Source organism: Streptomyces sp. NPDC002463, assembly GCF_042889835.1.
Lineage (GTDB): Bacteria > Actinomycetota > Actinomycetes > Streptomycetales > Streptomycetaceae > Streptomyces > Streptomyces nymphaeiformis.
Genome location: NZ_JBIARL010000027.1, coordinates 1 through 106,758 on the forward strand (window position 1 = coordinate 1; position 106,758 = coordinate 106,758).

Below are 106,758 nucleotides of genomic sequence, written 5' to 3' on the forward strand. Positions count from 1 at the left end.
TCAGGTTCGCCGTGGCGAGCAGGTTCACCGCCACGTGCTGCTGCCACACCGCCACCCACTCCTCGTACGGCGTCTCCGCCAGAGGATGGCGGATGTTCACCGCCGCGTTGTTCACCAGCACGTCGACCCCGCCGAGCGCCTCCGCCGCCATGTCCACCACGGCAGCCGCCCCCGTCGGGTTCGTGAGGTCGCCGCCGACCAGTACGTGACCGGCGCCGGTGAGGGACTCCAAGGTCGCGCGCGCCTCTTCGACACGCGAGCCGAAGTGGACGACGACCCGGTCGCCGTTGGCCGCGAACGCCTGGGCCACCGCGCGCCCGAGGCCACGCGACGCACCACTGACGAGCACGCGCCTGCCCGATGCAGGCAGATTCATGAGCATTCCTTTCGAGGCGCGCAGGGTGCGGCCGCCCAGCCGTTCACGAAGATCGTCGATTCCCGTAAGCGTAGGAGATCGGGAGCGTGCCGGGCCGTGCCGCCTCGGTCCAGGAGCCGCCGACCCGTCTGACGGAGTGGACCGCATGACGACACTGCGGAGCCGACTCCTGCTCGCCCTCGGCCGGTTCAACGCCGCCCACCCCTGGGACCACAACGCCCACTACCACCGGTGGATCATGCGGCAACTCCCGCGAGACTTCCGCTCGGCCCTGGACGTCGGTTGCGGCACGGGCGACCTGGCCCGGCTGCTGGCCACACGTGCCGGGGCAGCGGACGGCATCGACTGCGACGAGGCGATCGTGGCCCGGGCACGGGAGCTGACCCCTCCGGACGCTCCGGTGACCTACAGCGCCACGGACGCGCTCAGCGAGCTCCCCGCGCCTTCGTACGACGTCATCACCTGCGTCGCCGCCCTTCACCACCTGCCGTTCACCGCGGCCCTCGCCCACTTCCGCCGGCACCTGACGCCCGGAGGGACTCTGGTGGTCGTCGGTCTCTGGAGCGCGCGCACCCCCGTCGACCATCTGCTCGGTGCCGCCGCCATTCCGCTGAACGCCGCCACGGGCTGGCTCAAGAACAGGGGCCGGACCGCATGCCCGCCGGCCTCGATGACGGCCCCGGTCCGACCGGCGACCATGAGCTTCGCCGAGATCGTCCACGAGGCCCGACGCGTGCTGCCCGGCGCACGCCTGCGCCGCCGGCTGTTCTGGCGCTACACCCTGGTGTGGCACCGGGAGTGAGTCCGGAGAGCGCACAAGCCGTCAGGCGGGCCCGATCCATCATCGGCGACCGGGACTGTCAGTGGGCGCACCTAGCATGGCGACCATGACGGAGACGCAGGTGGGAACGGCTGAGCGGCTGCTGCGCGAGGTGCTCGGGGCGGCACGGCGGGACCCCGAGGGGGCGGGCGCGCCGCACGGCGGCGCGCTGCGGGCGCTGGAGCAGGCGCGGCCCGCGCGCTCGGTGGCGGCCGACGTCGCCGCAGCGGGTGGGGTCGACGACGAGACGGCCGCGCTCCTCAGAGAGTCGACGGAGCGCCATCTCGGTGCGGACACGGCCCGTTGGCGCGCGTTGCACGACGCGCTGGCCGGGCACCGCGACGGTCTGCTCGACCTGCTTGCCGCGCCGCCGGTGACGTCGGCGTCCGACGGCTCGCTCGCTCCACCCGCGCCCCGCAGCGTCCACCGCACGCTCGGCCTGCTCCTGGAGCACGCGGAGCCGCGGCATGCCGCGGCCGCGTTCGCCACCCTGCCCGAGCGGGTCACGACGGAGCTGCTCGCCGGCGGGACCCTCCCGGCACCCGCGCTCGTCGACGCCGTCGTCGACCACGGCGACACCCGCACCCGGGCGGCTCTGGCCCGCCATCCCCGGCTCGACACCCGGGCCCTGGCCCGGCTGGTCATGGTCGGCGACACTCAGGTCGCCGCGGCCGTCTATCGCAACCCGCGCACCACCCAGTCCCTGCGCCGCACCGTCGTCGAGCGGCGCGACACCGTTCCGCTCGACGACGCGCTGCGCACCGAGCTGACGGCGCCGCACGGCAAGGTCCCGCGCACCTGGCTCACCCCGCTCCTGGTCTCGGGCGACCCGCAGCTCGTGGTGCCTGCCCTGCGGTGGGGCGTACGCCAAGTCGCGCAGCAGTACGCCCTGTTGAGGATCTGGGAGCGGACCGGCCCGGACGCCGTGCGCACTCTGCTCGACGACCCCGCCCTGGCATCTCTGCTGAACCCGGCCGTCGTGGACACGGTCAACGAGGCACTCGCCGCACCGGACGGCACCGGACGACGTCGACTGCGCGCTGGGACCGAGCCGTACGAGGACCCGGCCCGGCTGCCCGCGCTGCTCGCCACCGCCCGGGGCACCAGCACCCTGCGTGACCTGCTGTCCGAGCCGTACGCCCACGATCTCGACGCGCTCGCCGCGGCCCATGCCGCGACCCCGTTCATGCCCAAAGCCTGCGAGGAGCTCGCGCGTCACGAGGCGGCGAGCGATACGCAGCGCCGGGCGTTCCGGCTGAGCGTCCTCAATGAGCCGTGGCGGGCCGGGGGCCGTCGCGCAGGGAACAGCACCCCGCCCGCACAGCGCCTCGCGGCAGAGGCGCTCGACGACAGCGCCGCCGACTGGGCGGAGGGCATGGCGGCGGCAGGGCTCCTCGACCCGGCCGAGCTGATCGGCACCGCTCGTCCCGCCGCCCACGCCCTGGCCGCGCTCGCCCGCCTCGCCGAACGGGACCTGCTGGGCCCGGCGGCGGTCGCCGGCCTGCACGCACTGACGGAGACTCATCTGGGGGAGAGGGGGCGGCCCTGGACGGAGCTCGACGTCCTGCTGCCCGAGTACGGGGGCACCGTCGAGGAACTGATCGTCGAAGCGGGGAAGGCCCCGGACGAGGTCACGGGTGAGGCCGTCCGTGAGGCCGAGCCCCCGTCCGAGCCCGCACCACCGGCCTCGGAACCCTCACCCCTCGCCCTCCACCAGAGCCACCGCGTGCACGCCCTGGCCGCACTCGACCTGCTGTACTCCCTCGCCCCGGACGGTGCGCCCCGGCCGAAGGACCCCGAAGTGCTGCGCGCCCTGACCGCGTACGAGCAGGCGACCGCTCCCGGCCTCGCCACCCCGCGCTGGTTCACCGACGCCTGCGCCGCCCACGGCATGCCCGCCTCCCGGAACGGCTTCGCGTACGAGGCCCCCGGCCTCGCGCAGCTGCGTGCGCTGATCCCCGGGCCGATCGGTTACGACGCGCAGCACACCGAACAGGCCTACGCACAGGGCGTGCTGCCCGCCGACGAACTGCTCACCCTCCTGCCCGCCAGGCGCCTGCTCCTGCTGCCCTACGACTGGCAGCGGCTCGCGTTCGCCGACGCCTGGCGGGCCGCCCTCGCCCGCCGGCTCCGCGCCGACCTCGGCACCGACCCCGACGCCTGGCTCCGCCTGGCCGCGACCGTCACGGCCTCCGAAGCCGCCTCGGAAGGGCTGACCTGGACGGAATTGCTGGAGCGCGCGAAGGACGGTGCAGGTCCGGCATCCGGCGCCGAGACGCCCATCGGCAGGCCCAGGCCGGACACGCCCGACGCGGCGATCAGCCTGTTGGAACACGGCGACCATCTGTGGGCCTGGCCGGCGGGCACCCTGCTCTGCCTCGCCGACGCCGAGGTGGTCGACGCCGTGCTGCCCCGGCTCGGCCCCGACGCGCCCTGGCTGCTCGCCGCGTACCTGTTGCGCCACGCTCGCACACCGCGCACCGCCCTCGACCGGCTGCTCGCGGGCCGCGACCCCGACGCTCTGCGCGTCCTCGCCGCCCAGTCCCGCTGGATGGAGCGGAGCGGCGCGGTGGAGCGCCTCGTCGACCTCGACGACCCCGAGGTCGACCTCGCCCTGCTGCGGCACTGGAACCCCCGGCCGATCGCCCACCGGATCGTGACCCGGTCGGGGCCCGGCGCCGGGCGGCCGTCCCTGGGCGCCCGGGTGCTGGCCGACTGGCGTGCCGGTGGCTCCGCGCGCCCGGCCGGTGGTCTGATGTGGCTGTGCTCCGCCGAACCCGACCTCGTGGAGGAGCTGCTCGAAAGAGAGGGCTCGAAGCTCGGCCTCGCACTTCAACTGCTCGGCTGCCTGCGACTCCTTGAGCACGACGGCGCCGACCGGCTGACGCGGCTCGCGGGGAGGGACGCGCTGGGGCGCTCCGCCACCACCGTGTGCGCGAAGGCCCTGGCGTCCGCCGACCCCGCCGCCGTCCTCCGCGCCCGCCTCGACCGGGAACTGGCATCGGAGAAGCTCGTACGGAAGCTGAGGCGCGCCCGGCACGCACCGCAGACGCGTGACCTCGTCGCGTCCCTTCCGCCGGGTGAACCCGTGCCCTGGGAGGCCATCGAGGCCGCCCACGCCCAGGAGCCGCTCCCGAACTGGCAGGACATCGTCCGCCTGGACGGCGTCCCGGAGGACGTACGGCTGCGGCATGCGGCCCTGCTGCCGGAGCCTGGCCCCGAGGGCCTGCCCGGCAGCCCGCGCCTCACCCGGGAGCGGGCCCGGCACGGCCTCGGCGGCCTGTTCCACTGCGCGCCGTCCACCCAACTGGACGGCCTGCTCACGGCGGGGCTCCTCGACGGCGCGGACCTGGTGCGCCTCGCGACCCCGGCCGCGCGCCTGCTCGCCCACCTGGGCGGCGCCGCCCGCCGTACGGACGCGCCCCCCGAGGCCGCCGAAGCCCGCACCGTCCTGGCGGACCTCGTGCGCTCCCGACTCGGCACGAACCCGGCGGCCTGGCACCGGGTCGCCCAGCGGCTGAGCGGCCTCGACCCCGAGTGGAATCCGGTCTCCACGGTGGAGGCGCTGCTCGCCGACTAGGACGCCCGTCGACCGCCCGTCCGGTTTCTCGCAGCGACTCCCTCCGGAGCCGCTGCCCCTGCTGCCAGACTGGGGCGCATGGCCGCTGCCCCTCATTCCCCGAGACCGTCCATGCGCGAGCTGATCCAGCGCCGCAGGCGCGCCGCGTTCCTCGGGCGGACGGCTGAACTCGACGCGTACCGCCGGAACTTCGCCCTGGGAACCGACGACCCGGCGTACCGCTTCCTCTTCCACGTACGGGGCAACGCCGGCATCGGCAAGTCGTCCCTGCTCCGGGAGCTGGAGCGGATCGCGCGCGAGCACCATGCGCTGACCGTGCGCACCGACGACTCGGTGAGCGGTGCCGTGGAGGTCATCGCGGCGGTCAGCGCCCGGTCCGGGGAGCTCGGACACCCGTTGAAGGCGGTCGACCGGCTCCTGAACACCTACCGGCAGCGCCGGCACGAGGCCGAGTCCGCCCTCGGCACCCCCGGCGGTGACACGACGGACCCGGGCGCCCCGTCCCCGGCGGCGCGCGTCACCGTCCAGGCGGCGCTCACCGGGCTGGGCATGCTCCCGGTCGTCGGAGCGTTCGCGGGCGCCCTCGATCCCGCCCAGGTCGCAGAGGGCGCCGACCGGCTGCGCACCGTGCTCAGTGCCCGGCTGCGCAGCCACGACGACGTCCAGCTGGTCCTCGACCCCGTGTCGGTCCTCACCCCGGTGTTCGTGGCGGAGGTCGGCCGGGTCGCCGAGCAGGTCCCCTGGGTGGCGCTGTTCCTCGACACGTACGAGCGGACCGCGCCGTTCCTGGACCGCTGGCTGTGCGACCTGCTGGCCGGCGAGCGGTACGGGGCGCTGCCCGGCAACGTCGTCGTGACCCTCGCGGGCCAACGGTCCCTCGACCCGGCGTACTGGGCCGACTGGGCCGACCTCGTGGTGGACCTGCCCCTGGCCCCGTTCTCCGAGTCCGAGACCCGCACCTTCCTCAGCGGGCGCGGCGTGCAGAGCGAGTCCGTGGTGCGGGACGTGCTGCGGCTCTCCCACGGCCTGCCCGTCCTCGTCTCCACCCTGGCGGAGAGTGCGGCACAGGCCGGCGCCGTCGACGACCCGAGCACCACGGCGGTCGAACGGTTCCTGAAATGGGAGGGCGACCCGGTGCGCAGGGCGGCCGCCCTCGCCGGGGCGCTCCCGCGCCGCCTGGACGAGGACGTCTTCCGGGCGGTGGCCGACGAGCCCGCCGTCCACCTCTTCGGCTGGCTGCGCGCCCTGCCGTTCGTCGACGTCCGCGGCGGCCGGGCGCAGTACCACGACGTCGTACGGGCCCCGATGCTGCGCCTGCAGCGCACCACCTCCGCCGACCGCTGGCGCGCCGCGCACGAACGGCTCGCGCGGTGCTACTCCGGCCGCCGGGAGACCGAGGGCCAGGGCCTCGCCCCCCACCTGCGCTGGTCCGAGGAAGGCTGGCGGGCGGCGCGCCTGGAGGAGACGTACCACCAGCTGTGCGCGAACCCGCGCGAGATGCTGCCCGCGGTACTGCGTGATGGCATCGACGCCTGCGACGAGGGACCCGAGGTGGCCCGCCGCTGGGCGGACACCGTCGCGGCGGCGGGCGACGACAGCGACACGGCCGTACTGCGCGAGTGGGGGACCGGGCTCCTCGCCGCGCTGCGCGACGAGGAACGCGGCACGATCACGGTCCTCGACATGCTCCTCCGCCAGGCGGGACTCGCCGACTACGAGCGGGCCAAGGCGCTGTGGGTCCGAGGGCAGGCGTACCGGCGGCGCAGGCAGTACGCGGAGGCGTTCGCCGACTACGACCGGGCGATCGAGCTGGCACCGCAGGCTCCCCGGCCGTACACGGGGCGGGCGGTGATCCATCGCGACCTGGGGGCGTTCGACAGGGCCTTGGAGGACCACGACCGGGCCTGCGCCCTGGCATCCGACGCAGAGCGGGCCATAGGCCACCGCGGCGAGACGTACCGCGTGGCGGGCCGCCTGGACGAAGCCCTCGCAGACTTCGACCGGGCCCTCGACATCGCACCCACGACAACCTGGGCGCTGGCCAGCCGGGCCGACGTGCTGCGCCGCCTCGGCCGCCCGCACGAGGCGCTGACGGATCTCGACCGCGCTCTGGCCCTGGAACCCGACTACATATGGGCTCTCGTACGACGCTCACGACTCCGGCGCGCGCTGGGCGACACCGGCGGCGGACTCGTGGACCTGGACCGGGCACAGGACCTCTCGCCGGACGACCCCTGGCTGATGGGCGAGCGGGGCGAGACGCTGCGGGAGCGAGGCCGGTACGCGGAGGCCGTCGCCCAGTACGACCGCGCCCTGGAGCTCGACCCCGCCTACACCTGGGCGCTCGGCAGTCGGGCCCTCGCCCAGCACGCCCTGGGCCGCAGCGATCTGGCACTCGCCGACCTGGACCGGGCGCTCGCCATGGACCCGGACTACGCCTGGGCCCGGGCGCGCCGGGCCGAGATCGTGGCGGTGAGCGCCGGAAGCCAGGAGGACGCCGGGTGAACCACGGCCTCGGCAGGGGCAGGTCCGTCAGCTGCTCCTGCCGGCCCGCCCCAGCGGTCAGTTGTCCCCGAGCGCCAGCTTGATGCCGAAGCCGACGAGTACCGCGCCGGTGATCGAGTCGATGACCCGCTGGACCGAGGCGCGGTTCAGCCATCGGCGGACGAGCTGGGTGCCGAAGATCAGCGCGCTGAACCAGACCAGCCCCTCCAGGTCGTGCACGGCCGCCAGGACGACCCCCATCAGCAGGTGCGGGGCGCCACTGGGGATGAACTGCGGCAGCATCGCCATGTAGAAGACGCCGTTCTTCGGGTTGAGCAGGCTCGTGCCGAGCCCGCGTGCCCAGGCGCGTGCCCACGTCGCCTCCGCGGCCGTGGCTCCCGCTCCGTCAGTCGCGTCCCCCGCCGCGGTCCGGCCGCGCTCCTTGAGCGTCCGGCGGATCATGCCGATCCCCAGCCACGCCAGATACACGGCGCCGGCCACGCGCAACGCGTCGTACAGCAGTTGGGACGCCGTGAGCACCGCCGAGGCACCGACGGCGGCGGCCACGCCCCACACGAGCACGCCGGAGAGGATCCCCAGCGCCGTCGCGAACGCCCGGCGCCTGCCCAGGGTGATGGCGGAGCGCAGCACCAGAGCGGTGTCCAGTCCCGGCATGATGGTCAGCATGCCGGCCACGACGGCGAAGGAAGCGATGGCAGAGGAGACGGTCATGCGGCCATCCTGGAGCCGCGGCCGCGATCACGTCCAATGAGGTCTGCTGCACGGCGCATCAGCAGGACTGATACCCCTGCTCGCTCGGTGCTTCGCCCGCATCTCACCCAGCGGGTTCGGTTTCCCGAACCTCAGGTTCGGGGGCGGGCACCATCGCCCGCCGACCCCCGGTCCGCCGACGATGAATACATGATCGAAAAGGCGAGGGACATCCATACGGGAACCGTCGCGCGGGCGGAGGATCTGCACCGCGTGTACGGGCGGGGCGGGGCGGCCGTGCGGGCGCTGAACGGGGTGTCGGTGGCGCTCGCCCCCGGCACGTTGACGGCGGTGATGGGACCGTCGGGCTCCGGCAAGACCACCCTGCTGCACTGCCTCGCGGGGATGGACCGGCCCACCGGCGGCTCCGTCTGGTGGGGCGGAACCGAGATCTCGCGGCTGCCCGAACGGCGGCTGGCGGAACTGCGGCGCAGCCGGGTCGGGTTCGTGTTCCAGGCGTTCAACCTGATGCCGGCGATGACCGTCGCCCAGAACGTCGAGCTCCCCGGTCGGCTGGCCGGCGAACGCCCCGACCGGGACCGGGTGCTTGACGCGCTCGCCCGGGTCGGGCTGGCCGGGTGCGAACGGCACCGGCCCGGGCAGCTGTCGGGCGGACAGCAGCAGCGCGTGGCCATCGCCCGCGCGCTGGTCTCCCGCCCGCAGGTGCTCTTCGCCGACGAGCCGACCGGCGCGCTCGACCGGGCCACCGGCCACGAGATCCTCGCCCTGCTGCGCGCGGGGGTGGACCAGGAGGGGCAGACCTGCGTGATGGTGACCCATGATCCGGTCGCCGCCGGATACGCGGACCGGGTGCTCCTGCTCGCCGACGGCGTGCTGGTCGACGAGCTCGACCGACCCTCCGCCGCCCAGGTGGGCGAACGCCTGAGCCGGCTGGGCGGGTGAGCCCGGTGATCACGCTCGCCCTCGGGCCGCTGTGCCGCCGTCCGACCTCCTTCGCCGGTCTCGCCGTCGCGCTCTTCCTGGCCATCACCACCGTCACGATGTTCGGCCTGCTGTTCGCCGCCGAGCTCACCGGCGACGACATGCAAAAGGCGGACGCAGGGCCCGGACTGATGGTGATCGCGGGCGCGTTCGGAGAGATCGCCGTCCTGGTCGCCTTCTTCGTCGTGGTGAACGCGCTCGGCTTCGCCCTCCGGCAGCAGCACCGCGAACTCGCCCTGCTGCGCACCATCGCGGCGACACCCCGCCAGACGCGGCGCCTGGTCCGCGTCCAGGTCGTCGCCACGACGCTGGTGGTCACCGCACCGGCGTGGGCCGTCGGCAGGGTTGCGGCCGGCCGTTTCCTCGCCGAGCTCCAGCGACGGGGCATGGCCGCGCCGGGCCTGCGCGTGCCGGAGACCCTCCTGCCCCTCCTGGTGGCCCTCGCCGCCGCCCTCGCCGTCGGCCTGGCCGCCTCGGCCGTCGCCGCCCGGCGGATCTCCCGGATCGCACCCGCGGCCGCCCTCACCGCGAGCGCGACCGAGCACGGCCGCACCGGGGTGCCACGCCTGCTCGCCGGCGTCGCCGCGCTCGCGGGCGGCGCCATGCTGCTGCGGCTCGCGGCGACGCGGCCGGTGGAACAGGCGGACAAGGCGGGGCAGGCGGCACTGCTCGGTTCGCTGGTGCTGCTGGTCGCGGTCGCCCTGCTCGGGCCGCTCGCGGCGCGCCTCCTGGCGGCCGTGTCGGGCGCGCCGGTCCGGCTCCTCGCGCCCCGTACGGGGTGGCTGGCCGATGCCAACCTGCGCGGGTACGCGCGGAGGCTCTCGTCCGCCGTGGTGCCCGTCGCGCTGCTCGTGGGCCTGTCGGGCACCATGTCGATCATGACAAGTACCGCCGGAAACGCTCCGGGCACGACGGCGACCGGCGTCACCTCGGCCACCGACGTCTGGTTGCGCCAGAGCGAGCTGGCGTTGCTGGTCTCCTTCGCGGCCGTCTCCACGGTCAACACCCTGGTCGCCGTGACCGCCGGCCGGCGCCGCGAGTTCGCCATGCTGCGCCTGGTCGGCGCGACCTCGTCGCAACTGCTGCGCATGCTGACCGTGGAGGCGGTGCTGACCACGGTGGTGGGAGTGCTGCTCGGCGCCACGGTCGCGGGGGCCGCGTCCGCCGCGTTCAGCACGGCGGTGACGGGCTCGGCGGCACCGACCGTCCCGATGGCCGCCTGCGGGTGGATCGCGGCGGGCGCGGCGGCGCTGACGGTCCCCGTCATCCTGGTCACCGGGATGCGGGCGGTCCGCGGCCCGGCGGCGGAACAGGTGGGTGGTGGCGGTGACTGAGCACGGCGGGAGGTCCGCCCCCGGCGACGCGGGGGAGGACGGGGCCCGCGCGGGGACGGCGGCCGAGCAGCAGTCCCGGCTCTCTGCCGGGGACCGCGAACGGCTCTCCGCGGCGGCCGAGGAAGGGCTCCCCGTACGGGGCGGTGCACGGTCTTCCGTACGAGGCGGCGAACGGCTCTCCGTACAGGCCGGTGAATGGCTCTTCGCCGTCCTCGGGCTGCCCCTCGCGCTGCTCTGCGGCGTGTACGCGATCGCCGTCCTGTACACGGGCGTACTGCTGTCGCTGACGGTGCTGGGCCTGCCCTTCGTGGTCGCCGCTCTACTGGGCGCGCGTGGTCTCGGCTCGCTGCACCGACGGCTCGTCGGCAGACTGCTCGGGGAGCAGGTCGAGGCGCCGGCCGCGCTGCCCCGCCCCACCGGCTCGGTCGCCCGCGGCCGTGCCGTACTGACCGACCCGGTCGGCTGGCGGACCCTCCTCTACCTGGTCCTGCGGCTGCCGCTCGGCGTCCTGGGGTTCGTCGCGGCGGTGGCGCTGCCCCTCGGCTGCGGCTGGCTGATCGGATTCCCGCTCTGGGCCCGGCTCCTGGAGCCGGAGCCGCGGCCGTTCGGCTGGGCGGACGCCGTCTCCGTACCACTGGGGCTTCTGCTGCTCGTCGCAGTACCCGGCGCGATCAGGGCACTGAGCAGCGCGAACCGGCGGCTCGCCGGACTGCTGCTCGGCCCCGCCCCGGCACAGCAGCGGGTCAGGAAGCTGGAGGCGGCCCGCGCCGTGCTGCTCGCGGAGAACACCGACCGGCTGCACCGCCTGGAGCGCGACCTGCACGACGGGACCCAGGCCCGTCTCGTCGCCCTGGCCATCACCCTCTCGTTGGCCGACGACGCGCTCGCCACCGCCGAAGGCCCGGACCTGGCGCGGACGCGCGGCCTGGTGGAGCGTGCCCGCGGCCAGACCGACGACACCATCACCGAACTGCGCGGGCTCACCCGGGGCATCCGGCCGGTCGCGCTCGACGGGGGCCTCGCCCAGGCGCTGCCCGGCCTGACGGCCACCTCGCCTGTGCCGGTCTCCGTCCACCTCGACCTGCGGGAACGTCCGGAACCGGCGGTCGAGAGCGCCGTCTACTTCTGCGCCGCCGAACTGCTCACCAACGTCGCCAGACACAGCGGTGCGCGTTCGGCGGAGCTGGGGGCGAGCGCCGTCGGCGGGCGGGTCCGGCTCACCGTGCGCGACGACGGGCGCGGTGGTGCGGCGCCCGGTGTCGGGACCGGCCTGACCGGTCTGGCCGAGCGGCTGGCGGCGGTGGACGGCGTCCTGACCGTCGACAGTCCGCCCGGCGGTCCCACCACGGTCACCGCCGAACTGCCGTCGCGTCTGTGAGCGTTGCTCAGCCGGTGCTCTCGGCCAGGTACGCCAGGACGGCCTTCACGCGCCGGTTGTCGGTGTCCGTCGCCCGCAGGCCGAACTTCAGGAAGACGGCGGCGACATGCTTCTCCACGGCCCGCTCCGACACCACCAGCGACGCGGCGATGGCGCGGTTGGAACGGCCCTGGGCCATCAGCTCCAGCACCTCGCGCTCGCGCGCCGTCAGCGTCTCCACCCGGCCGCGCCGCCCGCCCCGCATCAGCCCGGTGACCACCTCGGGGTCGAGCGCCGTGCCCCCGTCGGCGACCCTGTGCAGCGCCTCCACGAACTCGTCGGTGCGGGCGACGCGCTCCTTCAGCAGATACCCGACGCCCGCCGCTCCGTCCGCGAGCAGCCGGGAGGCCCAGACGGTCTCGATGTGCTGGGAGAAGACCAGGATGCCGACCTCGGGCGTCCGCGCCCGGATCTCGACGGCGGCGCGGATGCCCTCGTCGGTGTGCGTGGGGGGCATACGGATGTCCACCACGGCCACGTCGGGCCGGTGCTCGTCGACCGAGGCGACCAGTTCGGGGGCCGTCCCGGCGGTGGCCACCACCCGGCAGCCCCGGGAGCCGAGCAACTCGACCATGCCGTCGCGCAGGATCACGGAGTCCTCGGCCAGCACCACACGCAGCTGTCTGTCGATCACGACGCCCTCCCTCGCCCGCGGCCGTCCTCAGACGGCGACGGAGAGCAGGTCCACCACGAAGAAGAGCGTCGAGCCCGCCGGGATCAGCGGAGTGGGCGACTGGTTGCCGTAGCCGAGGCGCGGGGGAACGACGATCTCGCGCCGGCCGCCGACCTTCATACCCCTGATCCCGCGGTCCCAGCCCTTGATGACCCTGCCACCGCCCACGGCGAACTTGAACGGCTGGCCCCGGTCCCAGGAGGCGTCGAACTCCTTGCCGGACTCGAAGGTGACTCCGACGTAGTGAACCTGGACCACGTTGCCCGGCTTCGCCTCGGGCCCGTCCCCGACGACGAGGTCGCGGATGGTCAGCTCGGTGGGAGCGTCGCCCTCCGGAAGGACGATCTCGGGCTTCGTCGGTTCGCTCATCGCAGTCTCGTTTCTCTCCGCCGGAAGCCCTCGTACGGCCCCCGGGCGCAGGGTCACCCTATGCGGTGGATCATCACGCCACCGAGAAGGCCGTCCGCAAGGCGTGGGGCTTCAGCCGGTGCTCAGTGCGGGACGGCCCCGGGTGGGACGGCGTGACGTCGAGCGGATCGTGGCGTACGCGGTCCGAGGCCAGGCCCGTCGCGGCGAGGTGCCGTGCGACGGTGGAGACCATGGCGGGCGGGCCGCTCACGTAGGCGACGTGTCCGGACCAGTCGCCGTGACGGGCCAGGGCCTCGGCGAGCGAGCCGTCCTCGGTGGACCCGGGGCCCTCACCGATCACCGGGGTGACGCGCAGCCAGGAGTGGCGGGACTCCAGCTCGGAGAGGGCGGCCGTGTCGTACAGGTCGTCCAGGGTGCGGGAGCCGAGGAACACGTGCGTGCGCCGGTCGCGCGGCCGGCGCGCGGCCAGGTCGTCCAGGAGCGCCTTGGCGGTGGCCCATCCGGTCCCGCCCGCGACGATCAGTACGTCCCCCGGCGGGGCGTCGTCGAGCGTCATCGTTCCCTGCGCCGGCCCGAGGCGCAGCTGATCGCCCACGCGGGTGCGTGCCACCAACGCGTCGCTCACCCCGTCCGGGCCCGTTCGGCGGACGTGGAACTCCAGCTCCCCGTCCGACCGGGGCGCGCAGGCGACGCTGTACGGCCGCCAGGCGTGCGGCAGCAGCGGGGACTCCAGCCGGGCGTACTGTCCGGCCCGGTACGGGAAGGGTTCCGCGGTGCGGACCCGGAGGACGGCGACTCCGGGACCGCACAGCCGGTGTTCCGTCACCGTCGCGTTCCAGGAGGCGGGCTCGGCCAGCGCCTCGTGCGCGCCGTCGACCATGGCCGCGACCGCGAACCGCACCATCCGCACCCAGGCCCGCTCCAGCTCCTCGGCCCACCACTCGCCCGCGCTGCGGCGCAGGGCGGAGACGAGCGAGGACTCGAACACCTCGTAGTGCACGGGGCGTACCCCCAGCTTGCGGTGGTCGCGGCCCAGACGGAAGCAGAAGTCGGCCACCTCGTCCGGCCGGTCCAGGTTCTCGATCAGGTACCAGAAGGCGCGTTCCAGATGGGCCCGCTGGAACTCCATCGAGTCGGGGAACAGCCCCCGCAGGTACGGGTGCTGCTCGAACATCGCCTGGTAGAGGTGATCGATGAGCTCGCTGAACGGGGTCACCAGCGGCAGATACCGCCTGATCGTCTCCTGGTCGCCGACTCCGTCGTACGAGTGCCCGGACTCCGCCGGCCGGACGCTTCCCGCCGGCTGCAGCAGCCGCTGACGCAGCCGCATCGCGTCCTGGCGCGCGAGGAGCGCGTGGTACTCGTCGTACGCGTCGCTTGTGAGGGTGCTCAAGTGCTGGCTCTTTCCCTGCCGTGTGTACCGTGTCACCGCCCCGGCCGAAGGCACGTCAGTTTCGCACCGCGGTCCCTCCGCCGTCCGGCCCCATCAGGCAGGGCCGTTCGGCCCTGGCGCTCCCCGCCCCCGCCTCGTACGGGAGCGGGTGTCGAGCCGAACGACGCCGCGATCAGTCCCGGTCCCTGCTCCTCCCCAGGTCCAGGGCCGCCCAGCAGGTCGCGTCCTCCCGTACCTCGCGGTGGCGTCGTACCACCGCGCACGCGCGCACCGTGGCGCTCGCGGTGGCACCGGCGGCCGCCCCGGCCAGGAGGAGCGGGGCCTGAACTCCCATGAGGAGCAGCAGGGCCGTCACACCGGCCGTGGCCCAGCCGGTGACGCACGCCGTCGCCGCCAGGCGGCGGGAGGCGGGGCGGTCGGCGCCCGCGCGCAGGTCGACGAGCGCGGGTACGTACCAGACGCAGCCGGAGGCGGTCACGGCACCGATGCCCAGGGCGAGCACGGCCGGGGTCACCGGTGGCTCACCGCCTCGTCCGGCTTGTTCTCCAGTCGGTCGAGGGCGGCGATCTCCGGATGGTGCAGGTCGAACGCGGGGGACTCGGAGCGGATCTTCGGCAGGGTGAGGAAGTTGTGCCGCGGCGGCGGGCAGGACGTCGCCCACTCGAGCGAACGGCCGTACCCCCACGGGTCGTCGACCTCGACCCGCTTTCCGTACCGGCCGGTCTTCCAGACGTTGTAGAAGAACGGCAGGAAGGACAGGCCGAGGAGGAAGGAGCCGATGGTGGACACGGTGTTGAGGGCGGTGAAGCCGTCGGCGTCCAGGTAGTCGGCGTACCGGCGGGGCATTCCCTCGGCACCGAGCCAGTGCTGGACGAGGAAGGTGGCGTGGAAGCCCACCGTGAGGGTCCAGAACGTGATCTTGCCGAGCCGTTCGTCGAGCATCTTGCCGGTGAACTTCGGCCACCAGAAGTGGAAGCCGGCGAACATCGCGTACACGACCGTGCCGAACAGCGTGTAGTGGAAGTGCGCGACGACGAAGTACGAGTCGGAGACGTGGAAGTCCATCGGGGGCGAGGCCAGGATGACGCCGGTCAGACCGCCGAAGGTGAAGGTCATGAGGAAGCCGGTCGCCCAGAGCATCGGGGTCTCGAAGGACAGCGAGCCCTTCCACATCGTCCCGATCCAGTTGAAGAACTTCACGCCGGTCGGTACGGCGATGAGGAACGTCATGAAGGAGAAGAACGGGAGGAGCACGCCACCGGTGACGTACATGTGGTGCGCCCACACGGTCACGGACAGGCCGGCGATCGCGATGGTCGCGGCCACCAGACCGATGTAGCCGAACATCGGCTTGCGGCTGAAGACCGGGACGACCTCGGAGATGATGCCGAAGAACGGCAGGGCCAGGATGTAGACCTCTGGGTGTCCGAAGAACCAGAAGAGGTGTTGCCAGAGCAGTGCTCCGCCGTTCGCCGCGTCGAAGACGTGCGAGCCGAACTTCCGGTCGCATTCGAGGGCGAAGAGCGCCGCGGCGAGGACCGGGAAGACCATCAGCACCAGCAAGGACGTGAGCAGCACGTTCCAGGTGAAGATCGGCATGCGGAACATCGTCATGCCCGGAGCGCGCATGCAGATGATCGTGGTGATGAAGTTGACCGCGCCCGCGATGGATCCGAAGCCGGAGAGGGCGACGCCCATGATCCACAGGTCGGCACCGAGGCCGGGCGAGTGGACGGCGTCGGAGAGCGGCGCGTAGAGGAACCAGCCGAAGTCCGCGGCCCCGCCGGGGGTGAGGAAGCCGCCGGCGGCTATCAGCGAGCCGAAGAGGTAGAGCCAGTAGGCCAGCATGTTCAGGCGGGGGAAGGCGACGTCCGGTGCGCCGATCTGCAGCGGCATGATCCAGTTCGCGAAGCCGGTGAAGAGCGGCATGGCGAAGAGCAGCAGCATGATCGAGCCGTGCATGGTGAACGCCTGGTTGAACTGCTCGTTCGACATGATCTGCGTGCCGGGGCGCGCCAGCTCCGCGCGCATCATCAGGGCCATGACACCCCCGATGACGAAGAAGAACAGAGCCGAGCAGAGGTAGAGCGTGCCGATCTGCTTGTGGTCGGTGGTCGTCAGCCACCCCACCCACGAGGGCCGGACCGGCCGCGCGGGGCCCTCGGCGGGCTCCGGGAGACGTGTCTCCCCGGCCTTCATCTGAATGCTGCGTGCCTCGTCCACCGGACGACGACCTCCAATTCCACGTGCAGTGCCAACGGGCCGGGAAGCGTCCTCGAACGGGGGCTGCCTCGGGCGCTTCCCGGCCGCCGCCACATGATCGGCGGAGGGCACCCGGGGCCCGATAGGGTCGAACAGTCCTTCGGCGTTCCGTGAGGCAGGGCCGAACGGCCCTCACCCCGCCGCGCGCACCACGCGTACGCTGCACGGCGGGAAGCCGTCCCGGCGCGAGCCGCGGAGGACAGGACCCGAGCAAGACCCGAACGACGACGAGAGCCGATCACCACGCATGCCCGACACAGCGACCCACGCGCGCCCGCCCTGGCCTCGCATCGACGTCCCCGACCGGATGCACGGACTGCTCACCGCGGTGATGGACCTCGGCCGCGACCTCGAACTCCCGCAGGTCCTGCGGAGCATCGTGGAGGCCGCCGTCAGCCTCACCGACGCCGAGTACGGGGCGCTCGGCGTCATCGACGACCGGCAGAAGCTGTCCCAGTTCCTGCCCGTGGGCATGGCCGACGAGCTGGTGGCGCGGATCGGTCCGGCGCCGTGCGGCCACGGCATCCTCGGCGAGCTCATCGGCAATCCCACCCCGCTGCGGCTCACCGACCTCACCCGGCACCCCAGCAGCTTCGGCTTCCCCGCCCACCACCCGCCGATGCGCACCTTCCTGGGAGCGCCGATCCGGGTGCGCGACGAGGTCTTCGGCAACATCTACCTGACCGAGAAGCGGGGCGGCGGCGCGTTCGACGCCGACGACGAGGCGGTGCTGACGACGCTGTCGATGGCGGCGGGCGTCGCCGTCGACAACGCCCGCCTGTACCACGACAGCCGTCGCCGGGAGCACCGTCTGGAGGCGCTGGGCGAGATCACCCGGACCCTCCTCGCGGGCACCGACACCGACGAGGTGCTGCGCCTGATCGCCCGGCGGGCCATGGAGGTCGCCGACGCCGACCTCGCCGCCGTGCTCCTGCCCTCCAAGCCGACCCATGCGGTACGGACGGACTCGGGACCGACGGACCCGGTACCGGCGGGCGCCGTACCCTCAACACCCGCCGGCGCGGGGCCGGACAGTGCGACGGCGTCCACCGGACCGGTACCGGCCGGCTCCGCCTTCACCGGCGATCTGATCGTGCGAGTGGCGCACGGCGACAGCGCCGAAGCCGTCCGCGGAGCCGTTCTCCCGGCGTACGGTTCGCTCGTCGGCCTCGCGGCGCGCACGCGCGGACCGGTCGTCAGCGCGGACGTGCGCGCCGACCCCCGGGCGCTCGCGCTCGACGGGACGACCGGGGACGAGCACGGCCCCGTGGTGGCCGTTCCGCTCCCCGTCGACGATGCCGTGTGCGGGGCCCTGCGGCTGAGCCGCAAGGCCGGGCGGCCGGCCTTCGACACGGCCGAGACCATGCTGATCAGCGGCTTCGCCGATCAGGCCGCGATCGCCCTCGAACTCGCCCGGCGCCGCGCCGAGTCCGAGGAACTCGCCGTGCTCCACGACCGCGACCGCATCGCCCGCGACCTCCACGACGTCGCGATCCAGCGGCTGTTCGCCACGGGGATGACGCTCCAGAGCGCGACCCGCGTCATCGAGCATCCCGGAGCCGCGGAGCGGGTCGCCCGTGCCGTGGACGACCTCGACACCACGATCCAGATCATCCGCTCGACGATCCTCCAGCTGCGCACGCCGGGCGACGACCGCAGCGGGCCCGCTCTGCGGCGACGCATGGCGGAGACGGTCCAACTGGCCGCGCAGCACCTCGGGTTCACCCCGTCGCTGCGCATCCTGGGCCCGGTCGACACGGGCGTCCCCGAGGCGCTGGCCGAGCACGTCCTGGCGGTGACGGCGGAGGCCCTGAGCAACACGGCCCGGCACGCCCGGGCGCATCGGGCCGACGTGGTGCTCTCGGTGCCGGATCCGGCCGATCGTCTCGTGCTCACGGTCACGGACGACGGCATCGGGCTGGGCCAGGCCGCCCCTACGGGCGGACTCCGCAACATGCGCTCACGCGCGACGCAGTGCCACGGGACCCTCAGCCTGGAGGAGCCCGGGGGCGGCGGCCTGCGGGTCACCTGGAGCGCACCGCTGCCGACCGACTGAGAGGCGCCGGGCGGCATACGGGCTCCGCGTCACGGATGGTTCCCCTGCGGCTCCCTGAGCCGTTCGGCGATCATCGCCGCCTGGATCCGCCGCCCCACGCCCAGCTTGCCGAGGATCGACGACACCCGGTTCTTCACCGTCTTCTCGGCGAGGAACAGCCGTTCGCCGATCTGCCGGTTCGTGAGACCCAGGCCGATCAGGTCGAGGATCTCCAGCTCGCGCGGCGACAGCCGGTCGAGTTCACCGGGCGCGGCCGTCTCGGGCGCGGGCTCCGGGCTCCGAAGCCGCGCCATGACCCGGCTCGTCATCCTCGGGTCGAGCAGAGACCTGCCCGTCGCCACCGTACGGATGGCGGCGACCAGGTCGGAGCCGCCGATCTGCTTGAGCACGTACCCGGCCGCGCCGGCCATGATGGCATCGAACAGGGCCTCGTCGTCGTCGAACGACGTCAGCATCAGACAGGCCAGATCCGGCAGGTCCGCACGGAGTTCACGGCACACCTCGACGCCCTCGTGGTCGCCGCCGGTCGCGCTGCCGAGCCGTACGTCGAGCACGGCGACATCAGGTCGCGCCGCGGGTATCCGGGCGAGCGCCTCACGGGCGTCGGCGGCCTCGCCGACGACCACGATGTCGTCCTCGGCCTCCAGGAGATCGCGCACGCCCCGGCGGACGACCTCGTGGTCGTCGAGAAGGAAGACCCGCACCGGTGCGGCCGTGGCGGCGGGGTGATCGGTGGTCAGCACGTCGTACCCCCACCGGCAGGGCACGCGACCGCGTCCATGAGGGACGCTGCCGCCGCGTCGAGCGGGCGGCCGACGGGAGCCGTGAGGGGGAGCGGACAAGAGGGGCGGGGCTTCACCGAGTACTCCTGGACGAGGGCGACAAGGCCGCCACGACGGCGGCGGCACGGCCACCACGACAGTGGCGGTTGCGGCCGGGCCGATGCCCGGCCACCTGCGAAACGAGCGTCAGTATGGCACCGGCCCCCGCGGGTCCAACGGCCCTGGTCCGGCAGGGCCGAACGGCCCTATCCGGCCGTCCCGTCCCCGTGATCGACTCACCTCCGCGACCCGGGGTGCCGAACCCGGAGCGGCCAGGCCGTCCCCCAGGCCCCCGGTCGGCACCCCCGGGCCGCTGCAGGCCGTCCCGTACGCCCGTGAATCGCCGCGTCACAGCAGACGCTGCCAGTAGTCCCAGAAGCGGGTCGCGATCAGCAACAGCACGCTGCCGCACCAGACGACCGGCACGACCCAGTGGAACTCCGCCACGCCGGCCACCACATACCCGGGCGCGCGCAGGACCCCGTGCCTGAGGTTGTGCACCGTCGTGTACCAGAACAGGACGATCGTCGCCGCCCAGGCCAGGCAGCACCACAGACACAGGGCACCGATCTCGTAGAGCGCCTGCGTCATCAGCCACATGCAGAAGCCCGCGCCGAGCAGGGTCCCGAGCTGGAGCCCGAGCCAGAACCAGCGGTGGTGGCGGGCCCCGGCGAGCGAGCCGGCACCGATCGCGACGACGACGCCGTACGCGGCGAGGCCGAGCATCGGGTTGGGGAACCCGAACACCGAAGCCTGCTCGCTGCGCATCACGTCGGTGCAGGAGAGAACCGGGCTGAGGTTGCAGGACGGCGCGAACGCCGGGTTCTCCAGGAGGAGGTACTTGTCGAGCGTGATCACGAAGGAGGCGAGGACGCCGAGCGCTCCGGTGATCACCAGAAGCCATGCGAATCCTCGGGTGGCCCCGGCCGTGCGGTCGGCCGGTGCGGTCGCCGGGGAGGCGGCGACGCGCTCAGGCAGAACGCTGGTCATCCCGGCTTCCCCTCGTCGAGGGCCGGACCGGGGAGGGGGCCGAAGCCTTGACCGGCCGGCGGGCGGCCCCCACCGGCCACACGACCTCCACCGCCACTCCCCGGGCCCGCGCGAACGCGACCATGTGGGCCGTCGCGTCACGGCCGTCGGTCGGCGAGCCGTCCCAGACGGCCAGGAGCCGTCCGCACTGGGCGACCAGCGCCTCGTCGGCCCGCACGCAGGCGTCGCGGTCGTTCGGGTCGTAGGCCAGCAGGCGCACCTCCTCCGCGAGCGCGGTCACCTCCCGGGCCGGCCCCAGGTCGTTCGGCGGCATCGGCGCGGGCACCGCCCCCTGCGCGGGCAGGAGGACGACGAGCGGCCTGCCCGACGCACGCACCGCACGACCGAACGCCGCCGAAAGGCCGGAGCCCGCCCGGACCAGACCGGGCGCCGGATCGCCGAGCCGCTCCATGCGCGCGCGTAGCTCACGCTCCACGGCCCTCAGCGTGTCCACGGACAGGTCGGCATGTCCCACCGCCGCGATCATCCATCCCCTCGCCTCCTCGCCCTCCGGGCGCTCGTCGGCCGTTCCGGCACGGGCTCAGTGAACCGGGCCCGGTCACGGGGCCGACAGGGGCCGAACGGCCCTTCCGGGCCCCGGCCGTGTGCCCTCTACTGAGGAGCGTCGGGGCCGACGGCCCCGCACCGCGCCGGCGGCGCGCGACACCACCGAACCCCGGGAAGGCACCGTGCACGACGAGTCAGTCCACGACGTGAGGGACCCGTGGGTCGGACCCGAGGCGGACCCGCGGCGACGCCTGGTCGAACTGGGCCCCGAGGAGGCGCTGCGGCTCCTCTCCGGGACCCCGCTCGGCCGGATCGTCTTCACCCGGCACGCACTTCCCGCGATCCGCCCCGTCCACCACATCGTGGACGCGGGCGACATCGTCATCCGTACCCATGAGGACGCCGCCCTCACGACGCGCGCGGAGGAGGCCGGCGCGCACGGTGTGGTCGTCGCGTACGAGGCCGACGACATCGACCTCCACACACGCCTCGGCTGGAGCGTCGTGGTGACCGGCTACTGCCGACTGGTCACCGATCCGCAGGAAGCGGCCCGTTACAAGGCGGTGCTCCATCCCTGGACCGACCAGCACATGGAACAGGTCGTCCGCATCCGTCCGGACCTGATCACGGGCATCCGCCTCACCCGCGCCGGCTGACCCACCGCACGACCGGCGCTCCTGACGGCGACGAAGGGATTCCGCGGGCCGGTTCAGACCGAGCAGCCGGAGTCCGCGAGGACGTAGTACCCGGGTGCCGTCTGCTTGAGCGTGTGGGTGGTGAACGTGTTGTACAGCCCCATGGCCTGGCCGGAGCCTGCGGCGTAGGTGTATCCGCCGCTCTGGTAGGCACGCCCGGCGGTCGTGTGCTGGTAGTTGTCGGCCGTGTAGCAGGTGGGGGTGTAGCCGGTGGTGGTCGCGGTCACCGAGGAGGAGGGGGTCCCCACCGCCCCGGCCGCGTCCACGGCGGACACCGTGTAGGCGTACGCGGTGCCGGTGGCCAGCCCTGTGTCGGTGTAGGCGGTCGACGTGGCGGTGCCCACCTTCGTACCGCCGCGGTAGACGGTGTAGGAGGAGGCTCCGTCGACGGGGTTCCAGCTCAGGGAGACCGTACTGTCGGTGGTCCCGCCGACCGTCAGACCCGCGGGCGCGGGCAGGGTGCCCGGGTTCTGCCCGCCGCCGTCGCCGCCGTCGAGCCCCCAGAAGCGGGCGGTGTGGTAGCTGGAGCAGACGGTGTCGAGGTAGTAGGTGCCGGTGGTGCCGCACTGGTCGGGGCCGCTGCCAGGGTCGACCGCCAGGCCGTGGGCCATGCCGGAGATCGAGTAGACCGACACGGCGGGCCTGCCGGAGGCGTCGTCGTACTGGCTCAGCGTGGTGCCGCCGGAGAGGCTCTCGGTGCGGGAGGGCGTCTGGCCGATGCCCCACACGTTCGTCCACTGGTCGCGCAGCTCGGTGGCGTTGGCCGGTGCGACGGTGGTGTCCGATGTGCCCTGCCAGATCGCCACGCGGGGCCAGGAGGTGGTGCCGGAGGGTGCGGCGGAGCGCACGAGGTCGCCCCACTGCGCGGGTGTCCTGTTCGGCGGGCTGTACATGCAGGTGTACGCGGCGGACACGCTGGTCGCGCAGTACGCGGGCAGCCCGGAGTCGATGGAGCCGCCGGCGAAGACGTCGGGGTAGGCGGCGAGCATGTTCGCGGTCATGCCGGCACCCGCGGACAGGCCGGTGATGTACACCCGCCGGGTGTCGCTGCCGTAGCGCGCGACGGCCGTGTCGACCATCTGTCTGATCGACAGCGCCTCGCCCTGACCGCGCGTGCTGTCACCCGAATCGAACCAGTTGAAGCAGGAGTTGGCGTTGTTCGCGCTGGTCGTCTGGGGGAAGACGAGGGCGAACTTGTACGCGTCGGCGAACTTCGGCCAGCCGGAATGGGCGTAGTAGTCGCTCGCGCTCTGCGTGCAGCCGTGCAGGGCCACGACGAGCGGAGCACCGGTGCCGAGTCCGTCCGGCACGTACGTGTGCATGGACAGGTTGCCCGGGTTGGAGCCGAAGCCGGTGACCTGGGTCAGCCCGGCGGCCGCCGCCTGGGGGCTCACGGCCACCAGACTTCCGGTCAGGGCGAGGGCTCCCGCCGCGGCCGTGAGCCAACGGCGGATGCCGCCGAACACACGGCCCCGTACGGGGCGGAACGGAGGGTGGGGAGGGTACGGCTGTCCCATGACGCATGCCTTCCGAGGGGGGATGGGGGCACACCGGCGGCATGCGCGGCTCGCGCCGCCGGTGTGGCGTGCATCATGCGAGACGGCTCACCGGCATGGACATGGGCGGGACAGCCAGCCTTGACGGAGGCCGAGTGTGACAGCCGAACACATTTCCCCGCCCATTTCTCTTGTACGGGTGCCGGGCGTCAGTGCAGCCCGCACAGGTGCGACGGAGGCGTCACCGCGTACGGCCATGCCCGAGTTGGGTGAGGGCCAGGTCGAGCATGGCGGTGAAGAAGTCGGCCGCGGCGGTGTCGATGCACAACGGCGGCTTGATCTTGAGGATGTTGAGATGGTCTCCGGTGGGCTGGACGATCACGCCGAGGTCGAGCATGCGGTCGCAGAGTTCGGCGGTCTCCTCCGTGGCGGGTTCCAGGGTGACCTGGTCCCTGACGAGTTCGAGGCCGAGGTACAGGCCCGAGCCGTGGACGGCGCCGATGATGTCGTACCGGTCGGCCAGTGCCTCCATCCGGCGCTTCAGATGGCCGCCGACGCGCACCGCGTTGCCCTGGAGGTCCTCGTCGCGCAGGGCGTCCAGGACGGTGAGACCCACCGTGCTGGAGACCGGGCTGCCGCCGGTGGAGGAGAAGAAGTAGCCCTGCTCCCGGTACCGTTCCGCGACCGACCTCGACGTGATGACGGCGCCCAGGGGGTGCCCGTTGCCCATCGCCTTGGCCACGCACACGATGTCGGGGACGACCCCCTGCTGCTCGAAGCCCCAGAACCAGTGCCCCAGGCGGCCGTATCCGACCTGGACCTCGTCGGCGACGGCCAGTCCGCCGTGACGGCGGACCGCAGCGTACACCTGGGCGAGATAGCCGTCGGGGAGCGCGACCCCTCCGGCGTTGCCGTAGAACGTCTCGCCGACGAACGCCCCCGCCGGGCGGCCGGCGGCGGCCAGCTCGTCGATCACCGCGACGGCCTCGGGCCCGTAGCGCACGGCGTCGCTCCCGCGGTGCCGGCCGCGGTAGGAGTTGGGCGAGTCCACGGTGTGGACCCAGCTCGGTCGGGTGGCGAGGGCGTTCGGGTTGTCCTGGAGCGAGGTGGAGACCGCGTCGGAGGCGTACGTCCAGCCGTGGTACGCCTCGCGCAGCGCGACGACGTCGTCGTTTCCGGAGGCGCCGATGGCCAGCCGGAGACCCAGATCCACCGCCTCGGAACCGGAGTTGACCAGGAAGACGGTGTCCAGGGGCTCCGGGAGGAGGGCGGCGAGACGTTCGGTGAACTCCACCACCGAGGCGTAGTGGAAGCGCGAGTTGGTGTTGAGCCGTCGCAGCTGACGGGAGACGGCCTGCTCGACCCGGGGATGGGAGTGGCCCAGCGGAGTGACGTTGTTGACGATGTCGAGGTACGCGCGGCCGTCGGTGGACAGCAGGTGATGGCGCCAACCCCGCTCGATACGGGGCGGGTCGGCGTAGTAGTGCCCCTGGACGGTCGCGAAGACGGCGTCGCGTCGATCCAGCAGGTCCGCGCGTGCGGCACGCTCGACGGCCGGGAGTCCGAGGAGCGGGGCGGGGTCGGCGGTGAGCGCGAGCCAGCCGGAGGCGTACTCGGGGCGGACCAGGGGAGGGACGTCAGGGCTGTCGGCAGCGCGCAGCGCGACGCGGACGGAGGTTCCGGCGGGGAGGTGGACGAGGTCCGCGCTCGCCTGGACCGTCGCACCCTGGCCGACGACCGGGTCGATCGAGCGGGGGAAGGACAGTTCCAGTACCTGGGGACCGTACGTCATCTCGACACGGCCCGGAGCGGCGGCAAGGACCTTTCCCGCGGCGGGAGCCTGCACCACGGCGGCGCGACCGAGCCACAGGTCGATCCCTGTGGGCACCGTGGCGGGAGAGACGCCTGACAGCGCCGGTGCCTGGCTCAGTCGCGCCTGGGCGTACCGCGTGGCGACCGCGGCCGCACCGTCCGTGAGCGCGGCGGCCGCAAGCCGGGCCTCGGCATCGGCGTCGCTCCAGGTTCCGTCGTCCATGGCGTCGGCGTCGGTGGACAGGTCGACGACGGCGATGTCGTCGGCGGGCAGGTCCCGCAACAGAGGGCGCAGCGGCGAATCGGCCCGAGCAGGCTTGTCCGCCAGGCCGATCGCGTCCCCGACGAGGCGGGTCATGACCGCAAGGGGCAGGTGGGTGGCCTGCTCGAATATGCGCCACTCGCGGTCGAGCGCCGCCTCGGCGTAGGCGTTGTCCTCGTCGACGGCGGTCTGGTGGCGCCCGCTGACGACCAGGCAGGCGGCGCGCAGGACCACGAGCGGCCACAGCGCCTCCGCCTCCTCCGGGGAGAGCGGCCGGACGGCGTGGAAGGCGCGGACGGCCGGCAGGACGTGGTGGGGCTCGACCCCGTCGTGGTGCAGCATCGAGGAGATCGACACGGCGAGCTCGCCGACCGCCCAGCTGGTCGTCACGTCACCGAAGTCGATGACGCCGTCCGGCAGGGGAGGACGGCTGTCGGGACGGCGGATCAGGTTGTCGTCGGTGAGATCCAGGTGCACGGCCTGCGAGGGCAGCGCGTCGGCGAGCCGCTCGACGTGTGCCCAGGCCTCGGCGGTCGCGGCGTGGACGGCGGCGCGCCGGTCGGGCTCTCCGACGTGCCCGGCGAGCCTGGCGACGACGCGGTCGGCGTAGCGCGGATCCCACTGGAGCACACGATCGAGGCCCGGGTGCCGGAAGTCCCGCAGCGCGGTGCTGACCTTGCCGGCGATCGTGCCCATGGCGGCCACGGTGCCGGGGGAGAGGTGCCGGGGCCCCGAGAGCGTCCCGCCGGGCAGATGCCGCAGCAGCCTCGCGACGGCCGGCCCGCTCCCGGTGTCCACCGCCGCACGACGCGGGGAACCGTCCGGACGCCGCAGGACGGTGGCGATGCGGAGTTCCGGGTGGGCCGAGGAGACCAGGTCGGCGGCTGCGTCCTGGGCTTCGATCTCCACGGTGCCGAAGGCGGGGTTGGCGATCTTCAGGACGGCCGCGGCCGCCCCGTTCTCGTCGCGCAGCAGGAAGTTGGCGTCCTGCTGGCTTCCCAACGCCTCCGCCCGCGCGTCGATCCCCAGGTGCTGGGCGGCGATGCGCTCGGCGTCGGCCGGTGCGACCCGGGGTGCGGGAAGGGCGTCCTCGGTGAAGAAGTCGACGGTGCGGTGCTCGTCGTGCGGCATTCGGGGTTCCTCGGCTGGTACGGGCGGGCTGGGCTGGGACGGCTTCGGCGCGCTCAGTCGACGTGCCACAGGAAGCGGTGGGTGTGGATCGCGAAGTAGGGGAAGTTCTCCACGGCGGCGACACCCTCGACGGGCCGCACGACATCGTTGATGAAGTCCAGAAGATCGCGCGGCTGGGCGCACACGACCTCCGCGAACAGGTCGAAGCCGCCGGACGTCAGAACCGTGTACACGACCTCGTCGTGCCGGGACAGCTCATCGGCCACCGCCCGGGGATCGCCGTCGACCCGCAGACCGAGCAGCGCCATCGCCTGCTGGCCCTGCGTCATCGGATCGGTCACCCCGACGACCTGGACGGCCTTGGCGTCGATCATCCGCTGCAGCCGGAGCCTCGCGGCCGAGGGCGACAAGCCCACCTTCGGCCCCAGCTCGGCATAGGGGATCCGCCCGTCGACCTGCAGCTCCCGCAGGATGGCCCGATCGATCTCGTCCATGAGACACCTCTCGCCGCTGCCCGAACGGCAGGCATTGTGCTTGTTTCCATCACAGTGCCTGACTCGTACGCTCGAATCAAGAGTCATGACGCGCGAATCGCGCGCGCCGAGGGCTCTGAGCGCGCGATCGCGCCGTCGAGGTCGCTCGACGTCCGCATGCGACGGCCCGTAGCGCCTCACGGTGCGCCATCGGGACCGCCCCGGCCGAGTTGATCTAGATTGCCCCGCTATGGGAGAAAGCAGCGGCATCAGCCGTCGATCGCTACTGAAGGCCATCCCCGTCGCAGGTCTCGCGGCCGCGCCCGGCGGAACCCTGGCCGGGCAGTCGGCGGCCGCTGCGACGGCGCCCTTTCCGCAGCCCGCTGTATCGGCCGCGCGTCCGGTGCCCGGCTTCGCGTCGCCGGTGGTGGAGGAGACGCTCGACGTACGGTTCACGGACGTCTCCGTGCCGGGCTACGGGCGGATCACCACCCGCACCTACAACGGGACGATCCCGGGGCCGACCCTGCGCGTGCGCGCCGGGCAGACCCTGCGGCTGACGCACGTCAACGGCCTTCCGCCCAACCCGCCCCACACCGGCGGCCACAACACGCCGCACCACCCGAACAGCTTCAACCTGCACACCCACGGGATGCACGTCTCCCCGTCCGGGTGCGCCGACAACGTGCTGCGCGAGTTCGCGCCACGCACCGCCGACGAGGTCGCCGCCGGTGCCGCGGAGCCGCGGTACGTGTCGACCGTCCACGTGCCGGCCGACCACCCGGCCGGGACCTACTGGTACCACCCGCACCTGCACGGATCCATCGCGGAGCAGATCGTCGGCGGCATGGCCGGGGTGATCGTCGTCGAGGGCGACGTCGACGAGGTTCCCGAGATCAGGGCGGCCGCCGACCTCGTCGTGTGCGTCGGCGAACTCAAGGTCAAGGACGGCAGGGTCCCCGCCTTCACCTCGGGCGGCTGGGTGACCGGTGTCCCCTCCGTCTTCACCGTCAACGGGACGGTCAACCCCACCCTGCGGCTGCGTCCCGGCGAGGTGCAGCGGTGGCGCCTGGTCGCCGCGACCGCGTTCACGGTTCTGCGGCTCCGGCTCGTCGGCGAGCGCGGCGGCCTGCCGATGCACCAGATCGCACAGGACGGCGTCGCCTTCAGGAGGCCCGTCGCCCTGAACCTGCTGGAGCTGGCCATGGGCAACCGCGCCGACGTCCTGATCAGGGGCGGCGCACCCGGCCGGTACGAACTACGGGCCGCCGCGGTGACCGGCCCGCTGATGACGGTCGAGGTCGCGGGAGAACCCGTCGAGCCGCCGATGGAGCTGCCGGCGTCGCTGCCGCAGGGCAGGCCCTTCCTCGACGAGAGGGACGTCGCCAACCCCGACGCGGACCGCGAGGTGGTCTTCCACGCCGACGCGGGCGTCTTCCCCGGGGCGTTCCCCAACGCCTTCCGCGTCCTGGGGACGAACGCGACCCCCGCGGCCGACCCCCACGGCGACCTCGCCCGCGACCCCGCCTACGGCCTGTTCGACCCCGGCCACACCAACCACACCCTGCGCCTCGGCACCGTCGAACGATGGACGGTCCGCACCGACGAAACCCTGCCGGCGCACGGCCACCCCTTCCACCTGCACACCAACCAGGTCCTGCTCACCCACCGGAACGGCGAGCGGCTCGACCCGCCGATCTGGCACGACACCATCGGCCTGGCCGGCGGCAGACCCGGAGAGAGCGCCACCTTCCTCGTCGCGTACGAGGACTTCACCGGCCGCACCATCGCCCACTGCCACCAACTGCACCACGAAGACCTCGGCATGATGCAGACCGTCGAGTACGTCGACCCGTGAGCCGGATGCCGCAGCCCTCGGCCCGGGACGGCGTCGGGAAGGGTCACGACACTTCCGGAGCGACGGGTACGGCCTCGGGGGCGAGCCCCAGGACGCGGTCGAGGTAGGGGTTCGCGAAGAGCCCGGTCGGGTCGAGCGCGTCGCGCAGGGCGACGAACTCGTCGAAGCGCTCGTAGCGGGACCGCAGGGTCGAGGCGTCGAGCGTGTGCATCTTGCCCCAGTGCGGCCGGCCGCCGTAGGAGCCGAGGATCTCCTCGCACGCGTCGAAGTAACGGCGGTACGGCATCCGGTGGTACTGGTGGAAGGCGATGTAGCAGCTCTCCCGCCCGTACGCGGTGGACAGCGGGATGTCGTCGGGGGCTGCGAACCGTACCTCCAGCGGGAAGGACACGCGCTCGCCCGTCGTGTCGATCCACCGCTTGAGCTCACGGAGCGCGTCGACGGCGTGCTCGCGCGGGATGGCGAACTCGCCCTCGTGGAACCGTACGTCGCGGGGCGAGGCGAAGACCCGGGGGGAGAGGTCCGTGAACTCCCGCGCGGACATCGCCCGCGCGGCGAACCGGGCGATCGGCGGCACCAGCGCCGGGACCGCGGTGCCGAGCCGGCACAGGGCGTCGAACCCGAGGCCGCTGACCGTCTCGTCGATACGGCGGGACAGGGAGCCGATCGGCTTCAGGGGCGTGGTCGCGGGCAGTCTGCCGAAGCGCCGGGTCAGGGCGGTCTCGCTGTGTGGGAACCAGAAGAACTCGAAGTGGTCGTTGTCCTTGGTGAGTTCGTCGATCCGGTCGAGGACCTCGGCGATCGGCATCGCCGTGTCGCGGGCGTGCAGGGCGAACTGCTCGACGCACTGGAGCGTGACCTCGGTGACGACGCCGAGTGCCCCGATGCCGACGCGGGCGGCCCGGAACAACTCGGGCCGCTCGTCGGCCGAGCAGCGCACGACCGACCCGTCGGCGAGGACCAGCTTCAGCGCCCTGACCTGGGTGGCGATGCCGCCGAAGCGCAGCCCCGAGCCGTGCGTGCCGGTCGAGATCGCCCCGGAGACGGTCTGCCGGTCGATGTCGCCCATGATCTCCATGGCGAGCCCGTGGGAGGCGAGCAGCGGGCCCAGCCTCCACAGCGGCATCCCGGCGTCGACCGTGACGAGCCCGCTCCCGGCGTCCACGGAGCGCAGACCGGCCAGGCGGTCCGGCCGCAGCTGGACCCCGGAGGCGACGGCGGCACCGCTGAACGAGTGCCCGGAGCCGATCGCCTTGACCCGCAGCCCGTCCCGGGCCGCCCCCTCGACGGCGGCGACCACCTCCGCCGTACTTTCCGGCCGCAGGACCCGGACGGGGTGGGCCGTTTCGTTGCCCGACCAGTTGCGCCACACCTCGGTCATGCCGGACGTCCTCTCGACGGAATGAACGGATTCGACAGATTCGACGAATCGACGGCGGCGCTCGTCGAGGCCGCGCGGTCCCCGGAAGACTGAACTTGGACGGCTGACCAAGTCAAGAGGTCCGGACACTTGACCTGGACAACCGACCAAGACATGGTGGGCGCCACCCGAGCAGGTCCCGGCCCCGGCCCGAGAAAGGCATACGCCATGGGACGTACCACCCCCGCCACGGACACGAACCGCTCCACGGCCCCAGGCGCGCGCCCGGCGCCCCGGCCCGCGAGCTTCCCGGACCTCCAGCTCGCCACGGCCGGTCTCCAGCCGCCGTTCGCCGTCGTCGACCTCGGGGCGCTGCGGACCAACGCCGCCCAGATGGTCCGCCGCGCCGGCGGCAAACCGATCCGCCTGGCCAGCAAGTCACTCCGCTGCCGCAGGCTGATCGACGACGTCCTGGACCTGCCCGGCTATGCCGGAATCCTGGCCTTCACCCTCCCCGAGGCGCTGTGGCTGGCGGAGGACCACGACGACGTCCTCGTCGGTTACCCGACGGCGGACCTGCCCGCCCTGCACCGCCTGGCCGGCGACGAGCAGCTCGCGGCGCGCGTGACCCTCATGGTCGACTCGGTGGAGCACCTGGAGTTCATCGCCGCCGCCGTCGGCCCGGACGGTCCGCCGCTGCGCGTCTGCCTCGACCTGGACGCCTCCCTGCGCCTGGCCGGCGGCCGTCTCCACCTCGGAATGCGCCGCTCGCCGCTGTACGCGCCCCACCAGGCCCGCGACCTCGCCCTCGCCGTGCTGGCCCGGCCGCGGTTCCGGCTCGTCGGCATCATGGCGTACGAGGGGCAGATCGCCGGCGTCGGAGACGCCCAGCCCGGCCCGGCCCTGGCCCGCGCGGCCGTCCGGCTCGTGCAGCGCGCCTCCGTACGCGAACTGCGCGAGCGCCGTGCCGCAGCGGTCAGAGCCGTACGGGACCTCGCACCGCTGGAGTTCGTCAACGGCGGCGGAACGGGCAGCCTGGAGACCACCTCCGCCGAACCGGCCGTGACCGAACTCGGCGCAGGCTCCGGTCTGTACGCCCCCGGGCTCTTCGACCACTACCGCCGCTTCAGCCCCCTGCCCGCCGCCCACTTCGTCCTGGACGTCGTCCGCAGGCCCGCGCCGGGCCATGTGACCGTCCTCGGCGGCGGCTGGACGGCCTCCGGCCCGAGCGGCCCCGACCGCCTGCCCCTGCCGGCCAGGCCGGAAGGGCTGAGGCTGCTGCCCCGCGAAGGCGCGGGCGAGGTCCAGACCCCGCTCGCCGGCGCCGCCGCGGACGACCTGCGGATCGGCGACCGCGTGTGGTTCCGGCACGCCAAGGCCGGCGAACTGTGCGAGCGGGTGAACGAGCTGCACCTCGTCGAAGGCGACCGGATCGTCGGCACCGTCCCGACCTACCGGGGCGAAGGCCACGCCTTCCTGTAGCCGTAGGCCACCGAGGTACGTTGACCGGGCCCGCCGCACCACACCTCACCCAGGGAGAACACATGGCCCGCCAGTCGGCCGACGAACGCCGCGAACAGCTGGTCGAGGCGGCCATCCGCGTCATGATCCGCGACGGCGTCGCCAAGGCCACCACCCGAGCGATCGTCGGCGAGGCGGGCGCCCCCCTGGGGGCCTTCCACTACTGCTTCCGCTCGAAGCAGGAACTTCTGCACAGCGTGATCGAACGGATCATGCTGCGCTCACTGGCCTTCCCTCCCGCGCCTCTCGCCGACGGCGCCTCCGCGCCCGACGTCATCCGCGCCACCCTGCACGCGTACTGGGACGGGATCCGCGAACGCCCCGACGAGCACCAGCTCACCTACGAGCTCACCCAGTACGCGCTGCGCGAGCCGGGCCTCGCGGACGTCGCCCGCCGCCAGTACCAGCACTACCTCCAGGCCAACATCGACCACCTCCAGTCCGTCGCCCGCCTCGCCGGCATCCGCTGGACCACGGAGATCCCCGTCCTCGCCCGCTACGGCCTCAACCTCCTGGACGGCCTCACCCTCAACTGGCTGATCGACCGCGACGACGCCCAGGCACTGGCAGCCCTCGACGCCTACGCCGCGCACCTGGCCGCACTCGCCGTCCCCGAGCCGTCCGACGTCACGAGCTGAGCGGCCCCGTCGGGCTGCTCAGCTCCCGTCGACGAGGCGCTGGATGCCCGGGGCGTAGAGGTCCGCGAGCCGTTCGGCGGTGGTGTGGGCGGTGGCGCCGTCGGGGCGATGGAGACTCAGGGTGGCGCCCAGGCCCAGGAGCTGGCCGGCGACGAGCTCGGCGCGCAGCCGGGCGTCGGGGCCGGTGAGGACTTCGGAGAGGCGATCGGTGATCTGCTCGCGGAAGCGGGCGCGCAACAGGGTGCGTTCGTCCTCGATGCCGAGGGAGAAGACCACGCGCAGGAGCGGGTCGCCGCGGAGCCGGTCGCGGAGGTCGACCATGGTCAGCACGAGGTGCCGGCCGAGGTCGTCGAGCGGGGCGCTGAAGAGCTCGTCGGCGGCCTGGCGGAAGTCGACGACCGTGTTGAACAGGGCTTCCTTGCTGCCGAAGCGCTTGACGATCAAGGACGGGCTGACCCCGGCCGCCGCGGCGATGCCGCGCATGGTGACCTCGGCGTACGGCCTGAGCGTGAACGCCCGCCGTGCGGCGCGGATGATGGCCTCGCGTCCGGTCTCAGGCCCCGCTTCCGCTCCGTCCGTGGGGGAGTTCCCGGCTTCCCCGCCGACGGCTCGATCCGCGTCGGCCGTGGCCAGGGAGGTCTGGGGGGTGGGTTCTTCGGCGGTGCTCATGCGTTCCCTCGGGCGGCGCTGGTGTGCGGTGACGCCGCGACCGTACCGCCCGGCCGCGCTCCGTCGCTCGCGGCGTCCCGGCCCGGCCGGTCGGACGGCAGGAGGAGGGTGGCGACGAGGGCGGCGAGAGCCGCCCCGGCGGCGATCAGGAAGACCAGCAGATAGGCGTGGAGCGTCGGCGCGGTGCGGCCGTCGACCACGAAGGTGATCCGGGCCAGTACGGCGGTCACCACGGCGCTGCAGCAGGCCTGGCCCACGGAACGCATCAGGGTGTTGAGGCCGTTGGCCGACGCGGTCTCGCTCACCGGCACGGCCCGTATGACGAGGGCGGGCAGCGCGGAGTACGCGATGGCGGTGCCGCAGGCGACCACGGTGGCGCCGGCGACGATGAGCCAGAGGCTGTGGCTGGTGAAGAAGCGCACCACGTAGCCCAGGGCCATGACGACCGCCGCGACGGCGAGCGCGGTGCGGGGGCCGTACGTGGCGGATATCCGAGCCGACAGCGGAGAAAGGGCCACCATCGCGAGTCCGCCGGGCAGCAGGCAGAGTCCGCTGACGACGATGGACGCGCCGAGGCCGTAACCGGTGCTCGTGGGCTCCTGCACGAGCTGGGCGGTGATCAGCGAGTTGGCGTAGAACGAGAATCCGATGAGCAGAGCCGCGACGTTGGTCAGCAGCACGGCGGGCCGGGCGGACACCCTCAGGTCCATGATCGGCGACGGGGTGCGCAGCTCGTACCAGCCCCAGAGCAGACCGACGGCCACCGAGGCGCCGAGCAGGCCGAGGGTCAGCGCGGAGGTCCAGCCCCAGTCGGAACCCTGGGTGATCGTCAGGAGCACACCGACCAGCACGACGGCGAGGCCCAGCGTGCCGGGCACGTCGAAGCGTCCCCGGGAGCGCACGGCCGACTCCGGCACGATCCACAGCACCAGCAGGAGATCGAGCATCCCGAGTGCGGCGGACGCCCAGAACATGGTGTGCCAGTCGAAGTTCTCCGTCACGACGGCGGCCAGGGGCACTCCGATCGCCGCGCCGATGCCGAGCGAGGAGCTCATGAGTGCGATCGACGGCAGTACGCGCTCGGCGGGGAGCTCGTCGCGGATGATGCTGATGCCGAGGGGGATCACCGCGAGAGCCGCGCCCTGGAGCGCCCGGCCGGTGATCAGCATGCCGATGTCGGAGCTGACCGCGCACAGCAGGGAACCGAGGGTGAGCACCGCGAGCGACGCGAGGAGGACCCGCCGCTTGCCGTACAGGTCGCCGACCCGGCCGAGCACCGGAGTGAACACCGCGCCGGTGAGGAGGGTGACGGTCACGAGCCAGCCCGCCGCACCCACGCTCGCCCCGGTCAGCTCGGGCACGTGCGGCAGCAGCGGTACGACGAGGGTCTGCATGACGGCGACGACCGTGCCGCAGAAGGCGAGGACGGGCACGACGAGCCGGGAACGGGTGCGTCCGGATGTCGTGCCGGACAGGGGTTCGACGGAGGTCATCGTGCTCCAGGGGCGGTGCGGGAAGCGGGAAGGACAGGGGTGCACGTCTGTTCACCCCCTTCAGGGTAAACAAGTGTGCACCCCACGCCAAGAGAGGGGCCCGTGGACCCCGCCGGGAGCCACCTGCAGCCGTGCCGGCGCCGGGCGCGGTCCCGCCCACGGCCCGCTGCGCGTGCGGGGGAGCCGGGTTCCGATTAGCGTCGGCTTGGACCACGGACGCCGCTCCCAGCGAGAAGAAGCCGCTCCCGGCGAGAACAAGGAAGGCGGTCGCAGTGTCCCGTAATCGCCGTTTGATCCTCAGCCCGCCGGCCAAAGTGTGGGGCCTGCTGTCCGACGGCTATCGCTACGGGGAGTGGGTCTCGGGTACGCAGCAGGTCATGGTCGCCGACCCGCACTGGCCCGAGGTGGGCGCCCGGCTCCGGGTCCGGGTGGGCATCGGTCCACTCACCCTCGACGACACGTGTGTCGTCCGCATCTGCGAGCCCGAGCGCCGCTTGGAGCTGGAGGCGAAGGCGGAACCCTTCGGTGCGGCCCGCATCGCCATGAACCTGATCCCCTGGGGCGAGAACACCCTCTTCCTTCTCGAGTGGCATCCCCTGCGGGGCCCCGGCACCCGCATGCACGGACTCCCCGTCGACTACCTCGTCTCCATCCGCAACGGCATGATGCTGACGAAACTCGCCCGGATCGCCGTTCGGGAGCAGCAGGGGAACGCCGCCGAGACCCCGTCAGGGACCGCCGCCCGGTGATGCGTCGAGCACATCTCGCGACGAGGCCCCGCAGACAGAGCACCGGACGAGAGCCGGCTGCACCGCCTCTCCTATCCTGGGGACATGAGTGCGCATGCCGGTACTGAGCGGCGACCGGAGCTGAGCGCGGCGTTGAGCGGGGACGAGTTGGCCCGCTGGTACTGGACGCTGGCCGAGCTGACCGTGCTCGCCCGCGAGCTCGGGGTTCGGCGAGGCGGCGGGAAGGCCGCGCTGACGGAACGGCTCCGGGCCACCTTGGACGGTGTTGCCCCGCCGGTCGAGCCGCCTCGGGAGCGCAGCAGCGGCCGCCAGCTCGCCGCGCCGGTGGACGGGTCCACCGTGATTCCCGAGGGACAGCGGTGCAGCCAGGTGCTGCGCGAGTACTTCCGCCGCGAGATCGGGCCGGCCTTCCACTTCGATGCCTGCATGAGGGCGTTCGTCGCCGAAGGGGCCGGGCGCACCCTGGCGGACGCCGTCGCTCACTGGCACGCCACGCGCCAGGCCGCCGCCGAACCACAGGAGATCGGCTCGCAATTCGAGCTCAACCGCTTCCTGCGCGACTGGAACGCGGAGCATCCGGGTGGCGGCCGCACCGAAGCGCTCGCGGCCTGGCGCGCTCACCGCGACCGACCCCGTGACCCGGCCTCATCGGCGTCGTACCGGTCTACCGTCGAGCCATGACCTGGAGCGAAGCAGAGTACGTCGACTGCCTGGAGGCCGAACGGCGTGGCTACGCATGGGTCATGCAGCACCACGGCGGGCTGGCTCCGGAGGAGGCTGAGCAAGCCGCCCTGGAGTGTTACCCGTACGAGCCGGCCGAGGACCCGTACCGCGGACTCGTCTTTCACGACGAGGCGTGGCACTGGGCGATGAAGGCGATCCACGGCGATCGCTACGTAGTGGAACACCCCGAGCTGGCGGGTCCGTCACCTGACTACCGAGCCCTTGGGTAGCCGGTCGACGACCACCCACGATCCGTCGTCCGACGTCCCCAGCCCGCTCAGCGCGGCCCCCAGGCGGACCACACCCTCTGCGTTGACCAGCGACGTCCCGTGGGCGTCCACTCGGCGCATCAGCGGTGTCATCAGAGGCAGCCCGGTCGGGGGCCGTTCCGCGCCCACGGCGACGTGCAGGCGGGCTACGAAGCGGGCGAAGCCGGCAGGGCTCGCCGGGTCGCCCGGATCGCCCGCGAAACGCTCGGCCCTGGCCATCGCGGCCTCCGACTCCCCGACGCGTCCCGTGGCGCGCAGGACGAGCGCCAGCAGCACCCCCGACATGTGAAGGCGCCGGGCGCAGCCGGCCTCCTCCGCCCAGGCGAGCGCCTCGCGCAGGTCCGTCTCCGCCGCCGCGTACTCGCCGACCAGACTCGAAAGCCAGGCCCGCGTGTGCAGCGCCCGGGCGCGGTACTCGGGCTCACCGGCCTCGGCCGCCCGCCGGGCGGTCGATCCGGCGAGCCGACAGGCGTCCTCGTAATGCCCACGGCTCGGGAACAGGCTGCAGACCGCGATCAGCGTCAGCAGGTCCACGGCCGTCCGCAGGGCGTCGGGAACCGACGCCAGCGCCTGCTCCACGGCAGAGGTGAGCACGGCGTGCTCCGCGCGGAACCAGGCGCGGGCCTGCTCGGCGTCCGCGAAGGCGATGCCCGCATGGCCCACCGGATGGAGCCAGGGGGGTGAGGGCGCGTCGCCGGGCAGCGCCGTCCGTGCCACACGCACCGCGCTGCCGTAGAGGAGGGCAAGGACCCGGCGCAGCGCCGCCGCCCGGTCCTCGGCACGCTCGGTGGAATCGGAAAGCCGTCGGCCGTACAGCCGGAGCAGGTCGTGCAGGCGATAACGACCCGGAGCGGGGGACTCCAGCATTCCGGCGTCGACCAGACCCTCCGCGAGGTCCTCGGCCGCGTTCTCCTCGCTGCCGAGCAGAGCTGCGGCGACGGGCAGCGGCACGTCGGGCGCGTCGAGGAGGGACAGGAGACGAAACGCCCTGGCCTGATCGGACGTCAGGGCCCGGTAGCCGAGCTGGAACGCGGACTCCACCGCGTGGTCGCCGTGGCTCAGCTCGCCGAGCAGGGTGCGGGCGTCGGCCAGCCGCTCCCCGAAGGCGCGCAGGCTGTGGCGCGGCAGGGCGGCGAGGCGGGCCCCGACGATGCGTACGGCGAGCGGCAGACGGCCGCAGGAGTCGGCCAGGGCCCGGGCGGCCTCGGGCTCCGCGGTCACGCGTACGGAGCCCGCGAGGGCGCCGAGCAGCTTCACCGCCTCGGCTTCGGCGAAGACGTCCACGGCGAAGGAACGGGCTCCGGGCACCGCGATATGAGGAGCCCGGGTGGTGATGAGCACCGCGGAGCCGGCCGTTCCGGGCAGGAGAGGACGGACCTGGGCGGCGTCCCGGGCGTCATCCAGGACCAGCAGCACACGGCGGTCGGCGAGGAGAGTGCGCAGGAGCGCGGCCCGCTCCTCCAGGTCCAGCGGCAGCCGGTCGGGCGGGGTGCCGAGCATGGAGAGGAGATCGGCGAGGACACCGGCCGGGTCCGCGGGAGCGGCGCCGGCACGCAGGCCGACGTACAACTGTCCGTCGGGGAAGGCCGCGCGCAGGCCGTGCGCCACGTGGACGGCGAGCGCGGTCTTGCCGACGCCGCCGATGCCGGTGACGGTCGCGACGGCCATCGCCGGGCCGTGCTGCCCGGAGCGGGCCTGGAGCAGGTGGTCCCTTATCTCACCGACGAGCCGGCTGCGCCCGGTGAAGTCGCCGATGTCGCTGGGGAGGGGTGCCGCAGCCCTCCTCACGCCGCCCACGGCCGCGCGTGCTCCGGTCCGCCGGTCCGCCCCCGTGGACGGCCGCCGCTGGTGGCCGAAGGCGCCGGCCGATCGGCGCACGGAGAGGTGCGGGCCTGCTTCCCCGCCCACAACCGACGTACCCCATCGGCGATCGCCCGAGGCGACCCCACGGGACGAGGGCACCGGACGGGCGCCGGCGCCACCGGTCCACGCAAGGGGCTCCGCTCTTCGTCCCGTACGGAGTCCACGATGCAGGTCCCTCAGCTCCGCCGACGGCTGCGTCCCCAGCTCCCGTGCCAGCACCTCGCACGCCTCGTCGTACACCCGGGCGGCGTCCACCTGACGCCCGGTGCGCTGCAGAGCCACCATCAGCAGCCCGTACGAGCGCTCCCGAAGCGGAAACTCTCGGACCATGGATTGGAGTTCGGTGACCACCTCCCCGTAACGCCCCAGCTCGACGGCCGTGGCGTACAGGTCTTCGCGTGCCGCCGCGAGGGTCTCGGTCAGCTGTTCGCGGCGGCGCTCCGCCCAGGGCCCCGGCACCCCGGCCAGCGGGACGCCTCGCCAGCGCCCGACCGCGCGCGTCAGCCGCTCGTACACGGCCTCGGCCGAACCGCCCCGGTCCGCGGTCTCGTGCGCGAACACCTCGGCGTCCACGACGACCGCGGGCATCGGGAACCGGTACCCGCCCTCCGAGGTGACGATCATCCGGCTTCCGGACCGCAGGGGCCGGTCAGGCTCCAGGGCCGTGCGCAATTGCGAGACGTACGTGCGGACGGCCGAGGACGCACTACGTGGCGCGGCAGCCGACCCCCACACCCCCTCCACCAACTGCCCGATCCCGACGACGTGGCCACGCCGCAGCACCAGCATCGCGAACACCGCCTGCTGCTGCGGCGGGCCGAGCTCGATCCGCTCCCCGCCCAGCCGGGCGCCGACCGGTCCGAGGAGCCGCACCGCCAGGTGCCCCGCTCGTGCCTGTAACTCCGTCAGCTCCTGCATGACCACTCTCCCCCTGGCCCCGCGCCGAAATCCGTCGCCGCCCGTTCCGCCCGTTCTGCCCCGTCGAAGGCGGCGGTCTTCGACGGGAGGGGCGCTGCGGACGAGACGAGCGCTACGCCTCGAGCTCCTCCGAGTCGCCCGACTCATCCGGCCGACTCGGTACGTCCGCGGCGTCGGCGCCGATCTCGCTCTCGTCGATCGGCGCGAACCGGTCTCCCGGGCGGGCTCCGTCCATGCTGTCCTCCTGTTGTGATCGCGTGGGAGTGCGTTGGGTGAATGTCTGACTTGCAGTAGGCCGGCCGCCGATGCACGGCTGATCAACAACCGATCAATGGCCCTTTCCGCAGGACCGTCGGTTCGAGCGACCGCGACGGAGGCCAGGAAGGGGATCCGCTCCCGTCCTCCGTCGCGCTCAGTACTCGGACACAGGGCAGGTCCCCTACTGGAGCTTCCACTGCATGGAGTCGAGACCGTCCGTGGTGGCGCAGGAGGCGACCGTCAACTGGCCCTCACCCGTGGGTGCGCTCAGGCACAGGTCGCCCTGCTTCGTGCGGATGCTGTACCAGCCGGGGCGGTTGGGCGTGGCACGGAACCGCCAGAGCTGGTTGTCGCTTCCGCCGCCGTTCACCTGGTGCGACCAGGCCGTGCCGTTGGAGAAGTTGTAGTCCAGGACCCGGGCGTTGGCTCCGGTGAGCCCGCTGCGCTCGGTGTAGCGGTTCTCGATGAGGAAGTAGCCACTGCCCTTGTCCCAGAGATGCCACTGCTGGTTCTCGGTCCCCGTCGCGTGATAGCCGTAGACGGCGGCGCCGTTGTCCGTCCGGTACGCGAAGAGGTCCGCGAGGTTGCCGTTCCAGTTGGTCAGGGTCGTGACCTTGTCGTGCGCGGGCTGGCCGGCGGCGCCCTGCATGGAACGGAAGACGGCGAAGGCGGCGTCGCGCCAGGCCGCGCCGGCGGGGTCGTTCCCGAGGCTCCCCGAGAAGTTGCCGATCTGGGTGGGGCCGCTGTCGAAGGTGTCTCCGTTGAGGAGGGGGCCGCCGCTCGCGCCGCCGGAGAGGTCGCTGTCGCCGGTGCAGGGGCCACCGACGCCCAGGATCTGCGGCGGGCTGTCCGGCCCCGAGTAGGGCTGCTTCACGCACGTGTGGAACTGGTTGCTGTTGGCGGGTATCCCCGCGAACACGACCTGCGCCGGCAGCGAGCCGAAGTTGAACTGGTAGCCGGAGGAGCCGACGGCATCCTGGACGTGAGTGCCGTTCTGGGTGTTGAGCGCCAGGAAGGCGGTGTCGTCCGTCTGATGGCCGGCCGCGAAGCTTCCGACGACACCGACGCTGCGGAACGTCCACGTGCCGTAGGGGGCGTGTTCGACGTCGCCGTCCTTGGAGTAGCCGGGGGTGAACTCGTACACGGCCTTGGGATTGATCCCGCCCTTGCCGTCGTCGATGATGCAGTGCCGCGCGGTGGCGACCATGTCCTTGCTGTCACTGGTGATCACATTGCCGGTGCACACGTTGACGAACCACCAGCCGGGGTTGCTCTCGTCCGGCCAGGCCATGCGGATGCGGCCCGTCGTGGCCCGAAGCCGGGTGTCGCCCGGAGAGCCGGGCGTGAGCATGCTCTTCGCCTTCTCCGTGGGGAAGGTCGCGGGCGCCTTCACGGGCTGCCCGGCGCCGAGTGCCATGGCCTTCGGACGAACGGCGTTCGGCTTCCAGTCCTGCCGTTCGCCCTTGAACGACCGGAGGGTGCCCTTGGCGTCGTGCTTGGTCCAGAAGGCCCGCTGCTGGGCATCGGTGCCGGTGGCGGTCCTGTAGACGCCACCGTCCGCGCCGCGCGGCTTGGGGACGGCCGGGCCGTCGGCGTACGCCGAGACGGTCGGTAAGGCCGCGGTGAGAGTCGCGGCGGCCAAGGCGAGAGTGAGCGCATGTCTGCGCAACGGATTCTCCATTCGATTCGTGGCTGATCGAGATGCATGGAGAGAGTCGGCTGCGCGGGTCCATGGGCGATTGACAGAAGATAAACGGGTCCGGGCTCACCGACGTGCATGAGCCCGATCAACACCTCACCGAGGTATGCCTGCCGGCGGCCGGTCGCCGGAGTACCCACCGGTGGCCGGGCAATCCCCCGTCTCAGCGCAGTTGCTCGGCCAGTCCGACGATGATGCCCTCCGGGCCGCGGACGTAGCAGAGCAGATAGACGTCTTCGAACCGGGCGATCTTGCCGAGGAGTTCGGCGCCGTGGGGGCGCAGGCGGGCGACGGTGTCCTCGATGTCGTCGACGGCGAACATGACGCGGTGCGTGCCCAGAATGTTGTGCGGCGGGTTGCGGGGCTCGGTGCTGATCGCCGCGGGGTTGCGGTACTTCGCGAGCTCGAGCCGGCTGTGACCGTCCGGGGTCCGGAGCATCGCGATGTCGCAGCGGACGCCGTCGAGCCCGGTGCACTGGTCGGCGAAGAGGCCCTCGACCTCCGCCCTGCCCTCGAGCTCCATACCGAGTTCCACGAAGAACGCGATGGCGGCATCCATGTCGTCGACGACGATGCCGACGTTGTCCATCCGCTGAATCGCCATGCTGGTCTCGTCCCTTCTCTCTCGTGCGGTCGGGGTGACCGCTCTTGTGAAGACGATCAGCCGCAGCGTCCCGTCCGCGTTTCCGAGCTTCCTCGACGACGCGCAGCGTGCGCGCCCGCGCACCGCGCCTCCCCGATCAATTCACGCTGCCGGGTCACCGTCGTCGGGGGAGTTCCCCCGGAGAGTCGCGCCGGGCATGTCGAGACGTGGCTGATTCTCATGACTTCAAGACCGTGAAGATCGGGCAGAATCAGTGAGCTTCACACCAGCGGTGGAAGAGGCTGGGCAAGTCGTCACGGGGAGCGGCCGCTGGCTCGTCTCCGGCGAGTGAGAACAAGAGGAAGACCATGTTGGCGGGGTTGGGTCTGGGCGCTGCCGAGTCGGAGTTCTACCGCCGGTTTCTGACACGGCCGGTGTCGACCGCCGAGGGTGTGGGTGCCTCCATGGGCCTGTCTGCCCAGGAGGCGTGCGTCGTCGCGGAGAGGCTCCTGTCCCTGGGCCTGCTCGCCGGGTCACCAACGGGAGAACTGCGTGCCGTCCACCCGGTGCTGGCCTGCCATCCCCTGCTGGAACGCGCCGAACGACGTCTTGCACGTCAGCAGAAGGAACTGGAACTGGGCCGGGCGGCGGTCGATGAGCTGGCCGCCGAGTTCGGCATGGAGACGGCCTCCTCTCTCACGGAGGCGGAGGTGCACCGCGGCGCGGCTGCGGCCTGGTCGTTTCTGGAGCGGATCGCTGCCACGGCTTCGGCATCGGTCCAGTGCATGGCTGCCGCTGGGGCAGCCCCGGGAGTGGGGGAGACGTCCGACTACACGGCGATCGGCGGGCTTGCGGCCTTTGCTGCCCGGCGGGGCGTACACGTCCAGCTCCTGCTGCTGGAGAGCATCGACATCCTGCCCAGCCTGGTGGACGGCGCCCACACGATGGCGGCGGCCGGTGTCGAGATCCGCACCGTGCCCACCCTCCCCGTCTGGGTGTTCATCGTCGACGACGAGTACGTCGTCACAGCCCTGGACCCTGCCGACAACCAGGCAGGCGTCATGGTCGCCCGAACACAGGGGGCGGTCGCGGCCGCCGCAGATCTCTTCATCCGCCACTGGCGCGGAGCCGCACCCCTTGCCGCTCCCGATCACGAGACCCCTCGTGACCTGATGCAGAAGCATCGCGATCTCATCGCGCTGCTGGCCGACGAGGTGAAGGACGAGGCCATCGCGCGGCGCCTCGGCGTCTCGTCGTCCACCGCACGACGACGCATCAAGGACCTCTGCCGGGAGTTCGAGGTGAGCACCCGTACTCAACTGGTCGTCAGGGCATGCCGGATGGGCCTGCTCGACTGAGCCGGGCCGAGGAGCCGGGGCGGACGACCGCGACATCCCGCGCCCAGCATCCTCAGCGATCTTGGTCACCTGTGCTCATGCCATGTCTCACCACGCCGACCTGCACGGATGCGCCCACAAGGCGCCCTACGGTGGTGACAGACCGCAAGCCGCAGCGCTCGAAGGCGCAGCTGCCCCATGCCGCGGTCATCCCACCACCACCGAAGGGTCGACCATGCCTACACGCATGCCCTCAAGGCCGGCGAGGAGAGGCGAGTCCCGCTGTGACACGGCCCCCGTGTCCCGCGCACTCGCCATGCTCCCCACCACCCCGGCACCCCCGCAAGATCACGCCCTGACGGCCCGGAAGACCGGCCGGCGGAGGCCGTCTGAGCCCGACGTACGACATCGAACGCCGCGTCACCTCTCGTACGCCCGACTCTCCGCGGAGGCATGAAGCGATGCGCAGGACACTCCTGATCCTCGGTCTGGTCTTGGCGGCCGCGTTCGGCATCTCCTACCTGGCCCTCCGCGACGACCGGCCACCCGGCCCACCGGACGGCGGCAAGCCTCCGGGCGCCCCCGCACTGCCGTACAAGCCGGGTGGACCGCTGCCTGCGCAGGCAGCCGACGCAGCCCAGGATCTGGCGTCAAGAGATGCCGCCACCCAGCGCGCGGCACTCACCCCCGAACTGGATCAGGCCCTGGCCGCCGGCCGCCTTCTCCCCGAAGGCACACGCATCGACCTGAGTGACGACAGCTGGCACGAGGACAACGGCTACGCCAACGCACAGGCCACCCTGACGAAACCCGGGAAGCCCGCACAACACGTCCTCATCGGATTCGCGAAGCGGAGCACCGGATGGCGCATCACCGTGGTGGAGGTCGTCAAGTGACAGGACATTCGATCCAGGCGCGCATCCTCACCCTGTGCGTCGCCCTGCTGACCCTCCTCGGCCTCAGTACGGCGCTGTCCGGCACAGCGGCGGCGGCCCCTGGCCCCTGTTCCGCGGGCGGCAAGGTCGTGCAGGTCGCACCACGCGGGCCGGTGGCGAACAGCACGCCGGTCCTCTTCGTCCACGGCATCGCCGCCGGAGCCGACACTTGGAACGGACCGGAGGCAGGGGGCACCGCGGGCTACTTCCCTGTGAGGGTGGCAAAACTGGCCCGCGTGACGGCGTGGACGTACGACTACTCCGCGGCCCAGCCCGAATGGGTCACCGACAATCGCATCGGCCCGGCGCTCGCGGACGCCATCAACTGCTTGGCCCGCACCACCGGACACAAGGTCGTCGTCGTCGGCCACTCCATGGGCGGCCTCGCCACCAAGTACGCCGCCTCGCGATCCGACGGCCGGTCCCACGGCAAGACCTGGCAGAACATCGCCGAAGTCATCACCATCGCCACGCCGACGCTCGGCTCCAAATCCATCATGCTCCTCCAGGCCCTTCCGGACTTCATCGGACGGATCAACAAGCCCACCGGCCTGGCGTTCGAAGCCGTCTACAGCTTCTGCGCGGGATACGGCCTCACGCACGACGACAACATCTGCTCGGTATTGAGCGCGCTCAAAGCGCCCCAGGGCCGCGCGCTCAGGTACCGCTCGCACGAGATCAGCAAACTGCCTCCCTGGCCCAGGGAACTTCCCGTCCGGGCGATCGCCGGCGACATCAGGTACGTTCTCCCCAAGGAGCCCTTCGACGTCGGCCCGCCGCCCGAAGCAGACCTCGGGGACATCGCCGTCACCCTCGACTCCGCCACCGCGTACGCGAACAAGACCGGTAAGCCGCACGTCCTCACCTGCCGCTCGACCAGCCTGGGAGTTCTTCAGGGCGGCTGCAACCACATCAACATCAAAACGCACCCCGTCGTCATGGCGACGGTGATCAAGCAGATCGAACGCATCAGGGGCACCCAACCCGTGAAGCCCGTCGACGAGAACCCGTGCCCCACCCGCGCGGAACTGAAGACGGCGATCACCCGCACCCTGCGAGCCCCCTCCGAAGTCCACCTCGGAGACAGCCGGTGCTACCCCGGCTGGTCCGCCGTCATCTGGGGCGACACACCCGCCACGGACTCGGTGACCATCACGGTCTTCACCCGCGCAGCCGGCCGACTCCAACTGGCCACCCACCTTGTACCGGTCATGGAGGACGACTACGACCCGGACTGGGTCCGTGACTGCGGCCGCCTCCGCGGAATGAAACCCCCAGCCCGGCTGCTCGAGTTCACCGGCTGCCCCGCCAAGGCCCAACAGCCACCCACGACCATCGACGGCGCAGCAGCCCGGCGTCTCATCGAGCGACACGACTTCAGCACCACCGTCACCGCAGAGGAGATCACCCACATGACGGGCCCGCTACGCGCAGTCCAGGCCTCCTGTGTCGGCAGCGCCAACGGCAACTGTGTCAGCGTGTTCTTCTTCTACGGCAACAGGTACGTGGGCCAGGCGACCGGATCCGGTCAGCTCCGCCTCGCATCGCAGAACGGTACGGAAGCCGCACTCGCTCGACCGATCTTCAAGGACACCGATCCCACCTGTTGCCCCTCGGGGGGAACCGAGACACATCGCGTCCGCTGGGGAGGCGACGCCGTCGTGGCCAGCCCGACCCTTCCCTACTTCGAGCCGGCGAACGAACCGCTGTGATCCCGGTCCAGCGGCACGGCCGGACTGAACGAAGGCGCGTGCACGGTGCAGCGGGGCCGGAAGGCGGCAGAGGCCCCGCTGCTGGACCGCCTACCGAAGCAGCGTCAGCTTCAAAGGATTTCGTCGTAGTACTCGCAGTCGTCGCCTTGGACGCGCGCCCCCAGCGCCCGCGAGATCTCCCGCATCTTGGCGAGCAGGATCTCATCGGGGTTCTTCACCACGACCTACCCGTTCTCCCAGTCCAGCCAAGCGCCGTGAGTGTCTCGTTGCGGGTGGGTGCAAAGCTGCGCCAGCCACTCGTGCCGGTACTCGAGCACGGCTTTCTGGCCCCGCGGAGAAATCTGGGCCATCTGAACCATCTCCAGGTCGGAGTCGGCAGCGACCACCGCCGCCCATTCCTGCGTGGTGATCTGCTCGCCTTCTTCCTCCCACCACGGCGTACGCCTGGTGATGTGCACGTCATAGCCCATGCCGCCAGAGTAGGGGCAACAGCGCAGCCGGATGCGAGGGAGCGTGGCTGGTGCCGCGTCAGAGAACGTTCGCCCTGCCGCTTTGTCAGGCGGGGCTGGCTCCAGCGCGCATGGCGGCGCGGCGGGGAAGCGGCCCCCCGACGCGGCGCTACCGTCATGAGGGTGACAGGAATCAATGCCGACCGGCGGTGGTCCGAGTCCATGCCTGCGGCCTATGAGCAGTACCTCGTGCCGGTCGTTTTCCGGCCCTTCGCCGAGGACCTGAGCGCCCGGGCGGCGGCACTCCGCCCTGGGCGAGTCCTCGAACTGGCGGCTGGGACCGGCGTATTGACGTCGGCCCTGCTCGCAGCGGCACCCTCGGCCGAGGTGACGGCCACCGACCTGAACGAGGCCATGGTCACTTTCGGGTCGACCCGGGCCCCGGGGGCGGTGTGGCGGCAGGCCGACGCGCAATGGCTGCCGTTCCCGGACGGAGGCTTCGACCTGGTGGTCTGCCAGTTCGGCGTGATGTTCTTTCCCGACCGCGTCGAGGCCTTCACCGAGGTCCGCCGGATGCTGGTCCCGGGCGGCCGGTTCCTGTTCAACACCTGGGGCCCGCTCGGGACGCACGCCTTCGAAGTCGCGCTGCAGGCCGGGCTGGAGCGGGCCTTTCCGGTCGACCCGCCACGGTTCTTCCAGACGGTTCCGCACGGCTATGCCGACCCCGCTGTCGTGGCTGCTGATCTGGCGGCCGCCGGGTTCGCCGTCGAGGACGAGCAGGAGCTGACGCTTCAGGGCCGGGCCGCGTCGACCGCCGACCTCGCCACCGGGTACCTCGCGGGGACACCGGTGCGAGCGGCCGTTGAGGAGAGCGGCGACGGACCGGCCGTCCGGGCCACCGTCATCGAGGAGATGACGGCCCGGCTGGGCCCGGGGCCGGTCACCGCCCCGATGACGGCATACGTCTTCCGTGCCGCGGCCTGAACCCAGGACGCGCCCGCGCAGAGGATGGGGCGTGAGTCGACCTCGACGGGGCTCGTCGCACGGACGCCTGGTGCTCATCAGGCAGCGTTCGCCCTGGTGACGAGCTTGCGTAGGCGTTCGTCGGCGGCGTGTTTGTTCCGCCAGATGATGTAGTGGCGGATCATGCTGCCCTGCTCTTGTGGCTGGCGTGGTCGGTGCCATCGAGGGCGAAATAGCGCAGGGCGGTGAATTGGGCCTCGATCCGGTTGAGCCAGGAGTTGTTGGTCGGGTGTAGGCGATCTCGACGTTGTTCGCCGTGGCCCGGGTCTCGACGCACTGACATCGCTTCGTGGCCAGGTGCGGTGAGTAGTTATCGCAGATGATTGCGATGCGCACGTCCGTCGGATGGAGTGAGCGCAGGTAACGACAGAACTCCAGGAACTCGGAACGGTTTTTGGTCTCCTTGATGTGCCCGTAGAGCTCGTCCTCGGCGAGGGCGTAGGCGGCGAACAGGTGCCGGACCCCGTGCGGTCGGGTGTAGGTCGCCCGCCGTCGGGGCCGGGGTTCGCGATCGGGGTCCTTGTGCCTTCCGCCGCGTTCGGCCCACTGCCGGCCGGGGTGGGGCTGGAGGTTGAGCGGCCCGAACTCGTCCAGGCAGAAGACGACTTCGGGCCCGCCTTCCTCGGGTATGACCTCGCCGTCGGCGATCGCGTAGAGGTGCTCGACCCGGGCCTTCTTGGCGGCGTAGTCCGGATCACGGGAGGTCGTCCAGGTCTTCACGCGTTGAAACGAGACGCTCTCCTCGCGGAGCAGGATGCGCAGGCCCTCGTGGCTGATGTCGTCGACCACCCCCTCGGTGACCAGGAAGTCCGCCGGCTTGGCCAGACTCCAGGTCGAGAACGGCAGGCCGTGCTCGAACGGCCTGGACGTGGCGATCTTCACCACGGGCATGCGCTGGGCGGACAGGAGTGCGATCCGGGCCCGCCGCGGGCCACCACCGAACCCGTGCCCCTGCGGATGATCCGCGGCAGCTGCTGCCCCTCGTCGTCATTGATCTCCCGGATCTGTACGCGGTCAGCCACGTGATCGTTCTGACCGCCCGGAGTCACCAGTCGAAGCACCCGGGCTCCTCGTCACAAGAGGGCGAACGTGGTCTGATCCGGCACTAGTTGCGCCGCAGGGTGTAGAGGTCCCACGAGTCCGGGTCGCCGATGAAGACGTACAGCTTCGGGTGTTCGCGGGTTCCGTAGACGCTCCAGCTGTCCATGGCGACGGGGCAGGATTCGATGGAGACGTCGACCTGCTGGGAGTACGGGCCGTCGCCGGGGTCGTAGGCCCAGGTGCCTGTGCCGGTGCACTCGTGCGTGTCGGGTTCGAAGGAGTCGAAGGAGTCGATGGAGTCGTAGCTGAAGGTGTCGACGCGGGTTGCGGTCGCTTTGCCGTCCGGGCCCAGGACGAGGGTGCCGTTCTTGCCGTCGGTGTAGGCGCCGGCGATCCGCTCGGCGTCGAGCCGTGGGGGCACGTACCCGATCCCGGAATACAGGGCGATGCCTGCGAGGGCGAACGCGGTGACGGCGGCGAGCGTCCCGTATAGGGCAATCCGCCCGAACATCGTGCGGCCGGAGAGCGGCGGGCGGTTCGGCAGCAGCAATCTGCGGGCCACGAGGGCGGGGACGGCGAGCGTGGTCGCCGCCGTGAGCCATCCTCCGAAGGCTGCCAGGAGGCCGGTCTCGCCGAGGATCGCCACGGCCAGGACCGGCGGTGCGGTCGCGGTCGCCGTCACTGCCGGGACCCACCACCAGGCTTCGCGGCCCGAGAACGTGCGGCCGAGCCAGGCGGCTGCGGCCAGGGGCGGCATGATCACGCTGACGGTCACCAGGGCGCCGAGGGCGGCGCCGGCCGCGGCCAGGAACGGCACGGCGATCACCATCAGGGCGTTGTAGGGCAGAGGCGGGCTCTCCTGCGTCTGCTCCCACACGAAGTTCGCGAACATCCCGATCCCGGCCTCGACGAGCAGCACCGATACGGAAGTGGTGAGCACGGCCCCGAACCTGTCCTTCGCGCGCAGCTGCGCCTGGGCATGGTCCGACCCCGGAGCCTGCATTTCTGAACGCATTCAAATCCCCTCCGGTCCACATCATGCACCACCGCCGGAAGGTGCATCGACAGCGATCCCAAGGGGCAGGCCGGCACAGCGCTGCCGGTATCCGAGTGGCTGTCCGAGCTGCCACAGCGCACCTTGCGCAGGTCGCCCCCGGCAATGGATCATCACTGGATGAGACCGGAAGTCCAGACGTTCGTCGACGCCGGCCCCCTGCCCGACTGGGATGGGGACGAGGCGGAGATCGACCGGCGATTCGAACAGCTGGAAGCCATCGCCGCGCCTGTCACACCGGATGAGGCACAGGCGCTGGCCGGCTGCTTCGGCCCCGACGACTGCTATGGCGTCGCCTGGTCACTGCTGCACCTGATCGAGACCAGTCCGGGCGCGGTGCCGCGGGTGTCCAGGCCTGGCCCCGATGCCGACGTGTGGCACGAGGTGCTCTGGAAGCGGTGGGGAAACCGTGGCATCGTCGGCCCCATCGGGCAGGTCGTTGGTCCTGTGCTGGGAGAATCAGCTGATTCGAGTATGGCGATCGATGCGACCGGAGGAGTCGAGTGACCGCTCAGCAGCCCCCGCACGAGGCTCCCGTCACGGTGGCCACGGCCGCTGGGATGGTCGTCTTGTGGGATCCGCGCCGGTCGGGTTGACCGACCGGGAGGCAGCCCATCAGCTGATGGCGTCCCAGCCGTATCTGTTCGTCTCGCGCGGTCGTGCGCTCGTGGGTGGTATCGAGGATGTCAGAGGTGACGCCTCGGGTGACGTGATCGTGTATCCCGTGTCCGAGGGGCGTCATGCTGTGGTCGTCCACCTGATCGACTGGCAGGCCGAAGCCGGCAGTCAGGACGAGGAGGGGCGGCCTGCCCCGGGAGCCCTGCCGGACTTCGTGGTGCTGATCAATCCCGTTCAGCCGGGCCAGGGAGCCTTCCGGACTGCGGTTCACACGTTCGAGGCCCCGAACGGCTGATACCGCCGGCTGTCGTCCTGCCGGCCTTGGCACGGGCGGGGCGGATGGGGCGACACCGTCTTGCCTGCCGGCTGGGCCTCCGCGCAAGTCTGGGCCGCTCAGGGCGCTGCCGACATGCCCAGGCGGGTGGGGCATGATGAGACGCCCGCCGATCATGACCCCGATGGATGCGATGCATGCACATGCCTGAGTCCGAACCCGTGCCCGTGACGATCCTGCTCGTCGAGGACGACGAGGTGATCCGCAAGTCAGTCGCGATGGCGTTGGAGCGCTACGGCTACCGCATGACCGTCGCGGGCGACGGGCTCACCGGGCTCGAGCTCTTCCGCGAGGGGCAGCACGACCTGCTGCTGCTCGATGTCATGCTGCCGGCCCTGGACGGCATCGGGCTCTGCCGCCGGATCAGGGAGACCAGCACGGCCCCGATCCTCATGATGTCCGCCCGCGGTGACGCCCTCGACGTGGTCTCCGGCCTCGAGGCCGGAGCGGACGACTACGTGGTCAAGCCCGTCGACACCTCCGTCCTCGTGGCCCGGATCCGCTCCCTGCTGCGCCGCGCCTCCGCCGTGCCCCCGCAGTCCGGACGCTCCGACGCCCCGGAGACGGCCGGAACGCTCGTCTTCGGCGACCTGAGCATCGACCCCGCGGCCCTGGAAGTACGCCGGGACGGCGAGCGGCTCGCCCTGGCCCCGACCGAACTGCGGCTGCTCCTGGAGTTCTCCGCCCACCCCGGGATCGTGCTGGACCGCCAGACCCTGCTGCGCAACGTCTGGGACTACGGCTGGGACGGCGACACCCGGGTCGTCGACCTGTGCGTCCAGCGCCTGCGCAAGAAGATCGGCGCCGACCGCATCGAGACGGTCCGGGGCTTCGGCTACAAGCTGCGCCGCTGAGAGGGCTCGGGATGACCTTCGTACGCGCTCTGCTCAACCTCCGGTCGCTGCGCTGGAAGATCGTTCTGCTGGTGGGACTCGCCTGCACCACGATGGCCCTCACCGTCGGCGTACTCGTCCACGAGTCGACCCTGCGGCGGTCCATGCACGAGGGCGCCGGCAAGGCCGAGGCCGCCCTCGACCGCGCTGTGCGGGAGGGGGCTGCGGTGGACCCGGGTGAACTCCCCGACGCCCTGCTGCGACAGGTCGAACGCGAGGGCAGGGGCACCTTGTACGAGAACCGGCCACCGGCCCCCGTCTACTGGGCCGCGCGGAAGCAGGACGGGCACCTGTACGCGGTCGACGTCGACATGACGGCCGACCTGCTCACCCGGCAGGCCCTCGACCGGCACATGTGGAAGTACTCGCTGCTCACCCTCGGCATCGTCGTCCCCGTCACGGTCCTCGCGACCGAACTGCCCGCGCGACGGCTGCGCCGCGTGGCCCGCACGGCGCGCCGCATCACCGCGGGCGACTTGGACGCCCGCACGGAGACGAGCCGCGGCGGCGTCGACGAGATCGGGGAGATCGGGGCCGTCGTCGACTCGATGGCCGACAGCCTGCAGCAGCGCATCGCGAGCGAGCAGCGCTTCACCGCCGACGTCGCGCACGAACTGCGCACCCCGCTCATGGGTCTGGTCACCTCGGCCGGCCTGCTGCCCGAGGGCGAGGCCACCGACATGGTCAGGGACCGGATCGGGGTGCTGCGCGACCTGGTCGAGGACCTGCTGGAGATCTCCCGGCTCGACGCCGGTGCCGAGGAGCCCCGGTTCCGGCCGGTGGCTCTGGCGGAGCTCGTACGGGAGTCGGTGGCGCGGACCGGTACGACCGCACAGGTGACCGCCGACGCGACGGCGGCGGCCGACACGGATCCGCGGCGCCTGGACCGGATCGTCGCCAACCTCGTCGTCAACGCCCACCGGCACGGCGCCGGCCCCGTGGAGATCACGGTCTCCGAACGGACGATCACGGTACGGGACCACGGCCCCGGCTTCCCGGCCGACCTCCTGGCCCGCGGTCCCCAGCGGTTCCGGACGGGCACGGCCGAGCGGGGGCGCGGTCACGGCCTGGGGCTGACGATCGCGTGCGGCCAGGCGGCGGTCATCGGCGCGACGCTGGAGTTCGCGAACCATCCCGAGGACGGCGGAGCTGTGGCGACGCTGCGCCTGCCCGAGGAGGCCCCCGGCGCGGTCCGTTCGTAGCCGCCGCCCTCACCGGCGGACAACCACGCCTGCCGGTCTGCGGTGCGCGGACCCTGATACACGGTCGATACACGACCGATGGGTTCCCGCGTCCCAGTGAAGCCTTCACCTCAGCCGTCCGGACACACCGGCCCCGCAGTCTGGCCGTCGTATCGATCCCGTACGGCAGCCCCGGAGGTGGCCCCGTGTCCCTTTCCCCCTTTTCCGCCTCGCACCGCAACCGTGTCGCAGGGGGCGCGCTGGCCTTGGGCCTCCTCACGGTCCTGGGGGTCTCCGTGTACGGGACGGTGGAAGGCTCCGGATCCGGATCGGCCGTCGTGTCGCCCGCCGGACCGGACGGGGGTCGGCAGGCGATCGTCGACGATGGCGCGGTTCCGTGGCCGGAGGGCGGTCAGACCGCCGTCGTGCTCGAAGGCGCCGGCCCGGTCGGCACGCGGGGCGAGCAGCGGCCCGTCCCCATCGCGAGCCTGGCGAAGGTGATGACCGCTCACGTCATTCTCGAGGAGCATCCGCTGCGGGCCGGCGAACCGGGCCCGATGATCGAAGTGGATCGCCAGACCGCGTACGAGGTGGGTGTCGGCGGCGAGTCCACGGTGCCGCTCCAGGCGGGCCGCCGCTACTCCCAACGCCAGTTGCTCGAGATGTTGTTGATTCCTTCCGGGAACAACGTCGCGCGGCTGCTGGCCCGATGGGACTCCGGAAGCCAGGAGGCCTTCGCGGAGAAGATGAGGCGCGCCGCAGCCCGGCTCGGCATGAAGCACTCGACGTACACCGGGGCGAGCGGGATCGAAGCCACCACCACCAGTACCGCGGCCGACCAGCTCGCCCTGGCCCGGAAGGCGATGCAGAACCCCGTCTTCCGCGACGTCGTGGGCACGAGGTCGGTGAGGGTTCCCGGCGTCGGCCCGATCACCAACACCAACCCCCTGCTGGACACGCCGGGCGTCGTCGGCATCAAGACCGGCTCCAGCACTCCGGCCGGCGGAAACCTGCTGTGGGCCTGCGAGGTGCGCGTCGGCGACACGCCCCGCCTGCTCATCGGTGCGGTCCTCCACCAGCGGGCGAACACCACTCCCGGTGAGGGTCTGCGGGCGGCCGTCGACAGCAGCCGCCGCCTGATCGCGGGGCTCCGCGACAGCCTGACCCGGGAAGGCTGAACCGCGATGACGACGACACATCAGGCGAACGCCCCGGAGACGGAGCGCGACGTGGAGAGCCGCTCACCAGGATCGGTGCGGGCGTGGCCTCGGGGAACCGCCGTCACGCTCTGCGCCGCCCTTCTCGCCCTGGCCGTCGTCCTCGCCGGCCACGGACGTCTCCCCGACCTTCCCGGCCACCTCGGCAGCCTCGCCGAGACCCTTCTGCCGTGGACGGCACTCGCGATTCCCGCGCTCGGGGTCCTGGTGCTGCTCCGCCGGTCACGGATGGCGGCGGCGGCCCTGGTCCTGCCCGTGGTCGCCTGGCTGACGGTCTTCGCAGGCACCCTGACCGACAAGTCGTCCCCCGGCGGGGACCTCACCGTCGTCAGCCACAACGTCAACCAGGCCAACCCCGACCCGCAGGGCACCGCACGGAGTCTGATCGCCTCCGGGGCCGACATCGTGGCCCTGGAGGAACTGTCCCCGGACACCGCGCCCGCCTACGAACGGGCCCTGGCCGCCTCGTACCCCCACCACTCCTACCAGGGCACGGTCGGCCTCTGGAGCACCCGTCCCCTACGGGACACCCGAGCCGTGCCGATCATGCCGTGGACCCGGGCGATGCGCGCGACGGTGGAAACCAGCGAAGGCCCGCTGGCCGTATACGTCGTCCACCTCCCGTCCGTCCGCGTCGGACCGACCGGCTTCAACTCGGGCACGCGCAACGACGTCGCCGGAGTCCTGGCGGGAATCCTGCGTACCGAACGCTCCCCGCGCACCCTCGTCATGGGCGACTTCAACGGTTCCACCGACGACCGTGCGCTGCGCCCGCTCACCGCCGGCATGGTCTCGGCCCAGTCCACGTCCGGCGATGGCTTCGGCTTCACCTGGCCGTCGCGTTTCCCGGTCGTGCGGATCGACCAGATCCTGCTGAGGGGAGCGAAGGCCACCGCGTCGTGGACCCTCCCCGCGACGGCGAGCGATCATCTTCCGGTCGCGGCCCGCATCGACCTCACCCCCTGATCCGACACCGCCCGCAGAGCGAAGGGGCCGGAGCCGACGCCCGTGGCTCCGGCCCCCTGCCGCGCGACCGCGACCCTCACCTGATGCGGGGCCCGGTCCCGCTCCCTCCGTGTCGGGTCAGGTACGGGGTACGCACGGGGCGCAGCAGGCCGGCGCGGGTTCGACGCACACGGTGACGGAGTCGGTGTTGTCGGCCGGGTCGGGGTCCTTCTCGACGGCGGTGACGGTGGCCGTGTTGGTGAGGCGTGCGGGCCTGGTGGCCTTCGCCCGCAGGGTGAGGGTCGCGCGGGCGCCGACAGCCAGCGCACCGACGGACCACTGCCCGGTCTCCGCGACGTAGGAACCGGCGTCGGCGTCGGCGGACAGGAAGGTGAGCCCGCTCGGAAGCCGGTCGGCGACCGTGACGCCGGTCGCCGGGCTGGGACCGGCGTTGTGGACGGTCAGACGGTAGGTCACGGTCTGTCCGACGGTCACGGTGGTGGCGTCGGCGGCCTTGGTCACGTCGAGGTCGGCGGCGGGCCTGACCTCCGTCACGGCTTCGTCGGAGGTGGACGTCAGCGGCTCCGGGGCGGGTCCGAGCCGGTTCTCGTACGTGGCGACAGCGGTGTTGGTCACGCGGGTGCCCGCCGTCTGCAGACCGAGGGTGACCCGGTACTCGACGGTGGTGCCCTGCGGCAGTGCGGCGGTGTTGGCCAGGCTGCCGCCCTGGGAGGCGGAGGCGCCGGTGCCGAGCCGGAAGGTCACGGTGTCGCTCCCAGGGTCGTACGCGGCCTGGTCGTCACCCGCCTGGTCGGTCTTCACGCCCGCGTTCGGGCCGTCGATGACCCGCAGCGAACCGGGCACGTACGTCGTCCCCGGCGGCAGGACGTCGGTGAGGGTGAGCCGTTCGGCAGCCCCGCCGCCCTCGTTCCTGGCGGTGATCCGGTAGGTGACGACGTCGCCGACGTCCAGGGGACCGGCCGGTACGGCGGTCTTGGTGAGCACCACGTGCGGAGCCGTACCGAAGAACACCCCGTCGAGGAAGTTGCCGATCCCGCGGTTGCCGCCGGCCGCCGAGACGGACCGGAAGGCGAAACGGGTGGTGGTCTGCCCGGCCGGGACGGTGTAGGTGCCGGTGTAGTACCCCCACGCCGTGTTGCCGTCGGTGAAGGTGCGCTGCTCGACCACGCTGCCCGGGGCGCCGATGTCCAGGGCCATGGTGTCCTGCCCCTGCCGGCCGCGGTGGTAGAGCCGCCAGTACAGCTTGGTGCCGGGGGTGGTCGGCAGGTCCTGGTAGAGGGTGGAGACCTCGTTGGCGTTGAGCTCCGCGAACTGCTCGCCCTCCGCGGAGGGGACGCCGTTGAAGCCGGAGTGCCACAGCTCGACCATGTGGTCGGTGGCGGTGGTGCGCCAGCCCGGGACGTGCCGCGGAGCCTGGGTCTGGGAGGCGTCCGGCAGGAACGCCATGTCGGTGACGGACGGCTGCTCGAAGCTTCCGTTGACGAGGGCGACGCGGAGCGGGACGGAAGGGGGCGTGCTCACGGTGACGTCTCCGATCGATCGGTCGGCAGTGCGGGACGGGCCCCTCGTCCAGGAGGCGGAGGGGGCCGGAACGCTCTGTAGCTCAGCGCCCCGGCGGCGCCGCGTACAGCCGGGGTGATGAGGTCCCGGCCAGCGCCGACCCGTGGGTTTACCCGCACGGACATCACGCGTTGCGGCGCTGCCGCCCCTCTCCGGCGCCTCCCGATGACCCCGCCGGCCACTCCTGGAGCACTGCCCGCGCGCGTCCCTGTCGTGCTGACCGGATGGCACCGCTCTCTGGCACTCACACGCCACCAGAAAGGATGAATCGACGGCTCTGGGGTTGACGTGCGTATGTTCCGGACCTGGCGTCTCTCCCCAAGGAGGGCCGGGGCGGTCTCGCGCTTCGTCGCGGTGCGTGAGGTGGCCGCCGGTCAGCCGCCAGTAGTGCTGGTGGTCAGTCAAATGCCAGGTCTCGTCGGCAGCGATCGCCTGCGTGACCCATTCACGGAGTTGCGGGAGGGCCTGCGCTCGCAGAACGGCGCGGGTGGCAGCACGATCAGCGGCATCGACCGGGTGGACGTCGATGCGGAAGCCGACCGACTCCGGGTGGATGCCGCGGCCGTAGTTGTGGCGGTTCGGAGCGACCCATGCCGCTCCCAGGACGATGGTCCCGCTGTCGTGCCCGCGAGGAACCGCAGGTCCGTGACTCGGGTCATGTAGGGGCCGAGACACTCGTCGATGTCGGTGGTGGTCAGGGACCAGGCAAGGTGCCGGGGCAGTCGTCGATTTCGTGCGGACATGGCAAGCAGAATCGCAGAAGGCCACTGTCGGTTCTCGGGTATTTCTTCGGTGGCCAGTGCGTCGTCCGCAGCCACGCGATCGCCGGGGACGAAGGAGGGGTCGGTGCGTGGCTTCGAGGTGGGGGAGACGGTCGTACGCCGCGACGTGCACCGTTCGGGCCGGGTGTGGAGCGAGCAGGCGTTACGGGTCGTCGCCGACACCGGCGAGGCACTGGTGACCGCGTGCGCACCCGGGGCGGAGGCCCGATGGCCGGCCCTGTACGCCAAGGCCCGCACGGACGGGGACCGGGCGGTGCGGATCGACGTGTTCGACGCGATGGCGACGGGGGAGCGGGAGCTCGCGGACAGCCGATGGCAGGAGACCGAGCTGCTGCTGTGGAAGCCGCCGACGGCGTGGTTCAGCATCAACGCCTTCTGCACCGCGGCCGGGCTGCGCAACTGGTACGTCAGCATCGAACGCCCGACGAACCGGACGACGAGCGGGTTCGACGCCGGGCCGTTCGGAACCGGCACTGCCTGGACGTCGTGGCGCTGGAACCCGGCCTGGCTCCTGCCCCGCCTGCCGCGTCCTGCCGGACTGTGGTGCTGAGCACCGGGGCGGGCGTACGGTGAAGGCATGGTCGTGGCCAGTTCAAGCCTGCCCGGCAGCAAGGGCGAAATGGACCCGCGCGGGCGGGGACGATGCGGGAAGCCGCTCGGGACGGCCCGCAGGGGGCGGAAGCACAGGGCTGTGCTTCCGGCCGCCGTCCTTGCCGTCGCATCGCTGGCGATGACGGCCTGTTCGTCCTCCAGCACCCCGCCCCCGGCCGCGTCCGCGCCCGCGAGCGCCGTCGGTTCGCCGTCGGCCACGTCCGAGCCCTCCAGCGCCGTCAGCTCCCCATCGGCCGCACCCGCGCCGACCAACAGCGGAAGCTCCTCCCCGTCGGCCACGCCCGCGCCGAGCGGGAGCGCCCCGTCGGCCGGGGCGAGCCGCCCGGCCCGGGAGTGCACGACCGGCCGGCTCTCGGTTGCTCTGACGAGTCCCGAACCGGCCGCGGGTTCGATCTACGCGACCCTGGTGTTCACCAACAAATCCAGCGTCCCGTGCACGATGACCGGCTACCCGGGCGTCTCCTACGTGGCGCAGAACGGCGTGCAGTCCGGCAACGCCGCCGTACGCGAGCCGGGGACGACCACCACGGTCACCCTTCAGCCCGGCGGACGGGCGAAAGCCCAACTGCGCGATGCCAACGGCATCAGCGGCTACGACCCGGCGCAGTGCAAGCTCTCTCCCGCCGAGGGCCTCCGGATCTACCCGCCGGATCAGACGGCCGCGCTCTTCGTGCCGTGGAAGACGGAGCACTGCGCGGGCCCGACCGTGCACTCGCTGACCATCGGACCGGTCCGACCAGGCTGACCTGGCGTCCGCTCCCCTGCCCGGAGCGGACTGCTCTCGGCCGTCATGGAGAACGGCGAGGAGTTCCTTCGCCTGCTGCTCGTCCTCGTGATGAGCAGCAGGCGAAGGAGGCGCCCGAGGCCCTGCAGACCGTGATCGCGGTCCGCGAAGAAGGACGCGCCTACATGGCCCGCATGATCCGCTCGTCCTTCGAGGGCGCGGGCGAGGAGACCGCCGACAAGATCGCGCAGGCCCTCGCCCCCTTCGGCATGGCCGGCTACGACGGCGCGTTCGTCGCCCTCCAGTCCGAAGGCGGCAAGCCCGTCGCGGAGTGGATGGGCCAGCTGGCCGAGTCCATCGCGGCACTCGGCGAGGCGATCATCACCAAGGGCTGACGGGACCGCGAGGCGCTCGGGTCGCGGGGCAAGCCCCTGCCGCCCCCCGGATCACTGCTCCGTTCCCCCGCCCGGACCCGCTCACTGCGCCGCTCCGTGGTCGCCGTCCTAGGCTCGGGACATGCGACGCCGTCAGATGCACATGTCCCGCGAAGCCCAGGACGCCCTGCTCAAGGCACTGCAGCAGCTCCGGGCGGAGCTGAAGGCCACCGCGGAGTTTCCCGCACACGTACTCGAAGCGGCGGAGACCGCCAAAGCAGAGGTCCGGCTGCCCGAAAAGGACGCCACCGACCTGCCGTTGTTCACGATCGACCCGGCGACCTCGAAGGACCTCGACCAGGCCATGCACCTGGAGCGACGGCCAGGGGGCGGGTACCGCGTGTACTACGCCATCGCCGACGTGGCGGCCTTCGTCAGGGCCGGCAGCCCGTTGGACGCCGAGGCCCACGACCGGATCGAGACGCTGTACTTCCCCGACCTCAAGGTGCCCCTGTACCCGACCTCGATCTCCGAGGGACCGGCCAGCCTGCTTCCGAACCAGGTCGTCCCCGCCCTGCTGTGGCAGCACGACCTCGACGCCGACGGCAACGTGACCGACTCGACCGTGAGCCGGGCGAAGGTCCGCAGCCTGGCCAAGCTCAACTACGCGGCGGTCCAACAGGACATCGAGGCCGGCACGGCCGAGGAGTCCGTCGCCCTGCTGCGCGAGATCGGCAAGCTTCGGGAAGCCGTCGAGGCCGCGCGCGGCGGGATCTCGGTGAACCTGCCGGACCAGGAGGTCACCCTGCAGGACGGATCGTTCCGGCTGAGCTACGTGGCGACACTGCCCGTGGAGGGCTGGAACGAGCAGATCTCCCTCATGACCGGAATGGCCGCGGCCCGGATCATGCTGGACAGCGGCACCGGGATCCTGCGGACCCAGCAGGAGCAGCCCGACAAGCACGTGGTCCAGCGCGTGCACGACATCGCAAAACTCCTGGGCATCGACTGGAAGCCCGGCGTCTCGTACGCAGCGCTGGTCAACTCCCTCGATCCGGCGGACCAGAAGCACATGGCCTTCCTCAGCGAGGCCACCGCCATGCTGCTCAAGGCGGAGTACACCACCTTCCGCGACCACCACATCCCGGACCACACGGTCCACGCGGCGATCGCGGCCCCGTACACCCACTGCACGGCCCCGCTGCGACGCCTGATCGACCGGTACGCCGGCGAGCTGTGCGTCGCCGCGTGCGCCGACCAGGCCCCGCCGAAATGGGTGCTCGAAGCGCTGCAGTGCCTGCCGTGCGACATGGCGCGGGGCAAGGGGAAGACGGCGGACCGGCGCGCGGTGGACCTTGTGGAGGCCGCGGTGCTCCAGAACCGGGTGGGCGAGGTCTTCGGCGGTGCGGTCATCAACACCGACGCGGAGGACGGAAGTCCGAAGGAGGGCACGGTGCACCTGGCGGAACCCGCCGTGATGGGCAGGATCACCTCCGGTGCCGACCTCGTGCTGGGCGCGAGCGTCCAGGCCAAGCTCACGCGGGCCGACCCCCTCTTCTCCGGCAAGAACAAGATCCTCTTCAATACGGTGTAGCGACCTGTCGCTGCTCTGCCGGGTCAACGACCTGGTGCAGCATCAGACCACCGGCACCCGGTACGAGTTGGAGGCCCGCGCTCACTTTCCGAGGGCGCGGTAGGCCGCCACTGTCTGCTCCAGCGCCTCCTCGACCGGGGTGGCGACGGCGCCCAGCCGGTCCCGGATGAGGCTGGAGTCGACGACGAAGGGCTCGGCGAACTCGTACTGCATCTCGATGAGTTCGCGCACCGTGCGGTTGACCGCGCCCATCGCGTACAGCGCGAACGTCGGCATCCGGCGAAGCCGGGCGGCGCCGGGACGGCCGGTGGCACGGTGTGCCAGGTCGACGAGCTCGCGGGTGGTGCGGGTGTCCGGGTCGTTGGGGAGGTGCCAGATGCGGCCCGGCGCGTCGGGGTGCCGGCCGAGGAGCGCGAGCGCCTCCCCGATGTCGGGGATGAAGGTGTACGTGTGCGGCTGGTCCGGATCGCCGAGGACGGTGGCGGTACGTCCGGCCAGGAGGGCGGGGAAGACCAGGTCGCCGAGGTTGGACTGGGCACCGCCGCGCGGCCCGAAGTAGTCGGAGGCGCGACCGATCGCCACCTCCACCCGCCCGGCCTTGTGCGCGGCGAGCAGGTCCTGGGCCATCCGGCCCCGGAGCCGGCCCTTGCGGGTGGTCGCGGCGTCGGGCGTCTGCTCGGTGAACGGGCGGCCCCCGGGCGGCCCGTAGCTGTAGACGTTGTCCATCGAGACCATGCGGGCGCCGGCCGCCTCGGCCGCGGCGAGCACGCCGGCCTGGAGCGCGGGGAACTCCTGCCGCCAGCGGTGGTACGGCGGGTTGAGCGCCTGGTAGACGACGGCCGCGCCGGCGGCGACGGCGGTGGTGAACGCGGGATCGGCCGCGTCGCCGGCGGCGACCTCGACGCCCTCGGGGACGTCCGCGCGGCCGGATCGGTTGACGATCCGGACGGTCTCCCCTTGACGCACCAGCGCCTCGGCGACGGCCGTGCCCACGGCGCCGGAGCCGAAGACCACGTGACGGGGAGTGGCTGTGTACTTCATGCGTCGACCTCGCGGAGGGAGTCCGAGCCGGTGGTCCGGCCGGAGGTGGTGGCGGGCAGGAGTGCGTGGAGCAGGACGCCGGAGAGGGCGGAGAAGGCGAGGGCGCCGGTGGCGCCGAAGACGGTGAACCGTGCGTCCACCCCGACTCCGGCGAGGGTGGTCACGGTCCAGCCCGCCGCCCACAGGACCGGCATCGCCGCCGCCCAGAGCCACCGTATCCGCGCGGCGCGGGGCAGGGCGGAAGCCTGGGCCACGCCGAGCAGGACGCCTTCGACGGCACCCATGAGCACCAGCGAGCCGAGATCGGTGCGGTAGTCGACCAGGGTGGCACCGAGCATGAGCCCGACCCCGCTTCCGGCCGCGGTGACCGCGGACCAGCGCGGCGGGCTCAGCCGGCCGGACGAGACGAGCGCCTGCGCGGCGCCGATGACCGCCCCCGTCACGACCCCGCCCACCAGGGCGCTCATCGCGTCGTCGACCGGACCGACCGCCGCGCGGCCTGCGAGTCCGGCGATCGGGAAGGCCAGGAAACCGGCCGTCCACCGGATCCAGGAACCCGGGGCGGGTCGCCCGCGGCCGGGGAAGGGGACGCGCATGGGGACCACCTCCAATTTCTGTACGCTGTGCAATTAATGTACGCCGTGCAAAAATGACTCGTCAAGGTATGCGGGTCAGGACAGGTGAGGAGGCCTCCGGATGGTCAAGGACACGCCGCCGGCGAAGCGCGGTCGGAAGCGGGCCGTCGGCGAGGACGAGGTGGTCGCGGCGGCGATCCGCCTGCTCGGCGCCCGGGGGGCCGACGCGGTGAGCATCCGGGGGATCGCCGCCGAGCTGGGACTCGCGCCGAACGCCGTCTACACGTACTTTCCGGACCGCGCCGCCGTGATCGGCGCGGTGGTCGAGCACCTGCTCGGCGAGACCGACCTCGCGGCCCTCACCGCCCGCGACACGCCCTGGCGGGACCGCATCCACACGCTCGCCGACGACCTGAGGCGCCGCCTGCTCGCCCACCCCGGGGCGGTCAACCTGCTGCTCTCCGGTCCGATGGACGGCCCGAACGCCCTCGCGCTCGGCGAAGCCCTCCTCACGGTCCTCGCGGACGCAGGCCTCGACCCGACGGAGGCGGCCCGTGCCTCGTACCTGCTGATCGTGCAAGTCCTCGGAGCGATCGCCCTGGAGGCCGCCGAACTCCCCTCACCCGCACCGGCCCCACCGATCGCGGAGCGGGTGGCGACCCGCCGGGAGCAGCTCCGCGCCATCCCCGCCGACCGCTTCCCGCGTACGGCCGAGGCGGCGGACACGATCGCGCGGTTCGTCTCCGAGGAGCAGTACGCGTGGGGGCTCGACCGGGTCCTCGACGGCATCGAAGGGCGGGCGAAGAGCTGAAGGTCCCAGCTACGCGTACGGCTGGTCCGATGGCGGCGTCCTGGTCCGATCAGATGCGCGCGTGCGCCAATGGACGAGGCACAGGAGCCGGGCGAGAGCGGGCCGGAGACGTACCGGAGGGCCCGCTGAGTACGATCGCCTACGCCGGTCTGGGTACGTGAGCCATTGCCCGCCGCGCGCGGAGCCGGGAAGGTCGACGCATGCGCCGACTGATGCTGCTCGCCCCGCTGTTGCTGCTCACCGTCGGCTGCGGGGTGCTGCAGTCCTCCGAGGGCGAGGCGACGGATGCCGCCCGGGAGGTGGCCAGACGGGCCGGCCAGCGGCTCGACAGCCAGCGTCCGCGCACGGCGGAGGAGGTCGGGCGCTCGGCTTCCGGCATCGACGGGGTGGAGGTGCTGCGAGTGACCGGTACCTCGACGCACGACGGGGACGGCGTCGAGGTGGTCGTCCGCACGTCGGGCTCGGCGTACACCGGAGGGCTCTCCCCTGAGCAGGTCGTCGTGCGGCGCTGTTTCGCGGTGCGGGTGTCGCCCAAGGCGGAGTGGGGCGAGGATCCCCGCGACGTGGATTGCCCGGACGGCCCCGCGCTGACCTTCCCCCCGCCACCCCGACCGCCCCGGCTGCCCTACGAGGAGCTCCGCGCGAAGCTTCCCCGGGTGCCGAAGGGCGGCCGAGTTGACGAGGCCGAGGTGCGCCGCGCGCTCGCCGCCCTGGACCTGGCGCCGGCGATCCATGCAGAGGTGAAGGCGGACGGCGGCCGAGTCGGCGTCCTCCTCTCGGTGGAGGGCAACGGCTTCGACGCGCAGGACTGTCTGCTCGCCCGTGTGGCCCCCGGCGCCACCGAGGTGTGGGCGCCGCCCCGGATGCAGCGGATGCCCGGAGAGGGCGGCTGCACCGTCGGCAACGCCCTGGACCCGATGCCGCCACCCCACTGAACGAGGTGGCCGCTCACCGCGTCGTCCTGGTGGCGACGGGCCCCGCCGCCGCACGACGGCGGTCCGGCCATCACCCCGCGGACGCCTGTCGGGCTGAGGTCTCTGGTTTCGCGTGGGCGAGGAAGACGCAGACGGCTGCGACGGCCATGAGGCCCAGCACTCCCGGGTCCACAAAAGCGGACACGTCGTCGGTCGTGTAGCTTCCTCCGCCCTGCCGCAGGCAGACGAATCGCGGTGGCAGGTACTCGACCCGGTGGCCCACGACGTCAGCCGCCGCCTCCGGAGCGCCCGCTGTCCGGCAGGGGCGGGCCGGGAAGGCGTCGGTGCCGCTGTCGTCCGTGACGAGCACCGCCAAGCCGAGGTTCAACAGCCCCCACGCATACACGGCCGCGGCAGCCGCGCCCGCCAGGGCGGCTGCACACCTCAGCCGGGTCCGCCGATCGGCTCGGCGCACGCCGATCCGACCGAGTCGTCCGAAGCCGTATCCGGCGAGCCCGAAGCACACGACGACCATGACGACGAGCAGGGCGAGGATCACCATCTGCCGACTCCACCAGCGGGCGGCCTCAAGGGCTATGGCGGAGCCCGCAGTTCCGGCCCCGGGAGGCTTCAGTTTGAGACCGGCGCGCCCGCGCGGTCGCTGTCAGGTGCCAAGTCGGCTGAGCAGTGGATCTGAGCGCGAACACCTCTGGTGATAGGGCTGCCTGTGCGCGCCCTGTGGAAGTCCGGTCGCGCATGGCGAGTGCGCCATAGCATGGGCTCCTTTGTGAAGGTCCGCTTCTGACGGAACGCCATGTTCGTACGAAAGGACTCCGGTGCCCTCCATACGTACCGCACTCGCCCTCCCCCTCGCCGCCGTCTCCCTGGCCCTGGCGGTCCCGCCCGCCTCGGCCACCGGGACGACCACCGTCTCCGTCGAGGAGGCCCGGCTCGACCGGGCCGCGCCCCAGGAGATCCTGAGGCGCAGTGGCTTCGCCGCCCTGGCACCGGAGTTCGCCGACTCCCTCGCCGGTGCCGACTCCTTCGCCGCTGCCGAGCGGACCGTCGTCCGGTACGGGGCAGGGCTCTGGCGGAGGGCAGTGGACCGGGCGCAGGGCCGCGGGGACGCCGGCGGCGACCTGTCGCGGGACGACGACCGGCCGCTGTACTGGTCGCGACTCGCGCTCACACGTGAACTCCGCGCCTGGCAGCCCGGATTCACTATCACCGAGGAGGGCCGGACCCGGCTGCTCGACCGCCTCGAACGCTCCTCGCGAGGCCAGGACGCCATCCGCTACCCGGCCGGGAAGGGGGTGAAGCGGATCCTGCTGACCGGCTTCGACCCGTTCACGCTCGACCGGGACACCCGTATCAGCAACCCCTCCGGGGCCACCGCCCTCGCACTGGACGGCACCTGGCTGCGCACCTCCGACGGATCCCTCGCCCGGGTCGAGACGGCCGTCTTCCCCGTCCGCTGGCAGGACTTCGCCGACGGCACGGTCGAGCGGACCCTGCGCCCGCACCTGCCGGAGGTGGACCTCTTCACCACGGTGAGCCAGGGCCGGCCCGGCCGGTTCGACATCGAGCGGACCAACGGCGCCTGGCGCGGCGGCTTCCCCGACAACGAGAACGTGTCCCGTACGGAGACCGTGCCCGTCGCCGATTCGGCCACGCAGCCCCAGTGGACGTCGACGACGCTTCCGTACGCGGCGATCACGGCCGCCTCCACCGGTCGCTTCCCGGTGTACGACAACACGTCGGTGACCGAGCTGCCGGCCGGTGCCGACACCCCTGTGGTCCGCCCCGGCGGGCCGACGCCCGGTTCCGTGGCCCGGGCGGGAGGCGGCGGGAGCTATCTGTCCAACGAGATCGCCTACCGGGCCACCCTGCTGCGCGACCGCCTCGGCCTCACGCGGCTGCCGGGCGGGCATGTGCACACACCCGTCCTCGAGTTCGGCGCGGGCAACACCGACCCGGCGACGGGCACGATCACGGATGCGGAGTTCGTGCGGAACCGGCTCGCCATCATCGCCCAGGTGCGGGCGATCCTCGCCGTGGCCGCCGATACCCGGTAATCCTTCGCGCGGCGCGTGCCGGACGTGGAACGGGCGGCTCTGCATGCCTGGTACGACCTCGGCCCCGTGAACCCGCACGGGCAGAGCACGTGCCACCATCCCGCCCCGCGACGCGGAACGGGCAGCGGTGCCCGTTCCCCTCACCCGGGGAGGGGAATGGGCACCGGGGCGCTCCCGATGGGCTTCCCTCCCTTGGTAACACTTGTTACCATCCGGGCATGGGTAAGACACAGCTGGGCGCGCGCGTCGACGACGACATCGCGGAACTGGCCAGGGCCCGGGCCAAGGACCGGGGCCTGAGCCTGGGTGACTACATCGCCTCCCTCGTGCGGGACGACGCGGACGGCATGCGCCGGCGTGGCCTGGACGCGGCACGCCGCTTTCTGGATGACCACCAGGCCCTCTTCGACGAGGCGGAAGACACGGCGCACCGCACTGCGGGGGCACGGGCCGCTTGATGGAGCTCCACATCGACGTCCCCTGGATCCTCCAGGTCGCCGAGCTCGCAGGTGCTGATGACCCGGCGCCCGAGGACTACGGAGTACCGGTGGCGGCCGTCGCCTGCCACCGCGCCGAAATTCTGGACCAGCCCGTCTACGACGACCCCTACGCCCGCGCCGCTGCCCTCGTCCACGTCCTCGGGCGCTGCCGCTGGCTCGATCGCTCCAACATGGCCGTGGCCGCGGCGACGGGCGTCATGTACCTGGAAGCTTCCGGTATCCCGGTCAAGCCCACCAGGGAGGACGCGATCGCCCTGCGCGACCTCCTACGCGACCCCACCTGCAGCGCAGGGGCGATCGCCGCGCTCCTGCGTACCTGGTCACAGCGAGGCTGAGCCCATCAGATGGACGAGGCCGCTGCCTGCCGCAGCGGCTACGGCGCGTCCTCCACGGACTCTTCTTCCACACGCATGTTGCCGTCCTCGTCGAGGGGCAGGTGGAGGGCGCTGGGGGCGTGGTTGTCGATGTCGGACGGGCGTGGGCCTTCGGGTCCGTCGGGGCCCCAGCACAGCAGGCGGCGGTTGCGGGCGATCCGGTAGACCGTACCGAGGGCCTCGACCTCGTTGAGTCGTTCCGCACGGAGCCGGTTCGCCGCCTCGGTGAGTTCTGTCCTCGGCCTCGTCCTTGGCCCGGAACCACAGCAGGGAGTTCAACGCGTCGCGGGCCTGCTGCGGACAGCCGTGGGTGACCTCGACGACCACGCGCCATCGCCGCCCGCCGTCCTCGCACGGCGAGGTCACCCCGAACAAGGGACCTCGTACGGCCAGAGTGCTGCTGCGCACCGCCGCGTTCCGGGCATCGGCTTCCACCGGCTCCACCGGAACCCTCACAGCCACCGGCCGCTCACCGGGCCCCGCGCTCTCTTGGCTCGTGCCTCCACCCTGGCGCCGGCCGGGTGCCCGCGTCACGGTTTCACCGCATCGTCCCCCGAACGCGCTGCCCCGAGCCGAAGGCACCGCAGGTTTCCCTGGCCAGGGGGTCCGGCTTGTCCATGGCGGCCCGCAGACCCGCCTGCCCCGGGGATCCCGCCCCAGGTGGGGCGTTCCCGTACGCCGGGATTGGACCAGTCGGGTTGACCCCGGCCGGACCCGTGTCACAGGGCCCGGCCCTCTGACCCGCCCCGTTTACGGTGGTGCTCCTCGGCCGCTGCGGAGGTGGGCGCTGGATGGATCCGATCGTGATGGCCGCGGGAACCGCGCTGGTGTCCGCCATGGCCACCAACGCGTGGGCGGAGGCCAGGGACGCGGTCGTCGCCCTGTGGCGCCGGGTGCACCCGGAACGGGCCGAACAGGTCGGCGTGGACCTCGAAGCGGTCCGGGCCGACGTGCTGGAGGCGCGCCGGACGGGTGACGACGCGGCCGAGGAGGCACTGGCCGGCACCTGGAGGACCGAACTGCAACGGCTGGTCCGCGCGGACCCGTCGCTGGCGGCCGACGTACGGCGGCTGCTGGACGAGCGGCTCGCCCCGGCGCTGCCCCGGGAGGAGCGGACGCGGATCGGGAAGCTGGTGATGAAGGCCGAGGCGTCCGGGCACGCACGCGTGTACCAGGCGGGCCGGGACCAGCACATCACCGGGCGGGACTGATCCCCCGGTGGTGAGCGATCCCGAGGACGGCGAGCCGGGCCTCCACGCCTGGGGCGCCGACCGCAGCCGGATCTTCCAGGCTGCCCGCGACCAGTACGTCGCCGAGCGGGACCTGCACGTGCACTACGAGGACGGTGTACGTCGGACCCGGCGGACCGTCCGGGGCGCGTCGGACGGCGGGCAGTGCCCGTACCCGGGACTCGCGGCCTTCGGTGCCGAACAGGCGCGCTGGTTCTTCGGCCGGGACCGGCCGACCGCACAGCTGCTGATCCAGGTCGACCGGCGCCTGTTCACCGGCGGACCCCTCGTGGTGTCGGCCCCGTCCGGGGCAGGCAAGTCCTCCCTCCTGCGGGCAGGCCTGTTGCCGGCGATCCGGCGGGGTGCGCTGCCCGTCGCAGGCTCGGCCGACTGGCCGCAGGTGCTGATCACCCCCACCGCACAGCCGATGGCCGCACTGGCCGCGGCCCTGGAGGAGAGCACGGGGCTGAGCCTGCGGGACGCCGAGGCCGCCGCGAGCTCCGCGGCGGGATCGACACGCCTCCGCGCGGGTCTGGGCGGGGCCGGTACGGGGCAGGGGCGGCTGGTGGTGGTCGTCGACCAGCTGGAGGAACTCTTCACCCTGGGCGCCGGCGAGCGGGAGCAGCACGCGTTCCTCGACCTGCTCGCCGCACTGGCGGAGGTCGGACCCGGCGGACAGGGCCCCGACGCCGTCGTCGTGTACGGGCTGCGCTCCGACTTCTACACCGCCTGCGCCGGTTTCCCGCAGCTGCGGGAAACCCTGCGACACGGCCAACTGCTCCTCGGGCCCATGACGCGTGACGAACTACAAGAGGCGATCCGGTTTCCGGCCCGGGACGTGGGTCTGGAGGTGGAACCCGGCCTCGTCGAGCTTCTGCTGCGCGACCTCGGGGCCGATGCGTACGGCGCGGACCCGGCGGAGAGCGCAGGCCCCCAAGGAGACCCGGACCCCCTAGGACCCCCGGAGGCGGAAACCGACCGGCCCGAGTCGACCGGGGCGACGGAGCTGTCCGAGGTCTCCGAGGCCGGCGCCTACGAGGTCGGGCGGCTGCCGTATCTGGCCCACGCCCTGCGGGCCACGTGGCAGCAGCGGCACGGCCACACCCTGACCGTCGACGGGTACCGGGCCACCGGCGGTATCCACCAGGCCATCGCGACCACCGCCGAGCAGCTCTTCGGATCCCTCGCCCCCGAGGAGCAACAGGCCGCCCGAACACTCTTCCTGCGCCTGGTGAGGGTCGGCGAGGGGACCCAGGACACCCGCCGCCGGCTGCCCCGTACCACCCTGGAGGACATCGGCCCAGCCCCCGGCACCGTCACCACGGTCGTCGACGCCTACACCCGAGGCCGCCTGCTGACCCAGCGGCAGGACACCGTCGAGATCACGCACGAGGCCCTGCTGCACGCCTGGCCCCGCCTGCGCCGGTGGATCGACGCGGACCGGACCGGCCTGCTGATCCGGCAGCAACTCGAACAAGCCGCCGCCGAGTGGGCCGGCGCCGACCGCGATCCCGGCCTGCTCTACCGCGGCATCCGCCTGCAGGCGGCCCGCGACTGGGCCGACCGTCCGGGCGGCACCGACCGTCCGAGCCCCGCCGCGGCCGCTTTCCTGACCGCGTCCACCCGCGGAGCGCGGCGCTCCGCGCGCGTCCGGCACATGGTGATCGCCGGCCTGACAGCGCTGGTCGTCATCGCCTCCGCGGCCGCCGTCGTCGCCCTGCAGCAGCGCTCCACCGCCCGGGACCGGCAGCGGGTCGCCACCGCACGGCAGCTCGTCGCCCAGGCCGACGCGGCCCTGGAGACCGACCCCCGCACCGCGCTGCGCCTCGGCGTCGCCGCCCACCGGCTCCATCCCGACGCGGAGACCTACGCTGCGCTGCAGAGGGAACTCACCACGACGGCGTATGCCGGCCGCCTCGTCGGCCTGCCCAGCGAGGTGAACGCGGTGGCGTACGCCCCCAGCGGCCGGTACCTCGCGGCCGCCTTCGCACGGGGCGGCGTGATGATCTGGGACGTGCAGGACCCGATGCGCCCCCACCAGTCGGGGGAACGTCTCACCATCCCGGGAGCCGACGGCGCCGCCGCGGTGGCATTCTCGGCGGACGGCCGCAGGCTGGTGGCGGCCGATCATGGCGGAGCCGCCGCAGTCTGGGACCTGGCCGACCCACGGCATCCCCGCCGGATCGGTGCCGTACCGGCGGCTGACGGCGACAGGAAGACGAACGCGTGGCTGTCGCCGGACGGCAGCCTGCTCGCCCGGTCGAGCGAGGCGGCTCCAGGGCTTCAGCTGTGGGACCTGACCGATCCCGCTCGGCCCCGCCCGTACGGAGCGCCGGTCGCCGACGGCGCCGCACCGGTCGAAAGGGTCGCCTTCTCCCGGAACGGCACGGTGATGGCCACGGCCGCCGGGAACGCCAAGGAGCATCCGGTGACCCTCTGGGACATCCGACGACGCCAGGCCCCCCGGCCGCTCGGCCGGGTCGCTCCCGCCCGGCCCGACGCCGTCTTCTCGCTCGCGTTGTCCGCCGACGGCAGGACGCTGGCGCTCGACGGGGGCCTCTTCGGCATCAGCATGTGGAACGTCGGCGACCCGGCCCATCCGCGGCCGGCCGGCGACCTCACGCGGTTCCTGCTCGACGGAGGGGCGGTCTTCGCACCCCGGGGAGCCACCCTGGCCACCATCGGAAGCCGGGACACCGGGCTGCAGCTGTGGGACGTCCGCGACATCGACCACCCGCACCGGATCGACGGACTGACGGCCGGCCGGGATGACGGAGCCATGGCCTTCGCACCCGACGGCCGAGGAGCCGCGAGCGGGGGCGGCGACGGCGTGATCACGCTGTGGAACCTCGAACGCGCCGGTCACCCGCGGGCCTTCGGCCCCCCGTTCGTCGACTCCAGCGGGAGTTCCCAGACCGGGGCCGGGTTCCGGTTCATCGACGCACTGGCCCTGTCGGGCGACGGCACGATGCTCGCGACCGGCGCCCGGGACGGCGCCGTCGCCCTGTGGGAGACCGGTGATCCGGCCCGCCCCCGCCGGCTCGCCGCGCTCACCGGGCACACCGGCCGTTCAGTGCGTGCTGTCGCCTTCGCCCCCGACGGCCGGACGCTGGCCACGGCGGACTTCGAGGGGACCGTCATCCTGTGGGACCTGACCGATCGTGCCCGGCCCCGCCGTCTGGCGCCCTCGCTCACCGGCTCGGGAATCGGGGTGGCGCACCTGCTGTTCTCGGGCGACGGGAGGACCCTCGTGGTGAGCGGCGCACAGGGCGCCACCTTCTGGGACCTGCGGGACACGGGCAGACCGCGGCGCCGGGCGAAGGCGCTCGACCAGCAGAACGTGCTCAACGTCTGGCGGGTCCATGATGACCGCGTTCTGGCCCTCGTGGCCGGGTCGGGGGCCGCTTCATCGACGCGCAGCCCCCTCCCCGAACCGACCGTCGTCGTCTCGGACAGCGAAGGCGTGTTCCTGCAGGCAGCCTCGGAGGAACCGAGCGCCACCGACCCCTTCGGTGACCCGGGTGATCCGAACGGCGCGCGGCTGTGGGACGTCACCGATCCCAGCCATGCGCGTCAGCTGGGGCAGGCGTTCCTGGGCCACGAGCAGGAGGTGGGCGGGGCGGTGATGTCCCCGGCGGGAGACCTCCTGGTCACCAGCGACCTGAAGGGGACCGCCATCCTCTGGGACCTCAAGGACCGGAATCACGCCCGGCGCTTGGGCGAGCCGCTCACTCCGCACGCCGGCGACCACGTTCTCGCCATGGCCCTCACCCCGTCCGCCGACATCATGGCGACCGCCGGAGCCGACGGAAACGTCCTCCTGTGGGACCTCGGCGACCGGGCCCGGCCCCGGCAGCTCGGAACGGCCTTGGCGAAGAACCTGGAGGGCGCCCAAGAGGTCGCGTTCTCCACCGACGGAGAGCTCCTCGCGACCGCCGGCATCCACGGCGACGCAGTCCTCTGGGACCTGCAACCCACCTACGACGTACGTGACCACCTCGACCGGACGGCCTGTCTGACCGCCGGCGGTGGGCTGGACTCCGACGAGTGGGCCCGTTATCTGTCCACCCCCGGTTACCGGAACACCTGCCCCGACTGACGACCCACGATCCTCAGGCGCGGGCCTCACCGCCCACCGCCCCCGCGCCGGCACGCTGCTGGTCACGGCGAGGTAGATGAACCGCAGGTCCTTCGCCCTTGCTGCGGCCGCTGCCCGGCCCGTCAGGGCCGTTGTCACAGGCGGCCGTTACCTTACAGCTCGGCACGTAAGCGAGCGGGAGCGGGGAGCGGCGATGGTGGTCGAGGTGGGGTACGCGCAGGGGTGGGACCTCGAGGCCCGCATGCCCTGGCAGCCGATATCGGTGAGGGAGGCTCGTGAGCGGGATGCCGCCGGGCTTCCGTACGTGGTGGTGTACCGGGCGGCGGGCCGGGAGGCTCCACTGGAGGTCCGGCTCGTCTCCTGGCGAGACCACTACGTAGGGCTGTGGGTCTACGACGCTCAGGGCCGGCGTACCTACGAGCTGGACATGCGGCTGCTGGACGACCCGGCGCGGCTGCTGCGCCGCCACACGGTCGGCTGGACCTATACCGGTCCGGGGATGGCGGAATTCGACGAGGCGTGTCCGCGCATCACCGTGGAGCTCTTCCCGGACGGGAGGGGCCGGCGAACGGAGGAGCCCCAGGGCACGGGTGGGGGCTCGTACGGCACCGTGCCCAGCGTCCGCGACGACGAGCGCTGGATGGACCGGCCCGCCTTCGGGGAGTGGCCGCTGCTCTCGGCCCAGGTCCACGGGCTCACGGAACAGCCGGACTTCGAGATCACCGAGGCGGGCGACGACAGGAGCGGCCCCGCGCCGGCCACCTGCTGGCGTCCGCCCCGCTCCGCGCAGCCCGGGCCGATCACCGAGCTGTTCCGGCCCGGCGTGCGTGTGACCGATGGGTACCACCCCGAGATGACGGTCGTGGAGCCGCGTCGGATCGGAACTCTGCGTGTGCCCAGCGGGCTGCTGGCGGTCTCCGGACCGGACAGCGACGACGGCGACGGGCCGCACATCATGGTCCCTGTCCCGCCAGGAGAGTACGGACTGGAGGAGGCGCAGGCCTGTTACACCTACCACTGCGAGTGGGAGAGGAGCCAGGTCACGCGCACGGGCACCCTGGCCGTCCGCGTCCTCGTCAGCGACATCCCCGCCGCGACCTGGGAGATGGCCCTCCGACCCGACGACGACCCACGCCTGCTCCGGGAGAACGGGATCTTCGGCTTCTCCACCGACGGAGCCACGGGCTGTTTCGCCGACGCCGGGGCCTGGGAGCCGCTCCTCTCCCTCTTCGAGAAAGGACTGATCGAGGGAGACCCGGACCTGGACCCGGACGTGTACGAGGACCTCGACGACTCCATGTATCTGCTGCGCACCCGGGACCGGGCTTCCGGCGGCGAGCTCGTGGCCTTCGCGACGACAGGGGACGGCACCTATCCCGTCTGGGTCGGCCGCTCCGAGGCCGGCGAGGTGGTCGGAGTCGTGGTGCTGGTGGAGGGGATGCCCGAGCTGCTGCCGAAGAGCGGCACGGCCGCCGATGCCTGATGTGACGTACGCCGGGTCTCAGGACCCCGCGTACGTCACGTCAGGCAAGGTCGGCGGTGACTTGCCAGTCGCATCAAGCCTCGCCGCCGTTCAGCTCCACTCCCAGCGCAGAGACCGGAAGCCGGGCCCCGGGTTCTCGAAGACGGCGTGCACCCGGCCGGCGGCACTGATCCACACCGGTTCCCCGGTCACCGGCTCGCCCGTGACAGCGGTGCTGAAGCAGGACCGACAGCGCACCGGCACGGCGTCCGGGTGGAAGGCGACCTCCAGGGTGTAGAGGAGGGCGGGGGCGGGGAAGCCCCGCCCGCACTGCTCGGCGCGGCGTCCGTTCTCGGGGAACCGCAAGGTGTACTCGATCAGTGTGGTGCCGCCCTCGGACAGCGTGCGATCCAGGAACAGTTCGGCGACCACCAACGGCACGCTGCGATCCGAGCGCAGCCGCCCGAGGCGGGCGTTGCGCACGTCGGCGAACTCGGGCAGCGCTCTGTCCGGGTCTTCGCCGCGGAGGACCACCACACAGCGATCCACACCATCTCGGGTTGCCTTCAGCGTCAGGCGGGTGGTCAGCACAGCCCCGGCACCCTGCGCGTCGAGCGCGTAGCTGTCGTGGGCGGCGACGCGCAGCAGGCCGTCGTCCGTGCTGCCCAGCTCGGCCAGCAGCTCGGGGAGGCTGACGAACTCCCGCCACAGGTGCGCGGTCTCCAGCACCTCGGAGTCCCGGTTGACCCAGCGGCCGCGAGGGCGGCGCGGGCCGAGCAGCGAGACCAGGCCGTCGGTGGGAACTCCCAACAGTTCTTCCAGGAGCCGGACGGCCTGCCGGGACCGGGGGCGTTCGGGGCGGCTGCGGCCGCGTCGCCAGTAGCTGAGCGTGGTGACGCTGACCTCGACGCCGCGCTCGGCGAGCCGGTGCTGGATGCGTTCGAGGCTGAGCCCGCTGGCCCGCACGGCGCAGTCCAGGGCGGCCTCGAAGGGGCCGGTGCGGAGCAGATCGAGGAGATCCGCTGCTTGTTCTCGCTGTTGCACGGTCTGCAGCTCCAGTAGCGGTGGGACCTGGGCCGACTGCCCGACCGTGCTGAGCCACTGGTGTCCACCAGTCTCTCGCCTCCTGCACCTGCGTTGCGTGCCTGGGGATGGGGGACACGGTCTACGGCAGCGCCCTCGTGGGGGGATGAATCGGCGACAGGCTAGCCACGGTCAGGCTGGATATCGACGAGACGTTAGACACTCTGTGAACAGTTTTGACCAAAGCTCAGGGTGCGGCTGAGTCGTGGCCGAGGAAGATCCGGTCACCGGTCTCTTCACAGTGCCCGCAATTAAACAGAGTTGGCACCCGTTGACCCGGGTTCCCGACCACGGCCACGATCCCGGCCCATGAAGAGAACTGTTCTCGCCGCATCGATCTCGCTGGCCGTCAGCGGCCTGCTGATAGCCGGCGTGGGATCCCCCGCCGTCGCTGACGACGCCGCTCGGCCCCACCCGCCCAAGGCCGACAAGACCCAGGCCATCCAGGACGCTCGCGATTCGATCGCCGCCCACCCCGCAGCGGTTCGCGCGAGCTCGGACGACACCTTCAAGTCCGCCGCGGTGCTGGTCGACAAGGACGGCACCCGGCACGTGCACATGACGCGTGAATACCGCGGCCTGCCCGTCCTGGGCGGTGACGTCATCGTGCACTCCGCACCCAGCGGGGCGTTCCGCGAGAGCACGCTGACCCTCAAGAAGAGCCTCTCCCTTCCGGTGACCCCCAAGGTCAGCGCCAAGCGCGCCGAGACCCTGGCGCAGCAGAAGTTCCAGGGCAAGCGCGCCAAGACCACCAGCAAGCTGGTGGTGGACGCGCTCTCCGGCACTCCGCGGCTGGCGTGGCAGGTGACCGTCGACGGCATCGCCCCCGACCAGTCGCCCAGCCACTTCAACGTGCTCGTGGACGCCGTGACCGGCAAGGTCGGGCAGACGTGGAACGCCTTCCACACCGTCGACGGCACCGGCCACGGCTACCAGGTGGGCGACGTCCCGCTGACCACCACCGCCATCTCCGGCGGCTACCAGCTCAAGGACGCCACCCGCGGCAACGGGGAGACCCGGGACGCGCAGAACCTGACGGCCACCAACGACAGCCCGCCGGCCGGCTGGGGCAAGGCCTTCACCGACACCGACAACGTGTGGGGCAACGGCACGCTCAGCGACCGCGCCACCGTCGCGGCCGACGCCCACTTCGGCATCCAGGCGACCTGGGACTACTACAAGAACGTGCACGGCCGCAGCGGCATCAAGAACGACGGCGTCGGCGCCCGCTCCTTCGTGCACTACGGCAACAACTACGCCAACGCCGGCTGGGACGACACCAGCTTCAGCATGATCTACGGCGACGGCGCCCCCGGCGACAAGCCGTTCACCGAACTCGACGTCGCCGGCCACGAGATGAGCCACGGTGTCACCTCCGCCACCGCCGGACTGAACTACTTCGGTGACGCGGGAGGCCTGAACGAGGCGACCAGCGACATCTTCGGCACCCTGGTGGAGTTCAACGCCAACAGCGCGGCGGACACGCCCGACTACCTCATCGGCGAGAAGATCAGCTCCACGCCGCTGCGGTACATGGACGACCCGAAGAAGGACGGCGTCTCGCAGAGCTGCTGGACCACCAACACCAAGAACCTCGACCCGCACTACTCCTCCGGAGTGGGCAACCACTTCTTCTACCTGCTGGCGGTCGGCTCCGGTTCCTCCCAGTGGGGCAACAGCCCGACCTGCGACGGCGGGACGGTCACCGGCGTCGGCAACGCCGCCGCGGGCAAGATCTGGTACCGCGCGCTCACCACGTACATGACCTCGGGCACCACCTACCCCGAGGCCCGTACCGCGAGCATCAAGGCCGCGATCGACCTGTACGGCGCGAGCAGCAGCCAGTGCGCCGCGGTGGAGAAGGCCTGGAGCGGCGTGGCCGTCGTCCCGACCTCCACCACCTGCGGCGGCGGCACCACGCCCCCGCCGAGCGGCTCCAACCTGCTCGCCAACCCGGGCTTCGAGTCCGGCGCGGTCAACTGGACCTCCAGCACCGGCGTGATCACCAACGACACCGGCGCCACCGCGCACTCGGGCTCGTACTACGCCTGGCTGGACGGGTACGGCAGCGCGCACACCGACACCCTGTCGCAGACGGTGACCATCCCGGCCACCGCCGCGGCGCCCACGCTCAGCTTCTTCCTGTCGATCGACACCAAGGAGTCGGGCACCACGGCGTACGACACGCTGAAGGCCCAGGTCGTCAACGGCACCAGCACCACCACCCTGGCGACGTACTCCAACGCCACGCCGAGCGGCTACACCCAGCGGACCCTTGACCTGTCGGCGTTCAAGGGCAAGACGGTCACGATCAAGTTCACCGGTACCGAGGACTCGTCCCTGGCCACCAGCTTCCTGATCGACGACACCGCGGTCACCACCGGCTGAGCCTCCCCACAGGCCCCGCAGGTGCAGCCGGTGGGCCCGGCCGGTGAGAACCGGCCGGGCCCACCGTGCGTTTCGACACTGCTCGGTGGGCGGGCATCCCCACCCTGGCAGAGGGCGCCCCACTACAGGGTGACACTACGAACCGTTCCCCGGCGGACTCACAGCTTCCAGCAGCGCGGTGACAGTCTCGTTGTACGGGGTGGGGATGCCGAGCCGGGCACCCGCGCGCACCACCGCGCCGTTGCGGGCGTCGTACTCCATCTCACGACCCGCCAGGCGGTCCCACAGCATGCTGCTACCGGACTCGGGCGGCATCGCTCGCAACCGGGCGACGACCTGATCGGCCAGATCCTCGGGAAGGCGCGCACCCGACGCCGAGGCGACCTGCCGCGCCTCCTCCACCAGCGCGCGTCCCAGCTGGGCGATGCGTGGGCCGGCGAAGACCGGCATCCGCTGCATCGTCAGCGCGGTAACGGCACCGTTCGCCGCGTTCAGGCACAGTTTCGCCCAGGCCGCAGTGACGAAGTCGCCGGTCGACGTGACCTCTATGCCGCTGCCCTGGCACAGGGCTGCGAAGTCGGTCCCGTCGTCGCCGCTCGGGACGGTGAGCCGCGGCCGGCCGAACAGCCGGACGTGGCCGCGGCGCTGAGACTCGGCCGAGATCTCCACCACGGCCGGAAGGACGCGGGCGGCGCCGACCAGCGGCGCGACGCGCTCGACATGCTCCACGCCGTTCTGCAGCACCACGACCCGGGTCCCCGCACCGCACAGCCGCCTGAGCCATGGCCCCGCCCCGGCCGTCTGATGGGCCTTGGTCGCCAGCACCACCCACTCCACCGGCGACACCGCGGAGGAATCAGCGACCTCAGGAACCGACGTCTCCAGGGCCGATCCGTCGGGCCGCACGATACGCAACCCACCCAGCGGCGAACGCACGCAAGCGGTCACGTCCGCCCGCCCCGTCGACATCAGACCTGCGGCCACGACACCGCCCACCGCTCCCACGCCCACTACCGCAACCCGTGTCATGCCCCCGAGCCTACCCACGCCGAGATCGACTGGGGGAGCGCTGTCGCGCGGGGGAGAACCTCACAGGGACTGGCGGTGCTCCCGTCGTTACGATGCGAAGGGGGGCAGCGGTTCGCGGGTGGTGTGCCAGGCGGGCGGGAGAGCGGTGGTGCCCGTGCGAGCGGCGATCACTCCACCGACGATGGCGCAGGTGGTGTCGATGTCGCCGCGCCCGGCGACGGTGGTCCACAGGCCCTCGTGGAGGTCGTCGAGGTGGCCTGCCGCGCACCACAGGGCGTACGGGGCGGTGTCGGGTCCGGACATCCGGTAGCCGGATCCCAGGACCTCCGCGGCGTGACGGACCGAAGTGTGCGCCGGCATCCGGGCCGCGATCCGCAGTCCCGATCGGACGTCGCTGTCGGGAAGGCGCGCGGCGACGGCGTGGAGGAAGTCCGGACGTGCCGGCGCGGGCCCGCCGCGGCTGCGCGCTGCCAGTGCCGCGCCAAGGGCTACTGCCACCGCCGCGGCGACCGCTTCCGGGTGGTGGTGCGACACCGCGCTCTGGCGGGCGGCCTGTTCGGTGACGGCGTCGAGGTCGGCGGCGTGCCAGGCGCCGAGCGGGGCGACGCGCATGGCCGCGCCGTTGCCCCAGGAGCCCTGGCCGCCGAACTGCCCGGCGACCACTTCCCGCCAGGGCTCGCCCGCGCCGATCCGGCGCAGTACGTCGTGCATGGAGGCTCCGTAGCCGCGGTGGGTATCGTCGGCATAGGCCTCGGCGAGGCGCAGGGCGAGGCGGTCCTGGTCGACATCACCGCTGCCCCGGGTGAGTTCCCGGACAAGGACGAGCGCCTGGGCCGTGTCGTCGCTCCATCGCCACAGCGGCCCCGGGGGCAGGGCCCGTGCCTCCAGGGCTGCGGTGCCTTCGCGGCGCAGGATGCCGAACCAGCGGTCACCGAAGGCATCACCGAAGGCGAGCCCGGACAGCGAGTCCAGCACGGCGGTAGGCAGGTTGATCATCGGAGCAGTATCACAAGGCAACGGCGTCCGAGGCACTCCGATTTCGGCACTGCGTGGACGTGCTTGGTCAGCGCAGCCCGATGGGTGCCGCCCTCAGCGGTTGGCCGTTGAGCTCCTCGCAGCCGTTTTCGTCCCACCAGAGCCGGCCTTGGGCGGTGAGGTGGGGATGCAGCCCGCGCACGCCACCGCCTTCGTGAAGCGCATGGGCGACTGTGTGGAGAAGGCTCGCGAGATCAGGCCAGGAGTCGGTGAAGTCGCCGCCACCGCTGTGGCCTGCCCAGCCGATACGGCCCGTGTCCAGGCCGGGACGCCGGTCGATCACCTGTGCACCGCCGTCGGCGCTCTCGGCCCAGGGGACCCAGAGAGGATGCCACCAGGGCTCGTCGTCCCAGGGACGACGCGTCAGACCGTCGTTCTCCGCCGCGATGTCCATGCAGGTCTGCCAATGATCAACGATGCCGCTCACCGTGAGCGGTGACTGCTCCGGGAGGAAGGTCGCCCAGGCGCTCACCCCGTCATGGCACTGCAGAGACTCAACAAGGTCACCTGGCAGCGGGGTGCCGAGAATCCGCTCCGCCTGCTGTATGTCGTCCCGTGACGCAGGTGGATTGAGCAGGGCGAAATCGGACGCCGCGTGGGTCGCAAGCCAGGCGTCGATCCGGCGCCAGGATTCCGAGAGGGGCAAGATCTGCTGTGCCATGAAGCCATCCTGCCCCACGCCTGTGACGAGACGGGGCGGGCCCCGTCTGCGGTGAAGGGCCGCCTTCGCCAGCGGCACCCCTGGCAGGAGGCGCGCCACGTGCAGCACCCGTTCACTCACTGGGACGGGCAACCTGGCGGACTGCTCGAAGCGCGACGCAGCAGGACAGCAGCAGGATCAAGGTGTGGGGATGGGATCCAGGGTGCGCTGCAGCCGAGGCGGTCGGTACGGTGCAGCTCTCGGAGCGAGCAACAACAGGGGCAGCCATGGCCGAAGACACATCGCATCACGACCTCCAGGTCGGCGACGTTCTGCGAGTCAGCTGCCCGCCGGCCGAAGGCCGAGTGGTCGAGGTGTCCCGCTTCCATGCCTCGGTCGAGTGGCCATGGGCCGAGATCGATCCGCAGTCTCAGTTCAAGTGGAACGGGCAGAGGGCCTTCGCGATGGCCCCCGACTCTTCAGACTGGACCATGAGCCTGTTCAAGACCGATCCCGAGCCGTGGAACCTGCGCGTCGGTGACAGCTGCCTTGTAGGCATACCCGAGACGCTGGTGCGCATCATCGACATCGGCCGCCATGACCCTCCGCAGGATGTCGGCTGGCTTCCCCGCCCTCACACGATGCTGGTCGTCGTGCCCGCCGACTACCCCGACGAGGCTCTTTCCGAGGACGACGGAGACACGATCGACCTTGGATCAGCGGCACCTGTGACGTTCGAGCTGGTGTCGCGGTGCTGACCTGTACGTGACCCTCGCGTGCTCGATCACATCTCACGGGGAACCACGGTGCGGAATCACCAGGGACCCCGTCCTCGTGCTCGCCGACAAACAGAGACGATCAGTCGAGCCACACGAGCATGGCGTGCGTGGATGGCCGAGACGGCCCGCGAGGTGATCGGGCGTACGCGTTGTATCGACCGGGAGTCAACCGGGCAAGCGGCATGGTGCCGTTGCGGCCGAAGTCGAGCGCCCCGTTCGGTAGACCGGTCGGCGCTGATCGGCCGTGAGCCGCGGCGATGCAGTACTGACGGTCCGCGCATGAGCGGCAGGTCCTCCCGATGACTCGGGTACGAGTCGACCCGAGGGCGATCAGGAGGACCCGTCACCGTTGTTCTCGTCCGGGCACACCGACTGCGACTTGGCGGATGGCGGCGTGTGGAGGAGCTGTTCAGGCCGGAGAAGCGCCGACAGGCGACACGATCAAGGTTCGGCCTTGCAACCGGAGCGGGTGAGTTGCCGCCGGGTGACCGCTCACGTGTGGTGCACGCGCGGCACCTGCACGGGTTCAGCTGGTGAAGTACCCGGCATCGAGCCCGATCCAGCCGTTGAACGTGCGCTGGTCGAAGACGCGCAGCGATCCGTCGGTGAGGACCTCCCAGCGGACGGTGAGGGAACCGGAAACCCCGGATCCGGTGGTCTGACCGACCAGGCCCTGCGTTCGGTTCGGGCGGATGTGCGGCGGGAGGACGAGGACCGTCTCGCCATTGGTCCACGGGGTGCCGTCGGTGCGGGCCAGCCGAAGGTGGATGTCTATGCGATTGCCGAGCTGGCGGTACTGGGGGATGTAGTTGTCGGAGTTGGGGGTGTAGACGTTGGTGTTGTAGTCCAGCGCGGTCCACGGGACGTGGTCGCTGGTGCCGTCGGTGGTGCTGGTGATGCCGTAGAGGGCCATCTGGCGAGGTCCTGGTTCTTGTGTGGCGAAGCCGAAGACGAGCTGCGGCCCGTTGAGCGTCGGGCGGACGGTGATGGCTTCGGTCTCGCGGTGGGAAAGGTCAAGGGCGGTGGCGTTGAAGGTCCGCTCGATCATCTCGCCGGTGGTGATGTCGTAGACGTTCCACCAGGAGTTGCCCGGGCGTGGGTTCGTGGTGCCGTAGGCGCTGCCCTCGTTCTGGTAGACGAGATCCCCGTACAGGCACCAGGCCTGGGTGCGGTAACAGGACGGGAAGCTGTACAGCGGGGTGAAGGCGCGCCGCTTGAAGGCGTCAAGTTCGTAGACGCGGTATTCCTCGGCGCCGAGCGGTCCGTGTCGTACCCCTATTCGGCCGTGATCGACGTCCAGGGAAGGGGTGACATGAGAGGATCCCGGGACGGGGTCGAAGACCTCGATCTGGCTGCTTCCCGCATCGACGATGGCGTCGGCGGTGAATGCGATACGGCCGACACGCTTGCCGTAGGCGAAGTCCCCGCTCTCGACGGGATCCGCGTCCGTCTCCAACCAGAGCCAGGGACGGCCGTCGACATGCTCGACGCCGAGTCCGCCGCCGTGGCCGACGCCCCTGAGGTACATGACGGCGCGGACGACGCCTTCGGGAGTGACCTCGTTGACACACAGATCGCCCCGGCGGGCGCGGTCGGTGTCGGGTACAGGGGCAGGTTCGTCGGCCAGGCGGCGACCGTCACTGATGAGTTGGGTCGCGTAGGCAAGGCCGGTCACCGGATCGAAGGCCACCTGTTGGTGCACCCTGCCCTGCTTGAGCCGGATCTCCCCGCCGAACAGATCGACGGGCTCGGCCCGCAGGTCGAACCTGTGCTGTGCGTTCCAGCTGATGCCGCTCGTCGGCTGGCTGTCGGCGGCGAGGGCCGCCGAGAGAGGAACCTCGTGGCCGGTAGCCCGCGGGACCCCGGCGGAGGCGAGGACAGGTGCCGCAGCCATGGCGGTGAGGATGGTGCGGCGAGTCAGCGACATGACGTGAGGCCTTCGTTGCCCGGCTGCGGCAGCGCGACGGACACGGCCCGCTCGGCGGACCCGAGGCGGACGGTCCCGGCGACGCCGGCCACGGTCGCCTTCGACGAGCTGCGGCACGGTATTCGGATGGAACGGTGATTCATGAGCGTGCAGGCCCCCTTGCAAGATCATCTCTTGTGCGGAGCCGACATCCTTGCACAGCGAGAAGAGGCACGGCACGGAGCGCCACAGGTCGCCCGGGGTGCTCGTGGAGTGGGCGGTTCGCCGGCCGGGGTACGGGGAAGCGGCCCGGCCGCCGTCACGGCAGGTGTCTCTCAGGGCAGCGTCAAGGCGTACACCGGCCTCCACCTGCTCCCCGCACTCAGCGGGGACGGCCCACGCACACCCGGAGTGGAGGAGGGATCCGCTCCCCGTGGCCGGAGCAGGGGATGTCCACAATTCAGGCCGTCCCCGCTGACGAACCCACCATCGGATACACGCGAAGACGCCTTGCCGTGGCCCCCGTCCCCAGTAGGGAGTGCCGTGCATCATCGTCGCGGTCCGGGCCCCGGACGAACCAGTCGGTCATGGGAGGGCGAGGAGCGAAACGGACTCGACCAGGTCGGCCCTCGCAGCGGCTTGGCCATGCGGGCAGGCCCGGACCACCTGCCTGCCCCCCCCCGCATCCGTCCGATAACCGGTTGCCCTGCCCGGGACCTTCCCCGATGGTGAGCAAGTGATCAAGACCGACGACAGGCCGCCGATCGACGCGGCCCGCTGGCTGTACCTCTACGAGAACGACTGCCCCGCCCCGACGGCGGCCGAACTGCCGGCCCTCGCCGCCGAACTGGCCGAGGCCCTGCGCCACCCCGATCCGGACATTCGCGACGGTGCTCCCTACGTGGTGCTGCGCACGTGGATCCAGAGGGACGTCGTCGACAAGCCGCTGCGCGCCCGGCTGGGCGCCGTGATGGCCGACCGGTTCGACGACCCCGAGATCCAGGCGCGCACCTTCGCCCCGCTCGTGCTCGACATGATCGTCGGCCGCGGCGACTTCGACCCGGCATGGCTCGCCGCCTTCCGGCGCTGGTTCCCGGCCGAGAAGGACCTGCGCGCGTACGAGCCCGGGCTCGGCTGGCTCCACGCCGTCGCGCACGGCGCCGATCTGCTGGGTGCCTTCGGGCTCCATCCGGAGGTCGACCCGAAGGAGATGCTCGCGCTGGCGGCGGAGCGGCTCGTGGTTCCGACCGACGAGCTCTTCGCCCAGCAGGAGGACGACCGGCTCGCCCAGGGAATTGCCCGCACGCTCACCCGGCCGGAACTCTCCGAGGCCGAGGCCGTCGGCTGGCTGGACGCGATCGAGACGGACTTCGCCGCCGGCCGGCGCGGCGTCCCCACCGTGGCCGCACACACCTCCAACGCCATGCGCACGCTGCGGATGCTGTACCTCCTCGCCGACACCGGAGTCCGGATCGACGGTGCCCCCGTGCGTCCGCCGCACGCGGAGGCACTGAAGCGACGCCTGACGCACGTGCTGGCCCTCACCTTCCGGGGGGCATGACGCGGGGGTGCCACCGCATGGTGAGGCACGCCCCCGGACGGGCCGGGGTGGCTCCGGAGTCGGCCCCGGACTCCTGCCTCGAACGCCAAGTGCCATGTAGGTGTGCCTTCGCTGGTCGGCGTGTATCTTCTCGACCGCGTCGCTGGTCACGGCATGGCAGCCGGTCGGGCTCGCCGGAGCCCGTGGTGTGTCTGGCTGGATTCGTACTTCGCGGATAGCTCGTTCAGGTCTGCTCTTTCAGGACGTTGGTTCCACTGTGTCCTCGGTGGCGAGCCACTGTGAACGGGGGCCGAAGGGGTTGTCGATGACGTACCGCCAGCGGCCGTCCGAGCCCCGCCGGGCGACGTCGGTAGCGGTGCCCTCGACGTGCACCGCCCGGCCGTCATGGCCGGTCCCATCGACAGCCCAGTCCACTATCAGCAGTGCCAGGTCTCCGTTGCGGTAGACGTGCCGCGGACGGACCGCGATGGGGACCCCGAGCTTCTGCAGGCGGCCGTTGGCGGCGTGCAGGTCCGGTCCGGTCACCGGCGTTCCCGGCTGCGAGACCAGCACCGCCCCGTCCTCGTAGACCTGTGCCAACGCGGTGGAGTCGCCGCTGTTGAACCGCTCGGCGAACACTGCGGGCACCTCTTCGGGCCGATCGGCCAGTTCTCGCATGATCGACAGACGTCCTTCCGTGCCGGGAGAATCGAGTGCCCTTACACGTTAGGAGGAGATCTCGTGGCTCACCGAACGGTTGGTCACCCGGCAGGGCTGCCCAATGACCCACACGCGAACGTTGCGGCGCCCACTCCCGCCTGCCCAGTGGAGATCACGCTGGCGGCCCTGCACGGCCGCTGGACGACGCTGGTGGTTCGCGAGCTGCTGCGCGGCGACCGTTCTTACAGCGAGCTGCGCGTGGCCCTGCCCACGTTGTCGGACAAGGCGCTGTCCGACCGGCTGGCACAACTCGGCGAGGCCGGAGTCGTCGAGCGCGACCGCCGCCCGGGCTGGCCGCCGCGGGTGCGCTACGCGCTCACCCCGCGTGGACACCGCCTCGGCCCGGTCCTCCAGGCCCTGTGGGACTGGGGAGCAGAGGCCCCAAGAGACGGCGGGGCTTGAGATGAGCCGTGGGACAAGTCCTCTTCGATGACCGGCCCGCAAGGCCAGCCGTGACACCAGGGTTTGCGGTGTTGTCGCAGGATTCCTCAGCGACTTCGAGCAACACTCCTGTCACGCCCTGCCGGGATCGGTCACATCGTGATCACGCGTGCGGCACCAACCTCATGAGATGGCACGTTCTGTGGCCGGCAGGGGTGTGTGGGTTCCAGGCCGAGGAGGTCGGACAGGTGGTAAAGGATCATGCGGCCGGTGGGCCGCACTCTCTGGTTGCCCGGATACAGCCCCTGCATCTTCTGGTCGCCCCCCGAGGGCCCGGCGGACCTGGCGTTCGATCAGACAGAACAGCAGCAGGGCCAGGCAGATCACCGTGATCAGTGCGGCGCGCGCTTGTTGTCCTGCACGAAGATGGGGGTGACGGCCAGCGGGCCGTTGAAGTCGCCGTACCGGCGCTCGACCTTGGCCTGGCCTTTGTGGCGGCGTAGCACTTCGCTGGGATCGGCCTGTTCGGGGGTGAGGGTGGTCAGCAGCGCGTACCAGCCGTCGACGGCGGCCCCGGCCTGGAGCACGTCCTGATCGAAGTGCCAGGACAGGGCGGGTCGTCCGTTTTCGTCCGTGGTGATCTCGGTGTGCAGGCAGCCGACAACCCTGCGGTGCGGGTGATCACGCCTATGCGTGCGGCAACCTTCTCTGCGGTGTTGTAGTAGCGGCCTCCGGCCGAACGCTGGAGCTTGTCGAGGCCCTCGCGGGCCTTGGAAGGGCGGCGTAGACCGCGTCGTCGACTTTGGAAGCGGGGGCCGGCGCGATGAAACCGGTCCCGGCCTTGATCAGGGCGGTGACGTTGCCGTAGGAGATCAGCTTGGAGTCAGCGATCAGCAAGAACTCCTTCGGTCCGGCCATCGCGCGCAGACGGTTCATGGTGCCGGTGATCCGGGAGATCTCCGCGGCTCCGCCGTCGATGACGCGGGACAGCAGCGGGATACCACCGTCGCCGGTCACCGCCAGGCCGGCCTGGATCTGCTTGAGGTCGTAGCGGCGGTCCTTGGGATGCCCGTGCTTGATGCGGGGATACTCCTCATCCTGGTCATCGGCCGGGTAGGCGCCATACAGCGACATGGGCGTCATGCCCCAGTGGAACGCGGACACATCGATGCCGAACTCGCCGATCGCCCGGCCCCCGATGCTGTCGGTGAGTTCCGTCAGGTGCGGGGCGATGGCATCCAGGGCCGGCCCAGACGGTCGTCGTGGAGCAGTTCCACCCGACTCAGCTAACCGCGAAGAACGGAGCTAGACGGGTGGCGACGGCGGAGGGTCGCCCGGAAAGGTCGCCTTCTGAGGGTGCTGTATGTCGCCGCTGCCGAGCAGGACGCGGGCTTGGACCTGCATCGGCTCGTCGCCGCGCCGGGAGAGCAGGACCAGCTCGTCGACCCGGGCCGTCATGGGGCCGAGGAGCGCTTCCGCCTTGCGGGCGAGGGGGTGCGGGTCCGTGGCACGGCCGAGGGACAGATGCGGGGTGAAGCCGTGCGAGTGCGATCCGCAGAGCGGGAAGCGGAGCTCGAGGGATTCCCGCAGCCGCGCCCAGGGCTCGTGGTCGGCGGCGGCCGGGTCGAGCCAGACGGTGGCGTCCTCGCGGTGCTTGAACCAGTGGACGCCCGCCAGTCGGGCGGTGAACGGTGGCGTCTCGGCGAGTGCCGCGGCGACCAGCGGCAGGGCCCGGGCGAACTCGGCCTCGGGGACGAAACCGAAGAGCACGTTGACGTGCGGCGGCCAGCGGCGGATCTGCCGATCGTGTTCGCGGCGGATGTGCTGGATCGGAGGCCACAACTCCGCGGGCGGCAGCCAGGCGACGGCGGTGCGGTTCGTCGACGGGACGGCGAGGATGTCGCCGGGCGCCGGGGCGGTCACGGGACCGACCTGCCCGAGGAGGGTTTCGTCGAGGCGGTCGATGCCGTGGGTGCGGTCCCAGACGACCCGGCCGTCCGCTTCGAAGAACATCACCCGGTGCCAGGGAATCTCCCCGCCCGGTACGAAGTCGCCGAGCAGGACCCGCTTCGGCGGGGCCCCGCGCTCGGCGATCCCCATCACGAACCGCTCGGGGTCGAAGCGTGGGTCCCAGAGCACCCGGTGGTAGATCTCGTCGCTGGTGTGCACGTCAGTACCTGTCCTCGACTATCAGCGTGACGCGCGCCTGGTCGGCCCTGCAATTTCAGCGCCCGGCCCGCGCCCGCCTCGCCGCGGCCGCGGCCGGAGAGCGAAAGACCGCGGCGGTTTCCGCCCCGGAACCCGAACTCGGACACCGGAGAGTAACGGACCGGCCGGTTACTGCCCGGTTTTGGTGAGACACACCGGGGCGCGCAGGCCCAGGACGAGCGTCGGCGCCCGATACGGGTGGAGGTGATCAGCTGTCCTCCGGCGCCTGTCGACCGGCTCCCCACACCCGCGGGGGTGGGCGCGACGACAACCTGGGCCCCTCACCGCGGCCGCCTGCTCCGCGTACGCGCGGGGATGGTCGCTGTTCCCATGGGGGAGGCCTCTCGCCCCTCGCGGTGGTGTGCGGTCGGACGGGTCTCGGCGTGCATGGTGGTGTCAGGGCATGGTGCCGGCGGGCCGGTGTTCCGGGCTCGTGAGGGCCGGGCGCGGGTGAACTATCTTGGGCGGCAGCGAGATGAGAAGGAGACACTCCGTGGCATCCGGGCAGCAGGCGCGTGCACAGGCAGCCGCGATCACGCCGGGCAGGCGTTCGTCCGAGGCCGGGGCCGAGGGCGGGACGACTTCTCCCGCAGAGCGGGTGCGGGCGCTGTTCGGCGGGCACCGGCTGTCTCCCGCGCAGCGGCGTATCGCCCAGTTCCTGACCGATCACCTCACCGAGGCCGCGTTCCTGTCCATCACCGAGCTCGCGGAGCGCGTGGGGGTCAGTCAGCCGTCCGTGACCCGGTTCGCCTCGTCGCTGGGATTCAGCGGCTACCCCGCGCTCCGGGAGGCGCTCCAGCCCATCGCGCTCAGCGCGGTCGCCGGGGCACCGGACGAGGGGGAGGAGCGGCATCGTAACGAGCTCCAGTCGGCCATCGACGCCGAGATCGAGAACCTGACGTCGCTGCGGCGCGCCCTCGCCGACCCCGACCGGATCGTCGACATCGGCCGTGAGCTGGCCCGGTCCGTCCCCCTGACGGTCGTCGGGCTGCGGATCTCGGTCTCCCTCGCCGAGTATTTCGCGTACGCCGCGCGGCGCATCCACCCTGATGTCCGGGTGGTCACGCGGGGTGGCAGCGTCGCCTTCGACGGGCTGCTCCAGGCGCGCGAGGCGGGTGGCACGTGGGTGCTGGCCTTCGCGATGCCGCGGCACGCCAAGGAGACCCTCGCCGTCGTGCGTGCCGCCCGCGGTGTCGGGCTGCGCGTCGCGCTGATCACGGATCTCGCGCTCGGGCCGCTGGTCGACGAGATCGACGAGGTGTTCACCGCGGGCACGGGCTCGCGGCTCGTCTTCGACTCGTACGCGGCGCCGGGGGTACTGTCCGCGGCCATCCTCCAGGCCATGGCGGACGCGGACCCGGAGCGTACGCAGACTCGGCTGGAGAAGTACGAGCACGCGGCGGAACAGCACGATTTCTTCCTGGACGACTGAGACCGGCTGTAACCGACCGAGACGACCCGGTCGGCTTCCGTCTTCGCATGATCGTTTGGCATGAAAATTTTCATACCCTTGCCTACTTGGCGGTATATATATTTACTGCAGAGGCCCCACGGGCTCGACCGGAACATCGGAGGCCGCCCCCTCCTCCTCAGACGACCCCGATGTTTCGACGGTCCGCGCCGCGTCATCGCGGGTGCTCTGTGGCGGCTCCGATCAACCCCTGGGTCGGAGCCGCCATGCAGAGCCACACCCCGACGACCGGCCCGGATCCAGGGGCGGGCGCTGCGCTGCAGTCGGACTCTTGTAATGGCGCCTGCCCACGACGACCGGGCGGCGTGTCTGGGGCATGACCGCCATGCGGCGTGACCCGCCCATCTCCGATCACGGAATGATCAGAGCCCTCCAGGTCCACTGCCCTGACCTTCTCTGACGGCGTCATCGACTGGTTCTGCGCCGCGTTCCTCGACTCCCCGGGAATGGTCCCGCGCGGGGAGGGGGGCGGCTGCTGACCATGGGGAGTGTTTCCGGGCTCTGAGAGCTTCTCAGGCTTTTCTCCCTGCTGGGGAACATCGCCGAGAGGCGCGTGACGTATGTGCGGGATGTTCCCGTGGCCCGGCCCACTTGGACCGGCAGCGTCACCGTCTTGGCTTGGCTGTCCTGGTCGTCGTCTCGCTTCGTGGATCGGTGTGATCGTTCATCGGGGAAAGGGCTGGGTTGTTCACGTCAGGGCTGGCAGCATGCGGTGACATGACAGACGACAGAGCCAGTGGGTTCCAGGCTGGTCAGACGGGGCTGATTGTCCGGATTCCGGAGGCGGGGCCATCGGTCCGCGGGTGGCGTGAACTGTTTGACCCCTCCGCCCGGGCCGGGGTCCCCGCCCATGTCACCGTACTCTTCCCGTTCCTCGACGAGGGAAGAATAGATGCACTTGTCCACTCCACGCTGGCGGACGTGCTGGGCAGGCACCCGGCCTTCGACCTGCGGTTCGAGAGACACGGACGCTTCCCGGGCGTGCTCCATCTCGTCCCGGAGCCCGACACGCAGTTGCGGCACCTCACGGAGGCGATCGCTGATCGTTGGCCTGAGGCTCCACCGTATGGCGGCCGATTCGCTGAGGTCGTGCCGCATCTGACCATCGCTCAAGGTCGGGAAGACGCCGTGCTGGAGGAGATCGAGGCCGATCTCGCCGCCAGGCTCCCCTTCACGGCTCACGTCTCGTCGGTTGAACTCATCGTTCACGACGGAACGAAGTGGCAGGAACGAGCATCGTTCGCACTCGGAGGATGAAGCAGGTCGCGAGCATGTTCTTGGCCGCCCTGCTCGGCCGTGTCCGTCAGCCGCGCCACGGCAATCGCCGCTCTCGCCCGAGCGGCGAGGTGCTGCTCGGCTTCGAGGGCTCACGGCCCGCGTGCTGACCACCCGCGGTATCCGCATCAAGAGACGCGCCTACCCGGGCCCGTGGCGGCTGGTCGACGGTCTGCCGGAAGCTCGGTCTCAGCTCTCGGACGGCGCGCCGCCTCCTTGGCGCTGCCGCCGGCGGTGTTTGCGCATGGATACCTGTGAGCCGCAGCCAGTGCTGCAGTACAGGCCCTTCCCGTTGCGGGTGCGGTCGAGGAAGCCGAAATGGCATGGGGGGTTGCGGCATGCCTTGATGCGTCCCCAGTCGCTGCTCTGCGCAAGCGTCGTCACCGCGGCCAGGACGGTTCCGAACGCGCGTGGCACCCCCGCCTGTGGCGAGGCCAGCTCTGCACCGTCGGCCGTGATCACCGTCGCCAGCGGGTAGAGCGAACCCACACGTCGCAGGTGCCGTTCTGCGCGCAGCAGCGGCTCACCCAGACTTTCCTCGTCACCCGTGTGCGCGAGCAGCACCGTCACCAGGGCATCACGCAGCTCGCGCGCGACCGCGGCGTCAGCGTCGGTCACCACGGGGTCGCCACCGAACTCGTCGCGCTCCGCCAGCCATGCCGCGAACGAGTCCCCGTCCCCGAACAGCTCTCGGCGACCCGATCCATCCGTGCGCGTGTTCACGAACGCGAGAACGGTCTCCACCGTCGGCGTGACGGTGCGAGGACTGGGTTCGGGGGAGCCGGCTGCCGAAGTGATCACATTCCCACAGTACATCAGCGCGAACGGCCCTAATCCAGATAGTAGGCAACCTACCCGGCCGATCTCGTTGACTAGTTGTGATCTAACGACTTACGGTCGCAACATGACCGGAACATTCAACCATCAGACCCACCTCCGCACATGGCTGATCACGGGCGCGACGTCCGGCATCGGCCGCGAACTGACGCTCCAGGCGTTGGAGAACGGCGACAGCGTCTCGGCCCTCGCCCGCGACACCTCCTCCCTGGACGAACTGTCGCGAGCACACGGTGAGCGCCTGCTTCTCATCCCGGCGGACGTACGTGACGAGCGAGTCGTCCGGGACGCGGTGGAAGGCACGCTCGCACGCTTCGGCCGCATCGACGTCGTGGCCAACAACGCGGGATACGGACTGTTCGGAGCCGTCGAGGAAGCATCGGACACGCAGGTCCGGGCCGTCTTCGACACCAACGTCTTCGGAGTGCTCAACGTGCTCCGCGCCACGCTGCCGGTGCTCCGCGCCCAGCGGTCCGGGCACATCCTCCAAGGCTCGTCGGTCTACGGGCAGTCCGCCCATCCCGGCGTGGGTCTGCTGGCCGCCACCAAGTACGCGGTCGAGGGGCTGTCGGACGCGCTCGCGGCCGAGGTCGCACCGCTCGGCATCAAGGTCACGATCATCCAGCCCGGGATGACCGCGACCCCCTTCCTCGCCAACCTCGACGTCGCAGCCGTCCTGGGTGACTACGACCAGACCGTCCGCGAGGTCCACAAGGGCATCGCAGAGCTGCCGGCGTCCGCGTTCTCCGCCGCGGCACGGATCGCCGCGGGCATCCGGACCGCGGTCGACAGCCCCAACCCTCCGCTGCGCCTGGCCCTCGGCGCCTCCAGCGCGACGGCCATGCGCCCCGCTTTGGAGGCACGGATCGAGGACCTGGACAGCTGGCGGCATGTGACCGACGCCGTCGACAGACGGTAAGCCACGAATCCCACGGGGAACATGATCATGGCGGAGACGGCCCGGCCCTCCTCACCGCCCGGCCATGACCAGGGGGTCTGGGCCGGAGAGACGGCAGATCGCTTCGACCCAGACCCCTGCACCACCACTGCTCCGCGCGTCGCCGCATGGCCTCAGCTCCCCACTCGGCGAGGCGTGCTCTGGTCGGACTGCGCCGAGATCGCAAGATCGTCCCTGGTGTCCGGCGGTCTGACCCGCCCTGGCGGGATGCGTGAATGACGGTGCCGCAGCCCCGAGCGACGTGGAACGCGTGGGGACGACAGCTTCGACGGACGCGAACCCGATCACTGTCCTGGTGACCTTTGCCGGCGGACCGGCCGACGGCCGAACGGACATCTTCGGCCGGCCGAAGCGACCGGCCGGGCGCCGTCGTCTTCTCGCTCGATAGGGCCGGCAGGCAGCAAGGCCGCTCGACAGTGCTCTCGATGAGCGGCCGGTGGTGGGCGCCCAGCTACCCTGTGGTGGTGTGACTGGGTCTGCGCTGCTTCCGCTGTTGTTCCTCGACGTCGACGGACCGCTTATCCCGTTCGGGGCGGAGCCGCAGCAGTATCCGACCTATGAACTCGGTCCTGATCTGCGTGGGGCCGATGCGAACCCGCTCCTGGCCAGGATCGATCCTCAGCATGGGGCCAAGCTGGCCGTGCTTCCCTGTGAGGTGGTCTGGGCCACGACGTGGATGGATGAAGCGAACGAGTGCATCGCTCCGTTGCTCGGTCTTCAGCGGCTCGCCGTGGTTGTGTGGCCGGAGCCGTCAGACGTCGATGACCAGGACGAACGCGATGGGCTGCACTGGAAGACCCGTGCACTGGTGGACTGGGCGGCAGGACGGCCGTTCGTATGGGTCGATGACGAGGTCACGGACGTGGATCGGGCCTGGGTTGCCGCCCATCATGGGGGAGGCGCCCTGGTCCACCGGGTTGATGCCCGCCGTGGTCTCACCGATGGCGGCTATGCGGCTCTCGCCGCGTGGCTGCGACAGCCGTTCGGCGAGAACCCGTGGTGATCAGCCGGCCCCGGCAGCTTCGGCTCGGGCTCGTGTGCCGGCGAATCGGTAGGAGTCGGGACCGGTCTGCTCCCCGCACCGAGGGGGTGGTGTTGCTCTCGTTCGCTTCCAGGAGCGGTGTCTGTCTGCCGGTTTGGGCAGCTGCCGTGGATCCACCGGCTTCGGGACGCTTACGAGTTCTGGTTCTGGTCCGACTTCCGTGGAGGTCTCACACTCTGCAACGTCGCGGGATGGGACGGCCCTTCGTAACTCGCTGACAGACCTGTTTGGAATCATGTCCGCATGGACTTCGATCTCGCCCCACCGACCGGCGTCGGCCCGTTGCAGATCGGTATGACTCGGCAATCGGCCAACACGGCGCTGGACTCGCTCCGCGATCTCTCCGCACTCTCGGAGTCCGACCGGCCGGGTCAGCACGTCTTCCGCCCCAGTGGACTGATGATCAGTATCCACTGCATGCGAGACGTGCTCGAAGCCGTTGAACTCGGGAGGCCGTCGACTCAGACGGACAGAGTCGTCTTCCGCGGCCTGGACGTGTTCGCGCTCCCCGCCCGCGAGCTGGTGCAACGCCTGGGCGAGTACACCTCGATCGAGGCAGATCCCGACGACCCTGCGTGTTTCGTCGCCCCTGACCTGCTCCTGAGCTTCTGGCGCCCGTTCGCAGCCGACGACGAGCCAGAGGAAGAGCAGGGCTACTACTTCAGCTCGGTCCTGCTGGCGCGACCCGGCTACTACGACACCCCGGCTCAGGCTGCGGAGCGACTCCAGCAGGGCTTGTGAGGGGCTCAGCCCGAATGCCGGCAGGCTCTTCCCGGAGGAACCAGGCGTTCGTGCAGCCCTCGGCCATCGCTCGTGCAGGCACGGCCTGGAGCCGTCAAGCTTGGTCCTGGCTCTGCCGCTGCCCCTGGAACAGGCCTTCCGGCTTCGTGGCGCCCGTCAGCCGCTGAACGGTTCGGTAGGGCAAGCCGAGCCGGCGCCGGAGGGAGTGGCGGCCTTGCGTCGCGCCCGGGGGCGTCAGGCGCCGGCGATCAGCGTTCCGCCCATGGTGAGCATGGTCGCCGCGACGAGCCCGTCCAGTACGCGCCAGGCCTTCGGCCGGGAGAGGACGCCGCTCAGCAGCCGGGCGCCGAAACCGAGTGTGAAGAACCAGCTCAGGCTGGCCAGGGCCGCGCCCACGCCGAACGCCCAGCGCAGGTCGCCGCGGTCGGAGGCGAGCGAGCCCAGCAGCAGCACGGTGTCCAGATACACGTGCGGGTTCAGCCACGTCATCGCCAGGCACGTCAGGACCGCCCGGCGGGCCGAGCCGGCCCCCGGTCCGCCCGTGGTCAGGGCGGCGGCCGGGTCGGGGCGCAGTACGCGCCGGGCGGCGAGGACGCCGTAACCGAGCAGGAACGCCCCGCCCGCCAGGCCCACCGCGGTCAGCGCCGCCGGCCACGCCGTGACCACCGCACCCACCCCCGCCACGCCGAGTGCGATCAGTACCGCGTCCGACACGGCGCAGATCGCGACGACCGCGAGGACGGCGTGACGGCGGGCGCCTTGGCGCAGGACGAACGCGTTCTGGGCGCCGATGGCCACGATGAGGGACAGTCCGGTTCCGAATCCGGCGAGTACGGCGGCGATGAGGCTGCTGGTCATGGCTTCGACCGTAAGGACCGCGCTTCGACGCGTACAGCTAAAGATTCTTAAGTACCCTTAGCTCTACTTATGGACGAGCTTCCCCTGGACCAGGTCCGGACGCTGCTCGCGGTGGTCGACGAGGGCACCTTCGACGCCGCGGCCGCCGCCCTGCACGTGACACCCTCGGCCGTCAGCCAGCGCGTCAAGGCTCTGGAGCAGCGCACCGGCCGCGTCCTGCTGATGCGGACCAAACCGGTGCGCCCCACCGAGTCCGGCGAGGTGGTGGTGCGGTTCGCCCGCCAGCTGGCGCGGCTGGAACTGGACGCCCGCGCCGAATTGGGCATGGTGGCCGAGCAGGGCCCGGTCCGCATCCCGGTCGCGGTCAATGCCGACTCCCTGGCCACCTGGTTCCTGCCCGCGCTCACCCGGGTCCCGCAGGACCCGCCGATCTGCTTCGAGCTCTACCGCGAGGACGAGGCCCACACCACCGCCCTGCTGCGCGAGGGCCAGGTGATGGCGGCCGTGACCTCCTCGCCCGACCCGGTGGCCGGCTGCACGGTACGGCGGCTCGGCCTGGTCCGCTACCGGGCCGTGGCCGCACCCGAGTTCGCCGCTGTCCATCTCCGGGGGGCCCTGCCGGAGGACCTGTGCGAGGCCCCGACGGTGGTCTTCGACCGGCGCGACGGCCTCCAGGACGCCTTCGTCCGGTCCCTCACCCGGGGACGTTCCGGCGCGGGGCCGATCCGCCACCTGGTGCCCACGTCCGACGGGTTCCGGGACGCGGTGGCCTTCGGCCTCGGCTGGGGCATGGTGCCCGAACCGCAGGCGGAGCCGCTCCTGCGCTCCGGCCGGCTGGTGGAACTGGCGCCGGCGCGGCCCATGGACGTCCCGCTGTACTGGCAGCAGTGGAAACTGGACTCGCCCGCTCTGTCGACACTCGCCGAGGTGGTGGCGACGGCCGCCGCCGAGGCGCTGCTGACCGATCGGGGAAGCGCCTCGCCCGAGCAGTCATGACACCCCACGGTGCGTGGCTCGCGCTCGGCGCGATGACGCGCACCAGCAGGCGGCCCTGGTGCTGCGCTCCCACTCCGATGGCAACGGTGCACGGGCTTCGGCAGGATGAGGGCTCCCGCCCCGACGCAATCAGGGATGGGGAGGAGAGGCGTCAGCGGTGACCCAGCACGTTGACCACCCGTCCGTTGGGGTCGCGGACGAAGAACCGCCGTACACCCCACTCCTCGTCCTGCAAGGGGTGAATGATCTCCGCGCCGCTCGCCCGCATGACCGCATAAGCCGCATCCACGTCGTCCACCTCGACACTCATGTCGGGGGCGACAGGCGCGGTCTTGTCGCTGGTCATGACACTGATCTGCGCTGCCGGGCTGGACGGGGACGCGAGCGTCGTGATCCAACCGTGGTTCATGACCTCCTCGAAGCCCAACAGGCCATAGAACTCCCGGCTCTCCTGCGCGGCCCCCGACCGGATGTTGGGCACGACACGGCGAACTGCCATCGACGACTCCAAACAAGAACGAAGGTGTCTCTGCCTCACCAGCAGTACTACGCCACGACCGCCGCCGTACGGCTTTCGGTACACGCCCCAAAGCATGTCGCAGAAGGTTGTCTCCGGGCAGATCGGGGCCGGGTGCGTGGTGGTCCTGGCCATGCAGCGAGGGCGAGGATGTGCGTGTGGGCGACGGCCTGGATCCGGGTAGTGGACGGCCCCGGACCTTATGGGTGGGGATTCAGCGTGATCCAGCGCGGAACCCCGGGCGTTTGCCACAGGTGCCGTGGTGAAACCCGGTTCGGCGTCCGAGGGGCCCGGACGCCGAAAGGGCGGCAGCGCCACTGTCCTGCTGGTCGAGAGGAGGGCGGCCGGCCCTCGTGTGCCCTCGGTGTCAGCCGTGGTCGGTGGCGGGCTCGGTCGCGTAGTGGCTCATCGCGTCGATGTTGGCCCGTGGCGTCATCGGCCTGCCGTCGGCGAGCACGTCCTGGAGTTCTCGGAAGTACTGCACGTACAGGTCGGGGGTGAACGTGCTGAGCATGACGGCGGGTTGGTCGGTCACATTGGCGAAGGTGTGCGGGGTACCGGGCGGAACCATCACGAGCGTGCCCGTGGCGGCGTCGTGGTCCTCGTCCCCGACGGTGAACCGCACGGTGCCGGAGATGATGTAGAAGCCCTCGTCGTGTCGGGCGTGGCGGTGCTGCGGTGGTCCCTGGGTGTGCGGGGCGAGGACGGACTCGGCGATCGCGAGGCGGTGTCCGGTGTGGCTGCCGTCCTCCAGGACGCGCATGTGCGTGGTGCCCAGAACGATCGCCTCGCCGTCGCCGGGACCCACCACCGATACAGCGGGGTCGGTCTGCGGCTCGCTGGTCTTCGCTTCTTCGGTCATGCTCACAAGTGCACCGCCGGGGACCTGCCGGTGTCCAAGACCGATCCCGCGGAGGCGATACCCCGTGGGTATCGTTGCAGCGTGGAGCTACGGAGCTTGCGTTACTTCGTGGCGGTCGCCGAGGAACTTCACTTCGGCCGGGCCGCCGCCCGACTGCACATGAGCCAGCCGCCGCTGAGCCGGGCGATCAAGCGGTTGGAGTCCGATGTCGGGGCGCTGCTGTTCGCCCGTTCGCCTCAGGGGGTCACGCTCACTCCGGCGGGTTCGGTGCTGCTCGACGAGGCGCGGGCCCTCCTCGACCACGCCGACCGTGTCCGGGTACGCCTGAGCGCAGCTGCCGGCGTCGCGACCCTCACGGTCGGCATCCTGGGCGACGGCACCGACCGGGGGGTGGCCAGACTGGCCGCTGCCTACCGCCGAAGTCACCCCGGCATCGACATCCGCATCCGCGACACCGATCTGACCGACCCGACCTGCGGGCTGCGCGCCGGTCTGGTCGACGTCGCGCTGACTCGGGCGCCGTTCGACGAGACTGCCCTGACGGTACGTGTGCTGCGGAGCGATCCGGTCGGCGTGGTCCTGAACGCCGACGATCCGCTGGCCCGCCGCGACGGGCTGCGGTTGGCCGAGCTGAGCGACCGACGCTGGTTCCAGTTTCCGCAGGGCACCGACCCCATCTGGCAGTCGTACTGGAACGGTGGCAGGCCGCGCGAGGGTCCAGTGGTGCGTGCTGTCCAGGAGTGCCTGCAGGCCGTGCTGTGGAACGGAACGGTCGGCCTGGCCCCGCTCGGACACGACCTGCCGGCGGAGCTGGCCGCGGTGCCGCTGCTCGACATGCCGCCGAGCCGAGTGGTGGCGGTATGGAACGAGGGTGACACCAATCCATTGATCCGATCCTTCATCGAGATCGCGACCGCCGCGTACCGCCACTGAGGACCGGCAATCGGTGCTGCCGCGGCTCGCGAGCGACTTGAACGCCGTGGACCCGGCAACCCCTGGAGATCCTCCTTGCCGACGGCCGCGTACAGATCACAGGCATGGCAACCTCCGTCGACCACCGGCTGATGCCGACACACCAGACAAGCGTTGTCACATCTCAGGCTCTGGCTCGACTTCTGCGGAGTCGAGCCGGCACGCCAGTAGGACGCGCTTGCGCAGAAGCCGGAAGCCTGCCCGCCCGAACATCTGGCGCTGGAGCATCTTGATCCGGTTGACATGCCCCTCGACCGCGCCCGAGCTCGCCTTCCGAGGCGCGGCAGGCGACCGCGGGGGAAGCGTTGCTCGTTGGGATTCAGAAGGCCGGGCTCGTCACGTACATCCGGCGGACGTACCACAGCGGCCGGTGGAGAGGGCGGATGTCGCCGTCCTTGCCGCCCTGTGCGAGATCGTCTACGAGATTCCCATCAGCCGGCGGCAGAATCAGACGTTAGCTCGGAGGGGCCTGTTGTGACGGTTCCCGTCCACCGATCCGGTTTGTCGCTCGGTTCCCAGGCGATCTTCAGGGGTTGGCCGGCCAGCTCCTCGGCCTTGGTAAGCGCAGCTGTCTGAGCCTCGCGGATCTCGCTGTCGGCGCAGGGCTGGGCGAGGTAGCCGTCGACGATGCCGCCTGAGAAGTGCACGGCATAGCGCCACAGGTCAGGCGTGCGGTACAGGACGAAGCTCCTGGGCGTTCCGAGCCTGTCCCGCCAGTGCTTCTGTCTGTTCTTCATGCCTGCACGGTAGCGATGGCTGCCCGGAAGCCCCGGTGTGTTTCGACTCGGGTATCGTCCGTCCCGGCTGCAATCCCGGTGCTGCAAAGACGGGCGATCGGGCCACGGACGACCGGGAGTTCCGGTGGCCTGCGCCCGTACCAACGGTGGATCCGGGCATGCCTGATGGACGTTGCGAGGCTGCGATGGACGCAGTACGAAGCGCCAGGACAGCAAGCCTGGTCGAGGCGGCGCGCCCCGTCTGGGCCGACGGTCGCGACGGTGAATCCGGCGGCACCTGACATCCACACCCAGCGCGACACCGGCCGAACGCTGTCCTGGAAACTCTCGCGTCGTCGAGTACCCCATCAACCGGATCAAGATGCCAAGGGACCAGATGATCGGCCGCACCGGCTTCGACGTCCTGCGCAAGCGCGCCCTGCTCGCATGCCGAAGCCTGCGATCTTGCACGGCAGAAGTAGCTGTACCGGCTCCACGTACAGATCGTTCCCGGACGGCCTGCGCCCAAGGAGCAGCGCGAGACGCCCCTCCATGGCTGTGAACCACTCATCGAGGTCCGCAGCGGCGTCGTGGAAGAACCAGGATTCGAAGCTTCCCAAGGCATCCAGGTCTGGTTCGGGCTCGTAGCGGAGCTCGCAGTGAACCTGCACGTAGTGGTCGTGCTCGCCGTCGTCGTCGGTGACGTCGAACTGCCGCGTGAGGTCCACGGTGAACATCGGTCGCCGCTGAAGGCGTACGTGCCGTATGGAAAGAGCAAGCCGTCGGAGTCGGGCCTGGGCGCTGTGTCAAAGCGCCTCCGCCCGAAACGCATGAAAGCGAGCCATGCACTCCGAGTGGTTTCAGGGCGACGTGCTTGTGCGTGAAGGGCGGAGCTTGACGCCTGTCTCAGCGGCGGGTTGCAGCGTGGTGACCGCCCCAGCGGACCGGGTTGGACGGCCATTGAGCAGCCTATGGATCACTGCGGTGATGGCGTCGCGGTCAGTGGCCATCATGGGGTTCCTCGGTGTGGTCGTGGGCGTTGGCGATGCGTTCCAGGCGGTCGAGCTCGTGCTGTTCGCGGGCGTGTCGGAAGGCGGGGGCCAGCGGGTCATCGACGAGCGGCCGTAGCGGGTCGTCTGGACGTGTCGGTGTTCTTCGCAATCGGAGTGTCTTGCGAGACGGGGATTCCGATGCCGCCAGCTCGTCACGTTCACTCAGATGGGCACGGGCTGTACGGTCAGCGCTTTGCCTGGATGAAATCCCATGGTGTACCCCGCCGCCCGACGGGATCATCAGTTGCCGCCGTGCCGCGCCAGGGACGGCGGTCGTTCATGTGCCTTGCCGGGAGGAAGCCCGTATGACCCTTGTGCCGATGGTCCGACACGTGTTCGGTGACGGCCCATTCGCCGAGATCGGAGAACCCGCTCTGGCCGTCGTCGACGAGCGCTCGCGGACGGTCGCTGTGGGTGGGGACCTCGGACATGTCCAGTGGAGTGGCAGCGGGACCGCGGACTCCCGGTGGACGGGGCATCGGATCGGTGTCTATGAGCAGGACGGGCTGCGGTGTCGGCATCTGGTGCGGTCTTGGTACCCCGTTCGCTCTCTCGCCTTCCATCCCGTTCTTCCCCTGTTGGCCGTTGGTACGGGGCGCTACGACGGCGGCTACTCGTTCGAAGGCGAGTTGCTGCTGATCCACCTGGACTCCGGCGACGTGGTGTCCGCGCTGCAGTACCCGCGGGAGGTCATCAGCGTGGAATGGCGCAGTGGGACGGCACTTCATCTGGTCTTGGCGCCGTGTGACGACTGGGAGAACCCGCAGGCACATAAGCAGGGGCATGCGGTCGTTGTGGCGCGCCCGGACTGGGGTGCCGTCGAGCAGGGGGCGATCGGTGCCGAGGAGCTGGCCGCCCCCGCGGAACCGGTCGACCAGCCGGACCACAGCGCGGACGCCCGCCGAATCCTCACGGACCTCGCGGTCCCGGCCGGCCGACAGTGGTCCGTGCGCCGGAGGGTGTGGGCTGTCGAAGGCACGGAGGACGGCCGCGTGCTGGCCGCTCTGGACGGAATCCTGGCGGAGTCGTGGCTGCCGTCGGGAGACCTGCAATGGGCGGTCGAGGACGAGGAAGGCGGCCGACAGCTGCTTCTGGCCTCCGACGGCACATCGGTCTGGACTAATGCCGAACGCCGCAGTCGCCGCAAGGGAAGGCGCTGGGAGACGTCCGCACCCCGAGTCGCCCGGATCGCCGTCGACACAGGGCAGGTGCTGGAGACTCTGAGCCCGGGCGTGTTCACGGTTCTCGTCGCAGGCGGCCAGAGGACGATCCTGAGGCCGTTGGACGGCCGCCGCAAGAATCCCGAACGGCTGCTGATGTTCGACCTCGACGGTCCGGTGAACGGTCCGGAGGTCGGCCACTTCGACCTTTTCAATCACTCGTTCGCCGTCCGTCGCGCGAGCCGCCCGTGCATCCTGGTCGGTACTGACCCGGACGAGCCGCACAGGGACAAGTGGGTCACCGCCCTGGGCTCCGACGGGACATTGCGGCGGCTTTTCCCGCACTCCTGGGTACCGGCAGAGCACCATTTCGGGGGCCCCGCGGTCGAAATCGGACAGTCCCTGGTCCATGCCGGCACTGTCCACCACGGCCACGGGCTCCAACCCGGTGGGGCCTACACAGTGCGGCGATCCCTGAACGGCGCAGTGCAGTGGCAGCATCGCACCGATCATCCCGCCACCGCCCTGGACACAGACGGGGACACCGTCTACGTGGCCGACAACTCCGGCGCCCTGACAGCACTGGACGCCACCGACGGATCGGTGCGATGGAACACCGCGCTCGAGGTCGAAGGAGCACCAACCACAGCGCTGTCCCTCGCTGTGACACCTCAAGGGCACTTGCTCATCGGGACCGTCGACGGCCGGATCCTGGAGTGTCCGCCTCGACCCTGAAGTCTGAGCGGGGAGAGGCGCTCGCGCGGGGATGGTCCCCAGGCGGCGCCGGAAGGGCACGCCGCGAGCAGTCGCTCCCTGCTCGCGCGGGATGGTTTCCGTGAAACTGTTCGGTGGGGACGTGCTGACTTCTGAGCCCCACTCGTGTGGGGACGGGGGGTGAAACGGGTGAGTTGGCATGTTCAGGTGTCTCTGGAGGAGCGTGTAGGACGTTGAAGAGGCGAGCCGCTGGATGGGACGAGTGGTCCTGTTCGGCGGCTGTCGGCGTCGGACCGCTCCGGTTCGGTATGACCGTCGAGGAGGTAGCCGAGGCGGCTGGGATGTTCGGCCAGACGGAGGTCGGAGATTGCGCACGGGACTGCGCGATCTTCTCGCTGACGTGGAAGGTCGAAGTTCACCGTCGCCGGGGGAGGGAGGCTGCTTCTCCGCCTGCTGTCACGGCCTATGTGAGCCGAGCTGTGGGACTGTTCTGCGTCGCTGCCGACGCCGTGAAGGGCCCCCAGGTCGCGTTCGACGGACTGCCGCTGGTCGGGAGAGATCTGTCGGAGCGGGAAAGCGACGCAATCGCGTGTGCCGAGGCAATGGACGTGCACCTTCGCTGCACGCCCGAGGGCTACGCAGGACCGGATGATCCCGGGGTCGTCATGCGCGGGCAACCAGTCGGGCGGGTTCTCCGATCGCGTCCGTTGTTCATGGTGACGCGCGACGGCGCGAATACCGAAGGGGACTCGATGCCCTCCGAGGAGTACGGCGTCATCGGCCAGTCCACGGCCTGACGTGGTGTGACCGATGCCGCGGGGCGGAGGAGATACGCCCGAATACGCCAGGCTGCTCGGGTCCATCGGATCCCCGAGCTGCCGGCCGGGGACCGCGAGGCCGTGCTGCGGCTGTTGGCGCGGGCGCGCTGGGGCTGATCCGCCTCCCCGCTCGCGCGAGCATGGCCCCAGGCGCCGGAGCTGGGTGATGGCCCTTGGCCTGTTCCCTGTCTCTGGGAGGCTCACAGCAGGACCCCCACCAAAAGTAGTGAGCTCGACCTGGTCAAGGGTCAGCGCCGCGCACGAGGCTGTCGGATGGCGGGACGCGGTCAGCTGCGTAATCGCATGCGATAAGTCTGGCGACGTCGGCGATCACCTCCGGAATACTGGTCGCCCATGGATGAGGTCAAGGTCGTCGTCGCCCATTCCGAGCGCGCAACCCTGCGCGTCGGCGACGTGTTCCTGAAGGTGGACGCCGATCAGGCGCGTATCGACGTCGAGGTCGAGGCGATGTCCCGCGCGCCGGTCCCGACCCCGAAGGTCCTGTGGCGCAAGCCGTCCGTGCTTGCGATCGCCGCGCTCCCAGGGACGACGCTCGGGCGCCTCGGCGGGCCGTCGAGCGGGTCGTCGGCGGCGTGGGCTGCGGCGGGGGCCGCCATCCGGAAGCTGCACGAAGCGCCGCTGCCGCCCCGCCCCGGCCGGGCCGGGCGGAGCATCGTCGCGCTGGCGGCGGAACTCGACGACGAGTGCGAGTTGCTCGTGACGAACGGCGTCCTGCCCGCCGACCTGGTCACCCGTAACCGCCAGGTCGCCGAGGCCGCGCTCCGGCCGTGGACTCCGGCGTTCACACACGGCGACCTGCAGATCGCGCACGTCTTCGTCGACGGCGACGAGGTCACGGGCATCATCGACTGGTCCGAGGCGGGCCAGGGCGATGCCCTGTACGACCTCGCCACCTTCACACTCGGACACGAGGAACACCTCGACGACGTCCTCGCCGGCTACGGCACCGACATCGACCTCGACGTGATCCACGCCTGGTGGTCGTTGCGAAGCCTGCTGGCAGTTCGCTGGCTGATCGAGCACGGCTTCGACCCGTTCGCACCAGGCTGTGAGGTCGACGTGCTGAGATCCCGGGTGTGAGGCTACGCGGGTACGACTGCTCCGTATGCGTTCTGACGCATCGAGAAGGCCGTCCTCGGGCGATCGCCCGCCCTCACCCTCAACCAAGTGTGGTGCGCAGTCGTCGCCGGCGGATGGGGGTCCCGCACACTCCGCCTCAGCGTCGGACCGTCACGCCCAGCCGATGCCCGGCTTCCGCAGAGCCTCCGGGAGCTTCAGCGCATGGTGAGCTGTTCGTGTTCGGGCAGGTCGAGGTGGACGAGCCGGCCCTGGGGCAGGAAGGCGCCGAGCTCATGCGCCTCCTGGGCGCTGCGGACCAGGATCAGCTCCTCCGCGAGCGTGGGGCAGGCGGCGATCAGGCCGGGGCAGGGCCGCACGGTTCCGTACGGCGTCCGTCGCCTGCCCGGCACGTAGACGGGGACGCCGCGGGCGTACGGCGTCCCCATCGCCGGCTCTCCGGGATCTCCATCCGCAGAGCCGAGGTCCGCCACGCGTACTCGGCGACGGCGGCGAACAGCTCCGAGATCTGCTCCGGCGACAGCGGGCCCACCACGCCCTCGCCGTTGCCAGATCCTGACGCTCCTTCTCCTCGCGCTCGGCCTGCTCGCGCGCCAAACGCGCTTCGCGTTCCACCCGCTCCTGCTCCCGGTGCGTGTGCTCCTCCGCCCACCGGCGCCTCATCTGTTCCATGTAGACGCGGTACTCCTCCTCCCGTATCAGCCACAGGCGCGCAGCCTCCTGGGCCTTCCGCGCCCGTTCCTGCTCCTCCCGCTCTTTTCGGCGCCGCTCCGCAGCCTCTTCCCGCTCTTGCTTTCGTGCCTCCCGCTCGGCCCGCTCGGCTTCCTGCCGCTGTCGCATCGCCTCGTGCTTGTCCTGATCGACGGTCGATTTCCGCGAGGCCCACCACCGATCCCGCTTGAACCGTCGCTGCTCGCCCTTCACCACCCGGTACACCCGCCGATACCGGGGCAGCATTTCGGCGGGCATGACCTGCCTCGCCAACGCCCAGCGTACGAACCGCTCCAGCGGCTCCTCACGGAACTCCCACCGCCCACTGAGGTAGGCGAATCCTGCGAGCCCGTCGTCCGCCACCCACGGCTGCTCGCGTTCCTGCGGAGCGCGGACCCGGACGGCCGGCACCGCGTTGATCCACTGTGACGGCCGGACATCCGGCGACACCCGGCACACCCGAATCCCTTCGGCGGAGTACCGATCGGTGCGGGCGGCGATGTCGTCCGCGGTGATCGGCGACAACTGCGCCTCCCAGGCCATGCGCCTGCTCCCGTCTGTGGACGAGGCCATGACGTCCGCCCGCCAGGATCCGTCCTCGGCCGGCACCTCCAGGGCCGCGAACCACCCGGCCGCCCGGATCGCGCCAGCCATCTCCGGCCTTCCGGCTCGCGCTACTCCCCGTTGATGAGCCGGTTCTTGATCTGGAGCAGATTGTCGAGCGCGGTGAAGATGTGTCCGAAGGCTGTGCTCATGTCCTGCATCGCGGGAGTGAACCAGGCATCGACGACATTCGCCCCGTGCCGCGTCCTGAGGTACGCGAGCGCGACACGGTCGACGATCGTGTTGTCGAGAGCGGTGCGCAGGTCGGCCACGGACCTGAGACCGAGGTTCTCCTGGAAGATGTCGTCAGGGTGACAGCTGTTCGCCAGAGCCAGGATCTCCTGCTTGTACCGGCCGAAGAGCTCGGCGTTGTCGTCGTCGCCGTTTCCTGAGGGCACGGTCCCGTAGAGCGCGTGGCGTCGACGGGTGTTCAGAGTGGCGATCAGGTCAGGGGTGAGCTGATTCGCCGCGGTTGCCGCTGCCTGCACCCGGAGGCGCATGAACGCCACCGTCGCGTCGTCCTGGTTCATCCCGTCGCCCTGTGTCGGGCGGAGCCGTTGAGCGAGTGCCCCGCCATTCGCCCTGCAAGCGGCTTTGAACTCGGTGGCCAGGGTCGAGACGTCATTGAAAACGTGTTCCCCCTGCGCGTGATCGACTCCGGCCGTACTGTTGTTCTGCCCGATCACCCGCTGGACCTCGACCTCCCCGGACCCGGCCCGCCGCCCCCGGTCGTCGGCGAGGGCGCGGGCGACCACCGTAGGGGCCGGACCGCTCATCACGCGGGTGGCGTTGGCCTCCGCCTCGCGCTCGTAGCGGTCGGAGGGGTCGGAGACCTTGAGCCCGGCGCCGTTGTCGGTACCGGCGACCGGGCCCTGGCGCTGCTGGATGATGTGGGTCAGCTCGTGGGCGAGGGTGTGCTTGTCGCCGCCGCCGGCGCCGATGACGACATGGTTGCCGGAGGTGTAGGCGCGGGCGCCGACCTCGGCCGCGGAGGCCTTGGCCGCGCTGTCGTCGTGGACCCGGACGTCGGAGAAGTCCGCGCCCAGCCGGGACTCCATGTCGGTGCGGGTGGCGTCGTCGAGGGGGTGGCCGGAAGTGCGCAGCACGTCGTGGACGGCGGACCGCTGCACCGCGGCCCGCTCGCCCGCCTGGTGGCCGCAGCCGGCCGAGTGCTGGTGCTGCTCCTGCGCCCAGGCATGCCCGGCCTGGCGCAGGAGCTGGATCAGGGCCGTGTTCCCGGCGGTGCGCTGGATGTCCAGCCCGGCGGACGGGGCAAGCGGGACTCGTGCCGCGGCTTGCTGGTGGGCGCGGTCAGGATCCGGGGACTGGCGGTCGGCTTGGCGGGCCATGGAGGTGGCGCCTTTCCGTGGAGACGGTCAGATTCCACCCCACGACACAGCCTCGGACCGGCCGGAGGAATGCCTTGACGGACAGGAGAGAGGGCAGTGCTCACTGCCCGAGCGCCCCAGACCGGACCGGGCCGACGGGGCGAGGTCGACCGCACCCTGAGCGGCCGCACGCCCACCGGAGCCGCCACGCCTGCCACCGCCGGCCGGCATCGTCTGGGCGGCGGTCCGGCCCACCGCCCCGCGCCGCCGGTATCCGCCCGTACAGAAAACACCCGGCTCCTGCTGCCCGACGACGGAGCCGGATAGGAAGGGCCCTCAGGTATCTACCTGAGGTCCCTTCCTGCGATGTCAGCGACGGATGCTGACCGTGACGCTGATGCCGCCGGCGGCGAAGGCGGTCGCACCGATGGCGGCGGCCGGTCCGGCCGCCTCGGAGTGGCCGGTCAGGGCGAGGGCGACGACGGCGACCAGGGCGACGAAGCCGACGATCAGCATGGCCACCGCCGCACGGCGGGACGGGCCCGAGGGTGTGGGCCGGGGTTCGGGCGTAGGCGCCTCAGGGGTGCGGCCTTCTGTGTATCGAAGCTATCCGGCGAGCCCCTACCGTGCACCCTCGCGTACGGCCCCAAGGGAGAGCCGGTCCCGTCGTGCTCGGGGAAGCGACGGGTCCGGCCCCGGCCCCGGAGGCACCCGTCCTGCAGTGGGGTGTCCATGACGACCGTACGAACCCTTGTCGGTTCCAGCAGCTTCTGATGGACCGACAGCGCAAGACGTGACCCCAACAGGCGCTTGCAGAGTCCCCACCGGCCGGCAGGCGGGTCAGGCAGCGGGAGTGCGCTGCGTGGGGGATCGGTGGATAGCAGCGTGCGTCTGACTCCTGCGGCCTTCATCAGAGGTGTCGGCTCCGCGGTGACCGGCGGTCCGGGCGGGGTGTCAGCGGCCGTCGCGGCGCCATTCGTATCGCCACACCGCGTCGAGTTCGTGCTCGTGAGGGGTGCCGGGCGGCGCCGGGGGAAGGCGGCGCGCCCCGTCCACGCACCGCTCGTCGTCGTGGAGGGCGAGCCCGTACACGGCGACGACCTGTACTTGGCGGTCCGCGTCGTCAAGCAATGCGGCCATGGCATCCGCGAAGACGAGATCGCGGTCCCTGCCCTGGGCAACGGTGAAGCAGGCGCTCCGCCGCACCACCGCGTCCGGGTCCGTCATCAGTACCAGTAGTGCCTCACGAACATCACCGGAGAAGACGGGTGGCTCGGACCATGGGACAAGCCCCCGTGCCACCGCGCATCGGACCTGGGCGTCAGGGTGGCCGACGTAGCCCAAGAGGGCCGCGTCGGCACGCGGGTCGGAGTGCTCCCCGAGCGCGACCAGTACTTCTGTGAGGACCGCGAGGTCCTTCTCCTCGGTCGACCAGTGAGGATTTTCAGCGTTGACGCTCCAGAGTGAGGACGGCGGCGGCGATGGCCGTCATGCGGTTGGGGCTGCAGCGGGCTTTGCGGAAGATGCGCC

Annotated in this window: 95 protein-coding genes and 5 pseudogenes; 51 read left to right on the forward strand and 49 right to left on the reverse strand. The window is 71.4% G+C overall.

Translation table 11 applies throughout. The features are described from left to right. Window positions 1-376, reverse strand: a 376-nt coding sequence (locus ACFYX3_RS36550; protein ID WP_389023236.1) for an SDR family NAD(P)-dependent oxidoreductase, incomplete at its 3' end; no start/stop codon positions are given. A gap of 145 nt (window positions 377-521) precedes the next feature. Between ACFYX3_RS36550 and ACFYX3_RS36555 the strand changes: the two genes are divergently transcribed. The 3 genes from ACFYX3_RS36555 (at window position 522) to ACFYX3_RS36565 (ending at window position 7,281) form a co-directional block, all read left to right on the forward strand. Next, entirely contained in the window at window positions 522-1,178 is a 657-nt protein-coding gene (locus ACFYX3_RS36555; RefSeq protein WP_389023239.1) for a class I SAM-dependent methyltransferase, read from the forward strand. Between the two features lie 85 nt (window positions 1,179-1,263). Beyond that, the gene (locus tag ACFYX3_RS36560; RefSeq protein ID WP_389023242.1) at window positions 1,264-4,776 is read left to right on the forward strand and encodes a hypothetical protein; all 3,513 of its coding nucleotides are present in this window, start codon (window positions 1,264-1,266) and stop codon (window positions 4,774-4,776) included. A gap of 111 nt (window positions 4,777-4,887) precedes the next feature. Next, window positions 4,888-7,281 (forward strand): tetratricopeptide repeat protein, encoded by a 2,394-nt coding sequence (locus ACFYX3_RS36565; protein ID WP_389023245.1) that lies wholly within the window; start codon window positions 4,888-4,890, stop codon window positions 7,279-7,281. A 57-nt stretch (window positions 7,282-7,338) separates the two neighbouring features. On the opposite strand, the gene ACFYX3_RS36570 is transcribed toward ACFYX3_RS36565, so the two are convergent. Continuing rightward, the gene (locus ACFYX3_RS36570) at window positions 7,339-7,992 is read right to left on the reverse strand and encodes a LysE family translocator (RefSeq protein WP_389023248.1); all 654 of its coding nucleotides are present in this window, start codon (window positions 7,990-7,992) and stop codon (window positions 7,339-7,341) included. 189 nt (window positions 7,993-8,181) lie between these two features. Here ACFYX3_RS36570 and ACFYX3_RS36575 point away from each other — a divergent pair, with 189 nt between their 5' ends. The 3 genes from ACFYX3_RS36575 to ACFYX3_RS36585 are packed head-to-tail and all read left to right on the forward strand — an operon-like array spanning window position 8,182 to window position 11,685. After that, window positions 8,182-8,934, forward strand: coding sequence for an ABC transporter ATP-binding protein (locus tag ACFYX3_RS36575; RefSeq protein WP_389023251.1), 753 nt, complete (start codon window positions 8,182-8,184; stop codon window positions 8,932-8,934). A 5-nt stretch (window positions 8,935-8,939) separates the two neighbouring features. Further along, window positions 8,940-10,307, forward strand: a complete 1,368-nt coding sequence (locus tag ACFYX3_RS36580) for an FtsX-like permease family protein (RefSeq protein ID WP_389023497.1) — start codon at window positions 8,940-8,942, stop codon at window positions 10,305-10,307. Then, window positions 10,300-11,685, forward strand: coding sequence for a sensor histidine kinase (locus ACFYX3_RS36585; RefSeq protein WP_389023254.1), 1,386 nt, complete (start codon window positions 10,300-10,302; stop codon window positions 11,683-11,685). The genes ACFYX3_RS36580 and ACFYX3_RS36585 overlap by 8 nt, the downstream gene beginning before the upstream one ends. A gap of 7 nt (window positions 11,686-11,692) precedes the next feature. Here the strand turns inward: ACFYX3_RS36585 and ACFYX3_RS36590 are convergent, their stop codons facing one another. From ACFYX3_RS36590 to ctaD, 5 genes are all read right to left on the reverse strand, one after another. Continuing rightward, a complete protein-coding gene (locus ACFYX3_RS36590) occupies window positions 11,693-12,358 on the reverse strand; it encodes a response regulator (protein WP_382660938.1) in 666 nt (221 codons plus the stop codon). A 27-nt stretch (window positions 12,359-12,385) separates the two neighbouring features. Further along, window positions 12,386-12,766, reverse strand: a complete 381-nt coding sequence (locus ACFYX3_RS36595) for an FKBP-type peptidyl-prolyl cis-trans isomerase (protein WP_389023257.1) — start codon at window positions 12,764-12,766, stop codon at window positions 12,386-12,388. A 73-nt stretch (window positions 12,767-12,839) separates the two neighbouring features. Then, window positions 12,840-14,159, reverse strand: coding sequence for a globin domain-containing protein (locus ACFYX3_RS36600; protein WP_389023260.1), 1,320 nt, complete (start codon window positions 14,157-14,159; stop codon window positions 12,840-12,842). A 172-nt stretch (window positions 14,160-14,331) separates the two neighbouring features. Beyond that, window positions 14,332-14,673: a hypothetical protein gene (locus ACFYX3_RS36605; RefSeq protein WP_389023263.1), complete on the reverse strand. Its 342-nt coding sequence runs from the start codon at window positions 14,671-14,673 to the stop codon at window positions 14,332-14,334. Then, window positions 14,670-16,358 (reverse strand): cytochrome c oxidase subunit I, encoded by a 1,689-nt coding sequence (ctaD, locus tag ACFYX3_RS36610; RefSeq protein ID WP_376582920.1) that lies wholly within the window; start codon window positions 16,356-16,358, stop codon window positions 14,670-14,672. The genes ACFYX3_RS36605 and ctaD overlap by 4 nt, the downstream gene beginning before the upstream one ends. 370 nt (window positions 16,359-16,728) lie before the next feature. Between ctaD and ACFYX3_RS36615 the strand changes: the two genes are divergently transcribed. Further along, entirely contained in the window at window positions 16,729-18,477 is a 1,749-nt protein-coding gene (locus ACFYX3_RS36615) for a GAF domain-containing protein (protein ID WP_389023501.1), read from the forward strand. A 29-nt stretch (window positions 18,478-18,506) separates the two neighbouring features. Here ACFYX3_RS36615 and ACFYX3_RS36620 read toward each other — a convergent pair whose 3' ends face one another. From ACFYX3_RS36620 to ACFYX3_RS36630, 3 genes are all read right to left on the reverse strand, one after another. Then, on the reverse strand, window positions 18,507-19,220 hold the full coding sequence (locus ACFYX3_RS36620) for a response regulator (protein WP_389023266.1): 714 nt from the start codon (window positions 19,218-19,220) through the stop codon (window positions 18,507-18,509). Between the two features lie 426 nt (window positions 19,221-19,646). After that, complete coding sequence (locus ACFYX3_RS36625) at window positions 19,647-20,288, reverse strand: vitamin K epoxide reductase family protein (protein WP_389023269.1); 642 nt, start codon at window positions 20,286-20,288, stop codon at window positions 19,647-19,649. Further along, window positions 20,269-20,814: a hypothetical protein gene (locus tag ACFYX3_RS36630; RefSeq protein WP_389023272.1), complete on the reverse strand. Its 546-nt coding sequence runs from the start codon at window positions 20,812-20,814 to the stop codon at window positions 20,269-20,271. Before ACFYX3_RS36630 ends, ACFYX3_RS36625 begins: the two co-directional genes overlap by 20 nt. A gap of 226 nt (window positions 20,815-21,040) precedes the next feature. Between ACFYX3_RS36630 and ACFYX3_RS36635 the strand changes: the two genes are divergently transcribed. After that, a complete protein-coding gene (locus ACFYX3_RS36635) occupies window positions 21,041-21,490 on the forward strand; it encodes a pyridoxamine 5'-phosphate oxidase family protein (RefSeq protein WP_389023505.1) in 450 nt (149 codons plus the stop codon). Window positions 21,491-21,543: 53 nt separating this feature from the next. Here the strand turns inward: ACFYX3_RS36635 and ACFYX3_RS36640 are convergent, their stop codons facing one another. The 3 genes from ACFYX3_RS36640 to ACFYX3_RS36650 all read right to left on the reverse strand — a co-directional run bounded on the left by ACFYX3_RS36640 (window position 21,544) and on the right by ACFYX3_RS36650 (window position 26,724). Next, entirely contained in the window at window positions 21,544-23,046 is a 1,503-nt protein-coding gene (locus ACFYX3_RS36640; RefSeq protein ID WP_389023275.1) for a PHB depolymerase family esterase, read from the reverse strand. 220 nt (window positions 23,047-23,266) lie between these two features. After that, complete coding sequence (locus ACFYX3_RS36645) at window positions 23,267-26,230, reverse strand: aminotransferase (RefSeq protein ID WP_389023278.1); 2,964 nt, start codon at window positions 26,228-26,230, stop codon at window positions 23,267-23,269. Window positions 26,231-26,283: 53 nt separating this feature from the next. Continuing rightward, a complete protein-coding gene (locus tag ACFYX3_RS36650; RefSeq protein ID WP_376582690.1) occupies window positions 26,284-26,724 on the reverse strand; it encodes an Lrp/AsnC family transcriptional regulator in 441 nt (146 codons plus the stop codon). A gap of 229 nt (window positions 26,725-26,953) precedes the next feature. Between ACFYX3_RS36650 and ACFYX3_RS36655 the strand changes: the two genes are divergently transcribed. Then, the gene (locus ACFYX3_RS36655) at window positions 26,954-28,561 is read left to right on the forward strand and encodes a multicopper oxidase family protein (RefSeq protein WP_389023282.1); all 1,608 of its coding nucleotides are present in this window, start codon (window positions 26,954-26,956) and stop codon (window positions 28,559-28,561) included. Window positions 28,562-28,604: 43 nt separating this feature from the next. Here the strand turns inward: ACFYX3_RS36655 and ACFYX3_RS36660 are convergent, their stop codons facing one another. Continuing rightward, window positions 28,605-29,942 (reverse strand): D-arabinono-1,4-lactone oxidase, encoded by a 1,338-nt coding sequence (locus tag ACFYX3_RS36660; protein ID WP_389023285.1) that lies wholly within the window; start codon window positions 29,940-29,942, stop codon window positions 28,605-28,607. Window positions 29,943-30,149: 207 nt separating this feature from the next. Here ACFYX3_RS36660 and ACFYX3_RS36665 point away from each other — a divergent pair, with 207 nt between their 5' ends. Together ACFYX3_RS36665 and ACFYX3_RS36670 are read left to right on the forward strand one after the other, a co-directional pair. Beyond that, on the forward strand, window positions 30,150-31,403 hold the full coding sequence (locus tag ACFYX3_RS36665; protein WP_389023288.1) for an amino acid deaminase/aldolase: 1,254 nt from the start codon (window positions 30,150-30,152) through the stop codon (window positions 31,401-31,403). A gap of 62 nt (window positions 31,404-31,465) precedes the next feature. After that, on the forward strand, window positions 31,466-32,080 hold the full coding sequence (locus ACFYX3_RS36670) for a TetR/AcrR family transcriptional regulator (RefSeq protein WP_389023292.1): 615 nt from the start codon (window positions 31,466-31,468) through the stop codon (window positions 32,078-32,080). A gap of 18 nt (window positions 32,081-32,098) precedes the next feature. Here the strand turns inward: ACFYX3_RS36670 and ACFYX3_RS36675 are convergent, their stop codons facing one another. Then, a complete protein-coding gene (locus ACFYX3_RS36675) occupies window positions 32,099-32,749 on the reverse strand; it encodes a TetR family transcriptional regulator (RefSeq protein WP_389023295.1) in 651 nt (216 codons plus the stop codon). Further along, on the reverse strand, window positions 32,746-34,242 hold the full coding sequence (locus ACFYX3_RS36680; protein ID WP_389023298.1) for an MFS transporter: 1,497 nt from the start codon (window positions 34,240-34,242) through the stop codon (window positions 32,746-32,748). The genes ACFYX3_RS36675 and ACFYX3_RS36680 overlap by 4 nt, the downstream gene beginning before the upstream one ends. Before the next feature lie 272 nt (window positions 34,243-34,514). Between ACFYX3_RS36680 and ACFYX3_RS36685 the strand changes: the two genes are divergently transcribed. From ACFYX3_RS36685 to ACFYX3_RS36695, 3 genes are all read left to right on the forward strand, one after another. Beyond that, a complete protein-coding gene (locus ACFYX3_RS36685; RefSeq protein ID WP_389023302.1) occupies window positions 34,515-34,991 on the forward strand; it encodes an SRPBCC family protein in 477 nt (158 codons plus the stop codon). A gap of 84 nt (window positions 34,992-35,075) precedes the next feature. Continuing rightward, a complete protein-coding gene (locus tag ACFYX3_RS36690; RefSeq protein WP_389023305.1) occupies window positions 35,076-35,672 on the forward strand; it encodes a DUF6434 domain-containing protein in 597 nt (198 codons plus the stop codon). Further along, entirely contained in the window at window positions 35,669-35,944 is a 276-nt protein-coding gene (locus ACFYX3_RS36695; protein WP_389023308.1) for a hypothetical protein, read from the forward strand. Before ACFYX3_RS36690 ends, ACFYX3_RS36695 begins: the two co-directional genes overlap by 4 nt. Here ACFYX3_RS36695 and ACFYX3_RS36700 read toward each other — a convergent pair. The 4 genes from ACFYX3_RS36700 to ACFYX3_RS36715 all read right to left on the reverse strand — a co-directional run bounded on the left by ACFYX3_RS36700 (window position 35,918) and on the right by ACFYX3_RS36715 (window position 41,325). Further along, entirely contained in the window at window positions 35,918-38,764 is a 2,847-nt protein-coding gene (locus tag ACFYX3_RS36700) for a BTAD domain-containing putative transcriptional regulator (RefSeq protein ID WP_389023311.1), read from the reverse strand. The genes ACFYX3_RS36695 and ACFYX3_RS36700 overlap by 27 nt on opposite strands. A 112-nt stretch (window positions 38,765-38,876) precedes the next feature. Continuing rightward, on the reverse strand, window positions 38,877-38,999 hold the full coding sequence (locus ACFYX3_RS36705) for a hypothetical protein (protein WP_389023314.1): 123 nt from the start codon (window positions 38,997-38,999) through the stop codon (window positions 38,877-38,879). 204 nt (window positions 39,000-39,203) lie between these two features. Then, window positions 39,204-40,664: an RICIN domain-containing protein gene (locus ACFYX3_RS36710; RefSeq protein ID WP_389023317.1), complete on the reverse strand. Its 1,461-nt coding sequence runs from the start codon at window positions 40,662-40,664 to the stop codon at window positions 39,204-39,206. A 220-nt stretch (window positions 40,665-40,884) separates the two neighbouring features. Then, window positions 40,885-41,325, reverse strand: a complete 441-nt coding sequence (locus ACFYX3_RS36715) for a VOC family protein (protein ID WP_389023321.1) — start codon at window positions 41,323-41,325, stop codon at window positions 40,885-40,887. A 347-nt stretch (window positions 41,326-41,672) separates the two neighbouring features. Between ACFYX3_RS36715 and ACFYX3_RS36720 the strand changes: the two genes are divergently transcribed. The 3 genes from ACFYX3_RS36720 (at window position 41,673) to ACFYX3_RS36730 (ending at window position 45,288) form a co-directional block, all read left to right on the forward strand. Beyond that, window positions 41,673-42,662 (forward strand): hypothetical protein, encoded by a 990-nt coding sequence (locus tag ACFYX3_RS36720; RefSeq protein WP_389023324.1) that lies wholly within the window; start codon window positions 41,673-41,675, stop codon window positions 42,660-42,662. 440 nt (window positions 42,663-43,102) lie between these two features. Then, window positions 43,103-43,537, forward strand: coding sequence for a hypothetical protein (locus ACFYX3_RS36725; protein ID WP_389023327.1), 435 nt, complete (start codon window positions 43,103-43,105; stop codon window positions 43,535-43,537). Next, entirely contained in the window at window positions 43,534-45,288 is a 1,755-nt protein-coding gene (locus ACFYX3_RS36730; protein ID WP_389023330.1) for an alpha/beta fold hydrolase, read from the forward strand. The genes ACFYX3_RS36725 and ACFYX3_RS36730 overlap by 4 nt, the downstream gene beginning before the upstream one ends. Before the next feature lie 224 nt (window positions 45,289-45,512). On the opposite strand, the gene ACFYX3_RS36735 is transcribed toward ACFYX3_RS36730, so the two are convergent. Next, a complete protein-coding gene (locus ACFYX3_RS36735; RefSeq protein ID WP_389023333.1) occupies window positions 45,513-45,758 on the reverse strand; it encodes a hypothetical protein in 246 nt (81 codons plus the stop codon). A 156-nt stretch (window positions 45,759-45,914) separates the two neighbouring features. Between ACFYX3_RS36735 and ACFYX3_RS36740 the strand changes: the two genes are divergently transcribed. Further along, window positions 45,915-46,721 (forward strand): class I SAM-dependent methyltransferase, encoded by an 807-nt coding sequence (locus tag ACFYX3_RS36740; RefSeq protein ID WP_389023336.1) that lies wholly within the window; start codon window positions 45,915-45,917, stop codon window positions 46,719-46,721. A 77-nt stretch (window positions 46,722-46,798) separates the two neighbouring features. On the opposite strand, the pseudogene ACFYX3_RS36745 reads toward ACFYX3_RS36740, so the two are convergent. Continuing rightward, window positions 46,799-47,782 (reverse strand): annotated as a pseudogene (locus ACFYX3_RS36745) (transposase). Between the two features lie 83 nt (window positions 47,783-47,865). Beyond that, window positions 47,866-48,816, reverse strand: a complete 951-nt coding sequence (locus tag ACFYX3_RS36750) for a hypothetical protein (protein WP_389023339.1) — start codon at window positions 48,814-48,816, stop codon at window positions 47,866-47,868. 159 nt (window positions 48,817-48,975) lie between these two features. Between ACFYX3_RS36750 and ACFYX3_RS36755 the strand changes: the two genes are divergently transcribed. The 6 genes from ACFYX3_RS36755 (at window position 48,976) to ACFYX3_RS36780 (ending at window position 54,064) form a co-directional block, all read left to right on the forward strand. Further along, window positions 48,976-49,362: a hypothetical protein gene (locus ACFYX3_RS36755; RefSeq protein WP_389023342.1), complete on the forward strand. Its 387-nt coding sequence runs from the start codon at window positions 48,976-48,978 to the stop codon at window positions 49,360-49,362. A gap of 64 nt (window positions 49,363-49,426) precedes the next feature. Then, on the forward strand, window positions 49,427-49,768 hold the full coding sequence (locus ACFYX3_RS36760; protein WP_389023345.1) for a hypothetical protein: 342 nt from the start codon (window positions 49,427-49,429) through the stop codon (window positions 49,766-49,768). Window positions 49,769-49,944: 176 nt separating this feature from the next. Next, window positions 49,945-50,661, forward strand: a complete 717-nt coding sequence (cseB, locus tag ACFYX3_RS36765) for a two-component system response regulator CseB (RefSeq protein WP_376582725.1) — start codon at window positions 49,945-49,947, stop codon at window positions 50,659-50,661. Between the two features lie 11 nt (window positions 50,662-50,672). After that, window positions 50,673-51,902 carry a sensor histidine kinase gene (locus ACFYX3_RS36770; RefSeq protein ID WP_389023349.1) on the forward strand — a complete coding sequence of 410 codons (1,230 nt, stop codon included), beginning with the start codon at window positions 50,673-50,675 and terminating at the stop codon, window positions 51,900-51,902. Window positions 51,903-52,087: 185 nt separating this feature from the next. Then, window positions 52,088-53,059, forward strand: coding sequence for a D-alanyl-D-alanine carboxypeptidase family protein (locus ACFYX3_RS36775; RefSeq protein ID WP_389023352.1), 972 nt, complete (start codon window positions 52,088-52,090; stop codon window positions 53,057-53,059). 6 nt (window positions 53,060-53,065) lie between these two features. Then, complete coding sequence (locus ACFYX3_RS36780) at window positions 53,066-54,064, forward strand: endonuclease/exonuclease/phosphatase family protein (protein ID WP_389023355.1); 999 nt, start codon at window positions 53,066-53,068, stop codon at window positions 54,062-54,064. Between the two features lie 117 nt (window positions 54,065-54,181). Here ACFYX3_RS36780 and ACFYX3_RS36785 read toward each other — a convergent pair whose 3' ends face one another. Beyond that, on the reverse strand, window positions 54,182-55,585 hold the full coding sequence (locus ACFYX3_RS36785; RefSeq protein ID WP_389023358.1) for a hypothetical protein: 1,404 nt from the start codon (window positions 55,583-55,585) through the stop codon (window positions 54,182-54,184). Between the two features lie 885 nt (window positions 55,586-56,470). On the opposite strand from ACFYX3_RS36785, the gene ACFYX3_RS36790 reads away from it, so the two are divergent. The 4 genes from ACFYX3_RS36790 (at window position 56,471) to ACFYX3_RS36805 (ending at window position 59,710) form a co-directional block, all read left to right on the forward strand. Next, window positions 56,471-56,956, forward strand: a complete 486-nt coding sequence (locus ACFYX3_RS36790; RefSeq protein WP_389023361.1) for a hypothetical protein — start codon at window positions 56,471-56,473, stop codon at window positions 56,954-56,956. A 180-nt stretch (window positions 56,957-57,136) separates the two neighbouring features. After that, on the forward strand, window positions 57,137-57,763 hold the full coding sequence (locus tag ACFYX3_RS36795) for a DUF4232 domain-containing protein (RefSeq protein WP_389023364.1): 627 nt from the start codon (window positions 57,137-57,139) through the stop codon (window positions 57,761-57,763). A 164-nt stretch (window positions 57,764-57,927) separates the two neighbouring features. Further along, window positions 57,928-58,137 (forward strand): hypothetical protein, encoded by a 210-nt coding sequence (locus ACFYX3_RS36800; protein ID WP_389023367.1) that lies wholly within the window; start codon window positions 57,928-57,930, stop codon window positions 58,135-58,137. A 121-nt stretch (window positions 58,138-58,258) separates the two neighbouring features. Next, window positions 58,259-59,710 (forward strand): RNB domain-containing ribonuclease, encoded by a 1,452-nt coding sequence (locus tag ACFYX3_RS36805; RefSeq protein WP_389023370.1) that lies wholly within the window; start codon window positions 58,259-58,261, stop codon window positions 59,708-59,710. Window positions 59,711-59,791: 81 nt separating this feature from the next. Here ACFYX3_RS36805 and ACFYX3_RS36810 read toward each other — a convergent pair whose 3' ends face one another. Together ACFYX3_RS36810 and ACFYX3_RS36815 are read right to left on the reverse strand one after the other, a co-directional pair. Continuing rightward, complete coding sequence (locus ACFYX3_RS36810; protein ID WP_389023373.1) at window positions 59,792-60,751, reverse strand: NAD-dependent epimerase/dehydratase family protein; 960 nt, start codon at window positions 60,749-60,751, stop codon at window positions 59,792-59,794. After that, the gene (locus ACFYX3_RS36815; protein ID WP_389023376.1) at window positions 60,748-61,347 is read right to left on the reverse strand and encodes a hypothetical protein; all 600 of its coding nucleotides are present in this window, start codon (window positions 61,345-61,347) and stop codon (window positions 60,748-60,750) included. Before ACFYX3_RS36815 ends, ACFYX3_RS36810 begins: the two co-directional genes overlap by 4 nt. Window positions 61,348-61,447: 100 nt before the next feature. On the opposite strand from ACFYX3_RS36815, the gene ACFYX3_RS36820 reads away from it, so the two are divergent. After that, on the forward strand, window positions 61,448-62,137 hold the full coding sequence (locus ACFYX3_RS36820) for a TetR/AcrR family transcriptional regulator (protein ID WP_389023379.1): 690 nt from the start codon (window positions 61,448-61,450) through the stop codon (window positions 62,135-62,137). A 200-nt stretch (window positions 62,138-62,337) separates the two neighbouring features. Then, window positions 62,338-63,072 (forward strand): translation initiation factor IF-2, encoded by a 735-nt coding sequence (locus ACFYX3_RS36825; protein ID WP_389023382.1) that lies wholly within the window; start codon window positions 62,338-62,340, stop codon window positions 63,070-63,072. A 70-nt stretch (window positions 63,073-63,142) separates the two neighbouring features. On the opposite strand, the gene ACFYX3_RS36830 is transcribed toward ACFYX3_RS36825, so the two are convergent. Further along, window positions 63,143-63,613 carry a hypothetical protein gene (locus ACFYX3_RS36830; RefSeq protein WP_389023385.1) on the reverse strand — a complete coding sequence of 157 codons (471 nt, stop codon included), beginning with the start codon at window positions 63,611-63,613 and terminating at the stop codon, window positions 63,143-63,145. A gap of 274 nt (window positions 63,614-63,887) precedes the next feature. On the opposite strand from ACFYX3_RS36830, the gene ACFYX3_RS36835 reads away from it, so the two are divergent. The 3 genes from ACFYX3_RS36835 to ACFYX3_RS36845 all read left to right on the forward strand — a co-directional run bounded on the left by ACFYX3_RS36835 (window position 63,888) and on the right by ACFYX3_RS36845 (window position 65,961). Next, entirely contained in the window at window positions 63,888-65,126 is a 1,239-nt protein-coding gene (locus ACFYX3_RS36835) for a pyroglutamyl peptidase (protein ID WP_389023388.1), read from the forward strand. A gap of 218 nt (window positions 65,127-65,344) precedes the next feature. Then, entirely contained in the window at window positions 65,345-65,584 is a 240-nt protein-coding gene (locus ACFYX3_RS36840; protein WP_389023391.1) for a hypothetical protein, read from the forward strand. Further along, window positions 65,584-65,961, forward strand: a complete 378-nt coding sequence (locus tag ACFYX3_RS36845) for a fic family toxin-antitoxin system, toxin component (RefSeq protein WP_389023394.1) — start codon at window positions 65,584-65,586, stop codon at window positions 65,959-65,961. The genes ACFYX3_RS36840 and ACFYX3_RS36845 overlap by 1 nt, the downstream gene beginning before the upstream one ends. Window positions 65,962-65,999: 38 nt before the next feature. Here the strand turns inward: ACFYX3_RS36845 and ACFYX3_RS36850 are convergent. Further along, window positions 66,000-66,165: pseudogene (locus tag ACFYX3_RS36850) on the reverse strand (DUF5954 family protein); the annotation flags it as partial. Window positions 66,166-66,285: 120 nt separating this feature from the next. Further along, window positions 66,286-66,723, reverse strand: a pseudogene (locus ACFYX3_RS36855) (DUF5954 family protein); the annotation flags it as partial. A gap of 68 nt (window positions 66,724-66,791) precedes the next feature. Here ACFYX3_RS36855 and ACFYX3_RS36860 point away from each other — a divergent pair. The 3 genes from ACFYX3_RS36860 to ACFYX3_RS36870 all read left to right on the forward strand — a co-directional run bounded on the left by ACFYX3_RS36860 (window position 66,792) and on the right by ACFYX3_RS36870 (window position 72,811). Further along, window positions 66,792-67,211, forward strand: a complete 420-nt coding sequence (locus ACFYX3_RS36860) for a hypothetical protein (protein ID WP_389023397.1) — start codon at window positions 66,792-66,794, stop codon at window positions 67,209-67,211. A 10-nt stretch (window positions 67,212-67,221) separates the two neighbouring features. Continuing rightward, window positions 67,222-71,328, forward strand: coding sequence for an AAA family ATPase (locus ACFYX3_RS36865; protein WP_389023400.1), 4,107 nt, complete (start codon window positions 67,222-67,224; stop codon window positions 71,326-71,328). Between the two features lie 193 nt (window positions 71,329-71,521). Next, on the forward strand, window positions 71,522-72,811 hold the full coding sequence (locus ACFYX3_RS36870; RefSeq protein ID WP_389023402.1) for a DUF4241 domain-containing protein: 1,290 nt from the start codon (window positions 71,522-71,524) through the stop codon (window positions 72,809-72,811). 90 nt (window positions 72,812-72,901) lie between these two features. On the opposite strand, the gene ACFYX3_RS36875 is transcribed toward ACFYX3_RS36870, so the two are convergent. Then, window positions 72,902-73,834, reverse strand: coding sequence for a hypothetical protein (locus ACFYX3_RS36875; RefSeq protein ID WP_376582756.1), 933 nt, complete (start codon window positions 73,832-73,834; stop codon window positions 72,902-72,904). 348 nt (window positions 73,835-74,182) lie between these two features. Between ACFYX3_RS36875 and ACFYX3_RS36880 the strand changes: the two genes are divergently transcribed. Further along, complete coding sequence (locus tag ACFYX3_RS36880) at window positions 74,183-76,261, forward strand: M4 family metallopeptidase (RefSeq protein ID WP_389023406.1); 2,079 nt, start codon at window positions 74,183-74,185, stop codon at window positions 76,259-76,261. A gap of 135 nt (window positions 76,262-76,396) precedes the next feature. Here the strand turns inward: ACFYX3_RS36880 and ACFYX3_RS36885 are convergent, their stop codons facing one another. The 3 genes from ACFYX3_RS36885 to ACFYX3_RS36895 form a co-directional block, all read right to left on the reverse strand. Beyond that, window positions 76,397-77,290, reverse strand: coding sequence for a 2-dehydropantoate 2-reductase (locus ACFYX3_RS36885; RefSeq protein WP_389023409.1), 894 nt, complete (start codon window positions 77,288-77,290; stop codon window positions 76,397-76,399). Between the two features lie 87 nt (window positions 77,291-77,377). Next, window positions 77,378-78,286 carry an ADP-ribosylglycohydrolase family protein gene (locus tag ACFYX3_RS36890; protein ID WP_389023411.1) on the reverse strand — a complete coding sequence of 303 codons (909 nt, stop codon included), beginning with the start codon at window positions 78,284-78,286 and terminating at the stop codon, window positions 77,378-77,380. A 67-nt stretch (window positions 78,287-78,353) separates the two neighbouring features. Further along, window positions 78,354-78,986 (reverse strand): SMI1/KNR4 family protein, encoded by a 633-nt coding sequence (locus ACFYX3_RS36895; protein WP_389023414.1) that lies wholly within the window; start codon window positions 78,984-78,986, stop codon window positions 78,354-78,356. A gap of 266 nt (window positions 78,987-79,252) precedes the next feature. Between ACFYX3_RS36895 and ACFYX3_RS36900 the strand changes: the two genes are divergently transcribed. After that, on the forward strand, window positions 79,253-79,723 hold the full coding sequence (locus ACFYX3_RS36900; protein ID WP_389023417.1) for a hypothetical protein: 471 nt from the start codon (window positions 79,253-79,255) through the stop codon (window positions 79,721-79,723). A gap of 547 nt (window positions 79,724-80,270) precedes the next feature. Here ACFYX3_RS36900 and ACFYX3_RS36905 read toward each other — a convergent pair. Next, on the reverse strand, window positions 80,271-81,638 hold the full coding sequence (locus tag ACFYX3_RS36905) for a signaling protein (protein WP_389023420.1): 1,368 nt from the start codon (window positions 81,636-81,638) through the stop codon (window positions 80,271-80,273). A 748-nt stretch (window positions 81,639-82,386) separates the two neighbouring features. On the opposite strand from ACFYX3_RS36905, the gene ACFYX3_RS36910 reads away from it, so the two are divergent. Next, entirely contained in the window at window positions 82,387-83,211 is an 825-nt protein-coding gene (locus ACFYX3_RS36910; protein ID WP_389023422.1) for a DUF2785 domain-containing protein, read from the forward strand. Window positions 83,212-83,448: 237 nt separating this feature from the next. Here ACFYX3_RS36910 and ACFYX3_RS36915 read toward each other — a convergent pair whose 3' ends face one another. Then, window positions 83,449-83,868 carry a YybH family protein gene (locus ACFYX3_RS36915; RefSeq protein ID WP_389023425.1) on the reverse strand — a complete coding sequence of 140 codons (420 nt, stop codon included), beginning with the start codon at window positions 83,866-83,868 and terminating at the stop codon, window positions 83,449-83,451. A gap of 147 nt (window positions 83,869-84,015) precedes the next feature. Between ACFYX3_RS36915 and ACFYX3_RS36920 the strand changes: the two genes are divergently transcribed. Next, on the forward strand, window positions 84,016-84,312 hold the full coding sequence (locus ACFYX3_RS36920) for a winged helix-turn-helix transcriptional regulator (RefSeq protein WP_389023428.1): 297 nt from the start codon (window positions 84,016-84,018) through the stop codon (window positions 84,310-84,312). Between the two features lie 371 nt (window positions 84,313-84,683). Here the strand turns inward: ACFYX3_RS36920 and ACFYX3_RS36925 are convergent, their stop codons facing one another. The 3 genes from ACFYX3_RS36925 to ACFYX3_RS36935 form a co-directional block, all read right to left on the reverse strand. Beyond that, window positions 84,684-84,878, reverse strand: a complete 195-nt coding sequence (locus ACFYX3_RS36925) for a hypothetical protein (RefSeq protein WP_389023431.1) — start codon at window positions 84,876-84,878, stop codon at window positions 84,684-84,686. A 100-nt stretch (window positions 84,879-84,978) separates the two neighbouring features. Next, complete coding sequence (locus ACFYX3_RS36930) at window positions 84,979-85,434, reverse strand: hypothetical protein (RefSeq protein ID WP_389023434.1); 456 nt, start codon at window positions 85,432-85,434, stop codon at window positions 84,979-84,981. A 162-nt stretch (window positions 85,435-85,596) separates the two neighbouring features. After that, entirely contained in the window at window positions 85,597-86,460 is an 864-nt protein-coding gene (locus ACFYX3_RS36935; RefSeq protein WP_389023437.1) for an RNA repair domain-containing protein, read from the reverse strand. 532 nt (window positions 86,461-86,992) lie between these two features. Here ACFYX3_RS36935 and ACFYX3_RS36940 point away from each other — a divergent pair. Both ACFYX3_RS36940 and ACFYX3_RS36945 read left to right on the forward strand, forming a co-directional pair. Further along, complete coding sequence (locus ACFYX3_RS36940; protein WP_389023440.1) at window positions 86,993-87,931, forward strand: MurR/RpiR family transcriptional regulator; 939 nt, start codon at window positions 86,993-86,995, stop codon at window positions 87,929-87,931. 756 nt (window positions 87,932-88,687) lie between these two features. Further along, window positions 88,688-89,227 (forward strand): 2'-5' RNA ligase family protein, encoded by a 540-nt coding sequence (locus ACFYX3_RS36945; protein ID WP_389023443.1) that lies wholly within the window; start codon window positions 88,688-88,690, stop codon window positions 89,225-89,227. Between the two features lie 207 nt (window positions 89,228-89,434). Here ACFYX3_RS36945 and ACFYX3_RS36950 read toward each other — a convergent pair whose 3' ends face one another. Then, entirely contained in the window at window positions 89,435-90,046 is a 612-nt protein-coding gene (locus ACFYX3_RS36950; protein ID WP_389023446.1) for a CGNR zinc finger domain-containing protein, read from the reverse strand. Between the two features lie 103 nt (window positions 90,047-90,149). Here ACFYX3_RS36950 and ACFYX3_RS36955 point away from each other — a divergent pair, with 103 nt between their 5' ends. From ACFYX3_RS36955 to ACFYX3_RS36965, 3 genes are all read left to right on the forward strand, one after another. Then, complete coding sequence (locus tag ACFYX3_RS36955; protein ID WP_389023449.1) at window positions 90,150-91,001, forward strand: SDR family NAD(P)-dependent oxidoreductase; 852 nt, start codon at window positions 90,150-90,152, stop codon at window positions 90,999-91,001. A 505-nt stretch (window positions 91,002-91,506) separates the two neighbouring features. Next, complete coding sequence (locus ACFYX3_RS36960) at window positions 91,507-92,043, forward strand: HAD domain-containing protein (RefSeq protein ID WP_389023452.1); 537 nt, start codon at window positions 91,507-91,509, stop codon at window positions 92,041-92,043. Window positions 92,044-92,325: 282 nt separating this feature from the next. Beyond that, entirely contained in the window at window positions 92,326-92,823 is a 498-nt protein-coding gene (locus ACFYX3_RS36965; protein ID WP_389023455.1) for a hypothetical protein, read from the forward strand. Between the two features lie 234 nt (window positions 92,824-93,057). Here ACFYX3_RS36965 and ACFYX3_RS36970 read toward each other — a convergent pair whose 3' ends face one another. Further along, a complete protein-coding gene (locus ACFYX3_RS36970; RefSeq protein ID WP_389023458.1) occupies window positions 93,058-93,681 on the reverse strand; it encodes a LysE/ArgO family amino acid transporter in 624 nt (207 codons plus the stop codon). A gap of 69 nt (window positions 93,682-93,750) precedes the next feature. Here ACFYX3_RS36970 and ACFYX3_RS36975 point away from each other — a divergent pair, with 69 nt between their 5' ends. Then, a complete protein-coding gene (locus ACFYX3_RS36975; RefSeq protein ID WP_389023461.1) occupies window positions 93,751-94,677 on the forward strand; it encodes a LysR family transcriptional regulator ArgP in 927 nt (308 codons plus the stop codon). 151 nt (window positions 94,678-94,828) lie between these two features. On the opposite strand, the gene ACFYX3_RS36980 is transcribed toward ACFYX3_RS36975, so the two are convergent. Both ACFYX3_RS36980 and ACFYX3_RS36985 read right to left on the reverse strand, forming a co-directional pair. Further along, window positions 94,829-95,176, reverse strand: coding sequence for a VOC family protein (locus tag ACFYX3_RS36980; RefSeq protein ID WP_389023464.1), 348 nt, complete (start codon window positions 95,174-95,176; stop codon window positions 94,829-94,831). Window positions 95,177-95,561: 385 nt separating this feature from the next. Then, window positions 95,562-96,056: a cupin domain-containing protein gene (locus tag ACFYX3_RS36985; RefSeq protein ID WP_389023467.1), complete on the reverse strand. Its 495-nt coding sequence runs from the start codon at window positions 96,054-96,056 to the stop codon at window positions 95,562-95,564. A 96-nt stretch (window positions 96,057-96,152) separates the two neighbouring features. Here ACFYX3_RS36985 and ACFYX3_RS36990 point away from each other — a divergent pair, with 96 nt between their 5' ends. Both ACFYX3_RS36990 and ACFYX3_RS36995 read left to right on the forward strand, forming a co-directional pair. Continuing rightward, window positions 96,153-96,989 (forward strand): LysR family transcriptional regulator, encoded by an 837-nt coding sequence (locus tag ACFYX3_RS36990; RefSeq protein WP_389023508.1) that lies wholly within the window; start codon window positions 96,153-96,155, stop codon window positions 96,987-96,989. 314 nt (window positions 96,990-97,303) lie between these two features. Further along, window positions 97,304-97,506: pseudogene (locus ACFYX3_RS36995) on the forward strand (hypothetical protein); the annotation flags it as partial. Here the strand turns inward: ACFYX3_RS36995 and ACFYX3_RS37000 are convergent. Next, entirely contained in the window at window positions 97,460-97,765 is a 306-nt protein-coding gene (locus tag ACFYX3_RS37000; protein WP_389023470.1) for a hypothetical protein, read from the reverse strand. The pseudogene ACFYX3_RS36995 and the gene ACFYX3_RS37000 overlap by 47 nt on opposite strands. Window positions 97,766-98,121: 356 nt before the next feature. Further along, entirely contained in the window at window positions 98,122-98,481 is a 360-nt protein-coding gene (locus ACFYX3_RS37005) for a hypothetical protein (RefSeq protein WP_389023473.1), read from the reverse strand. Between the two features lie 620 nt (window positions 98,482-99,101). Between ACFYX3_RS37005 and ACFYX3_RS37010 the strand changes: the two genes are divergently transcribed. The 3 genes from ACFYX3_RS37010 (at window position 99,102) to ACFYX3_RS37020 (ending at window position 102,589) form a co-directional block, all read left to right on the forward strand. Then, entirely contained in the window at window positions 99,102-100,691 is a 1,590-nt protein-coding gene (locus ACFYX3_RS37010) for a PQQ-binding-like beta-propeller repeat protein (RefSeq protein ID WP_389023476.1), read from the forward strand. A gap of 212 nt (window positions 100,692-100,903) precedes the next feature. After that, window positions 100,904-101,467 carry a hypothetical protein gene (locus ACFYX3_RS37015; RefSeq protein WP_389023479.1) on the forward strand — a complete coding sequence of 188 codons (564 nt, stop codon included), beginning with the start codon at window positions 100,904-100,906 and terminating at the stop codon, window positions 101,465-101,467. A 375-nt stretch (window positions 101,468-101,842) separates the two neighbouring features. Further along, window positions 101,843-102,589: a phosphotransferase family protein gene (locus ACFYX3_RS37020; RefSeq protein ID WP_389023482.1), complete on the forward strand. Its 747-nt coding sequence runs from the start codon at window positions 101,843-101,845 to the stop codon at window positions 102,587-102,589. 194 nt (window positions 102,590-102,783) lie between these two features. On the opposite strand, the gene ACFYX3_RS37025 is transcribed toward ACFYX3_RS37020, so the two are convergent. The 5 genes and pseudogenes from ACFYX3_RS37025 to ACFYX3_RS37045 all read right to left on the reverse strand — a co-directional run. Continuing rightward, window positions 102,784-103,014: a hypothetical protein gene (locus ACFYX3_RS37025; protein ID WP_389023485.1), complete on the reverse strand. Its 231-nt coding sequence runs from the start codon at window positions 103,012-103,014 to the stop codon at window positions 102,784-102,786. A gap of 957 nt (window positions 103,015-103,971) precedes the next feature. Continuing rightward, window positions 103,972-105,249 carry a DUF4157 domain-containing protein gene (locus tag ACFYX3_RS37030; protein WP_389023488.1) on the reverse strand — a complete coding sequence of 426 codons (1,278 nt, stop codon included), beginning with the start codon at window positions 105,247-105,249 and terminating at the stop codon, window positions 103,972-103,974. Between the two features lie 348 nt (window positions 105,250-105,597). Then, a complete protein-coding gene (locus ACFYX3_RS37035) occupies window positions 105,598-105,750 on the reverse strand; it encodes a hypothetical protein (RefSeq protein WP_389023491.1) in 153 nt (50 codons plus the stop codon). 432 nt (window positions 105,751-106,182) lie between these two features. Continuing rightward, on the reverse strand, window positions 106,183-106,455 hold the full coding sequence (locus ACFYX3_RS37040; RefSeq protein ID WP_389023494.1) for a hypothetical protein: 273 nt from the start codon (window positions 106,453-106,455) through the stop codon (window positions 106,183-106,185). Window positions 106,456-106,672: 217 nt separating this feature from the next. Further along, window positions 106,673-106,758: pseudogene (locus tag ACFYX3_RS37045) on the reverse strand (IS5/IS1182 family transposase); the annotation flags it as partial.

Excerpts from the sequence above, each read along its gene's own strand:
- ACFYX3_RS36575 (WP_389023251.1), top strand. The coding sequence starts at position 8,182 with ATGATCGAAAAGGCGAGGGACATCCATACGGGAACCGTCGCGCGGGCG.
- ACFYX3_RS36770 (WP_389023349.1), top strand. The coding sequence starts at position 50,673 with ATGACCTTCGTACGCGCTCTGCTCAACCTCCGGTCGCTGCGCTGGAAG.
- ACFYX3_RS36675 (WP_389023295.1), bottom strand. The coding sequence starts at position 32,749 with ATGAGCACCGCCGAAGAACCCACCCCCCAGACCTCCCTGGCCACGGCC.
- ACFYX3_RS36625 (WP_389023269.1), bottom strand. The coding sequence starts at position 20,288 with ATGACCAGCGTTCTGCCTGAGCGCGTCGCCGCCTCCCCGGCGACCGCA.
- ACFYX3_RS36595 (WP_389023257.1), bottom strand. The coding sequence starts at position 12,766 with ATGAGCGAACCGACGAAGCCCGAGATCGTCCTTCCGGAGGGCGACGCT.
- ACFYX3_RS36870 (WP_389023402.1), top strand. The coding sequence starts at position 71,522 with ATGGTGGTCGAGGTGGGGTACGCGCAGGGGTGGGACCTCGAGGCCCGC.
- ACFYX3_RS36780 (WP_389023355.1), top strand. The coding sequence starts at position 53,066 with ATGACGACGACACATCAGGCGAACGCCCCGGAGACGGAGCGCGACGTG.
- ACFYX3_RS36665 (WP_389023288.1), top strand. The coding sequence starts at position 30,150 with ATGGGACGTACCACCCCCGCCACGGACACGAACCGCTCCACGGCCCCA.
- ACFYX3_RS36915 (WP_389023425.1), bottom strand. The coding sequence starts at position 83,868 with ATGCGAGAACTGGCCGATCGGCCCGAAGAGGTGCCCGCAGTGTTCGCC.
- ACFYX3_RS36830 (WP_389023385.1), bottom strand. The coding sequence starts at position 63,613 with ATGGTGATCCTCGCCCTGCTCGTCGTCATGGTCGTCGTGTGCTTCGGG.
- ACFYX3_RS36680 (WP_389023298.1), bottom strand. The coding sequence starts at position 34,242 with ATGACCTCCGTCGAACCCCTGTCCGGCACGACATCCGGACGCACCCGT.
- ACFYX3_RS36640 (WP_389023275.1), bottom strand. The coding sequence starts at position 23,046 with ATGGGACAGCCGTACCCTCCCCACCCTCCGTTCCGCCCCGTACGGGGC.
- ACFYX3_RS36795 (WP_389023364.1), top strand. The coding sequence starts at position 57,137 with ATGACGGCCTGTTCGTCCTCCAGCACCCCGCCCCCGGCCGCGTCCGCG.
- ACFYX3_RS36705 (WP_389023314.1), bottom strand. The coding sequence starts at position 38,999 with ATGGACGGAGCCCGCCCGGGAGACCGGTTCGCGCCGATCGACGAGAGC.
- ACFYX3_RS36985 (WP_389023467.1), bottom strand. The coding sequence starts at position 96,056 with ATGACCGAAGAAGCGAAGACCAGCGAGCCGCAGACCGACCCCGCTGTA.
- ACFYX3_RS36980 (WP_389023464.1), bottom strand. The coding sequence starts at position 95,176 with ATGGCAGTTCGCCGTGTCGTGCCCAACATCCGGTCGGGGGCCGCGCAG.
- ACFYX3_RS36805 (WP_389023370.1), top strand. The coding sequence starts at position 58,259 with ATGCGACGCCGTCAGATGCACATGTCCCGCGAAGCCCAGGACGCCCTG.
- ACFYX3_RS36560 (WP_389023242.1), top strand. The coding sequence starts at position 1,264 with ATGACGGAGACGCAGGTGGGAACGGCTGAGCGGCTGCTGCGCGAGGTG.
- ACFYX3_RS36975 (WP_389023461.1), top strand. The coding sequence starts at position 93,751 with ATGGACGAGCTTCCCCTGGACCAGGTCCGGACGCTGCTCGCGGTGGTC.
- ACFYX3_RS36740 (WP_389023336.1), top strand. The coding sequence starts at position 45,915 with ATGAGGGTGACAGGAATCAATGCCGACCGGCGGTGGTCCGAGTCCATG.
- ACFYX3_RS36800 (WP_389023367.1), top strand. The coding sequence starts at position 57,928 with ATGGCCCGCATGATCCGCTCGTCCTTCGAGGGCGCGGGCGAGGAGACC.
- ACFYX3_RS36645 (WP_389023278.1), bottom strand. The coding sequence starts at position 26,230 with ATGCCGCACGACGAGCACCGCACCGTCGACTTCTTCACCGAGGACGCC.
- ACFYX3_RS36565 (WP_389023245.1), top strand. The coding sequence starts at position 4,888 with ATGCGCGAGCTGATCCAGCGCCGCAGGCGCGCCGCGTTCCTCGGGCGG.
- ACFYX3_RS36695 (WP_389023308.1), top strand. The coding sequence starts at position 35,669 with ATGACCTGGAGCGAAGCAGAGTACGTCGACTGCCTGGAGGCCGAACGG.
- ACFYX3_RS37005 (WP_389023473.1), bottom strand. The coding sequence starts at position 98,481 with ATGTTCACCGTGGACCTCACGCGGCAGTTCGACGTCACCGACGACGAC.
- ACFYX3_RS36720 (WP_389023324.1), top strand. The coding sequence starts at position 41,673 with ATGTTGGCGGGGTTGGGTCTGGGCGCTGCCGAGTCGGAGTTCTACCGC.
- ACFYX3_RS36755 (WP_389023342.1), top strand. The coding sequence starts at position 48,976 with ATGAGACCGGAAGTCCAGACGTTCGTCGACGCCGGCCCCCTGCCCGAC.
- ACFYX3_RS36955 (WP_389023449.1), top strand. The coding sequence starts at position 90,150 with ATGACCGGAACATTCAACCATCAGACCCACCTCCGCACATGGCTGATC.
- ACFYX3_RS36700 (WP_389023311.1), bottom strand. The coding sequence starts at position 38,764 with ATGCAGGAGCTGACGGAGTTACAGGCACGAGCGGGGCACCTGGCGGTG.
- ACFYX3_RS36860 (WP_389023397.1), top strand. The coding sequence starts at position 66,792 with ATGGATCCGATCGTGATGGCCGCGGGAACCGCGCTGGTGTCCGCCATG.
- ACFYX3_RS36825 (WP_389023382.1), top strand. The coding sequence starts at position 62,338 with ATGCGCCGACTGATGCTGCTCGCCCCGCTGTTGCTGCTCACCGTCGGC.
- ACFYX3_RS37030 (WP_389023488.1), bottom strand. The coding sequence starts at position 105,249 with ATGGCCCGCCAAGCCGACCGCCAGTCCCCGGATCCTGACCGCGCCCAC.
- ACFYX3_RS36810 (WP_389023373.1), bottom strand. The coding sequence starts at position 60,751 with ATGAAGTACACAGCCACTCCCCGTCACGTGGTCTTCGGCTCCGGCGCC.
- ACFYX3_RS36815 (WP_389023376.1), bottom strand. The coding sequence starts at position 61,347 with ATGCGCGTCCCCTTCCCCGGCCGCGGGCGACCCGCCCCGGGTTCCTGG.
- ACFYX3_RS36650 (WP_376582690.1), bottom strand. The coding sequence starts at position 26,724 with ATGGACGAGATCGATCGGGCCATCCTGCGGGAGCTGCAGGTCGACGGG.
- ACFYX3_RS36845 (WP_389023394.1), top strand. The coding sequence starts at position 65,584 with ATGGAGCTCCACATCGACGTCCCCTGGATCCTCCAGGTCGCCGAGCTC.
- ACFYX3_RS37025 (WP_389023485.1), bottom strand. The coding sequence starts at position 103,014 with ATGGGGACGCCGTACGCCCGCGGCGTCCCCGTCTACGTGCCGGGCAGG.
- ACFYX3_RS36555 (WP_389023239.1), top strand. The coding sequence starts at position 522 with ATGACGACACTGCGGAGCCGACTCCTGCTCGCCCTCGGCCGGTTCAAC.
- ACFYX3_RS37020 (WP_389023482.1), top strand. The coding sequence starts at position 101,843 with ATGGATGAGGTCAAGGTCGTCGTCGCCCATTCCGAGCGCGCAACCCTG.
- ACFYX3_RS36895 (WP_389023414.1), bottom strand. The coding sequence starts at position 78,986 with ATGGCACAGCAGATCTTGCCCCTCTCGGAATCCTGGCGCCGGATCGAC.
- ACFYX3_RS36945 (WP_389023443.1), top strand. The coding sequence starts at position 88,688 with ATGACAGACGACAGAGCCAGTGGGTTCCAGGCTGGTCAGACGGGGCTG.
- ACFYX3_RS36930 (WP_389023434.1), bottom strand. The coding sequence starts at position 85,434 with ATGACGCCCATGTCGCTGTATGGCGCCTACCCGGCCGATGACCAGGAT.
- ACFYX3_RS36655 (WP_389023282.1), top strand. The coding sequence starts at position 26,954 with ATGGGAGAAAGCAGCGGCATCAGCCGTCGATCGCTACTGAAGGCCATC.
- ACFYX3_RS36725 (WP_389023327.1), top strand. The coding sequence starts at position 43,103 with ATGCGCAGGACACTCCTGATCCTCGGTCTGGTCTTGGCGGCCGCGTTC.
- ACFYX3_RS36735 (WP_389023333.1), bottom strand. The coding sequence starts at position 45,758 with ATGGGCTATGACGTGCACATCACCAGGCGTACGCCGTGGTGGGAGGAA.
- ACFYX3_RS36630 (WP_389023272.1), bottom strand. The coding sequence starts at position 20,814 with ATGATCGCGGCGGTGGGACATGCCGACCTGTCCGTGGACACGCTGAGG.
- ACFYX3_RS37040 (WP_389023494.1), bottom strand. The coding sequence starts at position 106,455 with ATGACGGACCCGGACGCGGTGGTGCGGCGGAGCGCCTGCTTCACCGTT.
- ACFYX3_RS36715 (WP_389023321.1), bottom strand. The coding sequence starts at position 41,325 with ATGGCGATTCAGCGGATGGACAACGTCGGCATCGTCGTCGACGACATG.
- ACFYX3_RS36965 (WP_389023455.1), top strand. The coding sequence starts at position 92,326 with ATGGACTTCGATCTCGCCCCACCGACCGGCGTCGGCCCGTTGCAGATC.
- ACFYX3_RS36890 (WP_389023411.1), bottom strand. The coding sequence starts at position 78,286 with ATGATCAACCTGCCTACCGCCGTGCTGGACTCGCTGTCCGGGCTCGCC.
- ACFYX3_RS36880 (WP_389023406.1), top strand. The coding sequence starts at position 74,183 with ATGAAGAGAACTGTTCTCGCCGCATCGATCTCGCTGGCCGTCAGCGGC.
- ACFYX3_RS37000 (WP_389023470.1), bottom strand. The coding sequence starts at position 97,765 with ATGAAGAACAGACAGAAGCACTGGCGGGACAGGCTCGGAACGCCCAGG.
- ACFYX3_RS36670 (WP_389023292.1), top strand. The coding sequence starts at position 31,466 with ATGGCCCGCCAGTCGGCCGACGAACGCCGCGAACAGCTGGTCGAGGCG.
- ACFYX3_RS36840 (WP_389023391.1), top strand. The coding sequence starts at position 65,345 with ATGGGTAAGACACAGCTGGGCGCGCGCGTCGACGACGACATCGCGGAA.
- ACFYX3_RS36885 (WP_389023409.1), bottom strand. The coding sequence starts at position 77,290 with ATGACACGGGTTGCGGTAGTGGGCGTGGGAGCGGTGGGCGGTGTCGTG.
- ACFYX3_RS37010 (WP_389023476.1), top strand. The coding sequence starts at position 99,102 with ATGACCCTTGTGCCGATGGTCCGACACGTGTTCGGTGACGGCCCATTC.
- ACFYX3_RS36970 (WP_389023458.1), bottom strand. The coding sequence starts at position 93,681 with ATGACCAGCAGCCTCATCGCCGCCGTACTCGCCGGATTCGGAACCGGA.
- ACFYX3_RS36615 (WP_389023501.1), top strand. The coding sequence starts at position 16,729 with ATGCACGGACTGCTCACCGCGGTGATGGACCTCGGCCGCGACCTCGAA.
- ACFYX3_RS36690 (WP_389023305.1), top strand. The coding sequence starts at position 35,076 with ATGAGTGCGCATGCCGGTACTGAGCGGCGACCGGAGCTGAGCGCGGCG.
- ACFYX3_RS36905 (WP_389023420.1), bottom strand. The coding sequence starts at position 81,638 with ATGGCTGCGGCACCTGTCCTCGCCTCCGCCGGGGTCCCGCGGGCTACC.
- ACFYX3_RS36750 (WP_389023339.1), bottom strand. The coding sequence starts at position 48,816 with ATGCGTTCAGAAATGCAGGCTCCGGGGTCGGACCATGCCCAGGCGCAG.
- ACFYX3_RS36660 (WP_389023285.1), bottom strand. The coding sequence starts at position 29,942 with ATGACCGAGGTGTGGCGCAACTGGTCGGGCAACGAAACGGCCCACCCC.
- ACFYX3_RS36820 (WP_389023379.1), top strand. The coding sequence starts at position 61,448 with ATGGTCAAGGACACGCCGCCGGCGAAGCGCGGTCGGAAGCGGGCCGTC.
- ACFYX3_RS36900 (WP_389023417.1), top strand. The coding sequence starts at position 79,253 with ATGGCCGAAGACACATCGCATCACGACCTCCAGGTCGGCGACGTTCTG.
- cseB (WP_376582725.1), top strand. The coding sequence starts at position 49,945 with ATGCACATGCCTGAGTCCGAACCCGTGCCCGTGACGATCCTGCTCGTC.
- ACFYX3_RS36570 (WP_389023248.1), bottom strand. The coding sequence starts at position 7,992 with ATGACCGTCTCCTCTGCCATCGCTTCCTTCGCCGTCGTGGCCGGCATG.
- ctaD (WP_376582920.1), bottom strand. The coding sequence starts at position 16,358 with ATGAAGGCCGGGGAGACACGTCTCCCGGAGCCCGCCGAGGGCCCCGCG.